This window comes from Thiohalorhabdus denitrificans (assembly GCF_001399755.1).
GTDB classification, from domain to species: Bacteria; Pseudomonadota; Gammaproteobacteria; order Thiohalorhabdales; family Thiohalorhabdaceae; genus Thiohalorhabdus; species Thiohalorhabdus denitrificans.
This window is the reverse complement of record NZ_LJCP01000010.1, coordinates 1-115,343: the sequence shown is the minus strand read 5'-3', so window position 1 is coordinate 115,343 and position 115,343 is coordinate 1. Positions and strand designations below refer to the sequence as shown.

Genomic DNA, 115,343 nt, shown 5'->3' with positions numbered 1-115,343 from the left:
GCCGGTGGGCTACGGGCGCTTCGTGGACGACCTGCTTCAGCGCGGGGACATGGTGGTGGGCGGCGACCGCAAGGCGGCCATGCTGGAGCTCTGCCGGGAGACCTGGGGCACGGACCTGCCCCTGGCGCGCCTCTCCGCCGACGCCCTGCCCTTCGCCGACGACAGCTTCGACGTGGTCACCTGCATCCGCCTGTTCCAGCACCTGCACGGCCCGGAGCTGCGCCAGGGGGTCATGGACGAGATCGGCCGGGTGACCCGGCGCCACGCCGTCGTCACCACCTACCTGGAATCCCCCCTCCACGCCGCCTTCCACCGCAGCCGCGGCCACAAGCGCCTGAGCCGCCACAGCCTCCGCGGCCTGGAGGAACAGCTTGCGCACGCCGGCCTGCGCCTGGTGGAAGGCCGCCGCAGCCTGCCCGGCCTCCACGCCCAGTACGTCATGCTCCTGGAGCGGGCCGACACGTTCCACTAGCGGGAACGGCCAAGCGGACCCGCCGAACCGCGAGGAATGTCGCTCATGGCCCAGGGAGCCCGGGCCTCCGGCACCACCACCGACAGCCTTTCGGACGACGCCCTCCGGCAGCGCGTGCGCACGCTGGTGGAGGAGCGCCTGACCCAGGCCGAGCGCCACTTCGGGCGGCGCATCCCCCGGCCGGAGATCCGCTTCGACCTCACCGGCAAGACCGCCGGGCAGGCGGAGCGCGGCGGAGCCTTCGTCCGCTTCAACACCGTGCTCCTGCGCGAGAACCCCGAGGACTTCCTGGCACGGACCGTACCCCACGAGGTGGCCCACGTGGTGGTGGCGCGGGTGTACGGCCCGGCGACCCGGCCGCACGGCCGGGAATGGAAGGCCGTCATGCGCGACCTGTACGGCGCCGACCCCTCCCGCTGCCACCAGTACGACGTCACCAACGCCGCCCGCCGCACCCAGGCCCGCTATCCCCTGGCCTGCGGCTGCATGACCCACCACGTCACCGCCCGGCTGGTGGCGCAGGTGGTGCAGAATCCGGGCTCCCGCATCTGCCGCAAGTGCCGCGAGCCCCTGGCCCCGGCCGACGCCGCCACCCGCGAGGTGGGCAAGGCCTACAGCAAGCGCCGCCCGGCCCGAAAGAAGAAGGCCGCCGGCCGCCAGCGGCGCTTCGCCTACGCCTGCCCGGGCTGCGGCCAGGATCTCTGGCTCTCCACCACCCGCCACAACCGCATCCAGCGCGACGGCACCCGCTACCAGAGCGGGTGCTGCCGCGCCCCCTTTGGCACCGAGGCCTTCACCGGGCGCCAGGCCTAGCAGCCCGCCCGGAACCGGACGCCCTACCCCTTGTCCACAGAAAAGAGAAGGCCTATTCTTTTCTGGAGAACCCAACCAGGGGGCAGGGCCATGGCCATACCGGCGCCGGACCAGACCGAGCAGGACCGCCGCATCCTCACCGAGGCCACCGTGAACGCCGCCACCCAGCTTGGCCTCACCAACAGCCGGCTCGCCGAGGTGATCGGGGTGAGCGATTCCACCGTCTCCCGCATGAAACGGGGGCGGTACCACCTGGACCCCGGGGCCAAGGAATGGGAGCTGAGCCTGCTGCTGGTGCGCCTGTTCCGCTCCCTCGGCGCCATCTGCGCCGGGGACGGGGCGGTCATGCGCCAGTGGATGGCCAGCCATAACCGGGACCTCCGCGGCGTCCCCGAGGAGGCGATCCGCCGCGTGGACGGCCTGGTGGAGGTGGTGGACTACCTGGACGCCCATCGCGCCGTGGCCTGATGCGGGTGCCGGAGCCGGACGAGCTGGCCGGCCACGCCCGGATCCTGGGCGGCTGGGTGTGGCGGATGGTGGAGGGCCAGCACTACGCCCTCACCCGCCAGCTCGTGGAGACGCAGGCCGATCAGGCGCGCCTGGAGGAGCTCCTGGAGGGCAGCAAGCCCGCCTACCCGGCGGGCACGGAGCACCTCGACTACCTGCTCAAGACCCCCTTCCGCTACCAGCCGCCCAAGCGGGGCGGCAGCCGCTTCCGGCGGCCCCACGCGCCCTACGGCGCCTTCTACGCCGCCGAGCACCGCCGCACCGCCCTCGCCGAACTCGCCTTCCACCGCTACCGCTTCTTCTACGTCTCCGAGGGCACCGACCTCCCCCACCAGGAGGCCCAGCTCACCGCCTTCGCCGCCGGCTACCGCACCGGACAGGCCCTGGACCTCACCGTCGGCGAGCTGGCCCGGGACCGCGAGCGGTGGACCCACCCCGCCGACTACACCGCCACCCAGGCCCTGGGCGAGCACGCCGCAAACGCGGGCATGCAGGCGATCCGCTACGAATCGGCCCGCGACCCGGCCACGGATGGCCAGGGCAACGGCGTCGGCCGCAACCTGGCGATCCTGGCCCCGGCGGCCTTCCAGCCCCCGCACCACGTCGGCCCGCAGACCTGGTACCTGTACCTGGGCGAGGTGGAGGCCAGCGCCCGCCGGGCCCTGGCCGACCCCGACGAGCGGTTCGTGTTTCCGCGGTCCATGTTCGAGATGCCGGCGCCGGTGGGGTGAGAAGGGCGCCACGGGTACGGCCGCTCAGGTTTCCTCTCCGAAACCCTCGGGCCAAAGCTCCGGAATCCCCGCCCATATCCCCTCCTTCCAGGGCGCATCCAGGCGGGCAATGGGCGTCAGGGTGTGGGCGTCGACCGCTGCGCCGCACCGGGGACAGGAGACCTCGCCCCGGGCGAGCTTCCGGAAAGCCGGCGGGAACAATCCCCCCGACACATTGATGCTGGCAAAGCGGAGCCGCCGAACCGGACGCCCACAGGAAGGACAGCGGACGATTTCGGGCCGGGCGAAGGAGGTCATTAGCCACTCAGCCAGTTCAATCCGTAGCGGTGAGCTTGTTCGGGGTAAAAAAGGCCGGACTGCTCATCATGGAAGCGCACTGTTCTCGTTCAGAAAAGTTATTCTATATCCCAGGCCTGCTTAAGCCGATTTACCGTATGACTCCATTTGGGAGTTCGTGGTTTACAAACTGTATTTTGGTTTCCAAAAAGCCCCACCTCCCAGAAAGCATGGGCCCGATCAACTGTGTATAACCACTTAACTGGTACCAAATACTCTGCTTTATCCGCATCAGCGGAAGGATTTAAATGCTCATAATTTTCATGCAATTTTAGCTGCGTCAAAGTCTTTGGCCCATCGGGCGTATCAAACTGATACTGATCGGCACGGCAACGCTCCCCCGTAACAATGCCTACCCCAACATAGCCTGTTTTCGGGATATTGACCCATACGCGATTACCTTCCGACAGCATGGAAAGTGTATTGGAATACCAGGAAGCACCACCTCCGGCTATAAACCCATATTGCCTGGCCACCTCCCAAGGTCGATCATCGCCGAAGGAGACATAGAACTCACCGTTCCAAGACTCTTTCCCGTTTCGGGCTACGGCCCGTTCCTGGTTTTCCTGAGGGTCAATCATCCAAGCGCGGCTTAGATAATGATTGCCGTTGTCGTGAAAAGCTTTAAAAAAAAGCGCATTAACCGAAATATTCGCATAATCATTCAGGTAGTTAATTATGCGTTCTGTGCTGGCATCCAATTCGGTCGCAACCACCACCATCTGATGGCTTTCGTTGATAGATATATCAGAGAGAGGGATCCCGAACTTTTCATAAAATGCTGCATCGAGCGTTTGGCTTTTTATCCCATACCGCCTTGCAAATTCAAGGTAGATATCCACTATTTCGGAATCCGACAGGTTCGTTACCCATGAGGCATAGTCGATCACTTGGGCGACTACTTCTCTTGGCGTCTTCTGGCGTTTCAACTCAATAACAATTATGGACCCATTAGCATCCATAGCTAACAAATCAATGTACTTGTCAAAAGAAGTCCGAACCTGACGCCCAATGATCAACCAGTCGCGATTAAGGATAGCCACATCATGCATGACCTGTTCTTCAAGTAGGCTTTCATCGGAAAGCGGGGAGGGTTTCAGTTCTTGCGGGCGTTCCCCGAGCTTCCAAATTCCCTGCTCGATAGCCATAACAACCTGTCCTTAGAAAGTGTCAAAAAGGAAATTCTAAATTCTAAATCACATGCCTGACGGTTTCATGGTTGATAAGAGTCCGAGGATCCAGAGGTTGGGCAGCTCGCAGCGTAGCCGGGTGTGCAATACCCCGGGGCCTGACATGTAGAACGGAGGTGCCCGGGAACAGCGAATTCAAGAGGAAGCCCCAGATCGGCCCCAGGCCCAGCCAGTCGACGGCTTCATGCTCCTTAAACAGGTCAATAACCCGGCGGACCTTGTCCAGGACCGATCCCGTGAGGTTGATCCCGGTGAGGTAGGCTAAATTGGCAAACAATGCTCAGGCGACCGCTTGTTTCACAAGGGTTTCGGCCAGCCTGGTCTGAGTCTCTCCGGCCTCATTCAGGCGGGCCTTAAGGCGATCGCAGATAGCCATAAACTCATTAACTTTCTCCGAAATACGCCTCTGTTCAGGATAAGGAGGAAGAGGTATTACCAGCTTTGGTATATCACCCAAATTCAATTTGTTGGTATGGCTACCCCCAGCCTTAACCTTATGATATTGGGCGGCCAAAAATGGACTTTTTAATGCCAAATGAAAGTATTCTGGAACTACTAAATGGTCAGGATACTTAAGTAAACCGACACTCACAAAAATGCTAAAAGGTCGTTCCGTGTCAACGATTGTTGGCCTGCCAAGAGTTCCAATCCTGCAAATGAGAATGTCATTTTTTTCGGGGTTGCAACGCCGATTTATTTCCTTATGCTGTTCTTCTGAAATAAATTTGGCTTCTTCAAAAGAAACAGTCTTCCCATTAATGTCTTTTACCGAAATGAAAGGAACCCCTTTATCCTTGTAGTCAGGGGTCTTATGAACTCCATCCGTAACTTGGGTAGTTAATTGGCCTATACGCGACCAAGCCCAACCCTTTGGCAGGGAAAAGGGTTTTTCCCCCTCTTCAACTTCCTGGGACTGTTTTGGTTTTTTAATCTCCCCTTCCTTGTACCGCCGGACCTTCTCCCCCTCGATTCGCTCCAATAGCTTGGAAGCCGGCTCATCATCAGGATCCTGGGGCACAAGGCGGCCCATGACGGCGAGCTGGAGGATGGTCTGTTCGAGGCGGTCGATGCTGTGCTCGGTGGTGAACAGGGTGTCGAAGTGGGCGGCCAGGCGGGCCCAGTTTTCGGCCAGCTCGGCCGCGTCCTGCGAGCGGGTAAGGGTGTCCAGCAGGGTGTCCACGAGGGTCCCGTGGGCGCTGAGCTGGTCGCTGGTCTGCTGCTCCAGGCGGTCGCAGAGAGCCATGAGCTCGTCGACTTTCTCAGCGATTCTGGTCTGTTCCTCAATTGGTGGAACAGGGACGGGAATCCGCTCCCATTTACTCTTATTTAAAATATGGATAGTAGTGCTTGACGAGCGCTCCCAAGCTTCATTTTGAAAGTACCTAGAAGCCAAACACTGCAAAATAAACCGCGACGAAGACCTATCGTATGGAGTTACTGCGTTTATTTGCTGATTAAAAGAAGCCTCTTCAGTCAATATTCCGCATTTTCCAATAGTTCCAATACAAACCATCAATATGGAACCCTTTTCACCCCATTTCCCTAGAGCCTTCTTCCCTTCTTCGGAAAGACCTTCAGACCTATACCGGACTTTCCACCCAAGAATATCGGCTGGTTTAACAAACGGTATAAAATCGCCATAATAATTTGAATCATTCTTAGAAGGCGTGGTCCCCGTTTGAGTAAATCCGAGGTCGCCAAGCCTCTTCCAAACCCAGCTTTTTGGTACTGAAAACGGCTGCTCCTCATCCTCAATTTCTGGAAGCTTCTTCGGCTTCTTGCTCTTCCCTTCCTTGTACAGCCGCGCCTTCTCCCCCTCGATGCGCTCCAGCAGCTTGGAGGCAGGCTCGTCCTCGGGGTCCTGCGGCACCAGCTTGCCGCGCACAGCCAGCTCCAGGATTAACTCGCGCAGCTTGTCGATGCCGGTAAGCTCCGGCTCGCCGTTGTTGCCGCGCCCCCTGCCATTGTTGTAGGTAACGGCGCTGGTCCAGAGGTCCAGATGTTCGGTAATCAGGTGCTCGGCGCTCATTGCTGTTGCTCCCCCAGGGCGTCGCCCAGGATGTCCTTGAGCTGGTCGCGCAGCTCCTGGATCTCCGCTTGCTGCCGCTCGTACTTGGCCAGCAGCTCCTCGGGGTCGTGGTCGGCTTCCTCTTCGGCGTAGGGGTTCTTGCGGTCCAGGTTGTAGTTGTCGGCCTGGATCTCCTCCACCGGCACCCGCCAGGCGTACTCGGTCTCCTCCCGGGCCTGGAAACCATCGGCCTCCGTGCCCCACCAGGCGATCTCCCGCTCGAACTCCGCGAAGCGCATGGGCTTGGTCTTGCTGTAGTTCTTGTAGCCCTCGGGGTAGGGGTGCTCGTAGTACCACACCTCCTTGGTGGGCCGACCCTTGGTGAAGAACAGGAGATTGGTCTTGATGTTGGTGTAGGGGTTAAACACGCCGTTGGGCAGGCGGACGATGGTGTGCAGGTCGCACTCGGTGAGCAGCTTCTCCTTGATGCGGGTCTTGATGCCCTCGCCGAACAGGAACCCGTCCGGCAGGACCACACCAGCCCGGCCGCCGTCCTTGAGCAGGTGAATGAACAGGGCCATGAACAGGTCGGCGGTCTCCCGGGTGCGGAAGGCCTGGGGGAAGTTGGTCTCGATGCCGGCCTCTTCCATGCCGCCGAAGGGCGGGTTGGCGACGATGGCATCCACGCGGTCGCGGGGGCCCCAGTCCGTCCAGGGCCGGGCCAGGGTGTTGTCGTGCCGGATCTGGCTGGGCACCTCGATGCCGTGCAGGATCAGGTTGGTGCTGGCAAGCAGGTGCGGCAGGGGCTTTTTCTCGATGCCCCGGATGGTGCCCTGGAGGGTCTCCCAATCCTGCGGGGTGTCGACGTAGTGCTCGCGCTTGTGCTCGATGGTGTTGGTGAGGAAGCCGCCGGTGCCGCAGGCGGGGTCCATCACCTGCTCCTCCAGCTTGGGATCCACTCGGTTGACGATGAACTCGGTTACGGCACGGGGCGTGTAGAACTCGCCGGCATTACCGGCGCTCTGCAGGTCCTTGAGGATCTGCTCGTAGACGTCGCCCAGCTCATGACGCTCGCTGGAGACGTTGAAGTCCATCTCCTGCAGCTTGTTAATGACCTGCCGCATGAGCTGGCCGGACTTCATGTAGTTGTAGGCGTCCTCGAAGACGCCCCGGATCACCAGGGGGCGGAGGTCTTCGCCGCGGGCCTCCAGGGACTGCAGGCCGGGGAACAGCTCGTCGTCCACGAACTTTTTCAGCTCGTCGCCGGTCATGCCCTCGGGGTCGGCCGCCCAGTTGCGCCAGCGCAGCCGCTCGGGAATGGGCGAGACGTAGTTGTCCTCCAGCAGCTCCCACTCCTGCTCCCGGTCGTCGTAGATCTTGAGGAAGAGCATCCATACGAGCTGGCCGATGCGCTGGGCGTCGCCGTCCACGCCCACGTCCGTGCGCATGATGTCCTGGATGGATTTAATGGTGGTGCTGATGGCCATGGGTGATTCGGGTCCCTTGTAAAGCGGTTCCTGGGCCGGGGGGCCGCGCCCGGACAGGGGCGGCCCGCGGCCGGTGGGGTTCCGGGTGCTACGCTTGCTGGTGGTAGAGGGCCTCTTCCAGCTCGCGTACCGCCTGCTCGTAGCCTTCCTTGCCGCCGAAGGCCTGGATCAGCTCCATGGGGGAGCCCAGGCGGTTGAAGGGGTCGAGGGTGAGGACCTTGCGGTCCTCGATGGGCTCGATGCCGGCCTCGGCGTACTTCTCCAGGAGGCCGTCGAGCACCTGGCGGGCGGTTTCGCCGTACTCGGTGAAATAGTCCCGCTTGCGGACGTTCTCGGCGCGCTCCTTGCGGCTGTGCGGGGGCTGGTCGTAGACGATGTGGCAGATGACGTCGAAGGGGTCCGGCTCCTCGCCGAGGGAGTCGCCCACCTCGCGGATCAGGTCGTCCCAGAAGACGCCCTGATCGGCCAGCTCCTCGATGATGGCTTGCTTGCGGCCGGCGCGGTCCCAGCGCTTCAGGAAGTCGTCCAGGGAGGCGTACTGCTGCTTGACCCGCTTGCGGGTGTAGTCCTTGAGGCTCTCGGTGATGAGGTCGCCGTTGGCGTCCAGGTACTGGACCCGCTCCGCGAGGACCTCCACCTCCACGTCGTCAACGACGTACCGCTTGGGCCCCGGGTCGCCCTCCCCCGGGCCGCCGGTGTCCCAGCCCGCTTCGGGCCCGGCGGGGTCGTCGGAGGACCAGGGGGTCTCGGGCTCGGTGCCCTCCCCTTTCTCCTCCCCCGTCTCGTAGGGGCCGAAGTCGTCGCCGATGCCTTCGGGCACCGGCTCCGCCTCGCCCCCCTCGTCCCCGGGGAGCACCGAACCGCCCTCCTTGGGCCGGTAGACCTGCACCGGCTCGCCGTCGAAGTCGGGGTCGGCGAACAGCTCGGTGGCCTTCTTGAAGTCGAGGATGGTGAACCAGTGCTTGTTGTAGTCCTCGTTAATGCGGGTGCCGCGGCCGATGATCTGCTTGAACTCGGTCATGGAGTTGATGCGGCGGTCGAGGACGATGAGCTTGCAGGTCTGGGCGTCCACCCCGGTGGTCATCAGCTTGCTGGTGGTGGCGATGACCGGGTAGCGCTCCTCGGGGTTGATGAAGTTGTCCAGCTCCGCCTTGCCCTCGTCCTCGTCGCCGGTGATGCGCATGACGTACTTGCGGTTTTCCGCCACCCGCTCGGGGTTCAGGTTGACCAGGGCCTGGCGCATGCGCTCGGCGTGGTCGATGTCCTCGCAGAAGACGATGGTCTTCTGGTAGGGGTCGCTGCCCGCCAGGTACTCGGTGATCCGTTGCGCCACCGCCTGGGTGCGCTGCTCCAGGACCATCTTCCGGTCGAAGTCCTTCTGGTTGTAGATGCGGTCCTCGATGACGTGGCCGTGCTTGTCGGTCTGCCCTTTGCTCGGCCGAAAGCCCTGGAGGTCCTTGTCCAGGTCCACGCGGATCACCTTGTAGGGGGCGAGGAAACCGTCCTGGATGCCCTGCTTGAGGGAGTAGGTGTAGACGGGCGCCCCGAAGTAGTCGATGTTGGAGACCTCCTTGGTCTCCTTCGGGGTGGCCGTGAGGCCGATGTGGGTGGCGCTGCTGAAGTATTCGAGGATGCGGCGCCAAGCGGAGTCCTCCGCCGCGCTGCCCCGGTGGCACTCGTCGATGACCACCAGATCGAAAAAGTCCGGGGAGAACTCCTTGTAGATGTTCTTCTCTTCCTCGTTCCCGGTGACGGCCTGGTAGAGGGAGAGGTAGACCTCGTAGGACTTGTCCACCGTGCGGTTGGTGACCTTGGTCATGGCCTGGCCGAAGGGCCGGAAGTCGTTGTTCTTGGCCTGGTCCACGAGGACGTTGCGGTCGGCGAGGAAGAGGATCCGCTTCTTCTGCCGCGCCTTCCAGAGCCGCCAGATGATCTGGAAGGCGGTGAAGGTCTTGCCGGTACCCGTGGCCATCACCAGCAGGATGCGGTCCTGGCCCTTGGCGACGGCCTCCACGGTGCGGTTGATGGCCACCATCTGGTAGTAGCGCGGGACGCGGCCGCTGCCGTCGTCGTAGTAGGGCTGCTCCACCACCGGCCGGGCGGTGTTGTCGATGCCCTTCCACTGGCAGTAGCGCTCCCAGAGCTCCTCCGGAGAGGGAAATTCCTCCAGGGAGAGCTGCGTCTCGGTCTGCGGCCCCAGGCCGGTGCGGTCGTGGAACAGGAAGCCGTCGCCGTTGCTGGAGAAGACGAAGGGGACGTCCAGATCCTCCCCGTACGACAGGGCCTGCTGCATGCCGGCGCCGAGGCTGTGCTTGTTGTCCTTGGCCTCGATGACCGCCAGGGGCTGATTCTTGCGGTAGCTCAGGAGGTAGTCGGCCCGCTTCTGCTTGCCCCGGGCATGGAGCCGCCCCTTGACGATCACCCGCCCGGCGGTGAAGGAGAACTCCTCCCGCACCTGGGCCTGGATGTCCCACCCCGCCTGCTCCAGGGCCGGGGTGATGTACTTGGTACAGATGTCCCGCTCGCTCAGCGACTTCTTGTCAACCATGCCGGGGTCCATTGGCCGGGGAGCTTCCAAAGGAAGCTGGTTTCCTGCTGGCCGGAAATCAAGCCAGTACGGGATCGCCTATGATGCCACAGTCTTTCAGGCGCAGGCTGGTGTCCTCTGCCTGGTCCCGAACCGCATACCATTTCTTACGGTGACAGACCTTATAGCTCCCCGGCCGTCAGCGAAAGATCCTCCCCCAACAACCGCCCCGTCCCCTTCCCGGCGATCCGCCGCCCGATGCGGCGCCCAATGCGGCCCTTGGCGATGGCGTTGATGTCGCCCAGGAGCTTGGCGAGGGCGTAGAGAAAGCTGCGGAATCCGTTCATGGCTGGCTCCTCCTCTTCCGGGTGTCGGCCGGCTCTCTCCCTGCGTGGCCGTCCGGCTGGGCGCGGTCGCCCCCTATTCTCCCGGCCCTTGCGTCGCAATGTGTCGCGGGGCCGTCCAAGGCCCGGTTGCGTCGAGTGTATCGCGCTGTCCTCCGGGTAATCCCGTATTTCCCCGGTCCCCGGGGACAGCAATGGTGGAAAGAGGGCCTACGGGCCTGATTCCGCGGCCAGTCAGGAGGGAGGCGATCCCATGAAAGCCCTTGCGATGGCCCTGTTGGCCGGGCTGGCCTTGTCCGCCGGACAGGGGACGGCGGCGGCGCAGGATTCCGGCGCTCCATCGGGCCGCGTCACGATCCTGCACACCAACGATTTTCACGGCCGCCACAAGCCCTTCAAGGTGGGGCCCGGAAACGCTACCGCCCAGACGGGGGACCCCGGCAAGGAGGATCCTTTCGAGTTCGGGCGTCCGGGCACGGTGGGCGGGCTCGCTCCCCTAGCCACGGCGGTTCGGAGCATCCGGGAGTCCCGGGGCGGAGACGCCGTTCTTTTGGTGGACGCCGGCGACAGCTTCAGCAACGGCCTGCTCGGCAACCGAACCCGGGGCAAGGCGATGATCGAGCTCATGAACGCCCTGGAATACGATTTCGCCGCCCTCGGCAACCACGATTTCGACTACGGCCTGGAACGGACGCGGGAGCTCGACGCGGCCGCCGCCTTCCCCATGCGGGCCGCCAACGCCCTCGTCGCGGAGACCGGGAAGCCCTTCCTGGGCGACCCCACCAAGGTGGTGGAGGCCGGCGGCATTCGCGTCGGCCTCCTGGCGCTCGGCTACCACAACACGCCCCTGACCACGAGCCCGAAGAAGGTGCAGGGCCTGGAGTTCACCAGCGGCATCGCGACGGCCCGGGAATACGTCCCAGAGCTGCGCAAGCGTGCCGATGTGGTGGTGGTGGTCTCGCATCAGGGGGCGGAGGTGGACGAGCTGCTCGCCCGGGAGGTACCGGGCATCGACCTCATCGTTGGCGGGCACTCCCACGACGCCTATGTCCGGGACAACGGCGCCTGGCGGGTCCAGTCCCTGGCGGACGGGGCCATGCTCGGGGAAGTGACCGTGCAGGTGGAGAAGGGGCGGATCACGAAGGTGGACGCCACCAACCACGTCCTGTGGACGGCGGACTACCACCCCAACGCCAACATGGCCGAACGGGTGGGCAAGCTGCGCGATCCCCACAAGGAGGACCTGGAAGCCGTCCTGGCGAAGGCCCTGGGGCCCATCGGGCGGAACTACCGCTCCGAGAGCCCCTTCGACCGGCTGGTGGGAAACATCCTTATCGACGAGACGGGCGCGGACGTCGCCTTCCTGCCGGGGGTGGGCTACGGGGTGACGCTCCGGAAGGGGCCCATCACCCGGGAGGCCCTCTACAGCCTGATTCCCCACCCTTCCACGCTGGTCACCCTCGAGCTCACCGGCGAGCAGATCCGGGCGGTCCTGGAGCAAAGCGCGACGAACCTGGCCCCGCCGGACCCCCAGGACGCGGTGGGAGGGCTCGTCCAGACCTCGGGGATGCGCTGGACGGTGGACCTTTCGCGGCCCGCGGGGGACCGGGTCGGCGATGTCGAGGTGGGCGGCGAGGCGCTGGCCGAGGACGAGCGCTACAGCGTCGTCACCCACTCCGGCATGCTCGCCGGCCTCCACGGCTACGACACCTTCGGCGAGGGCAGCGACTTCAAGGAGACGGACCGCAAGGTGGTGGTGATCGTGGAGGAATACCTCCGCGACCAGGAGGAGATCGAGGCCCCCGAGGGCGGGGACATCACGTTGAAAACGGAGCAGCAGGAAGAGGACGGCTGAGGCGGCCGCTCGGGCAGGCCGTGCCCGCCCGGTCGACGCCCATCGGCGCCGGGCCCCAGTTCCCGCGCCCCGGCAAGGGAGGGAACCCCGGCCCCTGCGGGCTCAGCCGTACTGCGCCGCCGCCTCCCGGGTGAGGCGCACCATCTCGCCGCGCAGGCCCTCCGGCCCTTCCACCCGCACGCTGGGGCCGAAGCCCAGCAGCCACCACCGCAGCGCCTCGGTATCCGGCACCGTGGCGCGCACCGCGTAGGTGTCCCCGTCCTCCGGCTCGATCTCCTGGTCCGTGGCGAGGGGGCGCTCCGCCAGGTGGAAGGCCACCTCTTCGGCGACCCGCAGGCGGAGGGCGAGGCACTCCGGGTTGCGGGGATAGGAGAAGGCGGCCTGCTCCTGGAGGTAGTGGTCCAGGTCGAAGCCCTCCGGGGCGGCCACGGGCGCGTCCAGGAGCGCGGGGCCGTCCATGCGGTGCAGGGCCAGCTGCCGGGGCTCGGGCTTGTCGTCGACGCGGGCCACAAGGTAGTAGACCCCGCCCCGCCCCACCAGGCCCAGGGGATGGATGCGGCGGCGGCCGTAGCTGTCCCGGCTGCGGCTGAAGTAGCCCGCCTCCAGCTGCCGCTCCTCCAGCAGGCCGCTATACACCACGTCCCGCACGTCCTCCGGCACCTCGGGCACGTCCAGGTCGGGGCCGCTGTGCACCAGCCGGACCTTCTCGCGCCAGTGGGCCAGGTGGGATTCGGCGAGGACCCCCTCGGCCCGCTGGAAGTACGGGGCCAAAAACGCCATCAGGGAGGGCGGGAAGAACCCGGCGAGGTGGTCGCGGGCCAGGAGGAAGGTCAGGGCCGTGGAGGGGGCCATGGAGGGGAGCTCCACCATGGCCCCGTCCTGGAGCCAGGACCAACGGTAGCCGGGGCCGTCAGGGTCGGCGCAGAGGGGGAACAGGGTGGAAAGGCGCTCCAGGTCCCGCTGCACAGTGCGCCGTTCCACCTCCAGGCCCTCCTCCCGCAGGACCTCGTGGAGCTCGGCGGTGCTCTTGGACTGGGGCTGCCGGGGGATCTGCTGGAGGATCAGCCATTGCCGGTAGATGGCGTCGTGGCTCCGGCTCATGGGGCCTCCCTTGCCGTGGAGGGGGTGTGGGGTTCGTGGTCTTCTTCGGGGAAGCGGGCCGCAAGGTCCAGCAGGGGCTCCAGGACATCGAGACGGCGCACCCAGGGTTGGGGCAGCCCGCCGGTCCCCCGCCAGGCGCCGAACACCTGCCCGGCGATGGCGGCGGTGGAATCGCTGTCGCCGCCGTGGCTGGCGGCGATGCGCACCACGTCCGGGAAATCCGCCCCGCGCAGAGCGGCGTACAGGCCGATGGCCAGGGCCTCCTCGGCCACCCAGCCCTCCCCCAGCGCCCGCACATCGGCGAAAGGGTCGGGGTCGGGCGCGGCGGCGCGCGCCAGGGCGTCGCGCAGGGCCTCGCGGACCTCGGCGCTGCCCAGGTGCCCGGCCAGCATGGGCAGGGCGGACTCCGCCGCCTGGGCGAGGCCCCGCCCGTCCCGCAGGAGGCGGACGGTGGCCGCCATGGCCCCGGCGGCGGCGTATCCGGCCGGGTGGCCGTGGGTGAGCGCGGCGCTGCGCGCACCCACCTCGTAGGCCTGCTCCGGGCCCCAGGCCGCCACCAGCCCCACGGGGGCGACCCGCATGACGCCCCCGCAGCCCTTGCTGTCGTTGACGTGCTCCTCCGGCGTTCCGCGGCCGCCGTCCCGCAGGGCCCGCAGGCAGGTCATGCCCGGGGCTTGGCGCTTCTGCAGGCGGGGATCGGCCGCCAGCCCCTCCACAGGACCGTCGGCGATGGCCGCGGGGACCCCTTCCTGGGTATCCAGCCAAGCCCGGTAGGCGTCGCGGATGGCATCCAGGGCAGCCTCTTCCTCGGGCGGGGACCCGGCCTCCAGGAGGCCCGCCTGGGTGAACAGGGTCATCTGGGTGTCGTCGCTGACCTCCAGCAGGCCCTCCGCGGAGAACCGCGGCCGGGTCAGGCCCCGGGGGCCGAGCTCCTCGCGGACCTGCTCCTCCACCCAGAACTCCACCGGGTAGCCGAAGGCGTCGCCCAGGGCGCCGCCGAGGAGGGTGCCGTACAGGCGGTCCCGGGCCTCGTCGGCGGCCGGCCCGGGGCGCAGGGCGCCAACGTAGGCCTCCTGCACCGCCGTCTCCACCGCTCCTCGCCGGGCCCGGCGGACCGCGCCCAGGGCGGCCTTTGGCTCCCGGCCCAGCTCCACCAGCAGCCGGGTCGCCACCAGCCCCGCCCGGCCCAGGCCGCCGCGGCAGTGCACCACCACCCGTCGCCCCGCACGGAGGGCGCGGCGGAGGCGGAGGCCCGTGTAGCCCCAGTGGCGCTCGAAGGCGGCGTCGGGCACGCCGCCGTCGGGGATGGGCAGCCAGCTCCAGTCGAGGCCGGCCATCTCGGCGGCCTCGCCCAGCCCGGCGACGCCCAGCAGGTCGAATTCGTGGGGCTGGAGCAGCGTGACCAGGTGGTCCGCGCCCCAGTGGACAATGCCCCGCAGGTCCTCGCCAAGGTCCCGCGTATGCGGGCCGGCAAGGCCGTGGGGGTCGGTCTTTCCCGGGCAGAAGGTCAGGCCGAGGCGCCCGGTGTCCGGGAGGTCGACGGCATCGATGCGGATTGGATCGGCGGACATGGTTCGGTCCCTTTCGCAGCCACGGCGGAAGGATAACCGAGCGCCGCGACCGTCCGCGTCGCGAAGCGGGACCTTCCTGTCCATTGTGGGAAGTGGCCTGTCCAGGACGGGAAAGGGAACCACGCCCGGCCCCCGCGCCACAAGGACGGCGTCCTCCTGGCTGACGTCGCGTCCCAGGGCGAACGAAAGGAGCGTGTTACTGGGGGCATTCGCCGAAGGCGGCCTGTGGGAGCCGTCCGGGACCGCGACGGGCAGCGAGCCCGGGTACGCGCTCGGGGTCGCGGACCCCTCCCACGGTTCCCTCAAACCGGAAACGGACACAAAAAAACCGGCCCCGAAGGGCCGGTCGCGCGGGGAGTGCGCGGGGAAGGAATCGCGCTACGGCACCCGGAGGGGCAGGTACTGCATGCCCTCGCCGCGCTGGACCAGGACGGGGACCCGGGCCCCCGACTCCACCTGGCCGAGCAGCTCCTCCACCTCGCCGGGGCCGGCGATGCGGGCGTCGCCCACCTTCAGGATCACGTCGCCGGGCTGGAAGCCGGCCTCCCGGGCGGGGCCGTCCTCCAGGGCCTTGATCAGGGCGCCGCCGGACTCCGGCAGCGAACGCCGCTCGCGGAGACGGTCCGGCACCGGGACCAGGCGCATGCCGGCGGCGCTGGTTGGCTCGGCGGCGGCCTCCTTGCCCTGCCCGCGAGCCTCCCGGAGGGAGCCCAGCGTCACCGTCTTCTCGATGCGCTCTTCCTCCCGCAGGAGGGTCAGGGTCACCTCGGTGCCCGGCTCCAGGCGGCCGATGAGGGGCGGAATGTCCCCGGCCTGACCGATGGACTCGCCGTCCACCTCCAGGATGATGTCCCCCGATTGGAGGCCCCCCTCGTCCGCCGGGGAGCCCGGCTTGACATCGGCCACCAGGCCGCCGCGCGGCTTGTCCAGGCCCATGGAGCGGGCCAGGTCGCGGTCCATGTCCTGGATGCCCACGCCCAGGTAGCCGTGCCTGACCTCGCCGTTCTCCTTGATTTCGGCGACCACGTCCCGGGCCACGTCGCTGGGGATGGCGAAGGACAGGCCCATGTAGCCGCCGGACTTGGAGAAGATCTGGGCGTTGACGCCCACCACCTCGCCGTCGAGGTTGAACAGCGGACCGCCGGAGCTGCCGGGATTGATGGCCACGTCGGTCTGCAGGAAGGGCACGTAGCTGCCCGCCTGGCCGGGGATGCTGCGGCCCTTGGCGCTGATGATCCCGGAGGTGACGCTGTGCTCGAAGCCGAAGGGCGAGCCCATGGCGAGGACCCATTCCCCCACCTGCGGGGCCTCATCCTCGCTCCAGCGCACCGTCGGCAGGTCCTCGGCGTCCACCTTGAGCACGGCCAGGTCGGTGGCCATGTCCTTGCCCAGGACCTCGGCCTTGCGCTGCCGACGGTCGGCGAACTGGACCACGATCTCGCTGGCCTGCCGGACCACGTGGGCGTTGGTGACGATGTGGCCGTTGCTGGAGACCACGAAGCCGGAGCCGAGGGACTGGACCTCCCGCTCCTGGCCGCCCCCGGGACCCTCGAAGAAGCGCTTGAAGAAGTCCTCGAAGGGGGTGCCGCGGAAGCGCTCGGGGATCTCCTGGCCGGGTCCGTCCACCTTGCGGGTGGTGCTGATGTTGACCACGGCCTCGCGGTTGTCCTGGACGATCTCGCTGAAGGCCGGCAGGCCGGCCGCGGAGGACGCGGACGCCTCCTCCACGGCGGCGGGACCGGACTGGCCCTTGCGGTCGTCGTCGCCGGAGCCCGCGCAGGCGGTGGTCACCAGCCCGAGCCCCAGAACGGCGGCTTTCCAGAGTCCTGCGATGGGACGTTGCGAAGACATAGGTTCCTTTCGGTGATTCTGTGCAATCCGGAGGCGAAACGGGGGGAGCTCCGGGCCCGGTTTCCCCGGAGAAAACAGTTCCGCCCGTTTCGGAAGCCTGTCCCCTCCTTTGTCAGCCGCTATCGGGGCAAGTTCACGATGGAGGTCCGTGCATCGGCCACGGGGACGACCGTTGCCCACCCGCGGGCTTCTTGGCCAAGGAACCGAGCCACGCGCTACCGGAGGCCCCGCACCGAGGAAATGGAGGTGCCCTTATACGGGACGATCAATAGTCATCCTTTTGTTGCTCCTCGTCCCCAGCCACGGCTCGAATAATGGGGCACTCCGGATTTCCTTCCCCTTCCCGACACCCCTGAAGGAGTCCGGCTAGCGTTTCCCGCATCCTCGACAGGTCCCGGATGCGCGCATCCATCTCGGACAATTTTTCTTCCGCCAGGGCTTGAACCTCTTCGCAGTGGCCACCCCCGAGGCTCAAGAGCTCTTTTATTTCCGACAAGGTGAAGCCCAGCCGCTGGGCCCGTTTGATGAACCGGACCTGCTCCACCGAGCTCTGTGGATATTCACGGAACCCGTTGGAGGATCCGGCCGGTTCGGGCAGCAGCCCCTGCCGGTGGTAGTACCGGATGGTTTCAACGTTCACCCCTGCTTCCTCCGCAGCACGACCGATGGTGCGGCCCCTACCCATTACTGCCCCCTTTCCAACAAGGTTTCCCATACCCTTTGGCCCAGCCGGTGGCCCTGGTCCGGCGTTAGCACGTATCCGTCAGGGTGCTCCATTTGCCACCTCCCGGCCGTCTCTGAATCGCTCAAAAAGCGTACCCCGCAACAAAAGGCTTCCTGGACGCCCGCCTGAACCGCCCGGGGGTCGGGCGGAACCAGGCCCAACCGGCAATCCCCCGGCTTGGCCCAAGCAACCCCTCCGGGAGCCACTTCAAGCCGAACGGGGAGGTTGCTGAGGGGACACCTGCTTTCCACCAGGGCCGGCTCCCCCAGAAGATCGGGGAGGAACAGGGTATCCCAAGCGCACCAGGCGTAGAGGGTTCGGCCCTCCAGCTCCAGACGATGCTGGGTGGGAGCGGTATCCAGGCCCCAGAAGCCGGCGATACGGCCGGATTCGTCGAACCGAATGCCCCACCAGGCGGCCAGGCAATCCCGTAACCGCGCTTCCGGCCAGGCCACGGCCTCGGCCAGTTCCGCCATTCGCACCGGCTGGCCGCGGCCCAAACGGGCGAACAGCACAGGGACCAGCTCCCGGCCTTCCCCGAAGTCCGGGAAGATGGGCAGCAGTGCGTCGGTCAGGACAGGAATCGGGTCCATGGTTTCCCCCCGCAGAGTGAAGGACCCCTCATCCCGCGCAACAGGACAGCTCGGTCACGTCGCGGGTGAAGGTCTGGGCGCACAGCTTGAGGCCCTCGGCCATGGTCAGGTAGGGGAACAGACGGTCACCCAGCTGACCAACGGTGAGGCCCGCATCCATGGCCAACGCCGCGCTCTGGACCACCTCCCCCGCGCCTTCGGCGGCGATCTGGGCCCCCAGGATCCGGCCGCTGGCCTCCTCGGCCACCAGCTTGACCATACCCCGGGTATCGAAATTCGCCAGGGCCCGGGGAACGTTGTCCAGGGACAGGGTCCGGCTGGTCACGGCCAGCCCCTGGTCGGCCGCCTCGCGCTCCGTGAGGCCCACGGTCGCCACCTGCGGGTCGGTGAAGACCACCTGCGGCACCCGGAAAAGGTCCAAGGCCTCCTTCCCGCCCAGCATGTTGGCGGCCGCCCGGGTTCCCGCGGCGGCGGCCACGTACACCAATCGGGGCTGGGTTGTGCAATCCCCGGCGGCGAAGACATGGGGGGCCGAGGTGGCCAACCGGTGGTCCACCCGGATGGCGCCGCTGCCGTCGGTAGCGATGCCCGCCTGCTCGAGCCCGAGGTCGTCCGTGTTCGGGGTTCGGCCCGTCGCCACCAGCAGCCGGTCGCCCTCCAGGATTTCCCCGTCGGTGGTCTCCAGGGCGAATCCCCCCTCGTAGCGTACCTGTCGGACCTCGGTCCCGGTTCGGACCTGGATGCCCTCCTCCCGGAACACGGACTCCAGTACGGCCCCCAGCTCCGGATCGTGGCCGGCCAGCAGGCCTCTGCGGGCAAGGATGGTCACCCGGCTTCCCAGCCGGGCGAAGGCCTGGCCCAGCTCGCAGCCGATATAGCCGCCCCCCAGGACCAGAAGGTGCTCGGGAAGCGCTTCGGCCGCGAGGGCCTCCGTGGAGGTCCAGTACGGGCTTTCCGCGAGTCCGGGAATCCGGGGGATGGCGGGGCGGGAGCCGGTGGCCACCAGGATCCGGTCGGGGCGTATCCGGGTGCCCTCGCCCTCGGGCCCGGTTACCCGAAGGGTGGCCCCATCCTCGAACCGGGCCGTGCCGCTTATGTGGGTGATCTCCGGCCGAGCTGCCAGGATGTTCTGGTACTTGGCCCGGCGCAACGCGGCCACCTGGTCCTGTTGCTGCTGAACCATGGCGGGCAGGTCCACCTCGGGGCGGCGATGGGCGACACCCGCGAACGGGTGGTGCCCGGGACGGTGGGCGGCCTCGGCGGCCTTGAGCCGGATCTTGGAGGGTACGCAGCCCACGTTGACGCAGGTCCCCCCCAGGATCCCGCGCTCGATCAGGGTCACCCGGGCCCCTTCATCCGCCGCCCGGATGGCCCCGGCAAAGGCCGCCGAGCCTCCGCCCACCACGGCCACATGGAGGCCGGCCTCCTGGCCTTTTTGCTCGGCCTCCGCCTGCTCCGCCGCTATTTCCGCGCCGTATCCCGAGGCGCGAACAGCCTCCACCAGCCGCTCGTCGGCCATTTCCGCGGGGGCGCTCACCCATGCGGTTCCCTCGGGATAACGGACCGTGGCGGTCACGCCCCCCAAGGCTTCCAGGGCCCGCTGGACGTGCTCCGCGCAACTGGAGCACGTCATCCCCGAGATCCGCAACCGTCGCTCACTCATCGGCAGGGCCCTCCTGAAGTTTGGAGAGGAGACCGGCTTCGATGGCCCGCGTCGGCGCCATCAAGCTGGTTGGGTGGAATGGGGAGTTTCCATGGGGGACGGATCATGCGGATTGCTCCGTTCAGGGTGGAATTGCTCCTCCTCCGCTTGAGGAGTCTGGTCAACCCTGGACCCCGTACCCAAGTACGGAGTCAAGTCCTGAGCCCCTCCGGGTGGAAGGGGCCGGCCAGGAGGAAAGGGGCCGCAGGCCGCTTGGGGTCCCGGCCCCCAGCAGCGCCCCCTCTGGGTGGTGACTAACGGCTCCAACCCCGGCACGGTGGAGGTACGGACCCCGGGCGCATACGGGGCCAGGGAATGGGAGGGGCTCGCGGATGGGAACGGTAAGCTCCGGCCACCTCGATACCGGCCAAGCGCGAAGCCTGATGGAGGCAGCGGTGGTGCGCTACGGCGGCGAGCCCGTCGGCACCATCGCCTGCACGGACCCCGACGCCGCCACCCTCAATTACGACCAGGTCTTCGTGCGGGATTTCGTTCCCGTGGCCCTCTACTACCTGGCCGAGGGCGAGCCGGCCATGGTGCGCCATTTCCTGGAGCGGACCCGCGAGCTACAGGCCCGCAAGCGCTCCATGGACTGCTACCGGCCGGGGGCCGGCCTGATTCCCGCCAGCTTCAAGGTGGCGGAGGACGGCCGATCGCTGATCCCGGACTTCGGCGGCCACGCCATCGGCCGGGTGGCGGCGGTGGACGCCAGCCTGTGGTGGCTGTACCTGCTTCGGGCCTACACCCGCGCCACCGGCGACCGCGAGCTGGCCGCGACCCCCGCCTTCCAGGAAGCCATCCGGGGCATCCTGGAGCTTTGCCTTATCAGCCGGTTCGACATGTACCCCACCCTCCTGGTCCCCGACGGCTCCTTCATGGTGGACCGTCGCCTGGGGGTATACGGCTATCCCCTGGAGGTGCAGGCGCTCTTTTTCATGGCCCTGCGCGCCGCCGAGGAGCTGCTCGGGGACGGCCCCGACAGCCGGCCCTACCGGGAGGCGGTGGCCGACCGCCTCGGCAAGCTGGGGCACTACGTGCGCACCTACTACTGGCTGGATTTCCCCACCCTCAACCGCATGTACCGCTACAGGACGGAGGAGTACGGGGACAACGCGGTGAATGCCTTCAACGTCGTTCCCGACTCCATTCCCGCCTGGCTGCTGGAATGGCTGCCCGACCCCGGGGGCTACCTGGCGGGCAATCTGGGCCCGTCGCGCATGGACTTCCGCTTTTTCACCCAGGGCAACCTGCTGGCCGTTCTCTCCGGCCTGGCCGGCGGGAGCCAGGCCCGTTCCATCCTGACCCTGATCGAGGCCCGGGCGGAGGACCTCATCGGGGAGATGGCCATGAAGCTGTGCTACCCCGCCCTGGAGGGCCAGGACTGGCGCACGGTGACCGGAAGCGACCCCAAGAACGTCCCCTGGTCCTACCACAACGGGGGGAGCTGGCCGGTCTTCCTGTGGCTGCTGGCGGCCGCCGAGCAGCTGCGCGGCGCCACCGCCCTGACGGAACCGGCCCTGGCCGCGGCCGCGGAGCGCCTGCCCGGGAGGGAATGGCCGGAGTACTTCGACGGCCAACGCGGGCAGCTGGTGGGCAAACAGGCCCGCCGCTTCCAGACCTGGACGGTGGCGGGCGTGCTGCTCGCCGACCGCCTCCTGGCGGACCCCTCCTCCCTGGACTGGATCGCCTTCGCCGACGACATAGCCGGGGAGAAGTGCGCCATTTAGGCGGTCAGGGCCGCCCGCCCCGACCCCAAACCGAGGGACGCACGGCCCCGGCGGATGGACGTCCGATTAGAAGGATATGAGCTTCTTGGAGGCCTCCAGGTAGGGCAGCGCCTCGGCAACGCCCACCATAGGGACATCGAAGGCCAGGTCGTCGGGGGAGATTTCGTTCAGGTCCAGGGAGGCCTTGCAGGCGACGAACTGGGCGCCGTTGCCAAGAGCCTGGTCCATGAAGTGCTTCACCGACTTGCCGCCCTCCTTGGGATAGGCGTTCTCCGCCTCCCCCTTCTTGAGCAGAACGGTTCCCTGCCCGGTGAAATAGACCACCACGCTCATTTCCTCCGCGGCGGAGGTGGCGGCCAGGAAGAACGGGGAAGCGAGGCGCTTCGGGGTATCCGGTCCGCTGGTCATGACGATGGCGAAATCAATCTGGGACTCTTCCATGGTCCTGCTCCTTGCTCGAGTTGTGGGGGCGGGCCGATTATGCCCCCCGGTTGTTGGAGTCCGGCAGGCGGGGCGGGGCTCCGCGGCCTGCCCCCTTCCGGGGCCAACCGCGTCATCACGCCGGCGGGGTCCACTCCTTGCCGGCGAAGGCCTGATCCAGCGGGGTCCCGGCGATGTGGTTGGTGTAGTTGGACAGGGTCTTCATGCCCACGCCGAGCACCACCTCCAGGACGTTCTGCGGGGTGAACCCGGCGTCGTGGAAGGCCTGGAGCTCGGACTCGGGCAGGAACCCTCGCTGTTCCACCACGGCCTGGGTGAAGCGCCGCAGGGCGTCCAGGCGCGGGTCGGGAAGCGGCTCGCCCTGGCGCAGGGCCCCGATGCAGTCCTCGGGAACCCCGGCCATCTCGGCCAACGCGGTATGGGCGCCCATGCAGTAGCCGCAGGTGTTGGTGAAGCTGGCGGACAGCAGGACCACTTGGCGCTCGGCCGGGGTCAGGCTGGTCTGCTCGAAGAGCTGGTTGAGCTGGAAATAGCCCTGCATGAGGGCCGGGGCGGTGGCCATGACTCCGGCCAGGTTGGGGACGAATCCGTAGGCCTTTTCCAGCTCCCGCATGAAGTCGCCGGCGCCTTCCGGGGCGGATTCGGGGGTGTGCACGGGGTAGTCGCTCATTTGCAGTCTCCTTGGGTTATAGTTTACCGGTCGTCTACTTGTCCGTTCCAAAAGCCTAGCCTGACCGCCTCTGTTCAGGACTCGGCGTCGCCCCGGGCGATGGCCACCGCCACCGGGGCCATGCGGCGGATCGCGTCGGGATCGGCATGGGTCTTGGCGAGGACCTGGGCCCCCTGCATGGCGCCGAAGATCTGCTCGGCCCGGCGCTCGGCCTCCTCCGGGGACTCCAGGGGGATCTCCCCGGCTGCGTGCGCGGCTCGCAGAAGCCCGGCGAAATGGGCGGTGGCCCGCCGGAAGATGTCGGCGACCCGCTCCCGGATCGGGTCGTGGAAGTTGCCCAGCTCCACGGACAGGTTGCCAAAGGGGCACCCGGGCACGTGGCCCGACTCCTGGCGGACCCGGTCGTGCATTTCGGCCACGGCGTCGAAGAACCGGGGCAGGCGCTGCAGGGGCGGCACGGATTCGTCGCCCAGGACGCGCTCGAACTGGGCCTGCATGCGCTCCCAGGAGTGCTCCAGCGCCGCCAGGACCAGGTCGTCCTTGGAGTCGAAGAAGTAGTAGAAGCTGCCCCGCTTCACCCCGGCGGCGGAGCACAGGGCCCCCACGCCCACCGAACCGTAGCTCCCCTGCCACAGCTCGTCGGCGGCGGTGGTGATCAGCTCCTCTCGCGCGCTACTCAAGCGACCCATGACTGCCTCTATTTGACCGGTTGTCTATTCATCAAACGCCTTTCCCTTCCTGGAGTCAACCTCCCGAGCCTGCCGGAAAGCTGGTTGCTCGCCGCCGTGATGCTGCTCACCGGCGGTATCTGGGCCTTTTTCGGGCTGGCCGTGGAGGTGATGGAAGGCAAGGCTGGAGTTGGCCCGGTCATGGGGCAGGAGGTCGGTGCCGGCTGGTACGGTCAGCCCTGGGCCGCAGGGGCTCAGGCTGAAGTTCGCTCCGCGGCCCGGAGAAGCTTGGCCCGGGCCCGCACCGGACTACTCCGCCCCGTCTGACCGGCCGGCCCGGGGGTTCTGCAGCCAGCGCAGGCGGCTGCGGATGGCCGCCGCCTCGGCCGTATCGCCCGCGCGCTTGGCCGCCTCGGCCTGCACCGGCAGCCACGCCAGCAGCACCCCCCGCCAGCCTTTCGGAGAGGCCGCCGCCACCGCCGCATCGGCGAAGGCCCGGCGGCCGGGGTAGCTGCGGTGGCCCACCGCGGCGGCCACTACCCGCATGCGGGGAGCCTCGATGGCGGCGACGCTTTTGGCCAGTGCGCTGGGCCGATCCGCCCGCAGGTGCCGGGCCGGATCCATCAGCTCCGGGGGCAGGAGCCCGGCATCTCCGGCCTCCGGAGTGCCCGCCAGGAAGCGCCGATAGGCCTCCAGATCCCGGTCCCCGGCAAGGGCGATGAGCTCGCCGGTCCGTGCCAGCTCGGCCTCGCGCCGCAGGGCCACCTGCATGGCGGCCCGGCCCAGGTGGACCCGCGCCAACGGAGTCAGATCGTCGCTGGCACTGGCCGCCTCCAGGGCCCGGCGCAGACTGCTGCCGGCGCGCTGGCCGTCACCGGTTAGCATGGCCGTGTAGTAGGCCTCGGTGGCCTCGGCCGCCCGAATTCGCCACGCCGGTCCGGCCGGGGGGCCGCCCAGGCAGCCGGCCACGAGCACCGCCATCAGGACCGGCACCAGCCGGAATCCGGGCTTCATGGCAACGGAACCTCGGTGGAGGGCTCCTCACCCAGAACGGCTTCGACCCGCCGAAGGATGGCGCGGGTGTCCTCGATGGTGATCCGGAGCTCGTCGCGCATTTCCTCCAGCCCTTGGGTGGAGGCGGCTGCCTCGTGCACGGCCGGATCCAGGACCTTGAGCTTGCCCTGGAGGTCCTCCAGCAGCGCGTCCACCCGGGAGACCGTGCCCCCCTTGCTGAGAAGACGGGTCCGGGTGCGGGCGATGGTCTGGCGCAGCTCTGCAATTGTGGCCTCGGCCTCGCCGGTGCCGGCCTCGGCGCGGGCCAGAACCTCGTTGAAGTGACGCGGGGTGGCCGGGTTGTCGGTGAGCAGGGTGAGCAGCGCGGGCTCGTCGGCCAGCCGCCCGCTGAAACGCTCCAGATGGGCCATTGTCTGGCTGAAATCGCCTTCGGGATCGGCGACCTTGCCGGTTATCTCGCGGAGATGGGCGCCAATTCGCTGCAGATCCTGGACGACCGTTTGCGCCTCCTCGATGAGCTGGTTGAAATCGTCCTGAAGGCGGGTCCGGACGCGCGCGTCTTTGGGAAGCAGCGGCGCGTCCATGTCCGGGGTGGCAACCAGGATGCGGGCGTTGCCGAGCAAGGGGTTCTCGACGGTGAAGGTGCTGGAGGTTCGCAACCAGCGGTGCTGGTCCGCTGGGATGGCGATCCGGGCCTCCACGTGGCCCTGCCGTTTGAGGTCCACCTGCTGGACCGATCCCAGCTCGTGCCCCTGGAAGACCACCGGCATTCCCTGCGACAGATGCTGGCCGGATTCGGCCACGAGCGTGAACGCGACCTCCTCCTCGAATAGCCCTTTGCGGTAGAGGACATAACCCGCCGCGCCGACCATCACCCCCAGGGTGATGACGAGGAACAGCCCGACGGCGATGCGGATCCCTCGCTGATTCACGGCGTGGCCTCGGTCAGACTGGAATACAGGTTCCGGTTGCTGGGATAGTCAAGGATGCAAAAGCGCGTCACCTCGAGGGCGGCCAGGGCCTCCTCGATGGGGCCGTCGGAATCCAGTTCCGGCACCTGGGAAAAGGGCGTGACCAGGACCGTCATCGCCTGGGGGCGCATGGCGGCCCGGCCCAGCTGGACCAGAAAGGCCTCGCGCGCGGTCAGCTCGTCCCGGTGGCGGGGGGCGCAATAAGCGATGCCGAGACGCGCCAGCGTTACCGAGGCGTTCGCCGTCAGGTCGCGGGCGGTAAGGTGGCCGTGGAAGGCACCTATCAGCTCCAGGTTCTCCTGGGCCGAGAGGCTGGCAAGGAGGGGAACATCGGGGGCCACCGGCGCCACCGGACCGGCCGCCGCCAGCTGATCCAGTCGGCGGCCGATGACCTCGGCATCAGGCAGGAACTCAATAGTCATAGCAGTTCCCCCAGGGTCAGCACCTCAACCAGCATAATGGCCAGGAACAACCGCACCATGCCCTGCTGCACGGCGACGGAGATCCCGCCCAGGCCGGGCGGCCCGGTAATTCCACTGTACAGGGGGATGAAGGCGACGAGAAAACCCAGGAGCAGGCTCTTGGCGAGCACCAGCGCCGCTACTGTCCCCGTCACCGCGTCCATCACCGAGTTCAGGTAGGTGTTGAGGCCGGTCTCCACGTACCAGAACAGGAACAGGTAGGCGCTGGTCAGCACTAACAGGGCGCAGATCCCGGTCAGCAGCGTAACCGTGACCATGGTCGCGATGATGCGCGGCAGGAACAGGTAGGTGGCGGGGTCGATGCCGAACAGATCCAGGGTGCGTAGCTCCCCGCTCTGGGCCATGGTGGCCAGCTCCGCATCGACGGCAGAGCCCGAGCGCAGAGCCACGAGCAAGGCGGTGATTAGCGGGGCCAGTTCCAGCACCAGCAGGTTGACCACAATCCCCCCTGCCCTGTCCCCCAGATCCATGCTTAGCATACCCGCAACCGCTGCCCCCACCGCACCGGTCCCGAAGCCCAGGGTAATGAGCAAAAACAGGGGCAGGATCTGCACGCCGGTATAGTAGAGCTGGCGGATCAGCACCAGGCGCACGGCGGGGTTGTAGCTGGCGGGCATCAGCCCGCGCACACCGCACAGACCGGTCAGGCGGGTCATATCGCGGATGGTGGCCGCGGCGGTGAGGGCCTTGTGACCGATGGCCTCGAGCAGGCGGAGCATGGCAGCCGGCAAAACTCGGTGTACTGGGCTTCGGACCTGACCCGGCACGTACGAACCGGGTGCTCTGTCCGCCGACGCCTAGGTGTGGGGTGTAAATTCGTTGGCCAGGGGTTTCATCCCAGCACCGCTGTAGGTGGGCAAACCGCACCACTGGGAGAAACACCCTGGATATCCACCAACATGCCCGGCATACGCCATCAGGTCGAGAGGTAACGGTGTGGGAACGCTTTTAGGTGGCGAAGAAGGGCCGAAACGCCCCCCGGATACCCTACTCTGGCGGATAACCCCCTAACGCGGTCGCACTCCTTTTCGAAGCCTTCTTCGGGCGTACATACTGGTTACCTCAATCCTGCCTCGGGTGAGAAGCACGGTGACCACGAATTCATCCGGCCCGAATGGCGAATTCGACCGGCAGATCGCGAACAGCCGAATCGGGCATCTTCTGGTAGATCCCGAAGACGGTTTTGTTCGCCGATCAAACCAGGAGGCGTGTCGCCTTCTGGGGATGCCCTCGAAAGAGATTGAAGGTCGGCTTCTTGAACAGGGTTTCGGGGGAGAGGCGCAAGAAGTGCGCGCCTTTTTGGAGCGGGTGCGGGCTCAAGAGGCGGATGCTGTTCAGCTCCGTGCTTCTCCCAATGAGCAAGAGGGGCATCTTGAAGTCCAGGGGGTGGTTCTAAACCTGGCGGATGGCCCCTGGATACATATCCGGCTTCGAGAACCCACCTCCCAGGAGCATGAGGAGCTCCTCCTTGCTACCCGATTGGGGGTAGACGCCCGTCGGTTGCTCCGGCACCTCCTGCAGTACTCCAAAGAAGGCTTCCTGGTGGCAGACTTCCAGTCCCTGGAGATCCTGGAAGTGAATGCGTCTTTTTGCCAGATGCTGGGCTATGAACGGGATTCCATCATTGGTACGCAGGTGCCCTCTTGGCTGGAGCAGGAGGATTTGGCGCACTTCTGGAAAGAAGCGGAACGGCGGTGGGAGGAGGAGAGCCGCTACTACGAGGTACGCCTTGTAGGTGCTGATGGCAACCGGGTGCCAGTGCTGATGAATGTGGCCACCTGCAACAACAAGCTAGACCGACCCGCCCTTTCTGTGGCCTTCGTCACCGACCTGTCACAGCTGAAGCACAGCCAGGAGCTGGCCAGCTATCTCCTGGAACTGTTGGAAGCGTTCCCGGGTGTTGTGGGGGTATGCGATGACGAGCTGCACTTTTTCTATAACAACCGGTACGCCAAAGAACTCCTGGGCGGAGACCTATCTCCTGATGTCGGTATCTGGGGCATTCATCCCACTTGGGCCGCCAAGAACATGCTCCAGGAGGCCATCCCTACGGCAGCCCAGAAGGGCTCATGGGTTGGAAAGAGCGCCCTGCTGGACAAGCACGGCCATGAGGTGCCCTTCCTGGTCACACTGGTGGCACACAAGAACTTACAGAGGGATATCGGGCGCTATTCCCTGGTAGGTATCGACCTCTCCAACCAAGAGGCGACGGAGGCGCAGCTACGGAAATACGGGGAGCAGCTCCGCAGCATCAGCCGTTTGATTTCCATGGAGGGCCTCACTTCCCTGCTGGCCCACCAGCTGAATCAGCCCCTCGCCTCCCTGAGCAACTATGCGGCCGCCGGGCACCAGCTGATTTCCCGCGAGTGCCCAAACGCTGACCAGATGCACGACTTGATGGAGCGCATCCACCAGGAGATCCACAAGGCTAGCGAGATCCTCATCCACGTACGGAGGTTCCTAAAGGGCGGAGAAGCCGACTTCAAGCCATTAGACGTGAATACTCTCATCGCCCGTATGAGGCCATTCCTGGAAGACAGCACCCATACGGAGCGGCTGACCCTGGAGCTGGACCTCACCGAGGATCCCCCGCCTATGGTGCGGGCCGATTGGTTACAGCTCCAGGAGGTATTGCACAACCTGATCAACAATGCCCGGGACGCAAACTTGGAACGGACTCCCCAAGCACCGCCCCCTGTCACTGTCCGTACACGAGTGGAAGACGGAGAGGTAGTGATATCCATCATTGATGAAGGGCCCGGTTTGCCAGCAAATATGGAGCACGATGGCCTTGTCGAGCCTTTCTTTACTACTAAGGAGGGTGGCACGGGCTTGGGCCTATGGATTGCGTACACAATCCTGGAAGGCCATGGGGGGCGTTTGACGGCCTTCAATAACCCCGATGGGGTCGGTGCTATATTCCAACTCCGCCTACCCGCCTCCAAGGATTCTGCCAGTTAGGGCACAGGCTCGAAGTTCCGGAGCCGATACCTGGTAAAAATTCCTCAGTCCTATCGATAGGGAGGAATGGGCAGCCTTCCCCCCGTACCCCTGGGGGGCTTCGGTAGCCCTCCCGACATGTAGCTGCCCCCGCCGAAGCGCCGGCGCACCCCCTCCACCGGACCCAGATTCCCTATCCGCTACCGAGGCCCCTACTTATGGACAGGCCTATTCCTCCAATGGAAAACACGGTCCCCCCGAGGGATTGCACCGCCTGTGAATGGCTGGGGCATCCCTGAGCAATCTATTCTACCCAGCCCGGCGATGGCGAAACCCGCGTTCAGATGGGCTCCCCTCGGGGAAGTCCAAAACGGGATCAAACAACCCATGCACGTAGGTAGGGGCTGAGGCACCGTCCGGTGGCGCTCCCCCCATACCGAACCGGGGGTGTAGCAGCGGTGCCCCCCCGCGGCCATTCCATTGCCCTCAAACGGTCAGGTAGCTCTGCACCAGCTCTTGGTCGAGCCGGTCCATGGGCCCGTCGGTAACCACCCGGCCCCGGTCCATGATGCAGAACCGGTCGCCCACCTGGCGGGCGAAGTGCAGCTTCTGCTCCACCACCAAGACGGTCAGTCCCATCTCGGCGTTGAGGTAGCGGATCACCTCGCCGATCTCGCGCACCACGTTGGGCTGGATGCCCTCGGTGGGCTCGTCGAGAAGCAGCAGCTCGGGCTCCAGCACCAGGGCGCGGCCGATGGCGAGCTGCTGCTGCTGGCCGCCGGAGAGGTCCCCGCCCCGTCGCCGGCGCATCTCCTTGAGAACCGGGAACAGGTCGAATACCAGGTCCGGGATGGTGGTCCCGCGGCGGACGCCCAAGGGGACCCGCAGGTTCTCCTCCACCGTGAGCTGCGGGAAGATCTCCCGGCCCTGCGGCACGTAGCCCACCCCGGCCCGCGCCCGCGCCTCGGCGGGCTTGCCGGCGAGGTCCGCGCCGTTCACCCGGATGCTCCCGGAGCGCACCGGCAGCAGCCCCATCACCGCCTTGAGCAGGGTGGTCTTACCCACGCCGTTGCGGCCCATGAGGCAGGTGCAGGCCCCCTGGGGAGCCTCCATGGCGAGGTCCCAGAGCGTGTGGCTCTCGCCGTAGAACTGATTGATTCCGCTGACTTCCAGCACTATTTATTCCCCCAGGTACACTTCGACCACCTTCGGGTCGTTCTGGACCGTGGCCATGTCCCCTTCCGCCAGGACGCTGCCCTGGTGCAGCACGGTCACCTCGCGGGCGATGGAGCGCACGAACTCCATGTCGTGTTCCACCACCACGACCGCGTGGCTCCCTTCCAGGGACTGGAACAGCTCGGCGGTGCGCTCCATCTCCTGGCCGGTCATGCCGGCCACTGGCTCGTCGAGCAGAAGAAGCCGCGGGTTCTGCATGAGGAGCATGCCGATCTCCAGCCACTGCTTCTGGCCGTGGGACAGGGCGCCGGCCGGGCGCCCGGCCTCGCCAGCCAGTCCGGTGAGCGTCAGGACGTCCGCCACCCGCGCCCGCTCCGCCTCCTCGGGCCTATGGAACAGGCTGGCCCAGACCCCCTTGTCGCCCGCCCGGGCCAGCTGCAGGTTCTCCTCGGTGGTGTGGCGGGGGAACACAGTGGGCTTCTGGAACTTGCGCCCCACCCCGCCCTGGGCGATCTCGGTCTCGGAGCGCTTCAGCAGGTCGATGCGGGAGCCGAAGTAGACGGAACCGGTGTCCGGGCGCGTCTTGCCGGTGACGACGTCCATCATGGTGGTCTTTCCCGCGCCGTTGGGGCCGATGATGCAGCGAAGCTCCCCGTCGTCGATGTAGAGGTTGAGGGCGTCGAGGGCGCGGAAGCCGTCGAAGCTGACGGTCACGTCCTCCACGTACAGGACCGGTCCGTGGCGGGTGTCCAGGTCCCCGTGGAAGTCCGCTTTGGGCAGTACCGCGTCGAAGACCCGGTCCCGCTCGCTGAAGGCCTTGGCCGTTTCCAGCAGGCTCATGATTGGGGCTCCTTCTTGAACCGGTTGAGCAGCCCGACGATGCCGGCGGGCAGGAACAGGGTGACCACCACGAACAGCCCGCCCAGGAAGAAGGGCCAGATGTCCGGGGCCCACCCGGTGAACAGGGTCTTGGCGTAGCTCACCAGTACCGCGCCCCCGACGGCGCCGAACAGGGTGCCGCGGCCGCCCAGGGCCACCCATACCACCGCCTCGATGGACTTGACGGGCGAGAGCTCGCTCGGGTTGATGATCCCCACCTGGGGCACGTAGAGCGCCCCGGCGATGCCGGCGAGCATGGCGGAGACGGCGAACAGCCACACCTTGTAGTGCTCCACCCGGTAGCCGGTGAAGCGCACCCGGGCCTCGGCGTCGCGGATGGCGGTCACCACCCGGCCGAGCCGGGAGGTGACGATGAAGCGGCAGACCAGGTAGCCCAGGCCCACGGCGAGCACCGAGGCCAGGAACAGGCCGATGCGCGTGCCGTCGGCCTGCAGGGGGAAGCCGAGCAGGTCCTTGAAGTCGGTGAGGCCGTTGTTTCCGCCGAGGCCCATCTCGTTGCGGAAGAAGGCAAGCATGAGCGCGTAAGTGAGGGCCTGGGTCATGATGGAAAAGTAGACCCCGGTGACCCGCGAGCGGAAGGCCAGCCAGCCGAAGACGAAGGCGAGCGTGCCGGGCACCGCCACCACCATGAGCGCGGCGAACCAGAACTGGTCGAAGCCGTACCAGAACCAGGGCAGGCGCTCCCAGTCGAGGAACACCATGAAGTCCGGCAGCACCGGATGGCCGTATTCGCCGCGGGTGCCGATCTGGCGCATGAGGTACATGCCCATGGCGTAGCCGCCCAGGGCGAAGAAGGCGCCGTGGCCGAGGCTCAGGATGCCGCAGAAGCCCCAGATCAGGTCCACCGACAGCGCCAGCAGGGCGTAGGTGAGGTATTTGCCGAGCAGGGTCACCGTGTAGGTGGAGATGTGCAGGGCCGATCCCTCCGGGACCGCCAGATTGAGGATCGGCACCAGCACCCCGGCCACGGCCAGCACGGCGAGCAGGATGGTGCCGCCCGTGTCGCCGGCCAGGAAGCGGCTCAGGGGCCCCAGCGGCAGCACGGTCGGGGCCGTCGTGGTCAGGCTACCGTTGGCCATGGCTCAGCCCTCCGCGGCCCGGCCCCGCTGCGGGAACAGCCCGCGCGGACGCCGTTGGATGAACAGGATGATGAGGCCTAGCAGCAGCACCTTGGCGAGCACCGCCCCGGCCATGGGCTCCAGCAGCTTGTTAATTACCCCCAGGGAGAGGCCGCCCACCAGGGTGCCCCACAGGTTGCCCACGCCGCCGAGCACCACCACCAGGAAGGAATCGACGATGTAGGCCTGGCCCAGGTTGGGGCCCACGTTGGTGAGCTGGGACAGCGCCACCCCGGCCACCCCGGCAATCCCGGAGCCCAGGCCGAAGGTCAGGGCGTCCACCCAGTTGCTTCGCACCCCCAGTGCCCGTGCCATCTGCCGGTTCTGGGTCACCGCGCGGATCTTCAGGCCCAGGGAGGTGCGCTTGAGCACCAGCAGCAGGGCGAAGAACACCGCCAGGGCGAAGATCAGGATGTAGAGGCGGTTGAAGGTCAGGGAAAAGGCCGGGTTGATCTGCAGAGAGCCGCTCATCCACGCGGGTGTCTCCACGGGCCGGTTCAGGGCCGTGAACACCGAGCGCACCAGCTGCTGCAGGATCAGGCTGATCCCGAAAGTGGCCAGCAGGGTCTCCAGCGGCCGGCCGTAGAGGAAACGGATGACGCTGCGCTCCATGGCCACGCCGAAGGCCCCGGAGACCAGGAAGGCCGCCGGGATGGCCACCGCCAGGGACCAGCCGATGTGGCCCGGCATGAGCTGCTGCACCACGTAGGTGGTGTAGGCGCCGATCATGATCAGCTCGCCGTGGGCCATGTTGATCACCCCCATGACCCCGAAGGTGATGGCCAAGCCCATGGCGGCGAGCATGAGCACCGAGCCCAGGCTCAAGCCGAAGAACAAGGTCTCGGCGCCGTCGAAGAAGGCGAGCCGGGTGTGGATGCCGTCCAGCATGGCGGCCGCTTCCTTGCGCACCTCCGGGGCTGGGTCCTCCTCGGCGAGGGTTTCCAGGCGGCTGCGCACCGGGGCGTAGAGGCTGCCGTCCAGCAGCGCGATGGCCCCGGCGCGGGCCTGCGGGTCCTCGCGGTCGAGCCGGGCCAGGCCTACTGCCGCTTCAAGGGCTGCGCGAACCGCCGGATCCGACTCCTCGGTCAGGCGCCGTTCCACCAGGGCGGTGTTGTCGGGGTCCAGCTCGCCGATGAGGTCCTCGGCGGCGGTGAGCCGCGCCTCCGGCTCGGGGTTCTGCAGCCGGAGAGCGGCGAGGGTCTGGCGCACCTCGGAACGCAGGCGGTTGTTGATCTTCACCCGGCGCACGCCCCAGCGCTCGGCGGTACCGAGATCGCTCCCGGTGGCCGCATCGGTGAGCCGGTACTGGTAGCCGTCGCCGCCCTTTTCCGCGAACACCACGGTGCCGCCGTCCACCTGGTGGAACAGCCGGCCGTCGAGCATGGCCTGCAGGACCTTCTGGGCCCGGGGGTGGCCGGTGGCCCCGAGGGCCTTCACCGCCGCCGCCTTGTCGGCGGAGGAGGAGGTATGCAGGGCCTGGACCTGATCGGAGAAGGGGGCCGCATGGGCCGGCGGAGCCAGCAACAATCCAAGGAGCAGAATGAGGAGCCCTGCAAGGCTTTCGGCGCCTGCTCGTCTCCCGTGTGGGGATGTGATGGGGATCTCTTTGGACATGGCTCGTGCTTGCTGGAAGAAGGAAAATTGGGTCGCCTGGGAAATGAAAGGGGGAGCCGGAGCTCCCCCTCCTCGGCCTCGTTACTCCACGTTCTGCCCGGAGCACTCGCCGGTTTCGACGTTGTAGTTGCCGCAGGACAGCGGGTTGCGCCAGTCGGCGATGAGGTCCTTGCTGCCGGGCAGGTAGTCGGACCAGGCGTCGCCGGCCACCGTGCCGGGGGTCTCCCACACCACGGAGAACTGGCCGTCGGGCTGGATCTCACCGATCAGCACCGGCTTGGTGATGTGGTGGTTGGGCATCATGGTGGCGATGCCGCCGGTGAGGTTGGGCACCGACACCCCGATGATGGCGTCCTTCACCGCGTCCACGTCCGTGGTGCCGGCCTGCTGCACCGCCTTCACCCACATGTTGAAGCCGAGGTAGTGGGCCTCCATGGGGTCGTTGGTGACGCGGCCCTTGTCGCCGATGTGGTCGTGCCACTGGCGGATGAACTGGATGTTCCGCTTCGTGGGCACGCTCATGAAGTAGTTCCAGGCCGCCATGTGGCCCACCAGCGGCTCGGTGTCGATGCCTGAGAGCTCCTGCTCGCCCACGGACATAGCGATCACCGGGATGTCCTCGGCGGAGACGTCCTGGTTGGCCAGCTCCTTGTAGAAGGGCACGTTGGCGTCGCCGTTGATGGTGGACACCACCGCGGTCTTCTTACCCTGCGAGCCGAACTCCTTGATACGCGAGACCTCGCTCTGCCAGTCGGAGTGGCCGAAGGGGGTGTAGTTGATGCGGATGTCGGCTTCCGCCACCCCGTGGTCCACCAGGTACTGCTTGAGGATCTTGTTGGTGGTGCGGGGGAAGACGTAGTCCGTGCCCTCCAGGACCCAGCGCTCCACGCCCACCTCGTTCATCAGGTAGTCCACCGCCGGTACGGACTGCTGGTTGGGCGCGGCCCCGGTGTAGAAGATGTTCTCCGAGGACTCCTCGCCCTCGTACTGCACCGGGTAGAACATCAGGCCGTTCAGTTCCTCCACCACCGGCAGCACGGACTTGCGGGACACCGAGGTCCAGCTGCCGAAGATGACGTCCACCTTCTTTTTGGCCAGCAGCTCGCGCGCCTTCTCGGCGAACAGCGGCCAGTCGGAGGCGGGGTCCACCACCACCGGCTTGAGCTTGCGCCCGAGCAGGCCGCCCTGCTCGTTCTGCTCCTCGATGAGCATGAGCATGGTGTCCTTCAGCGTGGTCTCGCTGATGGCCATGGTCCCGGACAGGGAGTGCAGCACGCCCACCTTGATGGGGTCCTTCTCGGCGTGGGCCACACCGGCCGTCAGACCGACGGTGGCGACGAGGGCCGCGAGGGCCTTTCCGATTCGTCCTTTACGCATGGGGAATCCCTTTCTCTGGATCTGGATGGCTCGGCTCAGACCTGGAGCTGCCAGCCGAGCAGGAAGAAGTTCTGCTCCACGCCGCCGGCATCCTCCTCCACCCCGGCGATGGCGGAGAGCTTGGCGTTGTGGCCGTCGATGATGTAGTTGAGGCCGCCTTCCAGACGGGTGTCCTCGCCGCCGCCGTCGTAGTCAAAGGACTGGTAGCGGACATGGGGCTGCAGCTGGCCGGGTCCCAGTTCGGGGCCCACCAGGAAGCTCATCAGGCCCCGCACGGAGTCGCCCGCGGTACGAACCGTGGAATCGGTGGCGCCGTCGAGGTCGTAGCTGTAGTAGGCCCCCTCCAGGGAGAAGACGCCGAAAGCCCCCAGGTTCTTCTCGAACAGGCCGTCCACGTTCCAGCCGGTGAAGTCTCCCGGGCTACCCGCGGTGCCCGCCCCGTCCTTCTCGAACATGCCCACCAGGCCGAGGGCGAGGATGTCCTTGTTGCCGTAGTAGGTGCTGGAGTTGTAGTAACCGGGCTCGGGGTCGAGGAAGTTGAGGGTCAGGCGCCCGGCGTACATCGGGTTGTCGTCCACGTCGGGACCGCCCTGGCGGCCCTCGAAGGCGCCCACCTGGTACTTGAAGGCTCCCTCTCCCACTGTTCCCCAAACCGCCGCGCCGTCGTCACGGCCGGCGTAGATGGCTGGATAACGGTTGGCCACCAGCGGAAAGTCGTAGGTGTTGAGGTAGTAGGGGCCGTCGAGGTTGGAGCGGTCGCTAGGGGGCAACATGCGACCGGCGCGGAAATTGAGGAGGTCGGTGGGCTCGTACTTGGCCAGGGCGTCGAGCACACGGACTTGGTCGTTGGTATTGGGGTCGAATTCGGTGTTGAATTCGAGCCCCAAGTCGGGATAAACGGTTCCCGATACATACAAGCGCATGTTGTCGAGCTGGAAGTCCTTGGAATAGGCGTCCCCGGATGGAGCGGCGTCCTCGTTCATCCGAAAGCTGGTCCGGACCCCGGCGCCGATGCTGATCCTACTGTCCTCGTCGATGTCGATCGTCGCTCCGGCCGCGGTGTCCGGGGCGTAGGAAAATCCCGATATTCCGGCCGCCAAAGCGGCCCCCAGGACCCAATTTCCTCGTCGCATGGATTTCCTCCGCAGTAGTGGGTTGCGGTCCTTTCACAGCAAGCGGGATGCCAAAACCCTAAATTGTTGTTTTTGCGTGTCTTTTTTGTCTATAATACGAATTTAAACCAATATATCGCCCCTTATTGGGGCATTTGGAAAGGAGACTGCATTAATTTAGAGCGGCCCTTCTTCCCCCCGTACGGCTTATGAAAAAAGGTAATGCTCCGGACCAAAAAAACGGCCCAAAGGAGAGCGAAGATTCGCCCCCTATGGGCCGCCGGAGGAGACCGGAAATTTCTGGTGGTTAGGTGGTAACCGAGAGCATGCCGGCTTCCTGGATGAAATGCGCAACTTCTTCGAGGCCCGCCCCCGATTGCAGGTTGGTGAACACGAAGGGGCGATCACCCCGCATGGTGCGGGCATCGTGGTCCATGACCTCCAGGGAGGCCCCAACCATGGGGGCGAGGTCCGTCTTGTTGATCACCAGCAGGTCCGAGCCGGTGATGCCCGGGCCACCTTTGCGCGGGATCTTGTCCCCGGCGGAGACGTCGATGACGTAGATGGTGAGATCGGAGAGCTCGGGGCTGAATGTGGCGCTCAGGTTGTCGCCCCCCGACTCCACCAGAACGAGGTCCAGGCCCGGAAAGCGGATGGCCAGCTCGCCCACCGCGTTCAGGTTCATGGAAGCGTCCTCCCGGATGGCGGTATGCGGGCAGCCCCCGGTCTCCACGCCCAGGATGCGCTCCTCGGGCAGCGCTCCGGTGCGGACCAAGAATTCCGCGTCCTCGCGGGTATAGATGTCGTTGGTGACCACCCCCAGGCTGTAATCGGCGCTCATGCGTTTGCACAGGGCGTCGAGCAGCGCGGTCTTCCCCGATCCCACGGGTCCGCCGATGCCGACGCGCAGGGGTTGTTGGCTCTCCATGACCGTTTCCCTCTCCTTGGCTTACGAACGAAACAAGCGGGTGTACTGGGTCTCGTGGGCGGCACTGGCAGCGGCCAGGCCCGGAAGGGTTCCGCCCAGGTCCTCGTCCTCCAGGTGGGCGGCGGCATCCACCACCCCTGGGATCCGGTCGCCGAGGGCGAGCTGGAGGCGCTGGCCGGCGGTCTGCCCGAGGGGCACCAGCTTCACCGCCGCCGCCACCTGGTTCTCCAGCCACGCCCAGGCGAAGCCGTGGCCGCATTCGCGCCAAGGGATCCCCCACCCCACCGCCGCCCGGGCGAACAGGGCGGCGAAGGTGACTTCCCGGTGGCCTGCCCACGCCGTGGCTCCCTCCATGCCGAGGTCACCCAGCAGTCGAGCCAACGCCTGGCCCAGATGGCGGTCCTCGGCGAGCAGCTCGCCGGATTCCCGCCCCGCCTGCAGGAAACGGCTCCAGATCCGGGCGCGCCCTTCATCCCCCACCGACCAGGCATCGTGAAGTCGGTAGAGGACCGGCAGGTCCCAGCCGCCGAGGCCGTGCTCCAGCTGGCCGCCCAGCCAGTCCCCGGTGCTCTCCTCACCGGTGACCCAACCCGCCGCCACCGCCTGTTCCAACCCCTGGGAGAACGCGTAGGCCCCTACCGGCAGGGCCGGGCTGGTGAGCTGGAGCAGGCGCACCAGGCCGGAGGTCATCCGGAGATTTCCCGGCGAGCGTGGTGCCCGTGGTTGTGGCCGGCGAAGGCGCCCTCCTCCGGCTCGAACACAGTGAATTCGGCCACCGGCTCGAGGCCCAGCCCCGCCACCATGCCGTCGAGCACGTGATCCTGGCCGTAGCGCACCCAGAACTCGCCCACCTGCAGGGGCACGTGGCGGTTGCCGAGGTGGTAGCAGGCGCGCGCCAGGGCGGGCTCATCCGGGGCGTAGGCGGTAGTCACCGGCTCCTGGGCGGCCACCACCTCCACCACAAGCCCGGACTCCGCCCGCAGCCGGTCGCCGCCGCGCAGGAAGGTGCCGCGGGGCAGGAACAGCCCCGCCTCCTCGCCGTCGTCGAGCCGCACCCGGGCCCGGCTGCGCTGGCGGACCTCGCAGGGCAGGGTCAGCGTGGTCTGGGGTTCGGTGGGCTCGGTGTATCGCTCGATCAGTCGCTGCACGAGTGGACCCTCCGATTCAGAACAGGAAGTAGCGTTGGGCCAGGGGCACCTCCGCCGCCGCCTCGCAGGCCAGCCGTTCGCCGTCGGCGCGCACCTCGTAGGTCTGCGGGTCGACGCTGAGCTCGGGGCAGCGGTCATTGAGGGCCATGTCGGCCTTGGTGACGGTCCGCGTGCCGCGTACCGGAAGCACCGGCTTGGCCAGCCCCAGCTCCTCGCCGATGCCGGCCTCGGCGGCGGCCTGGGAGACGAAGGTCACGCTGGTTGCGGCGCGCGCCCCCCCGTAGGCCCCGAACATGGGCCGGTAGTGCACCGGCTGCGGCGTGGGAATGGAGCCGTTGGGATCGCCCATGGGGGCGGCCGCGATCATGCCGCCCTTGAGGATCAGCGACGGCTTGGCGCCGAAGAAGGCGGGCTTCCACAGCACGATGTCCGCGAGCTTGCCCGCCTCCAGGGAGCCCACCTCCTCGGCGATGCCGTGGGTGCGGGCGGGGTTGATGGTGTACTTGGCCACGTAGCGCCGCGCGCGGAGGTTGTCGCTGGCGTTGCCGCCGTCCTCAGACAGCGGGCCGCGCTGGACCTTCATCTTGTGGGCGGTCTGCCAGGTGCGGCTGATCACCTCGCCCACCCGGCCCATGGCCTGGGAGTCGGAGGCGATCATGGCGAAGGCGCCCATGTCGTGGAGAATGTCCTCGGCGGCGATGGTCTCGCGGCGGATCCGCGACTCGGCGAAGGCTACGTCCTCGGGGATGTTGGGGTCGAGGTGGTGGCAGACCATGAGCATGTCGAGGTGCTCGTCCACGGTGTTCACCGTGTACGGGCGAGTGGGATTGGTGGACGAAGGCAGTACGTTGGTCTGCCCGGCGGCGCGGATGATGTCGGGGGCGTGACCGCCGCCGGCCCCCTCGGTGTGGTAGGTGTGGATCGCGCGTCCCTTAAAGGCGGCCAGGGTATCCTCCACGAAGCCCGATTCGTTGAGGGTGTCGGTGTGGATGGCCACCTGCACGTCGTAGCGTTCGGCGACGGAAAGGCAGTTGTCAATGGCCGCCGGGGTGGTGCCCCAGTCCTCGTGGAGCTTGAGGCCCAAGGCGCCGGCGGCCACCTGCTCCTCCAGGGGCTCCGGCCGGCTGGCGTTGCCCTTGCCGTGGAACCCCAGGTTCACCGGGAAGGCGTCGGCGGCCTGGAGCATGCGGTGGAGGTTCCACGGCCCCGGGGTGCAGGTGGTGGCGTTGGTGCCCGTGGCCGGGCCGGTGCCGCCGCCGAGCATGGTGGTTACCCCGGAGGTCAGCGCCTCTTCCACCAGCTGCGGGCAGATGAAGTGGATGTGGGCGTCGATCCCCCCGGCGGTGGCGATCAGGCCCTCCCCGGCGATGGCTTCGGTTCCCGGCCCCACCACCAGGTCCACGCCGGGCTGGGTGTCCGGATTGCCGGCCTTGCCGATGCCCAGGATGCGACCGTCCTTGATGCCGATGTCGGCCTTAACCACCCCCCAGTGATCGAGGATCAAAGCGTTGGTGATGACCACGTCGGCCACCTCGGCGGCGGGTTGTTGGCTCTGGCCCATGCCGTCGCGGATCACCTTCCCGCCGCCGAACTTCACCTCGTCGCCGTAGACGGTGCGATCCTCCTCCACCTCCAGGAACAGCTCCGTGTCGCCGAGGCGCACCCGGTCCCCCACGGTGGGGCCGTACATCTCCGCGTAGGCGTCGCGCTCCAGCCTCATTTCGTTTCCTCCAGGGGCCCCATGACCTGGCCGTTGAAGCCGTAGACCCGCCGGGCCCCGGCGAAGGCCACCAGCTCCACTTCCCGGCGCTGGCCGGGCTCGAAGCGCACGGCGGTGCCCGCCGGAATGTTCAGCCGGAAGCCGTAGGCGGCGGCGCGGTCGAAATCGAGGGCGCGGTTCACCTCGTAGAAATGGAAATGGGAGCCCACCTGGACCGGGCGGTCGCCGGGGTTGGCCACGGTGACCCGGACGGTTTCGCGGCCCTTGTTGAGGGCCAAGGCCTCCTCGGCCGGCAAGATCTCACCTGGGATCACGGTTCGCTCCTGCGTGGTGTCAGGGAATAGGGTTGTGGACGGTGACCAGCTTAGTGCCGTCGCGGAAAGTGGCCTCCACCTGCACCTCCTCCAGCATTTCCGGCACACCGCTCATGACGTCGTCGCGGCTGAGCAGGCCGCGGCCGTAGTCCATGAGCTCCGCCACCCCCCGTCCGTCGCGGGCACCCTCGGCCAGGGCCGAGGCGATGTAGGCGGAGGCCTCGGTATAGTTCAGCTTCACGCCGCGCTCCTTGCGCTCCCGGGCGACCATGGCTGCGGTATACAGCAGCAGCTTGTCCTTCTCACGGGGGGTCAGCTCCATGCCGTTCTCCTTGGGTAACAGATTCAGGTTCGCCAGATGCGGGGCGCCACCGGCGGCCTCCCCAGCAGCCCCGGGCGCAGGGCCGCCCACAGTGCCTGGAACCCCTGGCGGGCCTCGCCCGCATCCGGTCCGCGATAGCGGGCCACCAGAACATCGTCGAGGAGGGTCACGGTGAAGGCCTGCGAAGGGGCGCCGAGCACCCCACGTGCTAGCGCCACCGCCTCGGGACCTCCGGGAACGGCAGCGAAAGTGGCGGTCACCGGCTGCCCGTGAAGGCCCCAGGGGCCCTGCAGCAGTCCGGAACCACCGGTGAGGGAGGCACGCTCCAGCAGCAGGGGGCGCCCCTCCCGCCAAATCTCGAGCTCCTGGCGGCAGCCGCCGTGGCCGAAGCCCTCGCCGACGGCGGGGCGACCCAGGCAGAGCACCTCCCAGCCCAGGAAGCGGCCGCCTTCCACAAGGTCCACGCGGGTACGCAGCCGGGCGCGGCTCCCCGCGAAGGCGATGGTCTCCTGGGGCAGCCACTCCAATGCGGCGTCCCGCCCCACTACCAGCCTTTGGTCCACCACCGCCCCGTGTCCCTCGCTGCGGTAGAGTTTGTTGGCGCCCGGGGTGGTAATCACCGCCCGGCTCTCCGGGCGCAGGGTCGCCCCGAGGAACAGCCGGTCCCCCCCTACCACCCCGCCAGGCGGATGGAGGAGATAGGCGTGGCAGGTGCCGTCCGCCTCGGGGTAGAAGGGGCGCTGAACCAGGAGCGGGCCCCGGTGGCGGCGCTCCGAGAGGACGGTGCGGGCGCCGCGCCGCCGGAAGCCGAGGCGCAGCTCGCCGCGCCAACCCTCGTGGAGAAGGGCCGGATCAGCCATGGGCCCAGGTCTCCCCCACCAAAACCAGGCCCATGGTGAAGGCGGTGATCCCGATGCCGGCGCGAGCCATGCCCAGGGAGCGGTCGCGCCGCCGGGCCAGTGCGGCGATGGTTGAGCCCAGCACACCGCCGAAGGCCAGCATGGCGGTCAGGACCCCCACGCAGAAGATGGCCAGGTAGGCCAGTCCCGCCCATTCCGAGTGCATTGCCGCAGCGGGGAGGACCGCCAGCAGGGGGGCTGTTCCGGCCGTGCCATGGATCAAACCCACCAGGTAGGCGCCCCGGGACCGTGGTGCCTCGCCCTCCCCGCGCGGGTATCGCTCCGTCCACCAGTTTCCCACCAGCCGGGCACCGATGTAGGCGAGCAGTACCCCCACCAGGATCTCGGCCCAGGCACTCAAACGGTGCGGAATGGCCAGATCGAGGGCCAGCACCGCACCGCCAACCGCGAACAGGGCCATCCCGTGGCCCAAGGCCCAGGGAAGGCAGTAGCGTAGACCGCCGGACTGCCTGGTTTCGGATCCCGAAAGGCCGGTCACCGCCAGCAGGTGGTCTGCGTCGAGGGCATGGAGGGCGCCCAGACCGAAGCCCAGGGCAAGTATCCCCGCCGGTTCCATCAACACCAGATTCTTCTCCTCTACGGGTTTCCACCAAACTCTATTGGCGGATATCGCAATGGCCGTGCCATTACGCCCCCAAGCTAACCGGATCTTTGGTTAATATACTGTTTTTTTGAAAGAAAATTGGCAGGTTTGGGCCCGTCGGGTGGATGCAAGGAAGGCGGAGGTGCTAGGCCAGCATGGTGCGGGAATTGCCGCCGCCGCCCCATATTGGTGCGGGATCCGGTTGGGGCGCGCCCCGACGCGCTACCCGTATGGGGGTGGATCAACGGCAGCCATGCGAAACGGTTTGTCGGGCATGCCCCCTTCCATTGGCCACGGACAGGAGGATTGGGTCGGATCGCGAGCTTGTAAGGCGCTAGCTGAAGGGAGCCATGGACGTCTGGCGGACTGCTCCCAGGACTAGCCAGGATTCCGGGATGGGGGGGAGGGGGAAGACCCCGACAAGTTGAAAAAATGGCTTGCCCTGGAAGGGCAAGCCATTGCACCGGAAGGAGCCGGGGGCGCCGGGGACAGGGTTCGAACTCGGGGCCTATGGACCGGGATGCGGACGGTTATTACCTCGCTCGCCTCTGACCACCTGGATACCCCCTGGTGTCCCACTTCGAAACCTTACCTTCCATTTCCCCCAGAGGGCTTACCCCTGCCTCCCCCCTTTCCCGAGGGGGTTGGGGAGGAAATTGGTCCGGGCCCTGTCAGCCTCGTAAAACGCCATCAAACTCCGGTTCGGATTCGATGTGGTGCAGGGAAAGGTCGGCGCCTTCGAACTCCTGCTCCTGGGAGAGGCGGAGACCGACCAGGTTGCGCAGCACGCCGTACACCAGCACCCCGCCCGCCAAGGCGATGGCCACGCCCAGGAGGGTGCCCACCACCTGCGCGGCCAGGCTCACTCCGCCCAGGCCGCCCAGTGCCTTGGCCCCGAAGATACCGGCGGCGATGCCGCCCCAGGCGCCGCACAGGCCATGCAACGGCCATACCCCCAGCACGTCGTCGATCTTCCACCGGTTCTGGGTGAGGGTAAAGGTGCCCACGAACAGGGCGCCGGCCACCGCCCCGGTGGCCAAGGCCCCGGCTGGATGCATGACGTCGGAGCCGGCGCACACCGCCACCAGGCCCGCCAGCGGGCCGTTATGCACAAACCCCGGGTCATTGCGGCCCACGAACAGGCCAGCCAGGGTGCCGCCCACCATGGCCATGAGGCTGTTTAGGGCCACCAAGCCGCTGATCCCGTCGACGGCCTGGGCGGACATGACGTTAAAGCCGAACCAGCCCACCGCCAGGATCCAGGCCCCCAGCGCCAAGAAGGGGATGCTGGAGGGCGGGTGGGCATAGACAACCCCATTCTTCCCGTAGCGGCCGTGGCGGGGCCCCAGCAAAAGCACAGCGGCCAGGGCGACCCAACCGCCCACGCCGTGAACCACAACGGAACCGGCGAAGTCGTGGAAACCGGCTCCAAAGGTAGCCGCGAGCCAGTCCTGGAAGCCGAAATTGCCGTTCCAGGTGATGCCCTCAAACACGGGATAAACGAGGCCCACCAGAAGGGCCGTAGCCGCCAGCTGCGGACCGAAGCGGGCCCGCTCGGCGATTCCGCCCGAGATTATGGCGGGGATGGCGGCCGCGAAGGTGGCCAGGAAGAAGAATTTGACCAGTTCGTAGCCGTTGGCCGCCACCAGCTCCTCGGCTCCCAGCAGGAATCCGGAACCGTAGGCCAGGGTGTAGCCGAGGAAGAAATACACCACTGTGGACACGGAGAAATCGGACAGGATCTTGACCAGGGCATTGACCTGGTTCTTTTTGCGCACTGTGCCCACTTCGAGGAAGGCGAAGCCGGAGTGCATGGCCAGCACCATGATGGCGCCGAGGAGAACGAAGAGGGTGTCGGCAGCGGCGGAATGCACGTCCATGGGGCCTCCGGGTTGGTCCGTTTGGGGGCACCGGGAGGCAAGATCCGCACCAAAGACGGGCAAAGACACAAAATCAGGAAGGTAAACAGAACAAGGAAGCCCAGGAGGGGGCCGGATGCACCATGTTGGAGGCCAGCGCCCGGGAGTTGCCCCAAACCAGGGCGCGACTCACCCGAAGCCACCCAGCTCCGACTCCAGGGCCCGCACCAGGGGCTTCATGAAATAGCTGCCTTGGGGGGTAATGGCTGGGGGGACCCCCCGTTGGCTCAGGGCCTCCGCCACCACCGGGCCCACGGCGGCCACCGGCGTCTCCAACAGGGCGGCCGCCAGCCCCTCCTCCCGGCCGACCCGCCCCGCCACCTGGAACAACCGGCGCACCTGCTGCCTGCTGGTGAAGGCGATGGAGTCCAGTTGCCCCCCTTCCAGCTCGTCCAACAGTTCCGCTACCCGTCGGTTCTCGGCCTCGGAGGCGTAGATATAGGGGGCCACGGGATCCGGTTCGGCCCCGGCCTCGCGCAGGAAGGCCATAAAGGGCTCGTTGGGCTCGGCTCCGTAGAGCTGCACCCCTACCCGGCGGCCGTTCAGCCCCAGCGCGGACAGGCTGTGGATGAGGCCGCCGGTGGTGGCCTCCTGGGGAGCGTGGTCAGGCTGCAGGCCGAGCCGACGGAGCTCGCGGGCTGGCTTGGGACCGCGCGCGGTCACCGGGATCCGCGCCAGGGCCGCGACCAATTCCCGCTGTCGCCCGCGCTCCGTGGCCACCGCCAGGAGCCGGCGCAGGCCCTCGCCGGTGAAGAGCACCAGGTGGTCCAGCTCGCCCCCCAACAGCCGGTCGAGCCAATCGAGCACCGGCTCCCGGTCCGGGTTGTCGCGGATGCTCACCAGGGGGCAGCGCACCGGCTCGGCGCCGCGGTCCGCAAGCATGCGGGCCAGCAGGTCCAGCTCGCGGCTCTCCGGAAGGGCCACGCGCCTCCCCCGAAGCCGCCCCTTGGCGCCATCCCCTACCAAGACGGTCTTACCTCGCCACCCCCGGGGGCCGGGGCCGGCTCCAGAGGGGTGCCCAGGAGGCGGCCCCGCAGGCGCACCACCTCGCCGACGATGATCAGGGCCGGGGACCGGCGTGGCAGGCGGTCCGTGACCTCCGGAAGCTCCGCAAGGGTCGCCGTCACCACTTCCTGGGCGGGGGTGGTGCCCCCCACCACCACGGCCGTGGGGGTATCCGGTGCCCGGCCCGCAACCAGCAGGCGGTCGCGGAGGCGGGGAAGGTTGCCCAGCCCCATGTAGAACACGCTGGTGCGCCGGTCCTGCGCCAGCTCCGCCCAGTCGTGCTCCGGTTCGCCGCGACAGCCATGGCCGGTGGCCAGGGTCACCGATTCAGCGACCCCCCGGTGAGTCAGGGGGATGCCAGTGGCCGCAGCGCAGCCGCTGGCGGCGGTAACGCCCGGCACCACTTGGCAGGGGATGCCGGCGGCGGTTACGGCCTCCCACTCCTCGGCGCCGCGTCCAAACACCAGCGGGTCGCCGCCCTTGAGGCGCAGAACCCGTTTCCCGGCCCGGGCCAGGTCGATGAGCAGGCCGTTGATCTCCCCCTGGGGGCGACTGTGGCAGCCGGCGGCCTTGCCCACGGGGATGCGCTCGGCATCGCGCCGCACCCGGTCGAGGATGGCCGACGGCACCAGGCGGTCATGCAGGACCACGTCGCACTCCCCCATCAGGCGCGCCGCCTTGAGGGTAAGCAGATCCGGATCCCCGGGCCCCGCTCCCACCAGGTAGACCTCGCCGGTATTAGCGGCGGTGGAACGGTCCGCCGCCAGCTCGGCCTCCATAGCGGCCCGGGCCTCGGCGTCCCGCCCGGCGCGCGCTGCCCGTCCGGCCTCCCCGTCCAGCGCCCGCTCCCAGAAGCGGAGGCGATCGTCGAAGTCCGGAAGGCGTTCCCGGACCCGGTGGCGGTATTCGTCGGCCAGGGCGGCCAGGGGCCCGAGGCCGGGCTCGAGGTCGCGCTCCAGCCGCGCCCGCACGCGGCGGGCCAGCACCGGGGAAGCCCCGCCGCTGGACACCGCCACTACCAGGGGGGACCGGTCCACCACCGCCGGCATGATGGCGCTACTGGCGGCGCGGTCGTCCACGGCGTTGACCGGGACGTTAAGCTCCCGGGCCACCGCCGCCACCGCCCGATTGACCTCGGCGTTGCCGGTGGCGGCCACGACCAGCGCCCGCCCGGCGGCGTCGGTGTCGCGGAAGGCCCGAGCCTTATGGGCGATGCTGCCATCGGCCATAAGGGCCGCCAGCCCATCGGTCAGATCCGGGGCCACCACGGTGATGCGAGCCCCGGCCCGGCGCAGCATGCCCACCTTGCGTTCGGCCACCTCACCGCCGCCCACCACCAGACAGGGTTGGGTTCGGAAGTTGTGGAACAGAGGAAGATAGGCCAGCCCATCCTCCCGGGCCGTTACCCCCCTCATGAGGCTGACTCCGTCTTCCGGGAGGAGGAGGCGGAGCGCTGGGTCGGGACCTGGAGGAACACCTTTTCCTCGACCACGGCGACGGGATAGGTTCGGGCGCAGCCCTCGTCGGGAGCCACGGCTTCCCCACCGGCCAGCTCGATGCGCCAGTCGTGCAGGGGGCAGGCCACCCGGTGGCCGTAGACGATGCCCTCGGAAAGCGGGCCGCCGCGATGGGGGCAGCGGTCGTCGAGGGCGAACACATGGTCGTCCCCCGTGCGGAATACGGCGATGTCGCCGCCGGCGGTGCGAACCACGCGCGCACCGCGGGCGGGAATGGCATCCAGCGGCCCGAGGTCGAGCCATTCGGTGTCGGTCATGGTTTTCTCCCGTTCGGTGGCGGCCATCAGCCGGCCACCTCCTTGAGGGGGATGTAGGGACGCTGGTCGGCGCTTTCGGCGTGCTGGCGCCAGGGATCGACCTGGGCGAAGGACTGGGCGTACCAGAATCGCTCGGCCAAGGCCGCCCGGGCGTCACCGTCGTCCACCACCCGCTCCCGAATAGGGGCCAGGCCGACGCGCTCCACCCAGTGGGCGGTGCGCTCCAGGTAGTGGGCCTGCTCGCGGTAGAGCTGCAGGAAGGCCGCCGTGTGTTCCTTGACCTGGTCGGCGGTATCCACCCGGGTCAGGAAGTCGCAGGCGCGCACCTTGGTGCCGCCGTTCCCGGCCACGTGGATCTCCCAGCCCGATTCCACCGCCACCACGCCGACGTCCTTGACGGTGGACTCGGCGCAGTTGCGCGGGCAGCCGGAGACCGCCAGCTTGACCTTGTGCGGGGTCCACGCGCCCCAGGCCATATGCTCCAGCTCGATGCCCAGGCTGGTGGAATCCTGCACCCCGAAGCGGCACCACTCCTGGCCGACGCAGGTCTTCACCGTGCGCACCGCCTTGCCGTAGGCGTGGCCGGAGACGAAACCGTGGGCAGCCAGATCGGCCCACACCTGGGGCAGGTTCTCCTTGGCCACCCCCAGCAGGTCCACGCGCTGGCCGCCGGTGAACTTGACCGTGGGCACCTCGTATTTCTCGGCCACCTCGGCGATGGCGCGCAGCTGGGCGGGGCTGGTGACGCCGCCCCAGATGCGCGGCACCACCGAGTAGGTGCCGTCCTTCTGGATGTTGGCGTGGGCGCGCTCGTTGACGAACCGCGAGGCGGGGTCGTCGGCGTACTCGCCCGGCCAGGCGCACAACAGGTAGTAGTTCAGCGCCGGCCGGCACTTGTTGCAGCCGTCCTCGCTCCCCCACTCCAGGAAGTGCATGACCTCGGGGATGGATTTGAGGGCATGGTCGCGGATGGCGGCGCGCACCTCGTCGTGGCTGTACTCGGTGCAGCCGCAAAGGGCCTTCTTCGCCGGGGTCGTCTCATAGCCCTCGCCTACCGTGGAGGCGAGCAACGACTCCACCAGCCCGGTGCACGAGCCGCAGGAGGAAGAAGCTTTGGTGTGGGCGCGCACGTCCTCCAGGGTGAACAGGCCCTTGTCGCCGATGGCCTGGACGATGTCGGCCTTGCTCACACCGTTACAGCCGCAGATCTCCACGTCGTCGGCCATGGCCGCCACGCGGTTGCCCTCGCCGTGACCGGCGTCGCCCAGGTGGGCCTGGCCGAACAACAGCTGGTCGCGCAGCTCCGAGATGTCCGTGCCGTCGCGCATGAGCTGGAAGTACCAGGAGCCGTCGATGGTGTCGCCGAACAGCACGGCGCCGGCAATGCGGTTTTCCTCGATCACCAGCTTCTTGTAGACGCCGCCAGCGGCATCGGCCAACACCATGGCCTCGCTGTCCGCGCCACCGTGGAAGTCGCCGGCGGAGAACAGGTCGATGCCCGAGACCTTGAGCTTGGTGGAGGTCACCGAGCCTTCGTAGCGGGCGGTTCCGGCCTCGGCCAAGTGGTTGGCGGCCACCTTGGCCTGGTCGAACAGGGGCGCCACCAGGCCGTAGGTGGCGCCGCGGTGCTGCACGCACTCGCCCACCGCCCAGATGCGCGGGTCGAAGGTCTGCATGGTGTCGCCCACCAAGATGCCGCGCTCGCAGTAGATGCCGGAGGATTCGGCCAGCCCGGTGTTGGGGCGAATGCCGGCGGCCATGACCACTAGGCCGGCATCCAGCTCGCGGCCGTCGTTCAAGCGAATGCCGGTCGCCGCCTCCTCGCCGAGGATGGCCTCGGTGGTGGCCGGCAGCTCGAAACGGATGCCGCGCTCGGCCATGGACTGCTGCAGCATGCGCCCGGCGGGGGCGTCGAGCTGGCGTTCCATGAGGTGGTCGGCGATGTGCACCACGGTCACTTCCATGCCGCGCTCGCGCAGGCCGTGGGCCGCCTCCAGGCCGAGCAGGCCGCCGCCGATGACCACCGCCCTGTCGTGCTTGGCGCTGGCCTCGGTCATGGCCTCGACGTCGGCGATGTCACGGAAGGTGACCACCCCGGGGAGGTCGGCGCCCGGGATGGGCAGGCGCACCGGACGCGAGCCGGTGGCCAGGATCAGCCGGTCGTAGTCGGCGGTCGTGCCATCAGCCGCGATGATCCGACGCCCACCACGATCGATCTCCGCGACCGCGGTCCCCGTCCGCAGCTCTATGCCGTTGTTCTCGTACCAGTCGCGGCCGTTGAGGCAGATTTCGTCGATGGTCTTGTCGCCGGCGAGCACCGGGGACAGCAGGATGCGGTTGTAGTTGGCGTAGGGCTCGTCGCCGAACACCGTGACGGCGTATTTCTCCGGGGCGAGCTTGAGCAGTTCCTCCAGGGTGCGCACCCCGGCCATACCATTTCCCACAAGTACCAGTCGTTCCGTCATGGCGGTTTCCCTTGGCTTCCCAATGCCCGGACCGGATGGACCCGGCCTCGCTAACCGCCTAAGAAGCAATGGCAATGCCACTTCCTGCACAGCTTCTTAAAATGCGCACAAACAACCGTTTACGGGATTCAACCGTCCTGGCTACCGCCAGCACATTGCCTCGAAGGGGTGCAGGGGAAGGGAGAAGCTCACCAATGCTGTGCGTTGGCGCTTGCCGAAAAGCAGAAAAAGGCCCGGCCTTGCGGCCGGGCCCATGACACGGGTTTAGGGAGAAGGCCGGCGACCGGCCCCTCCGTGGTTTACTTGGCCATGGCCACCTCGGGGAACTCCTTCTTGGCCCCGGTACGGACATGGGTCGTATAGAGCACCAGGCCGACCAGGACCAGTCCGCCGGCGATATTGCCCAGCACCGTCGGGATCTCGTTCCAGAGGAGATAGTCGGTGAACGTGAAATCCGCGCCCATCATGAGTCCGGTTGGGAAGAGGAACATGTTCACCACGGAGTGCTCGAAGCCGAGGTAGAAGAAGACCATGATCGGCATCCACATGCCGATGACCTTGCCCGGCACGCTCGTCGAGATCGCCGCGCCGACGACACCCATCGAGACCATCCAATTACAGAACATGCCGCGCATGAACAGGTGGAGCAGGCCCCAGAACCCGGCATCGGCGTACATGCTGGTGCGTTTCTCGCCGACGGCCATTATTTTCTGACCAATGTCGTTGACGGCGGCATTGAAGCCATCAGTGAAATACATAAAGGCGAAAAAGGCGATAAACAGGGAGCCGGCGAGATTCCCGATACCAACAAGCAGCCAGGACTTCAGCATGCGCGGTAACGTCACGCCCGGGCGGCCATCGAGCCATGCCATCGGGATAATCGTGAAGACCCCGGTCAACAAGTCATAGCCCATGAGATACAGCATGGAAAAGCCGACGGGGAAGAGAATGGCCCCGAGAAGGAACGAGCCGGTATTTACCGCGATCGAGACGGCGAACACCACCGCCAGGGCCAGAGTGGCACCGGCCATGAAACCGCGCAGGATGGTGTCGCGCTCGCTCATGTAGACCTTGGATTCGCCCTGGTCCACGAGCTTGGTCACGAACTCAGACGGGTTGAGATAGGACATTTCAGGCCTCCTTGTTTGGCCGGTGGCAAGCCGATTTCCAGAGGCTGGAGGTCGTGGGCCCACCGCGACGTCCTGCCACTGGAATCGCCCAAGTCACCCGGAGGGGAGAGCATGGTCTGTGCCAAACTGCTGGAGGCTCTTCGGAACGCCCGGCATGGAACGTCCTATAAAGGCTCATTCCCGCGAATTTTCGAGACCGAGCCCCAGAGGCTGCCGGGATCGGAAGGGGGGGCACGGCCCCGCTGAAGCGTGGCCAGCCGCCTACCAAAAGGGTGCAAGGGGAAAATGCAGGCACAAATTTGGGGCGATCGCGGGCCCGAGGGTCCTGCCGGCGCCCGTTACCGATGGGGCATGGCCATTGCACCGCCGGCCGTGTAAGCAGGCCGGTTTTGCCACCATCGGGGCTCCCGGCCAAACCCATCCGCCTGACCGACCGTCCTGGGTTCAAACATGCCCGACCGTCTCGAGATCACCGTGGGACAGAGCTCCGACAAGGGCCGCAAGAGCGTCAACCAGGACTTCTACGCGGCCTACCTCCCCAGGGAGCCACAATTACGCGCCAAGGGGGCCGCCATCGCCCTCGCCGACGGGATCAGCAGCAGCGACGTCGCGCAGATCGCCAGCCAGACCGCGGTTCGATCCTTCCTCGAGGATTACTACTGCACCTCCGAGGCGTGGTCGGTGAAGCGATCGGCCCAACAGGTCATCCTGGCCACCAATTCCTGGCTCCATTCCCTGAGCCGGCGGGGGGCCCATCCCCACGACCGGGAGCGGGGCTACGCCTGCACCCTGAGCGCCATGGTCCTGAAGGCCACCACGGCGCACATCTTCCACGTGGGCGACGCCCGCATCTACCGGCTCCGTGGCGACAGCCTGGAGCAGCTCACCGAGGACCACCGCATCTGGCTGTCCCAGAACGAGGGCTACCTGGGCCGGGCCCTGGGCGTGGACCGCCACGTGGAGATCGACTATTGGAGCCTGCCGCTGGAGCGGGACGACATCTTCCTGTTCGCCACCGACGGGGTCTACGAGCACCTCGCCCCCGAGGTCCTGACCGAAACCGTCCGACGCCACGGCAGCGACCTCGACGCAGCCGCCAAGACCCTGGTCAACGAGGCCTACCAGCAGGGCAGCACCGACAATCTGACGGCCCAGCTGATCCGGGTTGAAGCCCTCCCGGAGGACGACATCGAGGAGCACCAGCGGCGCCGGGCGGAGCTGCCGTTCCCCCCTGCGCTGGAGCCCGGCGCCCATTTGGACGGTTTCGAGATCCTGCGCGAGCTCCACGCAAGCCACCGCAGCCACGTCTACCTCGCCCGGGACCTCCAGTCGAACACCCGCGTGGCCCTCAAGACCCCAACGGCAGAGCTGAAGAACGATCCGGTCCTGCTCGACCAATTCCTGACCGAGGAGTGGATCGCCCGCCGGATCAGCAGCCCCCACGTGATCAAGGCCCGTCTGCCCGAGCGGCGGCGGAGCTACACCTATCTCATCATGGAGTTCGTGGAGGGCCGGACGCTGACCCAGTGGATGCGGGACAACCCCGATCCACCCCTGGAGAAGGTCCGGGACATCGTGGGGCAGATCGCCCGCGGACTGCGCGCCTTCCATCGCCACGAGATGGTGCATCAGGACATCCGCCCGGATAACATCCTGATCGACGAGGCCGGCACCGCCCGCATCATCGACCTGGGATCCACGAGGCTGGCCGGCCTCACCGACGGTCGGGCCCTGTTCGCCGGGGACCGTTTGCTGGGCACCGAGCAGTATTCCGCCCCCGAATACTTTCTCGGTGCCGCTGGCTCGGTCCGATCGGACGTGTTCTCCCTCGGCGTGGTGACCTACCAGATGCTGACCGGCACCCTCCCCTACGGGACGCAGGTTCCCAAGGCCCGCACCCGGGCCGCGCAGCACAAGCTGAAGTACGAGCCCGCCCTGAACCGCAATCGGAGCCTCCCGGCCTGGGTGGACGCCACCTTGCGCCGGGCCGTCCACCCCAATCCCGAACGCCGCTACGCCGACGCGGACGAGCTCGCCTACGACCTGCGCCACCCGCGCCGGGAATTCCTGGACGCCCACCGGCCACCCTTGATCGAGCGCAATCCGGAGAGCTTCTGGCAGGGGGTGTCCGCGGTCCTGGCCGTTCTCCTGGCCCTGGCCATCGCCCTGGATTAAGCCCGGCCCGGCAACGCAAAAACCCGGCGGAACGGACTCCGCCGGGCCGGGAGCGGGGCCTCGGAGGGAGGAACGGGCCCCGCGTAAGCAGCAGCCTTCTACCAGATCTTGTAGGGCAGGAACTTGCCGTTCATGGTCACCACCACGCGGTCGCCCTTGGGGTCCTCCTGGCGATCCACATCCAGGGTGAAGTCGATGGCCGACATGATGCCGTCACCGAACTTCTCGTGGATGATCTCCTTAACCGAGGTGCCGTACACCTGCATGATCTCGTAGAAACGGTAGACCAGCGGGTCGGTGGGCACGGCCTGCTCCGTCCCCTTCATGGGGCAGACCGCCAGGGCCTCAACCACCTCACCGGACAACCCCAGGGCTGCAGTCAGCTTCTCCCCGTATTCCCGCGGCATGCTGCTCTGCCCCAGGCAGGCGGAGGTGACGAAGACGGGGTTGAGGCCCACCTGGGCGGCAATCTCCTCCCAGCTCCACCCCTTGTCAGCCTTGGCGGCCATGATGGTCTCGGTCATAGCCAGCTTATCCATGGCGGCGCTCCTCTTGGTTGGTAACGCCCGGCTGGCTGCACCTTCTATGCCAATCCCCCACCCACCGGAACCAGGGCCAATATTCTTCCCTTTGCGCCTTCCTTCAGGGCCCGCTGGCAGCCTGGTTGCCTTGGACTGCCCCCGGCCCCCCTCTCCAACGGAACCCTCGCAGACCCTTGCCCCATAAGAGGGCAACGCTCCATTGCATGTACTTTATCGGTGCATCCAAAGGGCCCGGAGACCGCCAGAAACCGCCCGTTTTGTCCCATCTACGGCATGGCACACCTGATGCAAACGCCCCCAATGACATTTCCGACCATTGAAGGAGGCAAACCATGGCCCAAGGTGCCGAGAAAGTCTTCGCGATGCTCGAGGAGAACCAGGCGCGCTTCATCGACTTTCGCTTTACCGATCCGCGCGGCAAATGGCAGCACATGACCCTGCCTGCCCACGGCCTGGATCAGGACACTTTCGAGGAAGGCTTCACCTTCGATGGCTCCTCCATCGACGGCTGGAAGGAGATCCACGAGTCGGACATGCTCCTGGTTCCCGACCCCGACTCGGCCTTCCTCGACCCCTTCTATGAAGAGCCGACCATCGTCCTTACCTGCGACGTGGCCGAGCCGGACACCATGGAAGGCTACAACCGCGACCCCCGGTCGGTGGCCAAGCGGGCCGAGGCCTACCTGCAGTCCAGCGGCATCGGTGACACCGCCTTCTTCGGCCCCGAGCCCGAGTTCTTCATGTTCGACTCGGTGAAGTGGGACGTGAAGATGGAGAAGTGCGGCTACCAGATCGACTCCGAGGAAGGGGTGTGGAACTCCGGGGCCGACTTCGAGGGCGGCAACCGCGGCCACCGCCCGGCGGTGAAGGGCGGCTACTTCCCGGTGCCTCCGGTGGACTCCAGTCAGGATCTTCGCTCGGCGATGTCGCTAACGCTCCAGAAAATCGGCATCACCCCGGAGATCCACCACCACGAGGTGGCCACCGCCAACCAGAACGAGGTGGGCTTCCGCTTCACCGAGTGCGTGGGCCAAGGCGACCAGCTGCAGAAGTTCAAGTACGTGGTGCACAACGTGGCCGCCGCCTACGGCAAGACCGCCACTTTCATGCCCAAGCCGGTGGTGGGCGACAACGGCACCGGCATGCACGTCCACCAGTCCATCTGGAAGGACGGCGAGAACCGCTTCGCCGGGGATAAATACGGCGGCCTGTCCCAGGAGGCGCTCTACTACATCGGCGGCATCATCAAGCACGCCAAGGCCATCAACGCCTTTACCAACGCCTCCACCAACAGCTACAAGCGGCTGGTGCCCGGCTTCGAGGCCCCGGTGCTGCTGGCCTACTCCAACCGTAACCGCTCCGCAAGCATCCGCATTCCGGCCGTTAGCTCGCCCAAGGGCCGGCGCATCGAGGTGCGCTTCCCGGACCCCACGGCCAATCCCTACTTGGCCTTCGCGGCCCTGCTGATGGCCGGCATCGACGGTATCGAGAACAAGATCGACCCGGGCGAGGCGCTGGACAAGAACCTGTACGACCTTCCTCCCGAGGAGGTCGCCGAGGTCCCCCACGTAGCCAGCTCCTTCGAAGAGGCCCTCGACGCACTCGACGCCGACCGCGCGTTCCTGACCAAGGGCGGGGTGTTCACCGATGACGCCATCGACGGCTACCTCGAGCTGCGCCGGGAGGAGGTGGACCAGGTGCGCATGACCACCCACCCCATGGAGTTCGCCCTCTACTACAGCGTGTGAATGCTGCGGAAGCAGGTCTTCCATGGCGCCGGTACGGCTTGACCGCGACCTCCCCGGTTTTCGGGGAGGTCGTTTTATTCGCCCCCAGGTCGGCCCCCGACGGGGGCCGGGGCCCCACCCTGGCAGGTATCGCGACCTATGAACCCCACCATCTGGGTAATCGACGACGATCCCTCCATCCGTTGGGTACTGGAGAAGGCCTTGACCGAGGCCCACATGGCCGTGCGCACCTTCGAGGAGGCCAGCGCTCTGCGTCGGGCCCTTGGGGAGGAGCGTCCCAACCTGATCATCTCCGACGTGCGCATGCCCGGGGAGGACGGCTTCGCCCTGCTGCGCCGCATCCGCCAGCGGGAGCCGGAGCTGCCGGTGATCCTGACCACCGCGTACAGCGACATGAACGCCGCGGTCTCCGCCTTCGAGGAAGGCGCCTTCGAGTACCTGCCCAAGCCCTTCGACGTGGCCGAGGCGGTGTCGCTGGCCCGCCACGCCATTGCCCAAGCGCCGGCACGCGGGGACCCGGCCGAGGCCAGCCAGGAGGGGCCCGAGATCATCGGCGAGGCCCCGGCCATGCAGGGAGTGTTCCGCACCATTGGCCGGCTGGTGGGCTCCGAGGCCAATGTGGTGATCACCGGCGAATCGGGTACGGGCAAGGAGCTGGTGGCGCGCGCCCTGCACCGCCACAGCCCGCGGGCAACCGGCCCCTTCGTAGCCCTGAACACCGCCGCCGTGCCGGCCGATCTGCTGGAGTCGGAGCTGTTCGGCCACGAGAAGGGCGCCTTCACCGGCGCCGTGGAGCAACGCATGGGACGGTTCGAGGAAGCCAAGGGCGGCACCCTGTTCCTCGACGAGATCGGCGACATGCCAGCCGACCTCCAGACCCGGCTGCTGCGGGTGCTGGCCGAGGGCGAGTTCCAGCGCGTGGGCGGACGCCACCAGCTCACCGCCGACGTTCGGGTGATCGCCGCCACCCACCGGGACCTGTCGCAGCTGATCGCGGACGGCCGCTTCCGCCAGGACCTGTACCACCGCCTCAACGTGGTCCCCATCCACCTGCCGGCCCTGCGTGAGCGGCGCGAGGACATCCCGGAACTGGCCCAGCGGTTCCTACGGGAGATGGCCGGAGAATTGGACCTGCAGCCCAAGCAGCTGGCCCCGGAAACCCTGAAACTGCTGCAGGGGGAATCCTGGCCGGGCAATGTCCGGGAGCTCGAAAACCTTTGCCGCCGAATCACCCTGATGGCCCCGGGGCCCCTGGTCCATCCCGAGGACCTGCCGGACCCCTTCCGCCCCACCGGCGTTGGGAACCAGGCCGAAGCCTGGCAAAACGCGCTGGCCTTCAACATCCGGCGCCATTTGCAAAAAGGGGAAAAAGGGGTGGGAAACCGGGCCCAGGAAGAGCTCGAGCGGGTCTTGATCAAGGAGGCCCTGGCCTACACGGGCGGCCACCGCCAACAGGCAGCGGCCCTCCTGGGATGGGGACGGAACACCCTCACCCGAAAGATCCAGGGCCTGGGTATAGATTCTTCCAACAGCAGAAAGGGGTCACCCCTTTAAGGAAACACTCTAAACCTTTGCCCAAAGCGGTACGGTGGAGTTAACCCGCTTTCGTGGGCACCTGACCCTTTGGCTTGAAAGGAGTCCACGATGGCCAAGTCGCAACCCCGGTATTCCGCGAAATTCCGGGAACAGATGGTGGAACTGGTCCGAGCGGGCCGCAGTTCCCACGAGTTAGCCGAGGAGTTTGAGCCCTCGGCCCGGACCTTTCGCAACTGGTTTTTCCAAGCGGAGCGGGACGCCGGCCAGCGCACGGACGGCTTGACCAGCGAGGAGCGCACTGAGCTGGTACTAAACGCCCTGGAGACGGCGATTCAGAGTCGACAGCCGGCGCTTCCTAAACCACACGGAGGCCAAGCGGGCACTCTTCGAATTCATCGAGGGCTGGCACAACCCGAGGCGACGCCATTCCGCCCTTGGCCAACAGGCCCCGAAGGCCTATGAAACCGCCTGGCGGATCGCCGCGTAAACCAAACCGTTACCTGTCCACTGAAACGGGGCAACTCCAGGGGCCTCTTGACCAAGATTGAAGGGGGATTAGGCTTAATTCATAATATGACCAAAAATCTGGTCTGGAGGGGGCCATGGATACGAAGCAAGTAAGCTTGGGCGAGGCCAAAGCCCATCTGAGTGAATTGACCGAGTTGGCCAGTGCGGGTGAAACCGTAATTATCACCAAGCACGGTAAAGCAGTGGGCCGGTTGTCCGCCCCTGAGAAACCGCGAAAGCCGATTGACTTGGAAGCGCTTCGCCGGCTGACCGCTGACATGCCCTACCAACCTGAGGGGGCTGGACAGTTCATGCGGCGGTACCGGGAAAGCGAGCGCTATTAGTGCTCTATCTGGATACCAGCCTGTTGGTGGCTGCGCTGACCAACGAGCCCCGTACTGCGGAGATGCAGGAGTGGTTAGCGAACCAGGACCCCGCCGATATGGTGATCAGCGACTGGGTAGTTACCGAGTTCTCCGGAGCGCTCTCCCTGAAGGTTCGCAACGGAGCGCTCCCCCCGGAGCATCGAGCCGAGGCGCTCGCCATGTTTAATTCCTTGGTCGAGGAATCCTTCGCCCGCCTCTCCGTGTCACCCCAAGAATTCCATACCGCTGCCCGTTTCGCCGATCAGCATGCTACGGGGTTGCGTTCGGGAGACGCTCTGCACCTAGCGATTGCTGCCAATCATGGTGCCCACCTGCGAACCCTCGACCAAGGACTAGCCGAGGCTGCCCGAGCCTTGGGCGCTAGCGTAGCCCTTCTTTAGCGTCATCATTTCGTTCCTGGTTGTCCCTTTCCAGAGCCAGGCACGGGGCTCACCACCCCCTCTTTACTCCATTTGCCGAAGCAGAAAGTTGGGCCCCATAAATCCGGTTACAGGAAGTCCAAGTCCTCCGGTTCCCCCTTCTTGTAGCTTACCCCGGTAACCTGCGGCCAGGATGGCGTCCAGGCTATAGTGTCAAACGGTTCTGCGGACCTGCCCTTGGCCCTCCTGGCGAACTACCGAGAAATCCTCGGTAGTTGCCTCTCCCGCATTGACCGACCGGCATGATGATGCCCTCAGACCCCGGAATCCAGCCGCCTAAGCAACCTCCGAGCTGAGGCCTCGATCCTAGCCTCCCCCTGCCCCAACAAAGAAGGGCACCCGAACCATGCGGGTGCCCTTCTCCTGATACCCAGGCCGGCGATTCAGCCCATGGCCGCTCGCAGCTCTTCATTAGGCACCTGAGCGTGGAAATAAAAGCCGTTCCCAGAAACCACAGAAGCCTTCACGCAGGAATTGAGCACGTTCAGTTGCATGGTGACCTGAGCAACCTCCAGGGCTTCGCTTGAGAAGCCTTTTTGTCCCTCCTCTTGGAACCATCTCAGAACATCCGCCAGATGCCAGAGGGACGGATTTCCCTCGTGGACCGGATCGGGGAACGAGGCTCCCTTGCTCAGTATGAGCTTGCGCACATACTGGCGGGACACCCCAAAGAAGTCGGCGATGTCGGTCACGCCCACGTAGTCGGGGTCAGCCTCGACCAGCTTCGCGTCCGGGATGGCCCTGCGCACATCGGTGACCGCGCTGCTGAGGGCCTCCATGGCGCTATCCGCCTCCCGGATGAAGTGAAGCGAGACCCGGCCATTCTGGCCCACCCCCACCAGGGCATCGTCGCATCCCGCCTCCGCAAGCGCCTCCACGTACTTCTCGGCATCCTCATTGGCGCTTCCGAGCCGGAACTTGAGCGTGAAGTCGTATTCCTTCATGGCCTTACCCCTTGGTCTCACCACTTTCGCCAATACAGTTGTCCACCACCCGACGGATCTGCTTGGCGTGGTTGTTCGGGTTCTTGGGGGTGCTCCAGATAGAGGATATGCAGTGCTCTCCGCAGCGGCATTCTTGCAGGTTGTAGGGGCAATACATTTTCCCCCAGGCATGGCCTCCGCCCACCTCCACTCTCCAGCCTCTGGATTCAGCGTAGCGCAGGGCGTCCTCTACCTCTTTTTTCGAATGCGTCTTCCTCGACATTCACCCTCCATCTAGTGATAGATTCTGACTGCACCCCGTTATGGTTGTCAATCGACAACCTGGAGCCCTCCGGGGGCTAACTCCCCCTGGGGTTGCCGGTCGCCCCGCTTCCCTGATTGCGGCCCCACCCCGCTCCAATTTGGACAAAGAGTCCGCCATCGATGCCGCCACCGGCCATCCCTTCCCCATCCGCCCGGCATGCCCAGACCGCATCCAAGGTACTAGGGCCAAGCAGGCCATCCTCGGGACCGGCCTCATACCCGAGGGCTAGGCCCGATAACTGGCTTAATCAGAGCTAAAACCTTCGGGATTTGAACCGGCGCTTGCTTTCCAACCCTCCCGTCCGGGAACTGGCAATCGACCGCTAATGGCCCCGGCGCCCGCAGCTTCAGGGGATCAAAACGGAATAAGCCTTCTGGATCTCGGCCTCTTCCAGCCCCCGGCCGTCCCTCACCTGGATGGCATTTTCCAGGTAGCGGCTCAGGGGAAGATCATCCAGCACGACCCAAGCCTCGGGCCGGTTATGCTCGAGCCATTGCCGGATCTCGCTGGCCCGACGCCGGGCCATGCCATCCCCTCGCCCGGCAAGACCCAGGACGGGGGTATAGGCCACGATAGGGGGATCCGGCCACCCCGCAGCCGCCAGGGCATCCCGGATGAGCCGACGAGGGACGAATTTCCGCCAGCCGCTGCATAAAACCAGCCCCGCGCCGCTGCCTTCCGCCAGAGTTCTCAGTCGTGCGACCGGGCCCTCGTCCAAAACCGCGAGGAAGGTGGCCAACTTACGCACCGGATCCGTCGGCAGTGCCAGGCCCCATTGGCCGTCCTCGCCTCGGCGAGGCTCGTACCATCCGAACGGTGGGAACGGCGCTCCGGACCGGTTGAGTACCCCGTCGATGTCCGCGATGACCACACGGTCCATTACTGTCCTCCGGTCTTTTCTCTTGTAAGGATTCGACCAATCCGAGGTGGAGTCCGTAGCCAGAACACCCAACCGAATACATGGCAGCCACACCAACTATAACTACAGAAAGGCTACCACCACATAGACTCAATAATAACTATTTACATTTAGAAAACCAAACAAAAAAACATTTCGACAATAATTCTTGTCAAAACAGTAAAAAACTTGTCATGCGCAACTAAAATGACAAGCACAACCACCGGACTTACCAATCCCCACCCAACCTCACCACTCGCCCTCCCCCGGCACCCATCACGCGGTAAAACAGGCATATTTCGGCGGAAGGCCCAAACGCCCCCCTGCCCAAGAAGCCCTCGAACCCTTTGGCCGAGCCGCGCAACCGCCAAATGGCGCCATCAACCACCTTCTCCCAAACCGCGCCGCCCCGACTCCTTTGTAGGCAAAGGCACAAAGCCAACCCGGAAGGCGGTACGGCAGCAAATTGGTGGCGAGAGCTACATCGTATTGTCCCACTAGCATCGCGCCGGTGGCGGGAACCCGCCAGCCCGCCACCGGGCTGCCCCCTGCCGGCAAACCTGCAGCCAAGGGCCTGGTCCGGGGAATCTGGCAAGCTACCCTGTCCGCGGCCCAAGCCCCAGGCCACGTACGAACGGACCGCGCCGGAGCAGGCCCAGGCGGACCCAGATGGAAACCAACAAATGGACGGAAGTGGTTGCCCAGGAAGCCAACCGGCTAAGGCAGGAATTGGGAGAGGCGCGATCGCACCTTTAGGCCGCCGAGCGGCGAGCCGAATCGCTGGGCCAAGGCGCTGCGCCGAACGGCCCGGGTGGATTAGGTCCCATAAGTGTAATATTGGAGGTCCTGAACCTCGTTGCCTCCCCGGTCACCCATGCTCTGCAGGCGCATCTGACGGGAAGCGGTGGTACCGAGGGCGATCCCTTCCCGGTCCGGGACTGGAAGGCCTTGCTGGGTCTTGCGGAGGCCGAAGAACCGGCCACGGGCTCCCAGGCGCGCAAATGGCTACGGGAAGACGTTAGCAAGCGGGAGTAGGAGGTTCAGGCTCCGGCGTCTCCGCTTCATATGGCCGGGTAATGGGGGTGTGGAGAATTAGGAAGTGATCTTTAATACCGGGCCGGTCAACCTACCCCTGCCAGAATCGGCTGTCGAAGCCGACTTCTGCAGCGGGGCCCACCACGACCTGGTCAAAGTCCCGATGGTTTGGGTTGATTATAAGGTTGGTCTATTGGGGAACGATTACGGAGGGCACCTGCAGGGCAAGGGTGTCGCCCCGGCGTAACCAGCCCTCTCCCAGACTCAGGGTGCTTTCAGGAGCCGGCTCTTGCCGCCAGTGTGCCGGGAGTTCCGAGTCCGGCAGCGTACGGGTGGCCTCATCAGGTACTTGGACTGGATACGTCAGAAAAATTAGGCCTCGAGATGCCGCAGCCAAGTGGACCAGCACCTCCAACATGGCCAGAGCCAAACTGGCCGCGCAATAAATCGCAGCCCAGCCTGGGGGGTTCCACCGTCTTCCCGCAATGCGGCCACCCTCCCTGGTGAATGCGGCTTCCTTCCATTTCGGATGGGTCAGACGCCACACCCGCATGAATCAGGCGATGCCGCCGTCAAGCACCCGAATAAGAAGCCTTTCCATCTCCTGGCACCCTTGGATGTATCCATGACGTCAATGGGCCGCCGCTCGGGTGGCTCGGGTGCTGGTTTTGGCTCGGGATTTGTTCGATGGGGACTCCAATAAGATCCACTGGTCGGTGGAGTACGGAAAATTCCACCCCTTGGCCCACCCCTGGACTTTTTCGCTAGAAGTGACCTGCCACTATTTCTTCAAGGCGTACCAAAAAGTCGGGTGGTGGGCGTGCTGGGGGCGAACCTGGAAATTGGCCTCCCCAAGAATGGTTACCTGGCGAGAGATTGAGGCCATGAAGGGGAAACTGCCCACCTGGGCAGAATCTTCACGCCAGTAACCAACTCCCTGGTCGAGCCGAATTTCCCATTTAGTGCCATCGGTCCACTCCAGAATCAGGATCCGGGCGTGAGGTACCGAGTGAAGGTCTTTTACCTCCCACCAAACGGTTCCGGGGTTATCCGTGAGCACGGCGCGAGCGACGTCGTCTCTGTCCTGGCGATCCTGCCAATCGTGAGACCAGGCTCTGGGTTCCTGGAAATGTGGTTTTCCCAGTTTGGTTGTCAGGACATGGATCTCCGTCCCTGCCCCCAAGCCTCCCGGATAATCCTTTAGCCCAGCAATCAGGCGCTCCATCAGGACCACCTGTATTGGAGACCGGAGATAGCGGTCCGAGTACGCCACATAGCTTAACTCGGCCTCCCCCCACAGCAGGCTGGCCAGATCTGGAACCTGTTCGGTAATCAAAGTCCAGGCCCTTCTTCCGAAGCCTTCCAGACTGCCGTCTAGCTGATGGGTAATCTCCAGCTCGGTGACCCCGGGGCTTGGTTGCGGCCTCAGGGCTTCCGGTTGAATGGCGTTGGCGGTCTTTAACTCGGTCAGGGTGTCGCCCTGCCATGGAGATTGAATGAATCGTGCGCCGGTGTCCCCGCTTCCCCAGAATGGGGCGGGCACCAGAGCCTTCGGATCCGACGTGGCCCATCGCTTTACGTGGTTGGAATCGGCGATTTCAACCGCCAACGGAAGGCGGCTGTCTCCGCTGATTGGCGGTTCGGCCGGGAGACTGTATAGGTAAGCATCGGTTTCGGCGGCGATGGCGAACAACTCGTCCAGCTGACTTTGCTCCAGCTCTTCCAGGCAACCCCGGTCCAGGACTAACGTCACCTCGACATCGGCGGTCTTCAAACGTCGGAGAGTATCCAGGAAGCGCCAATGAAGGGGTTCCCACTCGTTCGCCGAGCCCCCCAGGAACAACCGGATTTGGGTAAACGGACGGCGTTGCCACTCCCTTTCCACGGCCAGTGCCAATGGCTCGATTTCGAGGTGGCTCCGCTCGCCGAACAGTCGTAACTCTTCCGGGAGCTGGAGGGCGGCCAGGAACTCCTCGGTGAGGACCTCCGATGCCTTGTGGCGGTTCAGGTGGTCGACCTGGAACTGGGTCTCGTAGGTCAGGAGGCAGGCCTGGCATGCGGAGTCGCAGTCGTTAGGGCAGGAAAGAACCTCGCTCTTGACTGTTCTTAACAGCTCGGGGAGGACCCCGGGCACCTGGCTGGCGTAGCCGGCTCCGCCGCTGGCGGTATCGTACAGGTACAACGACTGGGTCCGGTTCTCGTGCTGGTCACGGCTCGCGGCGGCCGTGGCTCCGAGCTCGCCTTCCTCGATGCCAACCCGGTTGCAGAAGGCCCGGCGGAGCGCTACGCCCAGCGTATAGGCTGCTGCTCTGTCCTTCACCGGGTTCCCGAAGGCGTCCTGAAGTTGTAACTCGAAGATTTCGGTGGCATAGGTGGCCCCAAGCAGGACCTTGTCCAGGATGGCCCAGCTCTCCTCGTTGCCGGGACACACCCGTTCCTGGTCGTTGAGTTTCCCCCCTTGAAGGCGTTTGTGACCGTCCAGACTGGAAGGCCGGTCGCCGTCCACGGTCATCGAATCGGCCCGGCCGCAACGCAGGCAGAGCGCGTAACCATTCGCGTTAATGCCGTCGGATCGGTGGAAAAGGGTTCCGGAGGGGGTGGTCCGGAAACGTCCAAGGGGAGCGTTCGGGAGCATCATCCATTCCGCGCCGTGCATGGCAATCAGGGGCTCTCGAACGGGGATGTACTGGGGTACCGAGACATCGTTGTGGGGCGTGGAGCGAAAATCCACGGCGAAGCCGGCGGGTTGGAGGAAGCGGTCCGTTTGCAGTTTCGCTGCCTCGGAGCCACAGGCGGGGCAAGTATCCGGCCGAGCGAGTTTGACACCGTTGGCGCCGCACACCGCGCATTGCCAGATCCAGCGCAAATCTTGGATCTCGGGGGCCCCCTCTGCTTCGACCGGTAGCTGCCAATTGAGAGTTACCCCGCTGCTCCGGTAGACCCGGCCGTTTAGCACGGTGTCGGTCCCCGGCGCATAGTCCCGCATGGCCACGGCCAGATCCCGGGTAGGATAACCGGCCCGGCGCTGGCGATTATCCTCGCGTTCGCCCTGGGGATTACTCGCCCTGTCCCGGTTCAATTCTTCGGCCGTCGTGGTAACCAGCGGAACGACGCCGGTCGGGAATCCGTACCCTGGCAGGAAGGCCTGGTTGGCCAGTTGGCGAAGGAGGTACTCTCGGCGCCAGCGATCGAGCCGCATGTTCAGGGCGATCTCGGGTTTGGACTGGCCATCCTTTGTTGCCAGCTCCCGGTATTGGGCGAGCAACCCCCTAATCTCGTTTAGCCATTCACTGGAGACTGCCTGCATGGCTTCGGCGGTCCGATCCATCAATTCCTGAACCGTAATGCCCTCTAGTTGAGAGCCCCGAGTCAGCGATTTGAGACCCCGGGGAAGATCCGTCGGCCAGGACTCGGGCGCCCGGCACCAGTAAATGAAGCGCTCCGCTGGCGTGGAACGCTGGTCCTCCTCCCCCGATGCTTCGTAGAACCAGCCTGTCCGGAGGCGCGGAACGCTGTCGGGCCCATTCGCTGACAGGAAGGTGGCGAGGGCCAGGGCGTTGATGTGGCGCTGGACGATGGGAATGCTCCGCAGATCAACTCGCGGGGTAGCCAGTTCGGCATTGAAGGGCCACAGCGGGTTGCGGAAAACCGCCTCCCCATGTGGGGTGGCCTTGCAAAGGGTGAAACTCAGTGCTGCGGACTCCCCCCGGCGCCCGGCCCGTCCGGCACGTTGCAGGAAATTGGCGGGATGGGGCGGGACGTTGTTCATGGCGACTGCCGAGAGGCCACCGATGTCCACGCCCATTTCCATCGTGGTGGAACAGCTGAGCAGGTTGATTCGGCCCTCTTTGAATTCCCGTTCACGCCGCGTCAGCTCGGCCCCGGATAGCTGGGCGGAGTGCTCCGCCGCCCGATAGTAGCGACTGAATCGGGCGATCCGGTCGCTTAGGTCGGTCCAGCCTCCCAGCACGCGCAAATGAGTAACCGAGGCGTCGCTTTCGAGCCAGGATTCCGGGTCGGTCTGGTCCGCGCCCTGCCAAAAGGGAAAGGGAAGCTGCGGCATGGGCACCTCCCTGCACTCGGCCAGGGAGTCGGGGGCTGGCAGGTCGGGAAGATAGGGCGTGAATCCCATAAAGGTCACGGGGAGAAGGCGCCGGGTAACCGGACAGAGCCAGGCCGTTTCCACGCCACGAATCCGGGCGGCTTTCTTGAGGTTTAGCTGAAAGCCCCCTTCGGTGGGGGAAAGTACCCCGGTTCCCGTTAGGGCCTTCCACATCGCCGTCAAAACCTCGTCGAGGAACCGGGCGTGCGATTCCTCGTCAAGGTCTAGGCCGAATGCGTGGGAAAGCAGACGAATCAGTCGATTGCGCCGGGCGTTCCGGGAGCCGCTGGAAGGCCAGTAACGTTGGTCGGGATGGGTTTTTCTGTCGCCCGAATCGGGGGCAATAAGCAGGGACGGCTTGCCAGGGTAGCCGAGCCAGCGCCGGACGTTGGCCGGAATCTCCACCGAAGGGGCGCCGCTCCGGACGAAGGTGTCCAGCGCAAGCCGAAGGAGGTTGACCCATTCCGCGTGGGGGACTTGCTTCTGTTGGAGTACCGCCGGAACCGTGGTGGATTCAAGAGCCGGATAACGGAGCTGGGCGAACCCGAGGCCCTCCAGGGAGTATTGCCGCTTCGGACGTAGGAAGAACTCCCGGTAGAGGCAAAGGTCGGCGACGTCTCGTTCCGACAGGTTCCGGAAACTGAGCTCGCGCAGATCCTGGGACATCCAGGTGGAGAAGTCCTGGGCGCTAATGAGCTTGCCGGCCATCTCCTCCCACCCCAGTTCGGGGGCCGATGGTGTCTTCAGCTGTTCCAGCCGGGCGCGTTGCTCGTCAAGGAGCTGTTTAAGGTTCGGATTGCTACCCACCGCCTGTTCCAGAGCGGCGATCTGGTCTTTGGTCTTGGTAATGGTCTCCGTGTCGGGTTGGGTTTCCCGGCTGGCGGCTAGACTGTGGTAAATGAGGCTCCCCACGTAATCCCGTTCAATCTGCTGCTGGGCCTTGATGACGGAGCGGGCAGTCCCCTGACGGCTGTCGGTGAACGTCACGAGTCGACGACCTTCAAGGGGCTGCGCGGTGTTGGTTTCTCCGGACTCGGGCAGTAACGAGAGCAGGGTCGGCGTGGTCGAAGTGAGCAGGAACGGGGCGCCGACCCGAACCGGCCGGAACTGGCGCTCAGCGGGACCCGTCCCCTGGTGATCGCCGCAGTTGCCGCAGGAAAGACCGTTGTCGTCGGGGGCGCGCAGGTTCACGATCCGGGATTGGTTGCCGGACCAGTCCAGCTGGCCGTCCTGGCCGAGACCCACCTGGATCTGGGTCGCATGGTCCTCGGGCGTGATTAGACGGAGGAGGCCCCTCCCGGCTTCCCATTCGGGTGTTTCGGATTGGTTCTCCGTTTCCGATTCCAGCGGCTCTAGGTCTTGCTGGAATTCGTCCTCTGGGTTCTGGTCCTCGACGGGCCGGAGGTAATATTCCCCGTCCCCCCTACCGGCTCGTTCCTGGGCCAGCAAATACTCCGCCCCGCAACCCATGCACTGGACTAGTTCGAAGGCCGGCATACCGCACCGACAATGCTCCCGTCGTTCGAGGTAGACGGCGCCGAAGGGCCAGTCCTCTTTTTCCAAGGGGGTGCCCGCCTTTTCGGAGCAATGGGCATCGGCGCAGACCCAGAGCCCTGGCAGGGTTCGGTGAAAGAGATGGCCTCTCAGCGGCAGGAAGGGGCGCCCCTGCTCATTTCTGGCACGGCTGCAGGCGTCGAGTAGCTCCAGGGTTGCCTGCTGATTGGTCGCGCCCTGTTCCCCGAACAGGACATGGGTAAGCTGGGTTAGTGTTCGGGGCCGCTCAACCAGGCTGTCCCTCAACCGGACCAGGGCAGGCTCCTGGCAAACCGTCTGGTACAGGGACCGGGCATCCTCGGTTTCGAGGGAAGATGGGGATGGCGGCGTGTCCCCGGCATCCGGACGGGCCCTCAGGGTTTCCGGTGTTTCGCGCTTGCCGGCGATTACCGTGACCTGGGTGGTATCCACTCCTGCAAGGTCTGCTAGGAATTGTTCCAGTTCCCGCCAGGAGGCCTCGTCGTCGTTCCCGAGGGTTGCGGAAGTGGCCACGATATGCACATCGCCCGGGGCGCAGCCAAAGGCATGCATTGTCCGGCGGAGAAGCAGGGTGAGTTCCGCAGCCTGGGAACCCAGGTAGGTGTGGGCCTCGTCGATGACGATCCAGCGCAACCGTCCCTGGGATTTCGCCACGATGGGCTGATCCTCCGCCCGCACCAGCATGTATTCCAGCATGGTTGGGTTGGTGACCAGGATTTGCGGGGGCGAATCTCGAAGGGTCCGGCGGTCTGGTACTTCGCATTGCCATGGACTCTTGGCCTGGTCCGGCGTATCCCCGTTGTAGAGGCAGAACCGAATCTTGCCTTCGAAGGGCTCCGACCAAGCCTGAAGGCGTTCCTTTTGGCTCTTGATCAGGGCGTTCAAGGGATAGAGGAAGACAGCTCTCACACCCTCCTGGCCGCCGTTCTGGTTCTCGGCCAGTTCCCGCGTCAGGTCATCCAGGATGGGGACCAGGAAGCACTCCGTTTTTCCCGATCCAGTGCCACTGGTGACGAGCACCGAACGCCGCCCGTTCTCCGTGTCCCTGAGGGCCTGCCAGGCCTGGAGCTGATGGGTGAAAGGTTGCCGGGCCTCGGGAAATGAGAAATCTTCCGTCAGGTCCTTCTGGACAGGGTTCGCCAGGGCCTTGATCGCTTCGCCGTGCAGGAGATTCCCCCGAAGGTCTGCCATCGTGCGCCCCGACGGCTCCCACCCATACGCGGCCTCGAAAACGGGGTCGGCGAGAAGAGCATTGCCATGACCGGGGGCCTGCTGGAATTCGGCGCGAAGGTGGTCGCGTAATGGTTCGCTACGAAATCCTCTCAACCCGAGCACGGCCTGGCTGGACCCCTTTGCCAGCCGATTGACGGCGTTGCCGTAAAACCGCTTGGCTGCGTTCACGAGGTTTTCCTCATTTCTTCCCTGCCTTTTGCGAGGCCGAAAGTCAGGCCGATGGAATAGGCCCGATCGAACCACTCATGGTCGAAGCCGCGAATCAGGCGAAGTTCGTAGACGAGCCCCGGAGTTTGGTCCCCGTGGTGGTTCAGGGCAAAGGAGGCTGCGACAAAGGGAGCACATTTCACCGGACGCTGGATGCCGGTCACATCGGCAAACCGGAACCGCTCGCTCAGAAGGCCCCCGTCCGCTGCCTCCATGACCTCTGCCCCCGTGGGCCACCGTTCGTCGGCGTCATGCCGGCCTTGAAGGGCCTCGATCTCCGTGGCGACGTGGTGGTCGATGAAATCCGCCGGCATCTGACGAGTCAGCTTTAGCGAGTTGTTGGCTGGACCGCGGCCGGGGAAAAGGCTTTCCCCGAGCCAGTCGCAGAGGGAGTCGAAATAGGGCCGCACCTTCGTAGCGCGTTCCCGAAACCCCGTGAAGGTTTGCCACAGGATGTCCTCGGCACCGTCGATTCCCACCAGGGACTCACCCAGCTGAGTGAAGTACCGAGAGGCAGCCTGGTGCCAGGCACCCACCGGTAAAAGGCCCCAGGCAAAGGACATTTGCGTGGGGAAAAGCATTAGCCGGTCGAAGCGTTCCTGGTCGGCACGCAACAGGGCCATTGCGAGCGTTGTAGGATGGAGAACGAGGCGCCTGAGAGGATCCAGTGCCTTGGGAGAAAATTCCGTGGCCAACGCCACGTATTCCAGAAGAAGTTCCCAGTCCTCGTGCTCGGGTTCCGCTCCAAGCCGTTGAAGGGCCTCATCAATTTGGTAGATCCGGCGGTCCGAATCAGTTTCCCGGACCGCTGCCGAAAGTCCGCCTGTCTCCGCATCCATGTCTTCGCGGTGCCCGTTCGTAACGGTCCACAGGAGCGGCCGGAATCTGGCCCAGTCGCCGTCCCGGGCGATGACCCACCAGGGGCCGGGCTCCAGATCCTCCGGAATGGGCCAGATACCGGGGGTGTCGTCGGTGGGAAAAAGTGACCGGGGCTCCCGCCCCGGCTCCCAGAGGGGGAGCATGCTCACCGAAATTCGCGATGACCAGTCTTCCCCAAGCCTTTGAATGTCAGCGTAAGCTAGCTCAATCGTCTCTTCTTCCCGATCCGGGTAAATTCCCATGTCGTACTGGGCAACGTGGACCCTGGTTAGCTCCTGGCCCCATTGAGAACAGATCATCAGGCGAACGAAGGCGTTGGGGTGGTCAGTTGTGGCGAGCAAGTGGTTGACCTGATCGACCCATGGACCGAGATTGGTTTCCATTCGGCCCCCTTCCATGGGCGGAAGGGTTGCAGAGAACCCCTGCTCACCTAGGGTATGGCCTCCGCGGACGAGTTCGGCCTCCAGGAAAAACCGTTCCGTTCCGCTCGGGTGCTGCAGAATGAGATAAAGGGCGTATAGGCGGTCGAGGGCAACCAGCTCGCCTGCTTCTGCCCGATGGCCTTCGAGCTGGAACATCGCTCCTTTCTGTGGGTAGGGAAGCTTAAGCTCTACTGGATAGGTTCCGGGTACCGAGAGGCGGACCCGGACGGGGGCCAAGGCATGGCTCTGGACCGGATCACACCGAAGGGTTAGTTCGTCTTTGGTGCTTTCCCACGTCTCGAGGTGAACCGTTCCGGGCTCAACCACCTTGGGTTCCATAGGGGCCAGGCCCTTCATGACGTAATAACCCGGTTTCCCTTTGGAGCCGAGCTGGTGGCTCAGGGTGGTTTCAGGGGGAACCACGTCCGCCTGGCGACGGAGGCGCTCGACACCCGTAACGGAATCGACAAGCCTGATCCAAACCTGCCCCAGACAACCGGAGAAATTGCTGCTCCAGCCGGTGTCTCCACCGACGGGACGCCACTGGGGTTCCTCGTTGGCGGCCCGGCGTTGGCCAAATCCGGCATTTTCATAGAATCCGGGCATGCCCAGGAACACCGGGCGCTGGTTTAAAAGCCCGGTGAGCTGGGGGCCGCCAAGGCGGGGTGGCTCGGTCGTATCCTGAGGGGCACCGCATTGAATCCGGTAGCGGGCACCATCTTCCATGAAGAAGTCAACGCGTCCCCGCACACGGTAAACGGGGCGAGCTGATTCGGTTAATTCTCCCCTATGTTCGCAGCTGGCGTCAGAGGCTGGATCCGGCCGGCAGGACGCCGGGATCGCCACGAGGACCTCTTCGCTGCGGGCATCGACGGAGCCCTCCGCCACCCAGACCCATCCCCGTTCCCGGGTGGATTCCGAGAAAACCCAGGGGGATTCCCCCCAGGGGATCCCGTTTTGCAGGTCGATTTCTACCGCCTGGGTGCCATCGTGAAAAAGGATGTCGTGGGTTTCTTCCACCCCTGCCCCTTTAAGCACCACCCCATCCCGGCGGAGCCACTCCCGACGGTAGATGTCCTCCGAGCCCTCTCTGGGGAACAGGGTCAAAACCGCAACCGGTTCGGGTCCTCTCGGGGTCTCCAATTGAAGGCGAATCCGGGGTGGGGCGTATTCCGACGAGCCGAGCCAATGCTCGATATCGGGGCGGCTTAGCCGTTCGGGAAAATGGAGCACCTTTCGTGGGCTGAATTGCCCCGGACTCGTTTCCACCAGGGTGCCGTGCCAGAAAGGGCGGGCCGATGCAGCCCTGGCGATCGTTCGGGAATCCTCCACCAGGTTTTGGAACAGGGAGGCAGCCACCTCATCCTCAAGACGTAGCGGTAGCTGTAAACGCCAGTACGGGTCTTGCTCATCCAGGGTGGCAATGGGATCCCTGGCGTCGCCAACTTGGTCCTGCAGGTCAACGGTGCCACCGATCAAGCTAGCCGCCAGTCGGACAACTTCCTCGTTACGAAGGGTTTTCGGCAGATAACGGATATGTTCTCTGGCGAGCCGCTCAATGTCGTTCTGGGTGGCGCTACTTTGGTGATAGGCCTCGAGCAAGCGCCGGAAGAATGTCCGGAGATTGGCCCCTTCTTTTTGTAAAAGCCGCAAGGGAAGGCCGCCTTCGCAGGCGATAGTGGCCAGGAAAAGCCGCTGCCCTTCTGCCCCTCGTAGGACCTCACGCCCCCATTTTTTTAACCCTCGCTCCACCCAACCTCCGATTACTGGATGGCTGGGTGGCTCCATATCTAACGGATCGAAGACCGTCGCCCACGTCCAGGAGCCTCCGCTATGCTCTCGGCGAAAGGTTTCCGCCGCAAAAAGGCAGAAACACGCCTCCAAGCCCAATGGAGGGCTGCCGCGAAAGCCCTGGGGTAATACTTCCTTCAGGATGGCCATCACATCCTGGTAGGCCTTTTCCGAGCAACGGTAGGCGTAAAGGGGCCAACCTCGGGCGTCGGTTCGGGCCTCCTTGCCCGTGAGGCGTGCATGGGTGAAGAGGAATTCTTTGAGGAACGTTGTGCAATCCACCTTCCGAAATCCCCTTTTGTGGCGGAAGGATATTGAAAACACCGGTCTCAGGGAAGCTTAGCTCTTCCTGAGCTTGATTTTTCTTAAGCGGAGAATGTTGCCCGTTTTCGCCCCCCCATAAATCATTTTTTGTGGCTATTGGCAAATAAGGGGGAAATGGGGTTAACCGGAGTTTGGCCAAGGCGAGATTAACCTGTTCCCCAATTTCCTGACCAGGGGCAAACTTAGTAGAACCCACTTGCCCCCAGGAGGAAGTGCACGTGAAAAAGTGATTCAGCTAATGAGCAGATGGAATTGACCCGCTTTCTTGGACATCTGACCCTTCGGTTTGGAAAGAGTCACGAAAGCGTCGCCTGACTGACCCGCCCTACACACTTCCTATAAGCGCAATTATGGGGTGCCTCCGCGGCAGTCCCTGATTTTCTTCTTTGCCTTCGGAACAGCCACGGGGCCACCAAGTCCGGGAATGGAGGGCGAAGGGCTTGGCTCTATTATCCGGGGCCGTTGCCAATCCTGGTGGGCCAGGTTGTTCCCGAGGTCGCCCTCCTCTCCTGGGGACCACCTATCCAGACCCTGCGCAGCCGCTCCCCGGCTTCCCGGTGCGTTGCGAATGGCCACCACCGGGGCGGGAGGCCACAACGGGATGGCCCCGCTCCCGATACCCCTCCACCAAAGTGGTCAATACGTCGGGGCGATCCGCCTCGGCCGGACCGGGCCCGGCATCCATGAGCCCCTCTATTTCCTTCAGGGCTTCTTCGTGATTAGCCTCAACCTTGCAAGCAATTGAAAAACAACATTTATACCCTTTTATGGACGGATATATAATTTATGGCCTGATACATAAAAAGGCCAATCCTAGCGGTACAGGTCATGGAGAGGGTTGGTCTATCAACCTCCCGGCAAGACCCTGCGCACCTCCAAAAGAAGGCCCACAACGAAGGAGGGGTCCCAATACACTCTGATCCCGACCGGTGTTACTTGGGGCCAATTGTTGTTACAGTAACCAAAAAATGGGTTACTTAAACCTGAAAGCACGGTATGGAACATGAATCTGACCGATAACGACATCCGGCAGATCATTGCCAACCTCGGTCTTCCGGAGGGGGACGAAGCCATCCTTTCCGCCCTTCTCGGAGCCGGGGAGCCCGTGCGTCTGTCAGCGATCCTTGAGCGGGTACAGGGGGCCGTTCCGTTCGGCACGCGCCAGCAGTTGAGCCGCCGCCTATCGGCCCTGGTCGACTCGGGGCTCGTCCACAAGAGGCCAAAGGGGCCTCAGACCACGTATCGTCCGGACACAGAATCCGTAGCCCAGGCCTACCTCGATATTGACCCCGGAAAGCGCTCCCTCAAGTGGTTCCACCCAGCGCGGATCGAGGCCTATATCCCTGGCGAGACTCGCCTCCTTCCCCCAGAGGCCGCGGAGGAGGCCCGAGCGCTATCCGACGCCTCTCTCGAAATCGGGGATACCATCAACCAGACGGTTTTCCGGCGGCTTATGATCGACACCGCCTGGTCGTCTTCGCTACTCGAGGGGAATACCTATACCTTCGGCGAGACCGAGGATCTGATCGAGAAGGGGGAGGCCGCGGAGGGGCGGTCGGCGGAAGAGACGCGGATGATCCGCAACCACGCCGACACCGTAGACTTTTTGGTAAAGAACCGGGCCCTCCTCGAACCCAATACGGCTACCCTCCGAGGACTGCACAAACTTCTCGCCCGCGATCTGCTCGAGTCTCCCGAGGAGGAAGGCAACCTCCGGGGCGGCGAGGTCGCCATCGCCCGGACCGCCTATTTCCCCTCCCCCGACCTCCTGACGGTGGAGGCTGGGTTCGAAGGGATTGGGCGAAAGGCCCCGGAAATCCCGGATCCCTACGAGCAGGCGTTTTTCCTCCTGCTAGCCGTCCCCTATTTGCAACCTTTCCTGGATGTAAACAAAAGAACGGGGCGGATGGCGGCCAACCTTCCTCTCCTCCGGCAGGGACTCGCCCCCCTCTCCTACTTCAACATGGACCGGGAAGCGTATTTGCGGGGGATGGTGGAATTCTACGAGCTCGGGACCACGTCGATCATGACCCGGGTGTTTCTTGACGGCTACCGGTCCTCGGTGGAGCGGTACCGGACCTACTTTCAGACCATCGCCGGCAAGGAATCGGTGGCCAGGGACCACCGGAACACCATCCGCGAATTAGTGAAGGGTTTCGTCGGGGCGGTGGCGGACGGGAAGGCCGACCCCCGGGACCGTGACCAATTCCTCAGGAAGCATCTGACCCTGAACGATGTCTCCGTCCGGGACCGCATCATCATCGAGGCCAACCGCGAGCTCGACCGGCTCGGCCTCGCGGAAGCTATCGGCCACGGAATCGATCCGGAGACGTTCCAGGCGTATCAGGACCGGGTATAGCGGAACCTACTCATACACCTAGAGGCGGCCTAAATTCCTTGCAGATTGAATCCGCAGGGCAACCTTCCCCTCAACCAACAAAAACCTGACAAAAGATAAAATTTTTCTAATAATTAAGAAATATGCGGAAGCTGGGGGACAACCAATTTTTCTTCAATAGCATCCTTAATTTTTACTGACTGTTTTTTTCCAATTTTTACAAACTCTCTCTCCGTTTCGGACAACTTTTCCTTCAAATCATCTCTATGAATATCCCCCCTAAAAAATGCCCATAACAAATTAACACCGGGAACAAAAAACATAAATGCATCTGCAAAAGCAACTTCACCTTCCCAGCCAACCCCCCCCGAACCAATTTGTTTCATATTAATGCTATGCTCTTTTAACTTTTTATATTCCTGGGGCCCTATATTCGTACCGAGGGCATCGAACAATCTAATAGAGTCGCTTAGCACAATTTCCAGCCATTTATCCAGCTCAGAGATTTTGTTCTTTAACTCTTTCTTTGCATATCCATCAACTTTTTCCATTGAACCTTTAGTCGTAATCCGACGCTCGTCATAATATTTAACAACCAGTCTCCGCCACTCTTTTATTTTTATTTCACATTGTGACACATAATTACTTGCAATCTTCCTGCTTAAATTTCCTTTCACGCTTTTCAATACCCCGGTAAGAACCTCTTCTTTGCCAAAGGTGTTCTTCTCTCTTCCTCCTCTTAGGGTTTGGTTAATATTACATACTTCATATACTCCCCCATTGTCAGGAAACATCTCATTAATATAACGAGCCATCCCCCCCTTCTCTTCCTCCGAAGCAATATCCGATTTTGTTAGAACGAATACAACAGTATTACCCGCTTCATAAAAAGGTTTCAGTATGGACTCAACCTCAAACTCCTCCAACCTAGCTCTGGCGGCGTCCAAACAATATATTATTGAATGAAACCACCCCGAGATTTTTGATGATTTTTCGGCATCTCTTATTTGCTTATCAATAATTTTTCGCCACTTATCAGCCTTATCAGCCTCCATACCCCAACTATCATTTATTACCAACCTCACCCCGTCGAATTCTAATGGGTCATATGAATAAATGCCTGTTTCATTTTCCGAGGCCTCTGGGGTTACGGGACGCCCACTCCCAACTTTTGCAATGGTTTCTCCCCACAAATAATTTAGAAGTGCCGATTTCCCCACCCCAGATTTTCCTAACACCAAGATATTTGCTTTTTCCAATTTAAAGTTCCTTTTTCATGTATTGTTTAATAAGTTCTTGCAAAACTTCTGAATCAAAGTATTTTTGGATATCTACATTCTTTCCGTCAAGCATATCCTTCTTATACCTATAGCAAAGATCATTAACAGCCCAACCGATTGCAGCAGTTAATCCTGAGGCCACCGATGCATTTATAATATATCCGGCTGCCTGTCCAGCTCCAGGAATCAATTTTGCTAGGTTACCAACCAGCGTTCTTCCCACCTGAGTTGATATTTGCCCAAGAGTTCCACCGGAGACTATAGAATCAACACCTTGTATATCCCAGATAGACGTAATTTTTGCCAACATCGTGACTTGGTTAGCTACTAATAGCGGAGCATCTGAGAATGGGACGGGGGTTGCTGCACTCGAAGCTGCTATTCCTGAGTGTAGTTTGATTACATTCTTGGCTTCTGCATTCTTCTTATTAAAACCTCTTTTAACTGCGGTAATAAACGCATGCCGTACTGATTCGTCAATGTTTTCATATGCCCAATCTATTAAGTCTTCTACACTGAGACCAAGCTCGGGATCTTTTGATACCTCAAAAACAGGAACACCAGGGCAACTTTCCTTAAAGGTCTGTATCAATTTTTCTGCATCTTCATCCGAAACAACATCAGCTTGTGTAAATATAACTGCGATAGGGATTTTTTTGTATTTAATTTCTTTTACAAGCTCTATATCAATATCCCAAATTCTATGGGACGCAAAACTAATGCAATACCATACCAAGTGGATCTGCTTTTCTAATTTCCCTTCTCTATCTGTAACAAATTTTACAATATTTTCTTTATATTTATTTTGGTTTTCTTTCCCCGACTCATAACCTTCACTATCGTAAATTGTTACAAATTCGCTTTCATATGGCTTAATCCCACTTGTAACAGGCTCTCCGGCCCCTACTTGGGCCCTTTCCTCCCCAAACACCATATTTACCAAGGAACTTTTTCCAGTTCCTGTTCCGCCCATAACAAGGATATTTGGCTTACTTATTGAGGAGCGGTATTTTTTATACTCCTCCTTGAATTTCCCTTTGAAGTCCTCTTCGTTAAAACTTTGATCTTCCATTACTCCCCTCTCTCCTATTGACTTTTCTCGTTTCGTGCTACTGTTTTTAACTAACGTCGGTTTTTTTGAAGAATTTCTTTTTTCAGCAATAGTGCGGTACTTGCTTAGCCCTTCTCCACATAAACCGACCAGCACCAACCACCTCACACCAGGCTTCTTGGTGGGCACCAGTGATATCGAACTCTGTCCTAGGTGACAAGACATCTGCTCCAAAATGATTTTCCAGAACGAGACGTCAGATTTTGTCGCTAATTCCGTCCTCATTCATCGCGGGCCCTAGACAAAAGTATGGCGTGAGGACCTTTCCCTTTATAATCAGATGTGTCCAAGCCAAAGATACAAGGGAGAAGCCTCACGCCACGGGTGAAAGCGTAGAACTGCTCCGTCCTTCGTTCAACCGGTCCGTGGTCGTCGAAGCCCGGGAATCCAACCAGAGCAGCGACGCCGGACTGCTGCTGGTCTGCAATTTCCTGGAACGAGCCGGCACCTTCAGCTTTTTGGGGGAACGACTCGCCGATCCGCGGGATCCCGGGCAGGTCACGCACCCGCTGCCCGACCAGATGCGCATTGTGATCGGTCTGCTCGCCCATGGCTGGGGCGATCTGGCCGACGCCGAGGGCCAAGCCAATGATCCGCCGCTGCGGGTCACCGGCAGCGGTCATCGGGGACTGAGCCCGCTGGAGGTGGCCCCGCCCTCGCAGCCGACGTTGTCCCGTCTGCTGGGTACGCTGACCACCGAGGCCTACCGGGCCGTGCTCCACGAGGCCGTGCTTCGGCTGGCCGGCCAGCGCCTGCGGGCCGCCAATGGCGGCCACCGCAAGCGTCGCCTGATCCTGGACTTCGACGGCATGGCCATCGGCGTCGCCGGCCACCAGGCCGCCTCGGCCTACAACGGCCACCTCGGCGGGCGGGTCTATTACCCGCTCATCGCCCTTGGGGATCTCCGCCCGGCGAACGGGTGGCGCCCAGTACGTGCCCGACTTGGCCCGATCCAGCAGGGATCGGAGATTGTCCGGAAGCTCCCGGACATAATCCTGCGCGGTCTGCCCATCGACACCCGGCGCCCCGTCCTTGCGGGTCCGCCGGAAGGCTGCAAACAGCCAAGCCTCGTCGATGAAGTGGGCAAGCGGATTAAGCGGCTCGTCCGGGTGCGCCTCCGCAATGGCCGCTATCCGCTGGAGTCTCGAGGAGATGGGATCCGAATCCTTGGTTTCGGGCATCGTTCCCTCCAGCAGTTCCATCGCCCGGCAGCCCCTTTCCTCCACCGGGTCGCCCGGGGCGGCTTCCCCGGCTTCCTTGGTACTACGGGCTGCTCCGACTTCCTGCCGCCCATCCCAGCGGCTTCGGTCTCCCCTCGCCGTCTGGTACCACCGCTGCGCCCGCGTTTCGCTCCCGCTGGTCGCGGCGCACCAACCAGGGGCCTGGGCCTTCCGACCGGTGGCCCGCAACCGCGCTCGTACGGTGGGAGCGACAGGACCTCCCAGGTTCCCAGGGAACCCCACTGCGAACATGCCCTGGTCTTAGACCGCGGCGGGTGACTCGACCAAGCCGGTACAGCCGAGCCGTATTGCCTTCCGCTAATGGAACAGCGTCGGCTCCCGCAATCCGCTCCTTTCGCGGCTCCATACAGGGCCTGCCCGCTCACCGCCTACGCTTCACGTCATCGGTTGCCCGAGGACGCGCAAGGCTGGTTTCCGGCTGGTGGCTAGCCTTGGCCGGGAGGGTTTGCAACCCTCAGGGTTCCAGCACACCTTTTCATGGTCTATTCCAATCCCAGGCGTCTGAGCTTCGCCTGGCGCACTCCATTTGCGGCGTCGAGGAGCCTTTTTTCGGACCGCTCCGGACTGAATAGACCCCTCTTGTTAATCGGACAAGTCCCGGGCCCGTGGGGGGTGGCTGTCCCGGTCCGGGACATTACCTCCTGGCTAGCTGCCGTTCCGGAACCGGTGATTTGGTCGTTTTTTACTGGAAATTCCATCCCTTCAGGAGAAAGGGTAGCCTCCAGAAATACTCAGGCCCGGTGCAAGCCCCCCTTCTCCTGGCCCCTCTTTTGGCCTGGACTTCGAACCCTCTCTGTAGGGAGGCCGGCCATTGCCTGGTGGCCAATCCGCCCCCGTGCACTCCTTGACTTTGGAGTCGCCCCCGCCGGCGGCATTCCTCGTCCTTTCGGGCAATACTTGACGCTTTCCATGGCCCGGACCCTGGTGTTGTAGGTTCTCCCTCCGCCTTCCCACCCTTTTCTGTTGACCCCAACCGACTTCGGACAAAATTGTCTTGGTTTTTGACAAAAGACAAAATCCCTGGTAAAATCAAAAATGGATTTTTGGGCGCCCAAGAACAATAGAATCCCCGAATTTTGGCCCCGGCCGGGAAACCCCCGACCGGGGCCTTTTTGCGTTCGAGCCCAGCCACGGAGGAGCTGCCCATGTACCCAACCGACGCTTTCGCCCATCCCTTTATCAAGGCCCGAGCCATGCGGGCCCTGCGGGACGAGCCGCAGAAGGACCAGACCATCGCCGACCAGCGGGCCGAGATCCGGCGGCTCCGGGAGGAGATCGTCCGGCTCCAGTCCCGGCTCAAGCGGGCGAACGCGGAAAACCAGGATCTCCGGGAGGCCAGGGAGATTGCGAGGAACAGCGCGGAAAAGGCCGACGCCGACTTCCATGTGCTCGCCGAGGTCGCCAAGGAGTTCCGAGCCGAGGCTGGACTCCCTAAAGGGGAACTTGAGAAACGCTTCGATCGGAAGCGCGCGGAGCGGAAGAAGGGCTAGGAGGCCGGAACCCTTCCTCCTCCTACCTCCCCTCTTTTGCCGCCCAGAAAGGCCGGCCATGCCGTTTTTCCTCGACTGCGAGGCGGCCAGCCTCGATGAGACCTACAGCTATCCGATCGAGGTGGCCTGGGGCTGCCCGGACACCGGCATCATCCGCAGCTACCTGATCGACCCGACCGGGGTGGAGACCTGGACCGATTGGGATCCGGCGGCTCAGGCCGTCCATGGCCTGAGCCGGGGCTATCTCCGGGAACACGGCCTGCCGCCGCGCCAGGTGGCCAAGGAAGTCCTGCGCCAACTCTCCGGCGAGGTGGCAATGGCCACGGCCTGGGATGACAAGGGCTGGGTGGACGAACTGACCCTGCGGACCCGCGGCGTGATCGCCTCCATCCAGTGGCGGAACGCCCAGGCGCACTTCCTGGAGCTTGCCCGCAAGGACCAGGACTGGGCCGAAGAGGCCCAGCGCCTGGCCTGGGAGCGCCTCGAAGCCCAGGGCGTCCACCCGCACCGGGCCGCGAACGACGTGCGCCACCTGATGGAGACCCGGAAAATCCTTCTGGAGGGCTGAAATGCCGATCTTTTTGGATTTCGAGGCTTCCGGCCTCGGCCCGGCCAGCTACCCCCTGGAGGTGGCCTGGGGCGACACGCAAACCGGCGCGGTGGAAGCCCACCTGATCGACCCCACCCCCATCCCAGAGTGGGACGACCCCATCGACACCACCGCATGGATGATGCACGGCCTCAGTCGGGACTACCTGGCCGCGCACGGCGAGCCTCCGGATCGGGTGGCCCGCCGGATGAACGAGGCCCTGGCCGGCCGCACCGCCTACTGCACCGCGATCCACTACGACGGCATGTGGCTCGGGGAGCTTTTCGCCGACCCGGAATGGGAGCCCGCTTTCGGGCTCCAGGATGTGGACCGGCTCTGGGAAGGCTTATTGGCGGGCGGCCCTGCGGAGCGCATCGAGCAGGCCGACGCCGCGGCCTGGAAACGGATGCAGGCCGAGGGATGGCAGCCGCACCGCGCCGAGGCCGACGTGCGCCATCTTATGACCATGTACCGGATCCTGGCGCTGGGGTACTGACATGAAAGACCTGAATTGGACCCGGGCCCTCGAAATGGCCGGCGAGGGCGACCTGGAAGAGATCGAGGCCGTGCTGCCCTTCGATGCAAACCCCGAGGGCGGCCACGCCTCCATCATCGGAACCATGGCCGGCACCCCCGTCAGCATCCGCCCCAACCAGGACGCCCCGGAGGAGGTTCCCGAGTGGAAGCTGCCCAAGACCGAGCGGAGCTGGTCGCTCGCGGACGCCGATTGGCTCGCCCGGCTGCTGCGCGGCGAGGACCTCACCGTTTGGACGGCCACCCAGCAGGAGTCGGCCCTGGATGATCTCGACGCGGCGCTGGACCGCCTGCGGCGGTCCCGGGACGCCCTGCCCGGTTACCAGGGCACGGACTTGGATTGGGCCGTGGCCAGCCTGCGCCTCGCCATCGTCGAGGCCGAGCGGGCTAGGGAGCGGATTCTGGCTGGCGAAGCCAAGGAGAGCAACGGTGACGGACCCCAATAATCACCAGGGGGAAGAAGCCAAGCCTCTGCACGGAGCCCAGGTCCAACGGATCACCGAGGCAGGCATCGAATTGGCCGTGGATAGCGAGACCTTTTGGCTGCTCTACGCGGACTACCCCTGGTTCGCGGAAACCTCCAGGGCGGCCATCGAACGGGTGGAACGGCATGGCCCTGACCATCTCCACTGGCCTGACCTCGATGTAGACCTGTCGGTCACCGGCTTGCGCGAACCCTGGCGATTTCCGCTGCAAGCCAAGCCGTGGCCGGAGAAGTGATCGAGAGCCTGCGTCACTACGCGGAGGCTCTCCGACTGCCTTGGAAGGAGGACTTAGCCATGCCCGGCCTACTATTTGTCGGCGATCCCCACGGGGAGTTCGGCCCCGTGTTTGACCGGGCCGCCGAACTCGGCCCCGAGGCCATTATCCTCCTCGGCGACCAAGCCCCGGAGTCCGATGGCCTTCTCGCGCTCCTGGAAAAGGTCGCCCCCGTCTACTACATCCTGGGCAACCACGACACCGACACCGTGCGCGAGGGCCCGGAGGACGAACCGGCCTACCCCTACCTGGAGCGCCACCTGGCGGAGCTGCCCCGAGACCGCGACCTAACTGGTCGCGTCGTGACCCTGGGCGGGTATCGGGTCGCCGGGCTCGGCGGGATCTTCCGCAGCAAAGTCTGGGAGCCGCAAAAGAACGGGGTGCGCTACGAGACCCGGCAACGATGCCGGCGCGACACGCCCCGGCATACCCGCTACCGGAACGGGCCGCCGGCCAAGCAATGGTCCTCCATCTGGCCGGAGGATTACGCCGCCCTGGAGCGCCAGCAGGCGCACATCCTGGTGACCCATGAGGCCCCGGAGAGCCATCACCACGGCTACCGCGAACTCGGCGACTTGGCCCGGACCATGGGCGTCCGGGCCCACGTCCACGGACACCACCACACCGGCTATCAGGCCCGGATCGAGGGCGGCGTGCTGGTGACCGGCACGGCGGTCCCCGGCCAGGACGGGGCCAAAGGCGTGGTCACCCAGGCCCGGGTGCTGGGCGAGGCCGCCTTTTAGGAGCCGAGGAATATGGACGACACCAGCCCAGAGCGGATCGTGTTCCTCGATTTTGACGGGGTGTTGAATCGCAGCAACACCTGGCCCGCGCCGAGGTCGGAATACGACCCGGCCCGGAACCTCTCCTGGGACAGCTACGGAGAGCGGGTATGGCGGCTCTGCCCCTCCCTGGATGGCCAGGGCCAGGCCCTGGTGATCCTGGAGTGCGCCCTGGTGGCTCGGGCGCGCGAGATCGTGGAGGCCACCGACGCCCAGGTGGTGATCTCCAGTTCCTGGCGGGCCACGGTCCCCCTGGACGAGATCCGCACCCTGCTGGAGGCCGCCGGATGGCCGGAGCCGCCCCTGCTGGGGACCACGGATCCCGACCTGTTCGAGGACGCCTGCGCCCGCTGGCAGGAGGTGACCGACTGGCTCCGGCGCTGGGGCCAACCCCAGGCGTGGGTAGCCCTCGACGATGATTGGGGAGCCCCGGAGGATCTGGACCTGCCGGTGATCGAGGTGGACCCCACCCGGGGCCTTACGGAGGCCCAGGTCAGCGAGGCCATGCTGCTACTGTTCGACCCGCCCCTGGCGGGCGACAAAGCCTGACAGGGCCGCTCAAGCCCGCCAATGCGGGCTGGTCTCGGGATCCTCCAACAGGTCCTCCAGCGTGAATTGGGGCTTGGCCATCTCAGGCGGCTCCAACCCGGCTCTGTACCAAAGCAGGTTGGCCTGGTTGCGGCCGGCCTCGTTGATCTCATCCATTTTTTGCTCGAGTTCGTCCCGGATGCTGGGCGAATTCTCCAGCATTCTCTTCAGCCACCATCGTCCATCCAGCCGGAGTTGGAGCCAATATTCCAACAGCCCCCGGGGCAGGCCCTGTTGCCGGCCGGCGGGCCCAGCGATTAGCGCGGCGATCAACTGTTCCGCCGAATCTTCGGCCTGGGATACCTGGGACCGGGCAAGGTCGAGGATCTCGTCGGCCAAGGTCTCCGGGTCAACGCCGGGTATCGCGGCCCCATGCTCCTGGATCAGCTGCGCCTGCTCCCGCACCCAACGGACGTAATCGACCTCGTAAAGCTCCTCTGGAGGCAGTTTTTCGTAGTCTTCATCGGCCATAAGTAAGACTCCCGATTTCCAGCCCCTCAACCTGGTAAGGAGACAACCATGCCCCTGCAACAAAACATCACCCCAGCCGACCGGCTCAAGCAAGCCCACCCGGACATGCTGGGCATGGCCACCCTCTCCATTCGGGAAGCCTGGATCCCTCTGGTGGAGCGAATGATCCAGGAACTGGAACGTCTCCAAAACGACCGTGGGCCCCTGCCGGCCCCGCTGTGTTTTACCGCGATCTACGAGCGGTATGGCGGGCTTGCCCTAGACCCCAGGCCGGAGGAGATCCCCAAGGGAGACTCTTACCGGGAGCCCATGCTGCGCGCCCAGCAGGAGGCCCTGCGGACCTGCCACCGCTGCGGGGAGCCCGGTAAGGTCCAGGTCATGGGCTGCGACGGGGCCGCCGTCCACCTGGAGGCCCTTTGCCCCTGCTGCACCCTGCGCCTTGCGGCCGGTGAGCCTCCCAGCGATTATCGAGAGATCCTGGACCGGCTCCTCGAAGAGGGGGCAGCGGATCCCTGACCTGTTTACGTCCTCCTGCCTCCGCCGTTTTATTGGGCAAAAAAGGGCCTGCATTGGCCCTTCCCGAGGACAAAGGTGGAACCACCCAAGCCAGAAGGTGGCGGAAGGTCATATCGGGCTTGCATGACCAGGCAACCTCGTGAGGATAGATTGGTCTCTATCCACTCTCTACAAGGAGGGATGTGCCCATGGGGAATGCCGCTGAGGGAACTCCGGAAAGCCGGGAGAAACAGGCCCGGGTCGGCTTAGAGGTCTTCTGGAACATCGCGGACAAGTGGGACCTAACTCCCGGACAGCAGCAGACCTTGCTGGGGGTCGGGGAGTCCACCTTCCACCAGTGGCGCCAGAGCCCGCCCCGGGAACTGTCCCGGGACACCCTGGAACGGCTCTCCCACATCTTCGGCATCTATAAGGATCTACACCTTCTTTTTCGGGAGGAGGAGAACGCCGACTCCTGGATCCGACGCCCCAACAAGAACCCCCTGTTCGGGGGTCGGCCCGCCCTGGACCTGATGCTTACTGGGGAGGTTTCGAACCTGTTAATGGTTCGGCGGCACCTGGACACCCAGCTGGAGGGGTGGGCATGACCTTCCTTCCCGGCCAGTTTCCCTAACCCGTTACCGGATGCTCTCCGCCCGCCCCCCCTGGTCCGCGCCCAGAAGAAGGTCTTGCGGCCCTGCCCCCGTCGTGGGGGGACCGCCCTTGGATTCTAAAGAAAGAAAGCAGCCCTTCTACCTAGAACCCTTTCCGGCCCCCCAGTCCGGCCTAAAACCCAAGCCCGGCCTGGGGACGGATACCTGCCCGTTACAAACACCACTCTTCTCCAATACCAGACTTCCTCCCCCCGTTACAGGAGCTCGACCCCCGAGGGAAATGTAACGGAACCTCGGGCACCCCGATCCGGCCATGCGGGGCCAAATGGCGCCACCCAGCGCAATGCGGGGCCCTCGGCTTCGGCTCGACCGGTCCGCCTCCGGGGACGGCGCCGATTGGCGCCATCCCTCTCCGTCTGCCCGTTGGCGATCCTCTTCCCAAGCGGCGCCATTTGGATATATCCCCCCTGGGTCCGGCAAAAGCAAACCTCGGCGAATCCTAGGGGTCGGCCGCCTAAGGGACGGGGAAGAAAGACTGCGGTCCACCAGTTACTTCCTATAATTCATATTCCGGCCGCTTCCGCCCGGCCCGGCAGGCAGGCCGCGTTCCGGAACCAGGTGGGACCCGGTTCCGAAGCGACGCCCCGGGGGCAGGCGAGCGCCTCCCCTGCCCTCTTCCTTCCCCAGCTAGCTCCCATAACCGAAAAAACCGTTTTGGGGGGAGCTGTCAAAACCCCGGGGTCCCCGTACCCTCCTGGGCAGCAGCTATCCAGGATCGCCGAGGAGGCCCCATGTCCCACTTCCCCGCACCGCTTGGCCGCCAGCTCGACGGGCTGCCGCCCGAGGTCCGCGCCGACGCCGAGGCGGCCCTGGGCTACATGGGCCACACCCGGGCCGAGAACACCCATTCCGCCTACAGCAGCGACTGGCGGCTGTTCGAGGCCTATTGCGAGGCCCACGGCTTCCCCGCCCTGCCCGCCCCGCCCGGGGCCGTGGTCACTTGGCTGGCGTGGATGGCCCGGCCCACGCAGGAGTCCGATCCGGTCCAGCCGGGCCGTCCGGCTTTTTCCCCCAACACCATCGCCCGGCGTCTGGCCGCGCTGAACGCCCGGCACCGGGACCACCGCCTTTCGCCGCCCGGTGACCACGTTGAAGTCCAGAAAGTCCTCGAGGGAATCAAACGCCACCGCGGCACGGCCCCGGAGGGCAAAACGCCTCTGCTCACCGAGGACGTGCGCCGGATGGCCGGGCTGTGTCGCCGCGACACGGCCGCGGGGCTCCGGGATCGCGCCCTAATCCTCCTGGGCTTTGGCGGGGCCTTCCGCCGCTCCGAGCTGGCCCAGCTGAACGCCGAAGACATCCAGGTGCCCCCCGGCGGCAAGGGCCTCATTGCGACCCTGACCCGGTCCAAGGGCGACCAGCAGGGGGCAGGACGGGCCGTGAGCGTGCTGCGAAAGGAGCCCGACCTGTGCCCGCTCCAGGCCTTGCGGGAATGGATGGAGGCCGCGGGGACCGGGCAACCGGGCGGTGACCTGGCCGATGCGGGCCCCCTGTTCCGCGCGGTCCAGCGGAACGGGCGGATCCCGGCCGTGATCCGGCACCGCCGGCGCCGGGGAGAACCCTTGGAGGAACGGCCGAACCGGCTGAGTCCCCGGTCCATAGGGGCGATCATCAGCCGCTACGCCGCGGCCATCGGCCACGACCCGGCCTCCATCGGAGCCCACAGCCTGCGCGCCGGCTACGTCACCTCCGCTCTGCTGGCGGGGGCTAGCCTGAACCGTATCCAGGACGTCACCGGACACCGCGCCATCGAGACCCTGATGATCTACTACCGCCATAGCGGGGCCTGGGAGGACCACCCCTCTTCCCTGCTCTAAAACCTTACCCGCCCTACAGGAGGCCTGCTTTGCCAGAGAATTCCGGACAGAAAGCCAACCCCATCGCCGAACCCACCCTGGAAGGCGGCCACCAGGGCCGGTGCGCCGAACTGCCCCGGATGGGAAAGGTCTCGTGGCCCGAATGGCACCGTGTGGGACCCGCCCCCGACCCGGAGGTAATGCTGGAAGCGAGAATCGAATTGGCGGGGACGTTGTTCCGGCTGGTGGCCTGCCGGGTGGTGGCGCCCGAGGCGGCCGGATGGACGGAGCATTCCGAGCGGGGAGACAACCGCGAATTGGAATGGAACCCCGAGGCCGAACGGGACTGGTATCGACAGACCAATTCCCCTACCTTTGAAACCCTCGACCCTGAGGAACCCCGGGTGGAGAAAACCACCCTTATGGAACGGCTGGACCATTGGTGGTGGGACGCCGTCCTGGAGATGGAGGCGGAGGACAGTATTCCCTTGCGCCTCCCCGGCCTGGAAGGCGCCTATGTAGTCATCGGGTTCTCGCGGCACGGCCCTCCCCCGCGGAACGCCAAGGGATCTCTGGACGGGGACCCGATTGCCTATGAGAAGCACGAGCCCGGCCTGGGACAGGAGCTGCTCGGTGTCGTGGAGATCGGAGAGGGGCTATTGATGGACCTCTGGGGGATCGCCGGTGTGGAGGGCAATCCGGAAAGGGAGAACAATTTCCTGCCCGCCTCCAGCCGGTTCGAGGCAAAGGCTGACCGCCTATCCATCCAGTTCGGCCCGTCTCCCAAGGAGGGGCTTCTGCCTGCACTGGACTTCCGGGGCCGCCACTATTTGGTTACCTTGCGCTCCATCACCTATAAGCTGGACGGGGTGTACGACCAGTAGCGGAGGACCCGCAAACCGGAACAGGACCCCGGACTACCCTCCGGGCCTTCGGAGTGGCGCCATCTGTACCCGGCCGAACCTGCATCGCCCCATCCTGGATCAGGTGGCCCCGGATGGCGCCATCCGGCTAAAAATCGCGCCCCGAAGAGTTCGCATTTTCCCTGCCCCCGGAATCTGCGGAAGGATGCCCACCACAGGCCTTTCGGGCCCCGCCTCCGCCGTCCACCTTCCCCTCCGGGACAGGATTCGTCCCCTCAGAAGGGCAGTGATATCTCTCGGGGGCTTGGCGGAACCGTGGAAAAGCAGCGTATTCCGCTTGTTTTTCAGACCCCACCAGGCTTCATTCAACCCTCCCTCAGGGATTCGAGCGTACCAAGCACCCGATCCAGCTCCCCGGTAAGCCCCGGCAGGGCCCGGGCATCCAGGGTGTCGAGCACCCCTCTATAAAACCACAAGGTGTCCTCCGGTCCCGCATTGAACCGCTCCCAGAGCGCTTCCCCCTGGTCCCGGTAATCCGCGAGCAACGAGCGGGCGTTGTGGAGCTTGTCCGCCGCGGACACCCGCTGAACGGGCTCGGGAGAATCGCGAAGATGGGCGATGTAGGCCTCCTTGCGCTCGCGCCACGGCGGCTTGGGCTGGGTGTCGGCGTCGCTGCAGGCGTCCACGATGCCGGCCACCTTGTCTCCGAAGCGCTCGCGGATCTCTTCGACGGTTGTATCGGTATCCTCCACCAGGTCGTGGAGCAGCCCGGCAATGGCCTCGTCCTCGTCGCCGCCGTTCTCCAGGACCAATGCGGACACCGCCATCAGGTGGCTGATGTAGGGGATGGCGGTCCCCTTGCGGTTGTGGTCGCGGTGGCGCTCGCTGGCCAGTGCGAGCGCCCGGTCGAACCGCTCGCTCAGGGGTTGGAAGGCTTCTTGGGGGGGTGCCATCGGGTTAGCTGGCCTCCATGAACCGTTGGTTTTCGGGATTGGCCTCGGCCACCAGCATCTCCAGGCGTACCGTGGCCCGGGTCATGCCGGTATAGATTCGTTCCAGATCTTCCGTCAGCCGGTCGGCACGGGGGTCAACATCCGTGAGGATCGCCGCCGGGGCCTGCTGTCCCTTGAACCGCCCTACGGTCTCCAGGCGGATATCGCCTTCGGACATGACCTGGCGGTCCTCCGCGTCGTATTCCCCGGTAAAGCGGGACAGGCGGAAGCTTCCCAGGGTATCCACCGGCCACAGGGGGCAGGAGCCCATCCCCCGGACGGTCAGGATTACGATCTCGTCCTTGGCAAAGCCCATCCGGACCAGCTCTTGGAGGCGGTGGGCGAGCCGCTTCTGTTGGTCCGCGGCGTCGGTGAAGGCGGACACCCGCACGCCCAATCCCGGCAGGGGATTGGCGGCGGTGAAGTCAAAATCGAGGCTGTTCTGGATGAACCGGGCGATGGAATCCGGCGTCCGGTAGTTCTCCGGGCTGCGGTACCCGACGAAACCCGGGAGACCGACCTCCCGGTTGGCGCGCACGTTCTGGTCGGGATCCTCCATCCAGAGCATGTCCGCATCCCCGGCCGCGAACAGCTGCAGCCCCTCGAACCATTCCTCCTTGAAGTCCTGCCCCTCGTCCACGATCACCGGATCGAACTGCCATTCTGGGGCCACCTCGAACTCCAGAACCCGTTCCATCAGCTTGTCCCAGAACTCCGGATCCCGATTGACCTGCTGGAAATCCGGCCGGTCTCCCTGAGCCTCCAAAAAGTCCGCGAGCAGCTGGTGCCAGGTGCTCACCCGACCGCCCTCGGGCAACCGCTGGCTGAGCTGGTTGGCCAGGGGCCGGTTGAAGCAGACCAGCATGGGTTTGCGGCCCTCGGCCAGGGCCTGCCGGTAGAAATGGCCGGCCACCTGGGATTTGCCCGACCCCGCCGCCCCTTTCAAACGCAACCGCAGCGGGGACATCTCGATGCGGTCCAGCACCTCCGCCAACCCACCGCTCAGCCGGGTGAAGGTCTCCTGGTGGTAACCGATGTGGGCGTGGATGTCGGGGACGATCTCGAAGGTATGCCGGAAGAACTCATGGACCCGGCGCCCCTGGGCCGAGCGGATCTCCGACCGGCCCGACAAAAGGTGCTGGATCCGCTCCACCAATTGGTCGGCCTGAGAGGCGTCCACCACCCGTTCCGCGTCCAGACCCACCGCATTCAGGTCGGCCACCCGATGATCGGGGCAATAAACAATCACCCCGGTTTCCAGCTTCCCCTGCTTGCCGTGCATCCGCTGGAATTTCTGCAGGACCTGTTCCTGGGCCCGGCGAATCTGCCGCACCGGGTTCTTCCGCGACTCCCCGTGCTCCTTCCAAACCCCTGCCCATCCTCGGTAAGCGGCCCATTCTTCTGCTCGATCAACAGGACCTCGCCGTCGTTATTGGCGACGACGAAATCGATCTCCCCGAAGACGGGCTTGCTCCCGTATCCGTGGGACCAATGGACACTGTGGAAGGCGGTGTAGCGGCTTGGCAGCTTGTCCCGAAGGATGCGAAGAGTGGCGGACTCTCCGGGGTGGATATCCTCCAGGCCCAGGTCGGTGAGGTCCGAGGGAATGAGATAGGCCACGGGGCGCCTCCTTGGTGGGGCCCCATGGGTACCGGACCCGGCCCCGGAAGACAACCTTGACGGACAGGCTTGTTATTTTCTCCAGGACTGCGACAACGCTTGTCGCAAACGACCATTAAGGTTTCTTTGTTGCCTCGGGCCTAGGCCAGGCTGCTGGCAAACACGAGGGAAGCCCACAACTCCAGCCCTCTTGGTGAAGACGACCAAAATAGCCCTTTTTGGCACTATTCTTCTAGCCGGGTGTCCGCAACGAACTGTCGGGCTAATGACACAGCCCAGCCCCGCACCAGGGCGGGACTTCCAGATGTCCCGGCTACCCTTATCACCAACCCACTGTCCGGGTACTCTGTCTTCGAAAAAAGACAGGGGTACCCACCATGAGCCATCCAGGATTCGTTTATCTAGTGGAAACAACATCTCCGGAGGGAAGCTGGGCAAAGGTTGGGGTAGCAGCCCGGATTACGCGGGTTCAGGACCATGAACGCAGCGGTTGGCGGATGCGGTTCAATTCATTTGAGGAAAATTACCTTATCGAGGACCCCAGGCTTCTTGAGCAATCCATTTTGGCTAACTACCCCACGACTGGTGACTCCCGAATTTGTCCAGCATGTGGTGCTTCCAAACCGCCAGTAGGACGTAATGGCTCCGACGGTCTTACTGAGGTCATCCATCTGGACTGTTTCCCAGATCTTCCGGAGCGATTCGGGGACGCCTGGAAACATGCGAAGCGCCTCCCACGCGACCAAGCGGCCCCAGTAGCCTTCGATCCCGCCCAGGTAACTCCCCCTGGCTTTCAATTGGCCGGGGACCCTTGGGTACAGCACCCCAACATGGAGCCCGCAAGCTACGGGCATTATCCCTGTAACGTTTTATGCCTAAAGGGTGTCGCGCCCTCTGAAGCATTGGACGTGATTGATGATGCTTGGAGGGAGGGGGCCTCTGATATCCGACGTGAATTATGGGACAGATTTGGGGAGCTAATCCTCAACAAAAATCTTCTACCCTCTCAGAAAGCCAAGGGATCAGGGGCAAAAACCAAATCACGCGTGGCTGAATTCCTTAAGGGCATGGCCCGCGAACCCAAAGTCAAAGTGTTGCTACTTAGCGTCCGGAAACCAGGGCGCCTATATGCTTACATAGAAAATGTATAACAAGTTGTCCTGGCAATAGCCGCTGAACCTCTGGATGTAGGCGTTTTCCATTGGCCTCCCAACCACGGGCCCGGCCGGAACACCATTCATCAGGCTATGGCCAGGCACTGAATCTGGACCTCCTTGCTGGGCCACGGCCCCCCAGAACTTTAAAAGGGATAGTGATTGAAAAATCAGGACCGAAGCCTGTATCGCGGCTGCCTGCTCGGTGGCGCTGTAGGAGATGCCCTCGGGGCGCCGGTGGAGTTCTATAGTCGTCAGTCCATCCTGGCCGAGTACGGTCCCGGTGGGATCCGGGACCTGGCCCCGGCCTTCGGGCGGATTGGCGCCATCACCGACGATACCCAGATGACCCTGTTCACCGCCGAGGGAATGCTTCGCGCCCATGTGCGGGGCTGCATGCGAGGCATCACCACCTACCCGGGCGTGACGGCCTATGCCTACCTGCGCTGGCTCAGGACCCAGGGCGTTGAGCCCCGGGCCCGATGCGAATCCGACGGCTGGCTGATCCAACATCCAGAGTTGTTTGCCCGCCGCGCCCCGGGCAACACCTGCATCCAGGCTCTGGCCGCCCTGCAGGAGCTCGGGGACGGGGCGGACAACCACAGCAAGGGTTGCGGGGCCGTGATGCGCGTGGCCCCGGTGGGGCTCTACTACGCCAACTGGGCGGGTGTGGATGGCAAGCGGACGGCCAACGCCTTTAACACGGCTGCGGAGATCGCCGGGATCACGCATGGCCATCCCACCGGCCAGCTCGCCGCGGGCTTCCTGGCAGTGGTGGTCGCCGAACTGGCGCGGGGGGAGGATCTCCAGGTAGCGATAGCCGGCGCTAAGAAGGAACTACGGGAGCACCGTAACCACGAGGAAACAACAGCCGCTGTGGAGCACGCGGAACGCCTTGCGGTCACCAATCCCGGCGATCCCCAATCTCTTCCGGAGCTGGGCCAGGGCTGGATCGCCGAGGAGGCCCTGGGGATCGCGCTATATAGCGTCCTATCCACGACGACCCTGGAGGAGGCCGTGACCCTCGCCGTCAACCACGACGGCGACAGCGACTCCACCGGCGCGATAACCGGCAACCTGGCCGGCGCCCTCTACGGAGAGGAGGCCATCCCGGAACGGTGGCTGGAAGCCTTGGAGCTACGCGAGGCCATTTCGGCCATGGCCGAAGATCTTCATGAATTTCCGAACTGGGGAGTCAGCGAGTACGGAGATCAGGAGGTCAACGATTACTACTGGGCCCGTTATCCTGGGGAGTGAGCCCACAAAGGGCCCTTCGACGCGCTAAAGGGATCTTTCCACTTCGCCGATGCGCGGCGCCAGCAGAAAAATCAGGGTGATGAAGGTCCGCTGGTTGCGGCAACCGCGGGCCCGCGCCCGAGCCGCCTGAAAAATGCTATCGGGCCCCTCCAGCTGGGCACTGGAGGCGGTGTACCCCAGCTACTCAACCCCCTACGCCCATTCGTTGGAACTGATCCCCCCATCGATTTGTAAGGTCCGCCAAGCCAGCTTCCAAAGGTGATCCGTGACGACTCTGGCCTAGGAGGATGAACAAGACATGGGGAGTTCGTATGGCCTCGACCAAAGGTGCCCCTGTTCGCCCGCGCAGGTTCTGTGCCAAGCGTTCGGCAAAGGTCTCCCGCTCCTCCCGCGGGAAATGCTGGTAGATCAGCAAAGAGCTACCGGTATCCCAGAGTCGGTCGACCTCCGACCAGCCTAGGTATTTGGACGAGCCCTTCCTTCCGACCGGGCAGGAGGGAACTTCCAGCCCGTTGTCCGGATCTAGGAAAACCAGGTCGGCTGATCTTGCCCATCCAAGCAAATTGGAAAACCATTTCGCGCGCTGTTGGGAGTCGTCTGGGACCATGGCTGGATAGAAAACCGCCGAACCTAACAACCCGGACTGCTCGATCATGGCCACGTTGGGAGGTTCAGGAGAAGGTTCCCCCAATCGGGCTGCCAAAGTGTCGAAAAGCGCGGGATCATAGCCTCGCCATTTATCCGGCTTGGTCAGATAGTCCCGCTTTTGGCCATCTGCTCCCTGATCGTCCGGGGTCATCATCCATGTAACCAGCATTTGGCCAAGTCCTGGCTCTGATAGGGTTCGTAAAAGGCTGTACTTGCGGTAGTCGTTGACGTCGCCGAAATATTGGTTTTTCAAGGCATCCTCTCGCCTGGCTTCCCAAAAAAGCGATTCCGCTTAGCAAGGATCCGGGGGCAGATCAGCTTTTTGCGCAACGTTTGGCTGGTTTTTCCCCGACGGCCTGCTCGCATCCCTAGACGCTCGGCGAATACCATTTGCGGCGTCGAGAAGCCGTTTTGCGGCCGTCAGCCGCCTATACTATGGCACTGGGAGAGGGGCCATCATGGATAATCCATATTTCCGGGGTTGAGAAGGGCCCGTGTGGGGCTGAGCTGGATTGTCCACTCACTGAGCTGCTCGGTGGATACGTCCGCCTCCCCCAGCATGGTCAAAAGCTCTTCCTGCCTGGGCTGGCCGAAGACCACTCGGTAGGTAGCCAACTGATGCTTCAGGCGGCGGAAAGCTTCCACCTCCCGGGTGTAGGGGAGCGCCGGCACATGGCGCTGCACCTTGAAAGGCCCTGGAGCAATCCAGAACGGAATCAAGTCGTTGGCCCCTTTTTCGCGGGCCGACCGGTCCGCCACCGAAAACAGAAGTTCCCAGAGGTCAGCCCCGGGCGCCCACCCCGCTCTGGCATCCTTTCCAAATTGGTCGGCCACGTTTCGGCGCACCGCGTGGCCCTTGTAGCGGTGGATCCGGCCTTCCCGCTGCTCTAGATCCACGGGGTTCCCGGGGAGGTTCCAATGGACCAAGCGATGGCACCAGGGATGGAAATCCAGCCCCTCCTGCCCCACCGAGGTGCTAGTCAGCACGAAGGGCCGAAAGGGGCTATTGAAGGCGGCCCGGATGGCGTCCTGGCTGACCATCCCCTCCTCGGTGCGGAGGTCGCCGAACCGCTGGGCGAAGGTGGTCCGGATGCGCAGCGTGTTGGGCTCGAGGCCCCCGTTGCCATCCGGCTGCAGAAAATGGGCATGGACCCGCGTCGGGCGCGGATCGATGCGCGCGGCCAATTCCTCCACGCAGACCTCGGCCACCTTGTCGGCCGGGGCTTCCTTGGACCAGGCATGCTGCTCCCAGGCCAGGTGCCAAGTTTCGTCCATGACGGCCTGGAGGTTCCCGTCGATGCAGTAGCGCAGAACGCGCCGCCAGTAGACGTGCTCGCCCAGGGCCCCTTCCCTGCCTTCCAGCTGCTCCAGCAGTGACATGACCGCCGGCCGGTTGAACAGGTTCCAGTAGGCCTGGGCAAACCGGGTGGCAAGGGTCCGTCGCTTTTGGTCCGACAGGGCGGCCGAACCCAAGGTACGGGTCGCTATGACCCCCGGTGCGCCCAGCGCCAAATCAGTCAGATGCTCGGCCAAGCCCTCCGGCTGTGGCCCCAAGGAAGCGGGATCCAGCTCCAAAAGGTCCTGGAGGTACGCGGGGAGGACATCGGGGTTGGGTTTCCCGGTCTCTTCCGGAGACGCAGATGCCCAATACTGGAGGAAGTCCCGAAGCCCGGGATCCAACAGCAGGGGCGCCATGTACTCCCAGCGGGGATCCGGCTCTTCGGCCGGGTCAGCCTGCCAGTCCAGCTCCCCGAGCATCGCCTCGATCCGCCCCCGAACCCAGCCCCGTACGTCGGCACCCTCCGGGGCTGCCAGAGGGTGCGCGCAGTCCGCGAGCACGGTGCTTGGCATGAGCAGCAAGAGCAGGCGGTGGCGGGAGCGAGTCCGGTTCTGTTCCCCGAGCCGCAGCAAGGGGCTGCGCTGCTCCCAGTAGTCTTTCAGGGCCCCGCCGGTCATGCGCCGCTCAGCCTCGTAGCTGAGCACACCGCTCACCACGTCGGGCACGAAGTTCCAGGCGGAGAACAGCAGCGTCTTGGTCCGATGGTCCTGCCCCTGGAATGGACCTCCGAGGGACCAGTACGGCAGGGAGGGGGGCATCCACAGCAGCTTCCAGAGGCCCGTGTCCAGCAGCTCATTGACCATGGAGCGCAGCTTGGCGTGGCTCGGATCCATCCGCTCCCACCGGGCGAGCGCATTACGGTCCAGAAAGGCATCCGGATAGCTGTCCAGCACCCGCTTGAGCTTGTCCGGCTGTCCCTCCCGGGCCTCCCGCACCCGCTCGTTGACCTTGTATCCCTGCATGAAGTGCGGGAGGTAGGGGCCGGCCTTCCAGTAGGCCATGGGGTCTCGGTCCCCCACGGCGGTGAACCAGGCGTCGGCGGCCAGATACTGCCGCACATCGCCCGGCGCGAGACTCAGGTCGGTTCCGTGCTCCTCCACCATGGCGTCTTGCTCGTCGCTCGCCGCCACCCGCTCGGTCCGGGCCATGATGGCCTGCAAGCATTCCTCGGCCGCCTGCCTGGCAGCCACCACATCGTGGCTTTGCCCTTTCGCAGCACGCTTGAGCTCCCGGCCGAAGGCCGCGAGGCGTTCCTCCAGGACGGCCACACGCACCTCGTCGTAATCCAGGAGGAACCGGGTGGTGGCGAGGAAGTCCCGGTAGTGATTGTCTTCTTCTTCCGCGTCCGCGGTGTAAAGCTTGTAGGGCGTGGCCGAAAGCAGCAGGGTGTGGACCGGCTCGCCCCGGGCATTGCGGGTATGGAACAAGCGCTGGGCCAGCTTCGCTGCCGCGTCGGGTCCGGCCTCGTCCTGGTTCACCAGCGTCTTGAAGCGCTGGAATTCGTCCAGGATGACCAGGTCCGGCTCCAGCGCCTCGATGCAGACCTCGGCGAGGTGTTGCCGCAACTGCCCGGTCAGGCGGTCCCGCTTGCGGCGCGCCTCGTCGGGGTACTCCCCGTTGGGGTATCCCTCCGGCCCCTGAAGGAACCAGCGGTCGATGGCCGCCTCCAGTTCACCGAGCAGCCGCTCGTCGGCCTGGACCCGCTGCTGGAAGCGCTCCTTGATGCCCGGCTCCAGGGGCCAGGAACTGCGCAGGGCCTGGCGCCAGCGCTCCGTGCCCACCCAGCCTTGCAGCAGGTTCTTCAGGCCCGTTTTGGCCGGCACCACCTCCTCCAGCAGCCAGTACAGGACCTGCCGCTCCTCGGATTTCCCGCCGGAGCTGCGCAAATCGAAGGAGGTACCCGGGGTGAAGCTGACGAAATTCGCCTTGGGGAGGGAGCCCTCCTTTCCGTCGGCCTGCCGTTTCTCGGGCGCCATCTCCGTGGCGAGCATGGTCAGGCGGGTGGCGTGAGCCTCGGCATCCTCCGCCTGGCCTGTCACCTGCAGCTTGGGGAGGTTGGAGCGGGCGATGTTCTGGTTGCTGCAGATGTAGATAACGTCGATGCGGTCGGTGGTATCCCAGAGATGGTCCAGACCCCGGGCGATGATGCCCCGCGCCACCAGAGTCTTGCCCAGGCCCACCTCGTCGGCCACCAGGAAGCGCCGGGTGCTGCCCTCCGCCTCGAACAGGCGGTGGAAGGCGTGGTCCACCGTGCGGCGCTGGAAGGACTTCAGGGGGGCGAGAATGGCTTCCGGATCGGGACGACTCACGTTTGGGCCTCCTCTTGCAGCGCCGCATCAACGGCCTGCCAGATGGCGTACAGGTCCTCCGGAACCACCTGCTCGCCGCTAGCGCCCTCCTCCGCCAGGTCCTCCATGATCCGGCGGACCGTATCCAGGCGCTCGGGGTCGCGCGAGGCTACGCGCAACAGGTCCTCCAGGATGGTCTCGGCCTGCAGAGGCACGCCGCGATCCTGCCTCTGGCCCTCTTCTCCCCCGGTCTCGGCCCAGTCCACCAGCCCTTCCAGGCCGCCAAGCAGGGCGCGCAGGAAGGCCAGGAAACGCTCGGGAGAATCGATCAGGGTCCGGAGCACCCGGTGCATGCGCCCCTCGGGCAGGCCCTCGGCAGGCAGCTTCGCCACCAGCGTCACGTCGTCCACCTCCGCCGCGGCGCGCAAGCGGAAGGCCACGAACGCGGTGAGCCGCTCCATCCCTAACGGCCATTCCATGGACACGCCCCAGGGGCGTGCGTGATCCCTGCCCAGTGTGACCGGCCAGGCCTCCACGGTGACACCGTCCACTTCCGGGACCGAACCTTCGATCCGCCACTGCCAGTAATCCTCCCCCGGGGCGCACTGGATGGTCAGCCCGGCGTTCAGGAGGGCGTCCCGCTGTCTTTCCAGGGCCTGCTGGGCGTCCTTCTTTGCCTGGTCCTCCTCGGCAGCCTCATGGCGCTGGTATTTCATGCACAGGCTGGCGAAGCCCCCGTCCCAGAAGGCGTCGATGCCCCTTCCATCATCGGCGCCCTCGGGCTTCAGTGGCGCCTCCAGGCGCGCCATCACCTCCACGTTCCGCCCCCGGAACGCCGCCGGCGTCAGGTTGGCGGAGCCCAGGTACCACTGCACACGGTCGCCGTACTCCGCCGCGATCAGCTTGGCGTGCAGCCCGGAGGGACGACCGGCCGTATCGTCCCCGGGCTCATCCAGCGCGGCCTCCATCAGCACGTGCTGGTTCTCCCAGGGCTTCAGGGCGTCCGCCGGCAGGGCGTCCAGGGCCTCGGCGCGGCTGACCAGGCGCAGTTCCTTCGCCTCCTGGCCTGCAAGGCTATCCAGGGCTCCCTTGCCCACGAAGGGGGAGACCGCAAGAAGCCGCTGGGCCCCAGCCACCGGCTGCCACAGCCCACCGTCCGGGCCGTCCAACCCCAAGGTTTGAAAGGCAATGGGATCCTGGAAGCCGTGGGGAGCCGGGAAAGCGGTGCGGGCCAATTCATCGGCGATTCCTTCGAGGGCGGCCTCCAGCTCCGGCCCCAGTGGCTCGCGGCCCAGACTGGGTAGGCGCCGGACCAGGTCCGCCAGCGGCTGCGAGGCCGCCTGCGCTTCTTCCCCGGGCGGCGCCTCGCTAACCAATGCCACGTCCCAGGAACGGTCGAAAGTGAGGTTGCGGGAAGCCACCGCCACGCGCAGCAGCGGCTCGTCCTCTCCGCTCAGGAACCGGGCCACCCACACCTTGGGGTGGAAGGCCCCGCCGCCGGGGGCTCGGACGGGATGGACGCTGGAATCCAGGGCGCCGTACAGGTCCCGCTGGACACTGGGCAGGGCGATTCCCGCCTCGTCCACGTACACGTGGACGCGGTCCGAAGCCTCGCGCAGGGCCTGCAGCAGCAGGACCGGGTCTTCCAGCAGATCCTCTACTCCGCCATCGGCCTGGGCCAGCACCGCCAGCGGCAGGGCCAGCAGCACCTCCAGGTCCAGGCTGTAGGTGGTCATCACCGTGCGGTCGAGGCGGTAACCCGCCGGGGGCCGGAGGATGTTCGTGGCAACTTCGCGGGCGTCCGGGGAGAGCATCAGCGGGCCAGCCCTTCGTGGAGGTCGGTCAGCAGGGTGCGTACCTGCGGCCAACGGAAGTCCATCCGGCCAACCCCGACATCCCCACGCCAGTCGAGCAGGCGGCTTTCGTTGACCAACCGCGCCCGGGGCCCCTTGAGGGCCCGTTCCCGCTGCTCCACCAGATCCCGCAGGGCCTCGCTTTCGGCCACCTCATGCGGACCTACTGCTGCTACTCCATAGGTCCACCGTTCCACGAACCGCTTGAGGGGCGCCTTGATGGGGGCGCCGTGCCGGGCGCCCAGATCCCATAACGCCTCGGGGTCGAATTGGGCCTCCTGGGCCTCGCGACCGGCCCACTCGGCCAGGGCCTGTTCGTACTTCTCGATGCCCGCCTGCTCTCGCCCCTGGGGATCCCCATAACGCTTTTTCCGAGTCTCGGCGAGCACCAGGTTGTAGAGCAGCGGCGCCCCTTCCAAGTGGAGGGAGAACCGCCGGCCCATCTCAACAACCTCCTCAAGCCGGGCAGGCAAGTTGGGCCGGCCGGGGATCTGCCAAAGCCACGGCACACTACCCAGGTCCTTTGCACCCTCCCGCACCAGCCAGGCCAGCAGGCTGTGGGGAACATTGGCCTCGATGCAGCCGCGGACGAACTCCGCCTCCTCGGCGGTCAAGTCGAAGCTAGCGGACTCGAGCAGATCGTCGGGGGGGTCAGGCAGGTGGGGATTCCAGGTTTCCTCACGATCCTGGGCTACCCCGGTATCGTCGGAGTGGCCTACCGGAGCCGGGCTGGCCAGCTCCCGGAAGCGCCGGAAATACCAGCTCTGGCTCTGGTTCGGATCGAAGATGCCCCAACGCACCAGGGCCGACCAGTAGGCCTGGCTGGGCAGGCGGGACAGGCTGCTCCCGGCGTAGGCGCCGATGATGCCCTCCTGGTCTCCGAAATTCTTGAGGGCATCCACCAGCCGGAGCTCCAGGGCGCGCGCCTCCGCCGCCACGTCCCTTACTTGGCTAGGCCGGGCCTCCAGCTGCCGGTAGAGCCAGGGAATGAACAGCACATAGCGCAGGCGGGTGTGCAGAACGGAAGTGCCCGGAAACAGGGCGTCGGATAGGAAATCGCGAATGGGCCCCAGGCCCAGCTCGTCAATGGTGCCCTGCTCGTTGAACAGGTCGAGGACCCGCCGGACCTTATCGCGATCCGAAGCGGTGAGGTCAATCCAGGTCAGAAAAGCTGGGTTGGCGTTCATGACCGCCCTTTCGCCAGCATATTTATGATCAGCCGGTCAAGGTCTCCGACTGGTGGATCGCGGACGAGCCTCTCGGGGAGTGAGGGCGGCGGATTCAACTTGCAAGTGCAAAACCGAGCTGTTCGCTCGGGACTTCCGTTGTGTCCGGACTCGGAGGAAGCCACACAATCCTCCGAGTCCGGACAGCTGTCTGGCCTCGGGGTAGGTGACATTTCCCCGAGGCCAGACAGCTACCTCTCGGCTCAGGGTGCCAAAATACCGATCTTACCCCCGGTTAGTTGTCCAGCAATAGGCCCCGTCGATGCGACGCCGACCCAGAAGCTAGCGTTCAGATGGAACGTAGATGGTTGCATTCGGTCCCCATGACAACCCGATACCACCAATGGATCTTTGTTGTAATTCAGGGGTTAACAAACCGGGAATTTTTAAAGTAGATGAATGGGTTCTTTCCTGGTACCCCAATGGGTAGAAAATCCGGCGGCCTACAACGCCAAGGTTTGATACCTACTTATCAACCCCCAAATTCATTTGGGGGGCATACCCTAATTCTGTTTCAACCCTGCCAGCGGCTTTAAAAATCGGATAAACGTCCAAAGACCCAAAAGAAAAATCAGAATTTATCAGTCCCAACAAATATTTTTCGGATTCCGGGGTAACTCCGCACCGTTTGCAAACGATATAAGAAACAGACTCCGCTTCGATTTCCCTTTCGCGGTATCCCAGATAAGATCGGTCCTTAATCTTTAGCTTCTCATCGCCCCCTAGATGACCCAAAAACAGGTGACCAAGCTCATGGATTAAGGTGGAAAATTGAACACTATTTTTGTGGTTTTTGTTTATACGTAATGGGTAGATATACTCTTCTTTTTCTCTTTCAGCCAAAGGCTCTTTCCATATATAACCGGCACTCCCATCCGCATGATCAACACCCTTAACAAAAATCCGCTTGTTTTCAAGAATTTCAAACTTTTTCTGTAGCTCGTCCTCGCCCAGTGTCCCATGGGCTCGGAAGGCCTTGGCAACATCCTTGGGAAGCTCCTTACCCCCAAAGGTGTCATCCACATCAAAGACAAGTGCAACGGGGCCAAACGGCCAAAGTATGAGTAAGGGACGAGCATCCTCCTTGACGCCCCTTTCAAACCGATCAGCCCAATCTTTCGCCGAGGCGGCATACTTTAGACCCGGCCTTTGGATATGAAGCAACATCGAATTAAAAGGAGCAAAATTCCTTAACCTAACGACAAAATCCAATAGCTCCTTATAATCTTTCCCTCTTTCATAAATCCTAGCCTGCTCAAACAGTTGGGAAAGCAGATTTCTGGGATCGTGCTCCTCTTCTGCCAAATCCCTTATCCTTTTTCAATTCTTCTTCACCTGGAGCATGATGCCATGGGGGTTTCAACGCAGCTTCTGGATTTCCTCCCCCGCCTCCCGGTAACCCGGCCTACAGGAAACTGACAACTCATCCGGTTCCGGGGATCAATCCCCTTCCTCAAATTCGGAAAACGAAAACCCTAAACTATTACTATTTTCTTTTACGACCCTTTGGATTTGCTCATCGAATCCGGATTTCGACCGAGCCTGGACCTCAACTGAGATTTTGACCTCTACACCTGCCTGAGCCGAAAAATGTTCGACCACCTCATCCATGATGTTGGAAAAGTTCATTTTGGCCATTACCGGATCCAGATGAACGGTCCCATAAAATTGGGTCTTCCCCGAGTCGGGAGAAACTCCGGCCCCAGTCTCAGGGCCAGCCTCTGGCGAGGGCCCGGAGGTCCCAGGCACACTTTCAGTCGTTCCCGAGGAAGAGGCCCCTGGCTCACTCCAGGCGGACTCCTTAGGTTGAAGTTGGGCTTTGTATTTAGCGGCCGCCTCCCGCTCAATGAGCAGGCTTTCTTCGCCTAATTGGATCGAGCCAGTATTGCCGAACAGGAACCCAAGGTACCGATCCCCCTCTTTACCCGCCGAGAAACCGAAATAGTCCTCCGATTCCACGCCCTTTGCGATGGCTTCCTCGAAGACGTTGTCATTCAGCAAGCGGGGTAAAAACAGGTAATTACAGATATCCTGCCAAACCTGGAGGGCCGATACCTCCGCCCGGTCCTCGCCGAAGTAATACTGGCCCAGGATCTGGCGCAGATGGATGGGGGACCATTCATAGACCACCAACTCTTCCTCTTTGAGCTTGTGCTCGATTTCCTGGATGAGGTTGGTGGCCGATGTGGAAATGGGCAGCCCCTCCCACTTCAGCTCCGGGCGCCTCTGGCTGGTGAATTCCTCATAGGGGGCCACCAGCCATTTGAAGGTCTCCCGAATGAGCTGGGTCAGCGTCTTTTCCGCTTCCTGGACCGCCTGCTGGGCCTCGTTCCATTGGGTGTTGTCGTACACCACGCGATCGGCCTTAAAGTCTTCCAGAATGGAGCTCCACGCGCGAAAGCTCCGAACCTGGTCTTTCAGGCGGTCGACGTTCTCACGGTCGGGAGCCAAGAAAATAAGCCGGTTCTGGTGCTGCCGCGGCTGGTCTCCCCGGTTCCGGAGCCGCTCCTCTGCCGCCTCTGTGGCCGGTCGGGTTTCCGTTCGCCCATAGGCCGCATCCGGAGGAAGCACCACCAGACGAGGACCCACGCCGTATTCGTCCGGTATGTCGCCGGACGGGGTGAAAACATGGATGCCGCCCAGGCTATGGTCCTTGCCAAAGATCCGCTCGACGCGCCCTTTAAGGAAATTCAGGTTCTCCTTGGCGTCGTTTAGCCGGCTCTTGCGGTTCTCCATGTCCCGCCGCAGGTTGGGCCGCGTGTCCAGCCAGAAGCGGTCCCGATCCGCATATAGGTACTGGAGCCGATCCCGGAGGCGTTTGAGGACATCTTCGTATAGCCCCAGCGTCTGCCCGGGCTGCCCGCATCCCAAAAAAATGCGCTCCGTTGGCAGACCCCGAGCATGCTGTCCCGCTGCGGACGGGCTGGAATCCGGAGCGCTGCCGAGGAAGACGGCCCGGGCTACCCGTCTTGCGGCCTGAACGCTCCCGAAGCGGGTCTCATTGTTGTCAATGCGCTGCGTTTCCGCGCCGGGGCCGTCCACCTCGGCATCGATTACCGGCTCCCACCCCTGTGGGAGATAATGGATGCTCTTGTTGCGGACCGTGGAGTCATAAAGGGGCAGCGAGCCGGGCATGATCAGGGGGTCCTGATCGTTGTCGCTCCACAGCCGATGGATGACCACCGCCATCAGCTGCAAGACCCCCCGGGTCCGTTGGAATTTCTCCAGGGTGGACCAATCCTGGTACAGGCGATCGAAGATCTCGGGGTGAATCGGGTAGGTCTGCCGTAGGCGCTCGCGGTAGCTCTCCTCCTGCACTTCCTGAGGGAGCTTGTCGCTGTTTTCCCGGTAGTAGTCGAAGAAGGCGGCGCACACCTCGTTGATAGCCTGTTCCTCGCCGGTGGTATCGAACAGGCGCCGGCGCACCACCTCAAAGGCCTCCTCAGCGGCCAAGGGCTTCCAGACGGATTCCACGCGGGCGAAGTATTTCTCCAGGGTCACCAGGGTTTGGGCACCATGGGCACTGCCGGCCTCCAATTCGGACTCCGGCAGGGAGGCCAAGATGACCGCATCGGGAACCGACTTCACCGCCTCGGTGAGGGCCTGGATGAAAGACAGGTTGCTGTCATAGGTGCCGGCGGGGTATTGGTGCCCGGGTTCGAATTGGCGGATAAAGGCCAAAAGCTCGTCGATGAGGATGGCGCAGGGTGCGGCCTCCTTGAGCAGCCCGATCAAGACCTCCTTGCCCGGGGAGGTGCCTTCCGCGTCGGATCCGGAAACCAGTTGGTAGCCCTCGGCCCCCAACAGCTGCCAGGCCAGCTCCCCCCAGAGGGTGTTTACGGTATGGCCGTCGTGGTTCTGTGGCTGGCTTGGGGCCAGATTGTTGCCGTCGAGAACCGCTATGCGTGAGTAAGGCAGGCTTTGCACCCCCGCCTCATCCAAAACGGGCGGAATCCCGGCCAATCGGTCCGTGCTTACCTCCCGGCTAGCCAGGTGGTAGACCGCCAGCAGGGTATGGGTCTTGCCCCCGCCGAAGGCGGTCTGGAGCTGAATAACGGGGTCACCCCCCTGCCCCGCTAATCTTTGGGCCACGGAGATCAGCAGAAGGCGCATACCTTCTGTGATATAAGTGCGGTTAAAGAAACCCTCTGCATCCCCGTATTCGGCCGGAGCGGAGCCCGCCTGTACCTGGGAGATGTCCGCGGCGAATTCGGACTGCTGGAAGGTGCCCTCCAGGACGTCCCGGTGGGGTTTGGCGATCTCCCGCCAGGGCTTTATTGCCATCCAAGCCATCCTTTTAGGTATTAAGTTCAAACATTGATAGGAGGGCTAATAGTTGAAGCCCGTCTGAGTTTCTTTTGGGCCAGCCTCTTTGGAGGCAGCCAGAATCCCTGCCCAGGCCGTGATCAGGTCGTTGTAGGCCTGGGCCTCCTCCGCCCATTGCTTACGCTCGCAGAGGGTATAGAGGTGGTAAGCCAAGGCGCGGATGGACTCGCCACGCTCCGGCATGCGAGCTAGCAAAGCCCCGGCCCCGGATTCCCCTTCCTTGTTTAAGGCCCGAATAAGGTAATGGCAAGCCTCCCAAACCGGGGTCCGGTTATCCTGCTCCGGCCACCAATCCTCCGGATATTCCTCCCACTTCAACAAGCGAACCTTACCGCCTCCGGATTCGATCACCCCTGCCTCTTTTACCCCCTCAACGGTCGTGCCTTTCGCGGGAGCCAGGACTTGAGCCTCCCCAAAGTCCCCGGCCTTCCACCCGTGTTGGTCGAACCAATCAACACAGAATCCCGTATCCGGGTCCGCTTCGCCGATTCCACCCAGGACCTCGTCCTTTACCCGATTGATCAGGATCAGGGCATCATGGACGGACATTTCCGAACCGTCCTGATTCAAGACCGCCGAGTATTGCGAAAAGATAGCCATGCCTGGCCCAAGGGAGGCCTGAGCAAGGTCCACCGGGGCTACCGGCGACTGGCCGGTGGTACCCCCGATCATGGTCGCTAGGGATACTGGTAAATCTTCACGAAGCTCGCGTTGAAATTGGCGGCGAGTAATAGTTTCAGCATCGGGGTCGCGTTTACGGCAGACCAAAACGATGGAGGAGGCAAGGGCATTGGTACCGGAGCCGATCATGCGATTCCCCAGCTCAGTTCGCATGGGCCAAGTTCCACTGATGCTGAAACCAGCGCGAATGACTGCCTCAAGGAAAGCCTCCCAGCCGGTGGAGGTAATCCCTTGTTCTTTTACTTCTGACTGTTTAAAGGCGTAGTAAATGGTTACAGGAAAGGCAGGGTGGGATTGTTCGACAAGATTGTTAAGGGCGCGGGTCATCCCATCCATGAAAAAGATCTCAGCCGCCTCCTTAGAGCCATGACGGTATGGCGCTGCGACCAGCTCTTCTGCTTTGGGTACTACCATGGTAGCGAAGAGGTTGGGGAAATACGGTTTCAGGCTTCTACGAAGCCAGACGTAGAAGAAATCGGAAAGATCGGCGTAGCTTATGTTGTCATAATAAGGTGGATCAGTGGAGATGACTGCATTAGCCTCAAATCGTGGGTCCTCCGCGTTTGCTTGGCTTGCCTCACCTGATCGACCCGTCAGGTTCCTTTCAAGCACTTTCATCATGTTTTTAAGAGAAACAATAAAGTCACCAGCCATACCACTGAAAGCATTTGATTCGGAAAAATCCCACACCATTGGCAGCGCTTGGCGGCCGAATGTGGCTATTGATTGGTCCATTGAAGGTTTCCATCGGCATAGGTTGCTCTGCGCATCACTCATCTTGCTAACAGCAAGTCCTAAATAAGTTGCCAAAGCCTCCCCATATGCCGTTGCTGCAACCCCACCATCATCGAGCCCCACCCCATCGTCGCCCATTCCCGCCACCTTGGCATCCGCGATGGCCTTACCGCGGGCCTCGGAGATGAGGTCTGAAAAGGTATTGAGGGCCACTAGTTGGCGAGGGGTAAAGAGGTCACCCCACTCCTTCAGTCCATACGGAACGCACGTTCCACCGGTTAGCTTCTCAGGCACATCACCGGTCGGCCGCCATTCGGGAGTTGCTTTACTTGCGGCCGCAACCATCTCGTCAGTAGGCGGCAAATAAACTCTGCCACGGGTTCCTTCGGCAACCACTGCCATAAGCCGGCTCCCCATTCGCCCGGCTTGCCCTTCACTCTTAATGTATTTGCCGTCAATTGGCGATCCTGAGACCAGGCACCAAAAATCGGCACTGTGCCCACCTGCTTTCGTGCCCTTTTTTCGCTCCTCAAAATCCTTCGGCTTCCCCGTTTGCACCTCAAACCAATACCGGTCCCCCTCCACAACCGGCTTTACATACGCCTCCTTCCCCTTCTTGGTGGAGAGCACAAAGCTGGAGGCCAGTGGCACGTGGACATGGGAGAAGGCCGGATTGGGGCTCTTTACCGTCCGTGCCCAGATCCAGGCGATGACCGTCAGCTCCTGGCCGATGTACGGCCTCAGATCCGGCCGCCCCTCAGCCATCTCCTCCGTGACCTTGGCCTTGGGGTAGAGGTGCCCAATGCGCTTTTCCGCCTCTTGGCGCATCCAGTGGCCATACCTGCGCACGTCTTCAGCTAGGCCATGCGCACCAGACCATTCCTCGTGGAGGCTGGCCTGTTTCTCCCCTTCCGGAACGGGTCCTACCGGGGTCTGCCCCGCGAACTTGGGTGGGATCTCGATCATGGCCTTGTTGATAAGCACGGCCACGGGATTCAATTCGGAGGCATGAGCTTCGAGCCCCAGACGCTGGGCCTCCAGCGGGATCGCGCCGCCGCCGGCGAAGGGATCATGGAATGCGGGAAGATGCTCTGGATCAAAGCCGGGTTTTCCGCGATTCTCTGGCATCTCGCAGGTTTCCCGCCAGCTTTTGCGAATCGCCTCTCGGGCTCGTTCCAAGACCTCCTCGTTGTTGGTGTTCTCCCACTGCACCAAGTCGTGGAGGATCTTGAATAACTCCTTCCGTTCCTCCTCGGCCTGAGCCTTGGTTTTTCCGGCGTAATAGCCCCGCTCGCCTCCGGGGTCATTGACCATCTGGGCGAAAAGAACCGCACGCGCTGCGGCTAAAGGCCGCCGGGCCCACCACAAATGAAGGGTGCTGGGGTGGCCATGCCGAATGGACTTCTCCTTGGCTGCGGCAGCATTAATATCGTCAAGTGGCAGGGCCACCTCGATCAGCTTCTTGGGGGCTTTCATCTTTTCGCTCATTGAATCGGTTCTTGGAGGGTTTCCGAAGGAGATATGGCGGCCTCGAGCAGGTCGGCAAGGTCGTAATTGACGCTGGCCACCCCGAATTCGGGTTCCTGGCTAAAGGGCTGACGGAGGTAGTAGGGGCCTTCGGTCTGATCGGCCTCGTCCACGAGCACGATGGCCAACAGGAACTTGTCCGCCTGGTTCAGGGCGTAGGCGATCTCGTTGCGGCTGACGGTGATTGTGGTCTGGCCCTTGGCCCGGCCCTTGACCTCGATGTGGCGGGCCTCGGGGAGGCGGCCGTCCTGTTCGGGGGGCTGGGCCGTCAGATCCCAACCGCATTTCTGGCTGGAAACGTCCTGGACCCGATGGCCCATATTCTCTTCGGCGGACCGGACGGCTTCCATGGCGATCTGCTCGATCCGCTCGCGAGCCGCCGCGTCCGCGGACCAATCGGCTTCCCCGCGCCGCTGGGCGATTAGGCCGTAGGGAATGATCAGGGCACCGCCCACCACGGCCGGCGAGTTGGCGACTACATTGCGCTGGGCCTCCAGCCCTTTCCTCCGCTCTTCCAGTCGCGCCGAAAGCTCCTCCGCGCGGCGGCGCGCGTTGTCGGGCTGCATGCGTGGCTGCTTCCCGGCTTCCACGTCGCGTTCCAGCTCAATGGCCCGGCCCGACCAGTAGTTGATCTCCTTGACAAGCCGTTCGTGGACGGCCCCCAGAACCTTTTCCACGCGGCGCTCTCGGCGGTTCTTTACCTCCTGGAAATGCTCTGGGACCAGGTGCTCACCGGCGTATGCCATGGCTTGGCTCTCCAGGCCTTCGTGAACCCAGTCGGCGCCAATGATATCGGAAACCAGCTCCTTTTCCCCGTCCTCAAGGGCCCGCATATCCAGGTGCGGGGCCCAGCCCGCGAAGGTCGCGTTCCCCTCCGGGTCCAGGGCAACGAACTGAACCCGTCGAGATACGACGCGTGGTGGATCCCCGGCGCCTTCACGGACCGTATGCTCGAGCATGAACACCACCCGAGGCTCCGTTCCCGGATCCTCCGGATCGACCAGCACGCTGCCCTGCTTGAGCTTGGACCGGCGGTCTTCGAGGATCAGATCGGTGGTGGCCGCCATCAGGGGATGGGCGGGGTGAATCAGGTCGGCGGTCGGCTTTTTGGGGAGATGGATCCGGTCCTTGTCGAAGCAGACTCGCTGGTAGCGCTTGAGCACGGGTGTCCGGGTCTGACCGATTACTCGGTCCCGCTCCCGGATCTTGGCCGGTACATGGCGGATCTCGGCACGCCCAGACTCCCGCGGGCGCAGCTCACCGCCCAACTCCTGGAAGGCCTGGTTGAAAAAGGCCCGGACGAAATGGGGCTGAAGCTTGCGGGCCTCGGCCTTTTCCATTTCCTCCTTGACGGAGAACAGCTCTTCCGTGCTCAGGTGCTCCTCGGCCAGGGCGTTGCGGTCCATGATGGCCTTGAGGTGGTCACTGTCCAGCTGGGAGTCGATGGCCTGATTGAGGCGCTCCTGGACCTCGGGCTGGTCGCCGTATTGGATGGCCTGCAATAAAAGGTCCTTCAATGAGGCGTCCTCGAAGGCCTCTCCCAGGACATCGAAGACCTGACCGCCCAAGGTCTCTCGCTCGGTCTCCAGCTTTTCGAATAATCGCTGGAAGACCTGCCCCTCCCGGGTACCGGACGCAACCATGTTCCACAGGTGGCAGACGTCTTCCTGGCCGATGCGGTGGATGCGTCCGAAGCGCTGCTCCAAGCGGTTGGGGTTCCAGGGAAGGTCGTAGTTGACCATGAGGTTGGTGTTCTGGAGGTTGATACCTTCCCCTGCCGCGTCGGTACCCAGGAGAACCAATACCTCGGGGTTGTGGCGGAACTCCTCTTGAATCTTCCGCCGCTCATCCCGGTTGGTCCCGCCATGGATGGTGACCACTGCGTCGGAGCGCCCGAGAAGTCCTGTGATTCGCTCCCGCAGGTAATTCAGGGTGTCTCGGTGCTCCGTGAAGATAATGATCTTCCGCCGCTGGCCGGCCTGGGTGTACATCTCTGGCTTGTCCTGGAGCAGCTCTGACAGCTCCTCCCATTTCCGGTCCGCACCGGCATCCCGTACGCCTTTGGCCTTCCCCTCCAGGTCCCGGAGGGTCTGGATTTCCGCCTCAAGCTCCTGCGCGGTTTCCGCGGCGGTGGCTTTGTCCACAACCTGCTCGGACCAAGCCTCGTACTCGTCGCTGGGAAGCTCTTCATCGGCCTCATCGATGTTTTCCGGCACATCCAGCGTTTGGTATTTGACGAGGGTCTCGGAGACTTGATGGCCGCGGGCTACCGTCTTCATTTCGTCCCGTTGCTCCTCTAGGCGTTTGCGGCGCCGGGAGAGGGACTGGTAGATGGCTTCCGGGCTGGAGGCCAGTCGCCGCTGGAGCTGGGTCAGGGCGAAGCCCACGGTCCCCTTGCGTTTGCCCTCCAGCTCCTGGGCCCGATTCATCTCCTCGCGGACGTAGTCGGTAACCTCCGCGTATAGGGCGTACTCCGGGTCCGAGAGCTCGTAGTTGACGGTATAGGAGTACCGCTCGGGGAAAAGGGGGGTCCCGTCGAAGCGAACCAGATCTTCTTTCACCATGCGTCGCATCAGGTCGGTCACATCGACCTGATGGGCCCCCTCCCGGAATTTTCCGTAGAACCGGTCCTCGTCCAGGAGCCCCATGAAGAGCTGGAAATCTTCTTCCTTGCCGTTATGGGGCGTAGCCGTCATGAGGAGTAAATGGCGGCTCGTCTGCCCTAAGAGCTTGCCCAGCTTGTAGCGTTTGGTCTCGTGCAGCTTGTTGCCGAAATAGGTGGCGGACATCTTGTGGGCCTCGTCCACCACCACGAGGTCCCATTCCACGTTTTCCAGCTTTTCCTGGAAGTCCTCATTCCGAGCCAACTGGTCCAGGCGCGCGATCAGGCGCTCGTTCTCCTGGAAAGCGTTTCCTGTTCGAGAGGCCTGATCCACGTCCCGGTTGAACAGTCTGAACTCGAGGCCAAACTTCTCGAATAGCTCGTCCTGCCACTGCTCCACCAGCCCGCCGGGAGCGACCACCAGGATCCGGTGCGCGTCCGCCCGCATGATGAGCTCCCGGATATAGAGCCCGGCCATGATGGTCTTGCCGGCTCCTGGGTCATCGGCCAAGACGAAACGCAGGGGCTGTCGGGGGAGCATTTCCTCGTAGACCGCCGATATCTGGTGTGGCAAAGGCTGAACGTCAGCGGTGTGGACGGCCATCATGGGATCGAAAAGGTGGGCCATGTTGATCCGGTAGGCCTCAAGGCCAAGCTTGAAGGCTTCCGGGGAAGCATCGAAGGCCCAGGGCCTGCCCGCCTCCGCCAATTCCAGATTGGGCTCGTCCGAGCGGAAGACCATCTGCTCCCCGAGCTGGCCTTGGCCCGTTCGGTAGACAACGGTAACCGCGCCCTCACCAACCGGATCGGAGGATACGATCTTCACAACCTCGTTCCCGGCCAGCCCCCTTACTTGCGCATCCTTTTTAAGGTCTTCCAGCTTCACCATTGGAACTTCCAGTATTTTTGGGTTCTTTGGCCGAAGAGCCGCTCGAGGCTTTGGTGGATGATGCCGTCCCTCACCGACTGGGTATCGCAGACGTCCCCGGCCACCAGCACAACGCCCCTCGCCTTCCGCGCGGGCCAGCTCGCCAGGGCACTCAGGGTCTCCAGGCGCTGGTTGCGAAGAGCGGCCCCATCGTAACCCGGGATCTGCCCCTAGCCCTTCCCGATCTGCCAGTCAGCGGTATGCAGGATACGGATGGTCAAGGCAACCCTTCCAAGTGCTTGGCGTTCCCCTCATCTACCGGAGGATTGCGACTTGTTGGGTCGTATAGGACTTCTCACGGACTCCGGGGGTTTGTCGCTCTGCCCTCGATGGCCCGGCCGGCCCAGGCGAAACGCCCCGGCAGTCACCAGCGTTTAGTCTTCCTTGCGCATGATCCTCGCCCGTCCGGACCACGCCTGTAGGCGAAAGTGAGCCTTGGGGAGGGAAGGCTGAAACCGCCCCTTTCGGCAAAAGGCCAGGACTTTCGGGGCTGGGAGCCGAATGTTTTCGAGAGACAGGCCAGATGGGCAGGTTATGAAGACATATCCTGGCACCGTACGCAACTACAAAGCCCGCCATTATTCTTCGGATCAGACCCCAAAAACAGTCAATTAGAAAAGAGCATAACCCATTCCCCTCATGGAAGGGTTGGTTCGCTCTCGAGGCTCACTGCCGCCATTTGCCTTGGCCGCGACCCGAGATGTCGCATGGCCAGGGTAAAACATCGCGGCGTTCCTGGACGGAACTGTTCTTGTAAGTCCAACTCCACCCGCGTAGCCTGCGTAAAACTTTAAAAAGAAAGGGGAATTATCGTGCGAGCACAAACCGCCACCCTGGGCCTCGCGGTCCTCTCCATGCTCCTGCTGACCGGGTGCGCGAGCATCGTTTCCGGGCGCAATGAACAGGTGTCCTTCGAATCCGAGCCGGAAGGGGCGAAGGTGGAGGTGGACGGGCGCACCTTGGGCCGGACCCCGCTTACAGCGAACCTGGAAAAGGATTCGGGACAGATCATCAAGGTGAGCAAGGAAGGCTACGAGACGGAGACCATGGAGCTGGACACCTCCGTCAATCCCTGGTTTTTCGGCAACGTCATATTGGGGGGCCTGCCGGGCTCCACCACCGATGCGGCCACCGGCTCCATCTACGAGTACAAGCAGAATCACTACTTGGTCACGCTGAACGAGAAGGGTACGACGGAAGGGGTGGCCAGCGATGGCCAGAAGATAAAGAAATACGTCCTTCTGAACTTCGACAAGCTGCAGGAAGCCTCTTTCACCGAGGAGTACACGAAGAGCGAGGCCTTCCTGAACTTGGTCGACATGCTGGGGATCGATCTAACGAACCAGTCCGCGGTGGAGCAGGTTCGCGCCACCTTGAAGGAGGAAGAAGAGCCCATGGCGGCCGCCAGGGCCATCGCCGAAAGGACCAAGCATAACGAGGAGCAGGCCAAACTCCGGTAGTTCTACAAGGAGGGTCGGCGAGTTCGGGATTTTCCGGAATTGAGAAGACCCCTGGAGGGGAAGAGGGACATTGGTCACACCTGCAACCACCCACCGGAGCCTGCATGCATCTCGAAGGAGTTAGGACGGGGACTCAGGAGGGGGATCCGGCTTCCCCTGTGGCCTTGGTTCTCGGGTTGGGAGCGCTTAGCGGCCCCGGGATGAGCCCCGAGCTGTTACGGCAGGGACCGCCAGCGGAATACCTCCGGCTCGGTCCCGGAGAGGAGTCCAGCGGCCTGGCCGCGGACCTCCGCGGGGAGAGCGGCATCGAGCCCCTGTGGGAAACCGGGGTGGAGGGGCTGGAAGCAGCCCGGGAAGCCCTTCTCGGCCGCCTGAATTCCTCTCCCCTCGTTATGGTCCTTGGGGATCCCGGTGACCCCTTTGTCCGGGAGCAAGTGGACTGGCTCGGGGAGGTCCTCCCCAATACCCGGGTCCGGCGGGCCCTCTGGGTCCAGCCGCCGAGCCAACCGGGAAGCCTAGCCGGGCGGTTCCCCGGCCCCGTGCTGGAAGCATGGCCGGGCCGGAAGGAACCGGAGTCCGGGGCCGAGGCCTCGACCTTCCTGGCCGGGGCGTTGCGGGCCCTACTTCGGAGTGTGACCGATCCGGGTTTCATCGGCGTGGACCCCGCGGATCTAGCCGTGAGCTGGGCCGGGGCCCTCGGGGTGTTCAGTGAAGGTACCGGCACCGGCCCGGGACGGGCGGGGCAAGCGGTCCGCACGGCCTTCGAGCAGGGTGTGGAAGCAGGTGCGCTCCACGGCGGGAGCCTTCTCACCGGCGCCGTGGTGCAGATTCGGTTTTCCCCGGAGGTGGAGGTTTTCGAGATCGAAGAGGCCATGGAGGCCTTCCGGGAATGCATGGAGCCCTGGATCCGCGAGGAGCCCCCCTTCGTCGTCGGTGCGCCCATGGAGGAAGGCGACCAAGACCCGGAAAGGCTCGCCGTGGAAATGGTCACCTTCTGGTATGGTGCCTAACCCTTCTCCATACCCTGCCCCCTTTCCTGCGTATTGCATTACAGGGGTTAAGGTGAGCCGGACCCAGGGATTTGGCAGCCCCTACAACGTTCCTCGGTTGAATCCCTTGGACAATCTATTTATACCCGCAGTCAGCCCCAAATAAGGAGGGACCATGGAGTCAAGCTGGGCTGAGCGACAACGCCGAACCAACAGGCTTGCTAGAAAACTGGCAGGACATGTACTCCACCGCCAGGACGTGACCCCTAGCCAACTCTTGGGGCTTTCCAAGCTTGCCTGGATATCGGATAGCTATGAAGGCTCTAACGCCAGCTATATACGAAGTACAAAGATTCCCGCCCTCGAGAGCATCCTAGGAGCCAACTACTCTGGCCTTGGTCTAACCGATGTGGCGGCTGATGTTGCAGAAAAACTAAATGATCCCTCGGCCGAGGAGTTGGTCGCGCACCATACGGGTTTCACCAACTTCTATAATGCGTTCAGAAATAGTGTTGGGGGCTGGGTAAAAGATAACTTCCCCATCTTACTTTCCCTCTTCCGACAAGCATCCGAAGCGAGGACAGACGCGGAACGTCTTGAAATCGTGCGCCAGATATCGACTCTAGAACGCATCCCCAAGGCAAACAATAAAGGCCAGAGGATGCGTTCTGAGTATTTCCTCGCCCCAGCCTTTTTTATTCTTGACCCGGAGATAAGATTTCCAATAATCAATGGATCTAATAACGTACAAGAATTGCTTAATAGTCTAGATGCTTCGAATTCCTCATTAGAAGACCAGTACCTGAGCATGGTTCAACTATATGGAAATGGAGGAATACGTGATGCCGCCGACCTAGACCAACTTGGAGGAGACGACCTACCTGACTTCATTCCTTCTTCCGACGGCAAAACACGAAAGCAGATCCTCACCGCGACAAACACTGAGGAAGGTTCCGGTCTTTCGCTCAAGGACGAGGCGGATATAGAATCACTACAGGAATCCAAAAATCTTATAAATAAAAGAATTCACAACCAAATTACTAACCAACTCCAAGAAAAGCTTTCTGAGTTCACTCTATTAGAAGGGTGCACTAATGACGCCATGTTCGATGTCATGGTGAAAAACTACGATAGCAAGCGCAACGACCTTATAATTGAGGTCAAGAGTTCCTCCGAGCGATCACACGTCCGCATGGCAATTGGACAGGTGTATGACTATTGGTTCAATACAAAAGGAGAAATTGGCGAACACATCGCCATTCTTCTCCCCGAAAAGCCCTCAACAGAAATACTTAGTCTCCTTTCTTGGTTAGGCATTGGCGCAATGTGGCTCAATGAGGGCCACCTTAATTCTTTGGATGAGTGGCTAGAGCACCTTAAGGATTAACAAACCAATAAACCGGACATGAAAAAGTCGGGCTCGCGTCGTTGTAGCTATAACCTAGAATGCGGCGTCTTGTCAGCCTGTTGAACCTAGGTGTGCCGTAATAAGACCTTGTCCACGGTTACCCGATCACGCTGCCCAGTGGCTGATCATCCAGGCTTCCATGCAGGGAGCCCCTTTGGTCCGTAACCTGATTGCCTTTAAAGAGGGTATCGGACCTGAGTGTTTGATTTTCTGGTATGTACCTTACTCAGCAATAGAAGGCCTTGAGCTGGTTCTCGAGCCGTACCCGGTCCACCCCGCCGTGCAGGTTCAGCACGTCCGGATTGAAGGATCGGTTCCCCGCGTAATGACTCCAGTTCTCCGCCAGCCACTTTAGGTCAGCGGCCCGGATCAGGCCGACGTCAGTGTCGGTGCCGGACTCCGACTTCAGCCGCGTCGCCTTTGCTAGGGCTTCCTCGGTGTAGTCGGGCACCACCACCAGAAAGGCGGTCACCCGGCGTTCGGCGTTCTGTATGTAATGCTTGAACTGGTCGTACTCATTCTCCGGGAAGTCGTATGGCCCTTCCTTGCTCTTGTTGTCCCAAAGGAAGATGGACTGGCCGCTCGGATGCGTGAACCCGCCGTCGGCGTGCTTGGAACCGGCCATATCAATCAGCGAAACCCCCAGCTTCTCGGTTACCAGGTACCGGGTGCCCTCCTCGAAAGCGCCCTCGATTTCCCGGTCCTTGGTGATGACCTTATTTATGTAGAGGTTATCCCGGTTACGTTCGGCCAGCCAGGCCAGGACCCCATAGAACCGAGCCCGATCGTTAGTGGCTTCCTCATCGGACAGGATGCGTAGCTCATCGTAATAGCCGATGATGTTGGTGATGCGCTGCTCCTTAGTGCCACTGACCCGCACCTGGTGCAGATTGCGGCAGATGTCGCCCAGCTCGGCATTCGTCAGGGCATCCAGGGCCTCGCTGGGCTGCAGGTCCGCCATCAGCACCCGTGCGATCTGTTCCTCCTTGCTTCCGGAGGTTGGGACACCCCCGGCCTTCAGGATGGTGTAGAGCTGGTCCTTGTTGAGCTGCTCCGTCAGCATGCGCTCGAAGACCGAACGGGGCAGTTCCAGGCCGATGGACTGTTTCAACCCGGGGGCGAGTTCCTCGGGCACCAAGCACTGCATCCCGTCGGGGTGGTTGTTGGCGTAAAACACACACCCTTTGATTTGCAGTTCCTTGATCCCCTGCTCGATTTCGGCATCGGTATGCACTCCGTTGCCCGCCTTGGGGAAGGCGTTAAGCTGGGCCTGAAGCCGGTAGTGATCCCGCAGGGTTAGTCCTAGGGTCTGGCGCAGTTGAGCCAAAAGCCGCCCCTGATCGAGGCTTATGCCGCCTTCCAGGGCCGCCTCCAGGACCGTCCGGTAAACCCGCAGGCTGTCGGCATCCTTGTACTGCAGCGCCTCCGATCCTTGCCCCGCCTCTTCGATGATGGCCTGTTCTTTCGCCTGGACCCGGTCTAACAACTCCCCTTCCTCGAGCTGATGTTCCCGCTCCTCAAGCAGGGCTTCGATGAGGAACCGGTACAGAATCCGGTTATCAGGATTCGTCCGGGCCAAGTCGAGGCGCTGGCCGACATTGGCCGGGTCGACCAGGGAGGGGGTGTCATGGACCAGGATTTCCCGCGTTTTTTCCTCATCGGGCTTACGGGATTCCGTTCGATAGCTCCCCAGAATGCGCCAGAGATACCGGGAAGACATATATTCGACCGCATCCTGCAGCTTCATGCCGGAACCCTTTTCGTGAATCGGGGTGGGGTTATGGGAAAAAGGATGCCAATTTGGATGTGCTAGCACAAAATTCCTTCGAAAGGAGGTACCAATCTTCGTCGACCTTCTTAGGGGATTGCCCGGGCATGGACCTCCTCTTGGCTAGGAAAACTTACAAAGGCTACCTCGAGGCCGCGTAAGGGAATGCTGGAGTTGACCCGCTTTCGTGGACACCTGACCCTTTGGCTTGAAAGGAGTCCACGATGGCCAAGTCGCAAGCCCGGTATTCCGCGGAATTCCGGGAGCAGATGGTGGAACTGGTCCGGGCGGGCCGG

Annotated in this window: 91 protein-coding genes (1 of these 91 running past the window's edge); 30 read left to right on the top strand and 61 right to left on the bottom strand. The window is 64.0% G+C overall.

All coding sequences use genetic code 11. The features are described from left to right. From AN478_RS07310 to AN478_RS07295, 4 genes are all read left to right on the top strand, one after another. Positions 1 to 472, top strand: the 3' portion of a protein-coding gene (locus AN478_RS07310; RefSeq protein ID WP_054965965.1) for a class I SAM-dependent methyltransferase. 167 nt of this gene lie to the left of the window's left edge; 472 of the gene's 639 nt are visible here — the last part of the coding sequence; its start codon lies beyond the left edge, outside the window; it ends in the stop codon at positions 470 to 472. Positions 473 to 517: 45 nt separating this feature from the next. After that, positions 518 to 1,285: a SprT-like domain-containing protein gene (locus AN478_RS07305; RefSeq protein ID WP_054965964.1), complete on the top strand. Its 768-nt coding sequence runs from the start codon at positions 518 to 520 to the stop codon at positions 1,283 to 1,285. 90 nt (positions 1,286 to 1,375) lie between these two features. Continuing rightward, entirely contained in the window at positions 1,376 to 1,753 is a 378-nt protein-coding gene (locus AN478_RS07300; protein WP_054965963.1) for an MbcA/ParS/Xre antitoxin family protein, read from the top strand. Then, on the top strand, positions 1,753 to 2,523 hold the full coding sequence (locus AN478_RS07295; protein WP_231627356.1) for an RES family NAD+ phosphorylase: 771 nt from the start codon (positions 1,753 to 1,755) through the stop codon (positions 2,521 to 2,523). The genes AN478_RS07300 and AN478_RS07295 overlap by 1 nt, the downstream gene beginning before the upstream one ends. Positions 2,524 to 2,918: 395 nt before the next feature. Here AN478_RS07295 and AN478_RS13575 read toward each other — a convergent pair whose 3' ends face one another. From AN478_RS13575 to AN478_RS14105, 6 genes are all read right to left on the bottom strand, one after another. Beyond that, complete coding sequence (locus AN478_RS13575; protein WP_074471306.1) at positions 2,919 to 4,007, bottom strand: PDDEXK family nuclease; 1,089 nt, start codon at positions 4,005 to 4,007, stop codon at positions 2,919 to 2,921. Positions 4,008 to 4,050: 43 nt separating this feature from the next. Further along, complete coding sequence (locus AN478_RS14860; protein WP_399353928.1) at positions 4,051 to 4,326, bottom strand: DUF6361 family protein; 276 nt, start codon at positions 4,324 to 4,326, stop codon at positions 4,051 to 4,053. Positions 4,327 to 4,329: 3 nt separating this feature from the next. Then, positions 4,330 to 6,078, bottom strand: a complete 1,749-nt coding sequence (locus AN478_RS13570; protein ID WP_074471305.1) for a restriction endonuclease subunit S — start codon at positions 6,076 to 6,078, stop codon at positions 4,330 to 4,332. Continuing rightward, entirely contained in the window at positions 6,075 to 7,544 is a 1,470-nt protein-coding gene (locus AN478_RS07285; RefSeq protein WP_054965961.1) for a type I restriction-modification system subunit M, read from the bottom strand. The genes AN478_RS13570 and AN478_RS07285 overlap by 4 nt, the downstream gene beginning before the upstream one ends. Before the next feature lie 88 nt (positions 7,545 to 7,632). Then, positions 7,633 to 10,092, bottom strand: a complete 2,460-nt coding sequence (hsdR, locus tag AN478_RS07280; protein WP_054966367.1) for an EcoAI/FtnUII family type I restriction enzme subunit R — start codon at positions 10,090 to 10,092, stop codon at positions 7,633 to 7,635. A gap of 161 nt (positions 10,093 to 10,253) precedes the next feature. Continuing rightward, the gene (locus AN478_RS14105) at positions 10,254 to 10,418 is read right to left on the bottom strand and encodes a hypothetical protein (RefSeq protein ID WP_176758738.1); all 165 of its coding nucleotides are present in this window, start codon (positions 10,416 to 10,418) and stop codon (positions 10,254 to 10,256) included. A 250-nt stretch (positions 10,419 to 10,668) separates the two neighbouring features. Between AN478_RS14105 and AN478_RS07275 the strand changes: the two genes are divergently transcribed. Beyond that, entirely contained in the window at positions 10,669 to 12,270 is a 1,602-nt protein-coding gene (locus AN478_RS07275; protein ID WP_074471304.1) for a bifunctional metallophosphatase/5'-nucleotidase, read from the top strand. Positions 12,271 to 12,372: 102 nt separating this feature from the next. On the opposite strand, the gene AN478_RS07270 is transcribed toward AN478_RS07275, so the two are convergent. From AN478_RS07270 to merA, 6 genes are all read right to left on the bottom strand, one after another. Then, positions 12,373 to 13,371, bottom strand: a complete 999-nt coding sequence (locus tag AN478_RS07270) for a helix-turn-helix transcriptional regulator (protein WP_054965959.1) — start codon at positions 13,369 to 13,371, stop codon at positions 12,373 to 12,375. Continuing rightward, positions 13,368 to 14,942 (bottom strand): ADP-ribosylglycohydrolase family protein, encoded by a 1,575-nt coding sequence (locus AN478_RS07265; protein WP_054965958.1) that lies wholly within the window; start codon positions 14,940 to 14,942, stop codon positions 13,368 to 13,370. The genes AN478_RS07270 and AN478_RS07265 overlap by 4 nt, the downstream gene beginning before the upstream one ends. Positions 14,943 to 15,320: 378 nt before the next feature. After that, positions 15,321 to 16,793: a Do family serine endopeptidase gene (locus AN478_RS07260; protein ID WP_082432940.1), complete on the bottom strand. Its 1,473-nt coding sequence runs from the start codon at positions 16,791 to 16,793 to the stop codon at positions 15,321 to 15,323. Between the two features lie 265 nt (positions 16,794 to 17,058). After that, the gene (locus AN478_RS07255; RefSeq protein ID WP_054965957.1) at positions 17,059 to 17,478 is read right to left on the bottom strand and encodes a MerR family transcriptional regulator; all 420 of its coding nucleotides are present in this window, start codon (positions 17,476 to 17,478) and stop codon (positions 17,059 to 17,061) included. After that, complete coding sequence (gene merB, locus AN478_RS07250; RefSeq protein ID WP_054965956.1) at positions 17,478 to 18,110, bottom strand: organomercurial lyase; 633 nt, start codon at positions 18,108 to 18,110, stop codon at positions 17,478 to 17,480. The genes AN478_RS07255 and merB overlap by 1 nt, the downstream gene beginning before the upstream one ends. 28 nt (positions 18,111 to 18,138) lie before the next feature. Beyond that, a complete protein-coding gene (gene merA, locus AN478_RS07245; RefSeq protein ID WP_054965955.1) occupies positions 18,139 to 19,773 on the bottom strand; it encodes a mercury(II) reductase in 1,635 nt (544 codons plus the stop codon). A 371-nt stretch (positions 19,774 to 20,144) separates the two neighbouring features. Here merA and AN478_RS07240 point away from each other — a divergent pair, with 371 nt between their 5' ends. Next, positions 20,145 to 21,539 (top strand): glycoside hydrolase 100 family protein, encoded by a 1,395-nt coding sequence (locus AN478_RS07240; RefSeq protein WP_054965954.1) that lies wholly within the window; start codon positions 20,145 to 20,147, stop codon positions 21,537 to 21,539. A gap of 66 nt (positions 21,540 to 21,605) precedes the next feature. Here the strand turns inward: AN478_RS07240 and AN478_RS07235 are convergent, their stop codons facing one another. The 7 genes from AN478_RS07235 to AN478_RS07200 all read right to left on the bottom strand — a co-directional run bounded on the left by AN478_RS07235 (position 21,606) and on the right by AN478_RS07200 (position 26,504). Next, a complete protein-coding gene (locus tag AN478_RS07235) occupies positions 21,606 to 21,980 on the bottom strand; it encodes a DsrE/DsrF/DrsH-like family protein (RefSeq protein ID WP_054965953.1) in 375 nt (124 codons plus the stop codon). A 115-nt stretch (positions 21,981 to 22,095) separates the two neighbouring features. Beyond that, positions 22,096 to 22,650: a carboxymuconolactone decarboxylase family protein gene (locus tag AN478_RS07230; RefSeq protein WP_054965952.1), complete on the bottom strand. Its 555-nt coding sequence runs from the start codon at positions 22,648 to 22,650 to the stop codon at positions 22,096 to 22,098. A 74-nt stretch (positions 22,651 to 22,724) separates the two neighbouring features. Further along, positions 22,725 to 23,330: a TetR/AcrR family transcriptional regulator gene (locus tag AN478_RS07225; RefSeq protein WP_176758737.1), complete on the bottom strand. Its 606-nt coding sequence runs from the start codon at positions 23,328 to 23,330 to the stop codon at positions 22,725 to 22,727. 297 nt (positions 23,331 to 23,627) lie between these two features. Continuing rightward, complete coding sequence (locus AN478_RS07215) at positions 23,628 to 24,332, bottom strand: hypothetical protein (protein ID WP_054965949.1); 705 nt, start codon at positions 24,330 to 24,332, stop codon at positions 23,628 to 23,630. Next, entirely contained in the window at positions 24,329 to 25,264 is a 936-nt protein-coding gene (locus AN478_RS07210) for an MlaD family protein (RefSeq protein ID WP_054965948.1), read from the bottom strand. Before AN478_RS07210 ends, AN478_RS07215 begins: the two co-directional genes overlap by 4 nt. After that, on the bottom strand, positions 25,261 to 25,725 hold the full coding sequence (locus AN478_RS07205; RefSeq protein WP_054965947.1) for a hypothetical protein: 465 nt from the start codon (positions 25,723 to 25,725) through the stop codon (positions 25,261 to 25,263). The genes AN478_RS07210 and AN478_RS07205 overlap by 4 nt, the downstream gene beginning before the upstream one ends. Then, positions 25,722 to 26,504, bottom strand: coding sequence for an MlaE family ABC transporter permease (locus AN478_RS07200; protein WP_054965946.1), 783 nt, complete (start codon positions 26,502 to 26,504; stop codon positions 25,722 to 25,724). The genes AN478_RS07205 and AN478_RS07200 overlap by 4 nt, the downstream gene beginning before the upstream one ends. A gap of 370 nt (positions 26,505 to 26,874) precedes the next feature. On the opposite strand from AN478_RS07200, the gene AN478_RS07195 reads away from it, so the two are divergent. Then, a complete protein-coding gene (locus AN478_RS07195; RefSeq protein WP_074471303.1) occupies positions 26,875 to 28,746 on the top strand; it encodes a PAS domain S-box protein in 1,872 nt (623 codons plus the stop codon). Positions 28,747 to 29,211: 465 nt separating this feature from the next. On the opposite strand, the gene urtE is transcribed toward AN478_RS07195, so the two are convergent. The 20 genes from urtE to AN478_RS07095 all read right to left on the bottom strand — a co-directional run bounded on the left by urtE (position 29,212) and on the right by AN478_RS07095 (position 50,250). Further along, positions 29,212 to 29,901 (bottom strand): urea ABC transporter ATP-binding subunit UrtE, encoded by a 690-nt coding sequence (gene urtE / locus AN478_RS07190; protein WP_054965944.1) that lies wholly within the window; start codon positions 29,899 to 29,901, stop codon positions 29,212 to 29,214. 3 nt (positions 29,902 to 29,904) lie between these two features. Then, on the bottom strand, positions 29,905 to 30,741 hold the full coding sequence (gene urtD / locus AN478_RS07185; RefSeq protein WP_082432936.1) for an urea ABC transporter ATP-binding protein UrtD: 837 nt from the start codon (positions 30,739 to 30,741) through the stop codon (positions 29,905 to 29,907). After that, positions 30,738 to 31,880, bottom strand: coding sequence for an urea ABC transporter permease subunit UrtC (urtC, locus tag AN478_RS07180; protein ID WP_054965943.1), 1,143 nt, complete (start codon positions 31,878 to 31,880; stop codon positions 30,738 to 30,740). Before urtC ends, urtD begins: the two co-directional genes overlap by 4 nt. A 3-nt stretch (positions 31,881 to 31,883) precedes the next feature. Beyond that, positions 31,884 to 33,533, bottom strand: a complete 1,650-nt coding sequence (gene urtB / locus AN478_RS07175) for an urea ABC transporter permease subunit UrtB (protein WP_074471302.1) — start codon at positions 33,531 to 33,533, stop codon at positions 31,884 to 31,886. A gap of 81 nt (positions 33,534 to 33,614) precedes the next feature. Next, positions 33,615 to 34,910 (bottom strand): urea ABC transporter substrate-binding protein, encoded by a 1,296-nt coding sequence (gene urtA, locus AN478_RS07170; protein ID WP_054965942.1) that lies wholly within the window; start codon positions 34,908 to 34,910, stop codon positions 33,615 to 33,617. 35 nt (positions 34,911 to 34,945) lie between these two features. After that, positions 34,946 to 36,043 (bottom strand): porin family protein, encoded by a 1,098-nt coding sequence (locus AN478_RS07165; protein WP_074471301.1) that lies wholly within the window; start codon positions 36,041 to 36,043, stop codon positions 34,946 to 34,948. A 286-nt stretch (positions 36,044 to 36,329) separates the two neighbouring features. After that, positions 36,330 to 36,950, bottom strand: a complete 621-nt coding sequence (gene ureG / locus AN478_RS07160) for an urease accessory protein UreG (RefSeq protein WP_054965940.1) — start codon at positions 36,948 to 36,950, stop codon at positions 36,330 to 36,332. Positions 36,951 to 36,971: 21 nt separating this feature from the next. Continuing rightward, entirely contained in the window at positions 36,972 to 37,640 is a 669-nt protein-coding gene (locus AN478_RS07155) for an urease accessory protein UreF (protein WP_054965939.1), read from the bottom strand. Continuing rightward, positions 37,637 to 38,098, bottom strand: coding sequence for an urease accessory protein UreE (gene ureE / locus AN478_RS07150; protein ID WP_054965938.1), 462 nt, complete (start codon positions 38,096 to 38,098; stop codon positions 37,637 to 37,639). Before ureE ends, AN478_RS07155 begins: the two co-directional genes overlap by 4 nt. A 16-nt stretch (positions 38,099 to 38,114) precedes the next feature. Next, on the bottom strand, positions 38,115 to 39,818 hold the full coding sequence (ureC, locus tag AN478_RS07145) for an urease subunit alpha (protein ID WP_054965937.1): 1,704 nt from the start codon (positions 39,816 to 39,818) through the stop codon (positions 38,115 to 38,117). Next, complete coding sequence (locus AN478_RS07140) at positions 39,815 to 40,132, bottom strand: urease subunit beta (RefSeq protein WP_054965936.1); 318 nt, start codon at positions 40,130 to 40,132, stop codon at positions 39,815 to 39,817. The genes ureC and AN478_RS07140 overlap by 4 nt, the downstream gene beginning before the upstream one ends. Positions 40,133 to 40,151: 19 nt before the next feature. Continuing rightward, positions 40,152 to 40,454, bottom strand: a complete 303-nt coding sequence (ureA, locus tag AN478_RS07135) for an urease subunit gamma (protein ID WP_054965935.1) — start codon at positions 40,452 to 40,454, stop codon at positions 40,152 to 40,154. Positions 40,455 to 40,477: 23 nt separating this feature from the next. Further along, positions 40,478 to 41,314, bottom strand: a complete 837-nt coding sequence (locus AN478_RS07130; RefSeq protein ID WP_054965934.1) for an urease accessory protein UreD — start codon at positions 41,312 to 41,314, stop codon at positions 40,478 to 40,480. Continuing rightward, complete coding sequence (locus AN478_RS07125; RefSeq protein ID WP_074471300.1) at positions 41,307 to 41,930, bottom strand: urease accessory protein UreH domain-containing protein; 624 nt, start codon at positions 41,928 to 41,930, stop codon at positions 41,307 to 41,309. Before AN478_RS07125 ends, AN478_RS07130 begins: the two co-directional genes overlap by 8 nt. A gap of 698 nt (positions 41,931 to 42,628) precedes the next feature. After that, a complete protein-coding gene (locus tag AN478_RS07120) occupies positions 42,629 to 43,837 on the bottom strand; it encodes an ammonium transporter (protein ID WP_054965932.1) in 1,209 nt (402 codons plus the stop codon). 168 nt (positions 43,838 to 44,005) lie between these two features. Further along, entirely contained in the window at positions 44,006 to 44,800 is a 795-nt protein-coding gene (locus AN478_RS07115) for a uroporphyrinogen-III synthase (protein WP_054965931.1), read from the bottom strand. 35 nt (positions 44,801 to 44,835) lie between these two features. Further along, positions 44,836 to 46,266: a siroheme synthase CysG gene (cysG, locus tag AN478_RS07110; RefSeq protein ID WP_082432997.1), complete on the bottom strand. Its 1,431-nt coding sequence runs from the start codon at positions 46,264 to 46,266 to the stop codon at positions 44,836 to 44,838. A gap of 26 nt (positions 46,267 to 46,292) precedes the next feature. Beyond that, positions 46,293 to 46,682 carry a nitrite reductase small subunit NirD gene (gene nirD / locus AN478_RS07105; RefSeq protein ID WP_231627355.1) on the bottom strand — a complete coding sequence of 130 codons (390 nt, stop codon included), beginning with the start codon at positions 46,680 to 46,682 and terminating at the stop codon, positions 46,293 to 46,295. Continuing rightward, on the bottom strand, positions 46,682 to 49,120 hold the full coding sequence (gene nirB, locus AN478_RS07100; RefSeq protein WP_054965930.1) for a nitrite reductase large subunit NirB: 2,439 nt from the start codon (positions 49,118 to 49,120) through the stop codon (positions 46,682 to 46,684). Before nirB ends, nirD begins: the two co-directional genes overlap by 1 nt. 299 nt (positions 49,121 to 49,419) lie before the next feature. After that, positions 49,420 to 50,250 carry a formate/nitrite transporter family protein gene (locus tag AN478_RS07095; protein WP_054965929.1) on the bottom strand — a complete coding sequence of 277 codons (831 nt, stop codon included), beginning with the start codon at positions 50,248 to 50,250 and terminating at the stop codon, positions 49,420 to 49,422. Positions 50,251 to 50,700: 450 nt separating this feature from the next. Between AN478_RS07095 and AN478_RS07090 the strand changes: the two genes are divergently transcribed. After that, positions 50,701 to 52,425, top strand: a complete 1,725-nt coding sequence (locus AN478_RS07090; protein WP_054965928.1) for a bifunctional protein-serine/threonine kinase/phosphatase — start codon at positions 50,701 to 50,703, stop codon at positions 52,423 to 52,425. A gap of 98 nt (positions 52,426 to 52,523) precedes the next feature. On the opposite strand, the gene cynS is transcribed toward AN478_RS07090, so the two are convergent. Next, positions 52,524 to 52,964, bottom strand: a complete 441-nt coding sequence (gene cynS / locus AN478_RS07085) for a cyanase (RefSeq protein WP_054965927.1) — start codon at positions 52,962 to 52,964, stop codon at positions 52,524 to 52,526. A gap of 335 nt (positions 52,965 to 53,299) precedes the next feature. Here cynS and glnA point away from each other — a divergent pair, with 335 nt between their 5' ends. From glnA to AN478_RS07065, 5 genes are all read left to right on the top strand, one after another. Beyond that, complete coding sequence (gene glnA, locus AN478_RS07080; protein WP_054965926.1) at positions 53,300 to 54,715, top strand: type I glutamate--ammonia ligase; 1,416 nt, start codon at positions 53,300 to 53,302, stop codon at positions 54,713 to 54,715. A 138-nt stretch (positions 54,716 to 54,853) separates the two neighbouring features. Then, a complete protein-coding gene (ntrC, locus tag AN478_RS07075) occupies positions 54,854 to 56,269 on the top strand; it encodes a nitrogen regulation protein NR(I) (RefSeq protein ID WP_054965925.1) in 1,416 nt (471 codons plus the stop codon). A 90-nt stretch (positions 56,270 to 56,359) separates the two neighbouring features. Beyond that, a complete protein-coding gene (locus tag AN478_RS14855; RefSeq protein ID WP_074471297.1) occupies positions 56,360 to 56,713 on the top strand; it encodes a transposase in 354 nt (117 codons plus the stop codon). A gap of 140 nt (positions 56,714 to 56,853) precedes the next feature. Beyond that, entirely contained in the window at positions 56,854 to 57,102 is a 249-nt protein-coding gene (locus AN478_RS07070; RefSeq protein ID WP_054965924.1) for a type II toxin-antitoxin system Phd/YefM family antitoxin, read from the top strand. Beyond that, positions 57,102 to 57,524, top strand: coding sequence for a type II toxin-antitoxin system VapC family toxin (locus AN478_RS07065; RefSeq protein ID WP_054965923.1), 423 nt, complete (start codon positions 57,102 to 57,104; stop codon positions 57,522 to 57,524). The genes AN478_RS07070 and AN478_RS07065 overlap by 1 nt, the downstream gene beginning before the upstream one ends. A gap of 422 nt (positions 57,525 to 57,946) precedes the next feature. On the opposite strand, the gene AN478_RS07060 is transcribed toward AN478_RS07065, so the two are convergent. From AN478_RS07060 to AN478_RS13950, 6 genes are all read right to left on the bottom strand, one after another. Then, positions 57,947 to 58,507 carry a helix-turn-helix transcriptional regulator gene (locus tag AN478_RS07060; RefSeq protein ID WP_074471296.1) on the bottom strand — a complete coding sequence of 187 codons (561 nt, stop codon included), beginning with the start codon at positions 58,505 to 58,507 and terminating at the stop codon, positions 57,947 to 57,949. 4 nt (positions 58,508 to 58,511) lie between these two features. Continuing rightward, positions 58,512 to 58,769 (bottom strand): hypothetical protein, encoded by a 258-nt coding sequence (locus AN478_RS14410; protein ID WP_074471295.1) that lies wholly within the window; start codon positions 58,767 to 58,769, stop codon positions 58,512 to 58,514. A gap of 388 nt (positions 58,770 to 59,157) precedes the next feature. After that, positions 59,158 to 59,691, bottom strand: a complete 534-nt coding sequence (locus AN478_RS07055) for an HAD domain-containing protein (RefSeq protein WP_054965922.1) — start codon at positions 59,689 to 59,691, stop codon at positions 59,158 to 59,160. Positions 59,692 to 60,934: 1,243 nt separating this feature from the next. After that, positions 60,935 to 61,297, bottom strand: a complete 363-nt coding sequence (locus AN478_RS14850; protein ID WP_082432934.1) for an RES family NAD+ phosphorylase — start codon at positions 61,295 to 61,297, stop codon at positions 60,935 to 60,937. A gap of 228 nt (positions 61,298 to 61,525) precedes the next feature. Beyond that, the gene (locus tag AN478_RS07045) at positions 61,526 to 67,780 is read right to left on the bottom strand and encodes a DEAD/DEAH box helicase (RefSeq protein ID WP_054965920.1); all 6,255 of its coding nucleotides are present in this window, start codon (positions 67,778 to 67,780) and stop codon (positions 61,526 to 61,528) included. After that, positions 67,777 to 71,193 carry an STY4851/ECs_5259 family protein gene (locus AN478_RS13950; RefSeq protein WP_218137470.1) on the bottom strand — a complete coding sequence of 1,139 codons (3,417 nt, stop codon included), beginning with the start codon at positions 71,191 to 71,193 and terminating at the stop codon, positions 67,777 to 67,779. The genes AN478_RS07045 and AN478_RS13950 overlap by 4 nt, the downstream gene beginning before the upstream one ends. 1,045 nt (positions 71,194 to 72,238) lie before the next feature. Here AN478_RS13950 and AN478_RS07030 point away from each other — a divergent pair. After that, positions 72,239 to 73,594: a Fic family protein gene (locus tag AN478_RS07030; protein WP_054965917.1), complete on the top strand. Its 1,356-nt coding sequence runs from the start codon at positions 72,239 to 72,241 to the stop codon at positions 73,592 to 73,594. A 113-nt stretch (positions 73,595 to 73,707) separates the two neighbouring features. Here AN478_RS07030 and AN478_RS13550 read toward each other — a convergent pair whose 3' ends face one another. Together AN478_RS13550 and AN478_RS13545 are read right to left on the bottom strand one after the other, a co-directional pair. Then, positions 73,708 to 74,832, bottom strand: coding sequence for a GTPase (locus tag AN478_RS13550; protein ID WP_074471294.1), 1,125 nt, complete (start codon positions 74,830 to 74,832; stop codon positions 73,708 to 73,710). A gap of 1 nt (position 74,833) precedes the next feature. After that, positions 74,834 to 76,072, bottom strand: coding sequence for a YcjF family protein (locus AN478_RS13545; protein WP_176758736.1), 1,239 nt, complete (start codon positions 76,070 to 76,072; stop codon positions 74,834 to 74,836). A gap of 146 nt (positions 76,073 to 76,218) precedes the next feature. On the opposite strand from AN478_RS13545, the gene AN478_RS14845 reads away from it, so the two are divergent. From AN478_RS14845 to AN478_RS06990, 8 genes are all read left to right on the top strand, one after another. Next, on the top strand, positions 76,219 to 77,463 hold the full coding sequence (locus AN478_RS14845) for a transposase (RefSeq protein WP_399353894.1): 1,245 nt from the start codon (positions 76,219 to 76,221) through the stop codon (positions 77,461 to 77,463). Between the two features lie 887 nt (positions 77,464 to 78,350). Beyond that, a complete protein-coding gene (locus tag AN478_RS07020; protein WP_054965915.1) occupies positions 78,351 to 78,695 on the top strand; it encodes a hypothetical protein in 345 nt (114 codons plus the stop codon). A 58-nt stretch (positions 78,696 to 78,753) separates the two neighbouring features. After that, positions 78,754 to 79,263: a 3'-5' exonuclease family protein gene (locus AN478_RS07015; RefSeq protein WP_054965914.1), complete on the top strand. Its 510-nt coding sequence runs from the start codon at positions 78,754 to 78,756 to the stop codon at positions 79,261 to 79,263. 1 nt (position 79,264) lies between these two features. Beyond that, positions 79,265 to 79,780 (top strand): 3'-5' exonuclease family protein, encoded by a 516-nt coding sequence (locus AN478_RS07010; RefSeq protein WP_054965913.1) that lies wholly within the window; start codon positions 79,265 to 79,267, stop codon positions 79,778 to 79,780. Between the two features lies 1 nt (position 79,781). Then, positions 79,782 to 80,264 carry a hypothetical protein gene (locus AN478_RS14100; RefSeq protein WP_054965912.1) on the top strand — a complete coding sequence of 161 codons (483 nt, stop codon included), beginning with the start codon at positions 79,782 to 79,784 and terminating at the stop codon, positions 80,262 to 80,264. Beyond that, positions 80,248 to 80,538: a DUF2442 domain-containing protein gene (locus AN478_RS14095; RefSeq protein ID WP_054965911.1), complete on the top strand. Its 291-nt coding sequence runs from the start codon at positions 80,248 to 80,250 to the stop codon at positions 80,536 to 80,538. The genes AN478_RS14100 and AN478_RS14095 overlap by 17 nt, the downstream gene beginning before the upstream one ends. 59 nt (positions 80,539 to 80,597) lie before the next feature. Then, a complete protein-coding gene (locus AN478_RS06995; protein ID WP_054965910.1) occupies positions 80,598 to 81,320 on the top strand; it encodes a metallophosphoesterase family protein in 723 nt (240 codons plus the stop codon). Positions 81,321 to 81,332: 12 nt separating this feature from the next. After that, positions 81,333 to 81,908, top strand: coding sequence for an HAD domain-containing protein (locus tag AN478_RS06990; protein WP_054965909.1), 576 nt, complete (start codon positions 81,333 to 81,335; stop codon positions 81,906 to 81,908). Positions 81,909 to 81,917: 9 nt separating this feature from the next. On the opposite strand, the gene AN478_RS06985 is transcribed toward AN478_RS06990, so the two are convergent. After that, complete coding sequence (locus tag AN478_RS06985; protein WP_054965908.1) at positions 81,918 to 82,418, bottom strand: DUF29 family protein; 501 nt, start codon at positions 82,416 to 82,418, stop codon at positions 81,918 to 81,920. Between the two features lie 48 nt (positions 82,419 to 82,466). Here AN478_RS06985 and AN478_RS06980 point away from each other — a divergent pair, with 48 nt between their 5' ends. From AN478_RS06980 to AN478_RS06965, 4 genes are all read left to right on the top strand, one after another. Then, the gene (locus tag AN478_RS06980) at positions 82,467 to 82,934 is read left to right on the top strand and encodes a hypothetical protein (RefSeq protein WP_054965907.1); all 468 of its coding nucleotides are present in this window, start codon (positions 82,467 to 82,469) and stop codon (positions 82,932 to 82,934) included. A 188-nt stretch (positions 82,935 to 83,122) separates the two neighbouring features. Next, a complete protein-coding gene (locus AN478_RS06975; protein WP_054965906.1) occupies positions 83,123 to 83,521 on the top strand; it encodes an MbcA/ParS/Xre antitoxin family protein in 399 nt (132 codons plus the stop codon). A 797-nt stretch (positions 83,522 to 84,318) separates the two neighbouring features. After that, positions 84,319 to 85,404, top strand: a complete 1,086-nt coding sequence (locus tag AN478_RS06970; RefSeq protein WP_054965905.1) for a site-specific integrase — start codon at positions 84,319 to 84,321, stop codon at positions 85,402 to 85,404. A 179-nt stretch (positions 85,405 to 85,583) separates the two neighbouring features. Continuing rightward, positions 85,584 to 86,267, top strand: coding sequence for a hypothetical protein (locus AN478_RS06965; RefSeq protein WP_143004085.1), 684 nt, complete (start codon positions 85,584 to 85,586; stop codon positions 86,265 to 86,267). A 344-nt stretch (positions 86,268 to 86,611) separates the two neighbouring features. Here AN478_RS06965 and AN478_RS06960 read toward each other — a convergent pair whose 3' ends face one another. Genes AN478_RS06960 through AN478_RS14840 form a run of 3 tightly spaced genes read right to left on the bottom strand, consistent with a single transcriptional unit; the run spans position 86,612 to position 88,858 of the window. Continuing rightward, positions 86,612 to 87,199: an HD domain-containing protein gene (locus AN478_RS06960; RefSeq protein WP_054965903.1), complete on the bottom strand. Its 588-nt coding sequence runs from the start codon at positions 87,197 to 87,199 to the stop codon at positions 86,612 to 86,614. 4 nt (positions 87,200 to 87,203) lie between these two features. Next, positions 87,204 to 88,571 carry an ATP-binding domain-containing protein gene (locus tag AN478_RS06955; protein ID WP_054965902.1) on the bottom strand — a complete coding sequence of 456 codons (1,368 nt, stop codon included), beginning with the start codon at positions 88,569 to 88,571 and terminating at the stop codon, positions 87,204 to 87,206. Then, on the bottom strand, positions 88,484 to 88,858 hold the full coding sequence (locus tag AN478_RS14840; RefSeq protein WP_074471290.1) for an NERD domain-containing protein: 375 nt from the start codon (positions 88,856 to 88,858) through the stop codon (positions 88,484 to 88,486). Before AN478_RS14840 ends, AN478_RS06955 begins: the two co-directional genes overlap by 88 nt. A gap of 1,316 nt (positions 88,859 to 90,174) precedes the next feature. On the opposite strand from AN478_RS14840, the gene AN478_RS06950 reads away from it, so the two are divergent. Further along, positions 90,175 to 91,269, top strand: a complete 1,095-nt coding sequence (locus tag AN478_RS06950) for an ADP-ribosylglycohydrolase family protein (RefSeq protein ID WP_054965901.1) — start codon at positions 90,175 to 90,177, stop codon at positions 91,267 to 91,269. 184 nt (positions 91,270 to 91,453) lie between these two features. On the opposite strand, the gene AN478_RS13945 is transcribed toward AN478_RS06950, so the two are convergent. The 8 genes from AN478_RS13945 to AN478_RS06920 form a co-directional block, all read right to left on the bottom strand. After that, a complete protein-coding gene (locus tag AN478_RS13945; protein ID WP_143004084.1) occupies positions 91,454 to 92,170 on the bottom strand; it encodes a hypothetical protein in 717 nt (238 codons plus the stop codon). Positions 92,171 to 92,373: 203 nt separating this feature from the next. Further along, positions 92,374 to 95,565, bottom strand: a complete 3,192-nt coding sequence (locus tag AN478_RS06945; protein ID WP_054965900.1) for a helicase-related protein — start codon at positions 95,563 to 95,565, stop codon at positions 92,374 to 92,376. Then, the gene (locus AN478_RS06940; RefSeq protein ID WP_054965899.1) at positions 95,562 to 97,358 is read right to left on the bottom strand and encodes a phospholipase D family protein; all 1,797 of its coding nucleotides are present in this window, start codon (positions 97,356 to 97,358) and stop codon (positions 95,562 to 95,564) included. Before AN478_RS06940 ends, AN478_RS06945 begins: the two co-directional genes overlap by 4 nt. After that, entirely contained in the window at positions 97,358 to 98,584 is a 1,227-nt protein-coding gene (locus tag AN478_RS06935) for a DUF6361 family protein (protein WP_054965898.1), read from the bottom strand. Before AN478_RS06935 ends, AN478_RS06940 begins: the two co-directional genes overlap by 1 nt. Before the next feature lie 504 nt (positions 98,585 to 99,088). Continuing rightward, complete coding sequence (locus AN478_RS13940; RefSeq protein WP_143004083.1) at positions 99,089 to 99,928, bottom strand: ImmA/IrrE family metallo-endopeptidase; 840 nt, start codon at positions 99,926 to 99,928, stop codon at positions 99,089 to 99,091. A gap of 135 nt (positions 99,929 to 100,063) precedes the next feature. Continuing rightward, entirely contained in the window at positions 100,064 to 102,907 is a 2,844-nt protein-coding gene (locus AN478_RS06930; protein WP_054965897.1) for an ATP-binding protein, read from the bottom strand. 45 nt (positions 102,908 to 102,952) lie between these two features. Continuing rightward, on the bottom strand, positions 102,953 to 105,853 hold the full coding sequence (locus tag AN478_RS06925) for a DUF1156 domain-containing protein (RefSeq protein WP_054965896.1): 2,901 nt from the start codon (positions 105,851 to 105,853) through the stop codon (positions 102,953 to 102,955). Continuing rightward, on the bottom strand, positions 105,850 to 109,383 hold the full coding sequence (locus AN478_RS06920; RefSeq protein ID WP_054965895.1) for a helicase-related protein: 3,534 nt from the start codon (positions 109,381 to 109,383) through the stop codon (positions 105,850 to 105,852). Before AN478_RS06920 ends, AN478_RS06925 begins: the two co-directional genes overlap by 4 nt. A gap of 851 nt (positions 109,384 to 110,234) precedes the next feature. Between AN478_RS06920 and AN478_RS06915 the strand changes: the two genes are divergently transcribed. The 3 genes from AN478_RS06915 to AN478_RS13935 all read left to right on the top strand — a co-directional run bounded on the left by AN478_RS06915 (position 110,235) and on the right by AN478_RS13935 (position 113,258). Continuing rightward, complete coding sequence (locus AN478_RS06915; RefSeq protein WP_054965894.1) at positions 110,235 to 110,882, top strand: PEGA domain-containing protein; 648 nt, start codon at positions 110,235 to 110,237, stop codon at positions 110,880 to 110,882. A 200-nt stretch (positions 110,883 to 111,082) separates the two neighbouring features. Next, a complete protein-coding gene (locus tag AN478_RS06910; RefSeq protein WP_054965893.1) occupies positions 111,083 to 111,892 on the top strand; it encodes an FtsZ/tubulin family protein in 810 nt (269 codons plus the stop codon). Between the two features lie 154 nt (positions 111,893 to 112,046). Further along, positions 112,047 to 113,258: a hypothetical protein gene (locus tag AN478_RS13935; RefSeq protein ID WP_143004082.1), complete on the top strand. Its 1,212-nt coding sequence runs from the start codon at positions 112,047 to 112,049 to the stop codon at positions 113,256 to 113,258. Positions 113,259 to 113,505: 247 nt separating this feature from the next. Here AN478_RS13935 and AN478_RS06905 read toward each other — a convergent pair whose 3' ends face one another. After that, on the bottom strand, positions 113,506 to 115,026 hold the full coding sequence (locus tag AN478_RS06905; protein WP_054965892.1) for a hypothetical protein: 1,521 nt from the start codon (positions 115,024 to 115,026) through the stop codon (positions 113,506 to 113,508). Between the last annotated feature and the right edge of the window lie 317 nt (positions 115,027 to 115,343).

Excerpts from the sequence above, each read along its gene's own strand:
- AN478_RS07305 (WP_054965964.1), top strand. The coding sequence starts at position 518 with ATGGCCCAGGGAGCCCGGGCCTCCGGCACCACCACCGACAGCCTTTCG.
- AN478_RS07300 (WP_054965963.1), top strand. The coding sequence starts at position 1,376 with ATGGCCATACCGGCGCCGGACCAGACCGAGCAGGACCGCCGCATCCTC.
- AN478_RS07295 (WP_231627356.1), top strand. The coding sequence starts at position 1,753 with ATGCGGGTGCCGGAGCCGGACGAGCTGGCCGGCCACGCCCGGATCCTG.
- AN478_RS13575 (WP_074471306.1), bottom strand. The coding sequence starts at position 4,007 with ATGGCTATCGAGCAGGGAATTTGGAAGCTCGGGGAACGCCCGCAAGAA.
- AN478_RS13570 (WP_074471305.1), bottom strand. The coding sequence starts at position 6,078 with ATGAGCGCCGAGCACCTGATTACCGAACATCTGGACCTCTGGACCAGC.
- AN478_RS07285 (WP_054965961.1), bottom strand. The coding sequence starts at position 7,544 with ATGGCCATCAGCACCACCATTAAATCCATCCAGGACATCATGCGCACG.
- hsdR (WP_054966367.1), bottom strand. The coding sequence starts at position 10,092 with ATGGTTGACAAGAAGTCGCTGAGCGAGCGGGACATCTGTACCAAGTAC.
- AN478_RS14105 (WP_176758738.1), bottom strand. The coding sequence starts at position 10,418 with ATGAACGGATTCCGCAGCTTTCTCTACGCCCTCGCCAAGCTCCTGGGC.
- AN478_RS07275 (WP_074471304.1), top strand. The coding sequence starts at position 10,669 with ATGAAAGCCCTTGCGATGGCCCTGTTGGCCGGGCTGGCCTTGTCCGCC.
- AN478_RS07270 (WP_054965959.1), bottom strand. The coding sequence starts at position 13,371 with ATGAGCCGGAGCCACGACGCCATCTACCGGCAATGGCTGATCCTCCAG.
- AN478_RS07265 (WP_054965958.1), bottom strand. The coding sequence starts at position 14,942 with ATGTCCGCCGATCCAATCCGCATCGATGCCGTCGACCTCCCGGACACC.
- AN478_RS07260 (WP_082432940.1), bottom strand. The coding sequence starts at position 16,793 with ATGTCTTCGCAACGTCCCATCGCAGGACTCTGGAAAGCCGCCGTTCTG.
- AN478_RS07255 (WP_054965957.1), bottom strand. The coding sequence starts at position 17,478 with ATGGGTAGGGGCCGCACCATCGGTCGTGCTGCGGAGGAAGCAGGGGTG.
- merB (WP_054965956.1), bottom strand. The coding sequence starts at position 18,110 with ATGGACCCGATTCCTGTCCTGACCGACGCACTGCTGCCCATCTTCCCG.
- merA (WP_054965955.1), bottom strand. The coding sequence starts at position 19,773 with ATGAGTGAGCGACGGTTGCGGATCTCGGGGATGACGTGCTCCAGTTGC.
- AN478_RS07240 (WP_054965954.1), top strand. The coding sequence starts at position 20,145 with ATGGGAACGGTAAGCTCCGGCCACCTCGATACCGGCCAAGCGCGAAGC.
- AN478_RS07235 (WP_054965953.1), bottom strand. The coding sequence starts at position 21,980 with ATGGAAGAGTCCCAGATTGATTTCGCCATCGTCATGACCAGCGGACCG.
- AN478_RS07230 (WP_054965952.1), bottom strand. The coding sequence starts at position 22,650 with ATGAGCGACTACCCCGTGCACACCCCCGAATCCGCCCCGGAAGGCGCC.
- AN478_RS07215 (WP_054965949.1), bottom strand. The coding sequence starts at position 24,332 with ATGAAGCCCGGATTCCGGCTGGTGCCGGTCCTGATGGCGGTGCTCGTG.
- AN478_RS07205 (WP_054965947.1), bottom strand. The coding sequence starts at position 25,725 with ATGACTATTGAGTTCCTGCCTGATGCCGAGGTCATCGGCCGCCGACTG.
- AN478_RS07200 (WP_054965946.1), bottom strand. The coding sequence starts at position 26,504 with ATGCTCCGCCTGCTCGAGGCCATCGGTCACAAGGCCCTCACCGCCGCG.
- urtD (WP_082432936.1), bottom strand. The coding sequence starts at position 30,741 with ATGAGCCTGCTGGAAACGGCCAAGGCCTTCAGCGAGCGGGACCGGGTC.
- urtC (WP_054965943.1), bottom strand. The coding sequence starts at position 31,880 with ATGGCCAACGGTAGCCTGACCACGACGGCCCCGACCGTGCTGCCGCTG.
- urtB (WP_074471302.1), bottom strand. The coding sequence starts at position 33,533 with ATGTCCAAAGAGATCCCCATCACATCCCCACACGGGAGACGAGCAGGC.
- urtA (WP_054965942.1), bottom strand. The coding sequence starts at position 34,910 with ATGCGTAAAGGACGAATCGGAAAGGCCCTCGCGGCCCTCGTCGCCACC.
- AN478_RS07165 (WP_074471301.1), bottom strand. The coding sequence starts at position 36,043 with ATGCGACGAGGAAATTGGGTCCTGGGGGCCGCTTTGGCGGCCGGAATA.
- ureG (WP_054965940.1), bottom strand. The coding sequence starts at position 36,950 with ATGGAGAGCCAACAACCCCTGCGCGTCGGCATCGGCGGACCCGTGGGA.
- AN478_RS07155 (WP_054965939.1), bottom strand. The coding sequence starts at position 37,640 with ATGACCTCCGGCCTGGTGCGCCTGCTCCAGCTCACCAGCCCGGCCCTG.
- ureC (WP_054965937.1), bottom strand. The coding sequence starts at position 39,818 with ATGAGGCTGGAGCGCGACGCCTACGCGGAGATGTACGGCCCCACCGTG.
- ureA (WP_054965935.1), bottom strand. The coding sequence starts at position 40,454 with ATGGAGCTGACCCCCCGTGAGAAGGACAAGCTGCTGCTGTATACCGCA.
- AN478_RS07130 (WP_054965934.1), bottom strand. The coding sequence starts at position 41,314 with ATGGCTGATCCGGCCCTTCTCCACGAGGGTTGGCGCGGCGAGCTGCGC.
- AN478_RS07125 (WP_074471300.1), bottom strand. The coding sequence starts at position 41,930 with ATGGAACCGGCGGGGATACTTGCCCTGGGCTTCGGTCTGGGCGCCCTC.
- AN478_RS07120 (WP_054965932.1), bottom strand. The coding sequence starts at position 43,837 with ATGGACGTGCATTCCGCCGCTGCCGACACCCTCTTCGTTCTCCTCGGC.
- nirD (WP_231627355.1), bottom strand. The coding sequence starts at position 46,682 with ATGGCCGCCACCGAACGGGAGAAAACCATGACCGACACCGAATGGCTC.
- nirB (WP_054965930.1), bottom strand. The coding sequence starts at position 49,120 with ATGACGGAACGACTGGTACTTGTGGGAAATGGTATGGCCGGGGTGCGC.
- AN478_RS07095 (WP_054965929.1), bottom strand. The coding sequence starts at position 50,250 with ATGTCCTATCTCAACCCGTCTGAGTTCGTGACCAAGCTCGTGGACCAG.
- AN478_RS07090 (WP_054965928.1), top strand. The coding sequence starts at position 50,701 with ATGCCCGACCGTCTCGAGATCACCGTGGGACAGAGCTCCGACAAGGGC.
- cynS (WP_054965927.1), bottom strand. The coding sequence starts at position 52,964 with ATGGATAAGCTGGCTATGACCGAGACCATCATGGCCGCCAAGGCTGAC.
- glnA (WP_054965926.1), top strand. The coding sequence starts at position 53,300 with ATGGCCCAAGGTGCCGAGAAAGTCTTCGCGATGCTCGAGGAGAACCAG.
- ntrC (WP_054965925.1), top strand. The coding sequence starts at position 54,854 with ATGAACCCCACCATCTGGGTAATCGACGACGATCCCTCCATCCGTTGG.
- AN478_RS14855 (WP_074471297.1), top strand. The coding sequence starts at position 56,360 with ATGGCCAAGTCGCAACCCCGGTATTCCGCGAAATTCCGGGAACAGATG.
- AN478_RS07070 (WP_054965924.1), top strand. The coding sequence starts at position 56,854 with ATGGATACGAAGCAAGTAAGCTTGGGCGAGGCCAAAGCCCATCTGAGT.
- AN478_RS07060 (WP_074471296.1), bottom strand. The coding sequence starts at position 58,507 with ATGAAGGAATACGACTTCACGCTCAAGTTCCGGCTCGGAAGCGCCAAT.
- AN478_RS14410 (WP_074471295.1), bottom strand. The coding sequence starts at position 58,769 with ATGTCGAGGAAGACGCATTCGAAAAAAGAGGTAGAGGACGCCCTGCGC.
- AN478_RS07055 (WP_054965922.1), bottom strand. The coding sequence starts at position 59,691 with ATGGACCGTGTGGTCATCGCGGACATCGACGGGGTACTCAACCGGTCC.
- AN478_RS14850 (WP_082432934.1), bottom strand. The coding sequence starts at position 61,297 with ATGCGGGTGTGGCGTCTGACCCATCCGAAATGGAAGGAAGCCGCATTC.
- AN478_RS07030 (WP_054965917.1), top strand. The coding sequence starts at position 72,239 with ATGAATCTGACCGATAACGACATCCGGCAGATCATTGCCAACCTCGGT.
- AN478_RS07020 (WP_054965915.1), top strand. The coding sequence starts at position 78,351 with ATGTACCCAACCGACGCTTTCGCCCATCCCTTTATCAAGGCCCGAGCC.
- AN478_RS07015 (WP_054965914.1), top strand. The coding sequence starts at position 78,754 with ATGCCGTTTTTCCTCGACTGCGAGGCGGCCAGCCTCGATGAGACCTAC.
- AN478_RS07010 (WP_054965913.1), top strand. The coding sequence starts at position 79,265 with ATGCCGATCTTTTTGGATTTCGAGGCTTCCGGCCTCGGCCCGGCCAGC.
- AN478_RS14100 (WP_054965912.1), top strand. The coding sequence starts at position 79,782 with ATGAAAGACCTGAATTGGACCCGGGCCCTCGAAATGGCCGGCGAGGGC.
- AN478_RS06995 (WP_054965910.1), top strand. The coding sequence starts at position 80,598 with ATGCCCGGCCTACTATTTGTCGGCGATCCCCACGGGGAGTTCGGCCCC.
- AN478_RS06990 (WP_054965909.1), top strand. The coding sequence starts at position 81,333 with ATGGACGACACCAGCCCAGAGCGGATCGTGTTCCTCGATTTTGACGGG.
- AN478_RS06985 (WP_054965908.1), bottom strand. The coding sequence starts at position 82,418 with ATGGCCGATGAAGACTACGAAAAACTGCCTCCAGAGGAGCTTTACGAG.
- AN478_RS06980 (WP_054965907.1), top strand. The coding sequence starts at position 82,467 with ATGCCCCTGCAACAAAACATCACCCCAGCCGACCGGCTCAAGCAAGCC.
- AN478_RS06975 (WP_054965906.1), top strand. The coding sequence starts at position 83,123 with ATGGGGAATGCCGCTGAGGGAACTCCGGAAAGCCGGGAGAAACAGGCC.
- AN478_RS06970 (WP_054965905.1), top strand. The coding sequence starts at position 84,319 with ATGTCCCACTTCCCCGCACCGCTTGGCCGCCAGCTCGACGGGCTGCCG.
- AN478_RS06965 (WP_143004085.1), top strand. The coding sequence starts at position 85,584 with ATGCTGGAAGCGAGAATCGAATTGGCGGGGACGTTGTTCCGGCTGGTG.
- AN478_RS06960 (WP_054965903.1), bottom strand. The coding sequence starts at position 87,199 with ATGGCACCCCCCCAAGAAGCCTTCCAACCCCTGAGCGAGCGGTTCGAC.
- AN478_RS06940 (WP_054965899.1), bottom strand. The coding sequence starts at position 97,358 with ATGCTCTCCCCGGACGCCCGCGAAGTTGCCACGAACATCCTCCGGCCC.
- AN478_RS06935 (WP_054965898.1), bottom strand. The coding sequence starts at position 98,584 with ATGAACGCCAACCCAGCTTTTCTGACCTGGATTGACCTCACCGCTTCG.
- AN478_RS06930 (WP_054965897.1), bottom strand. The coding sequence starts at position 102,907 with ATGGCAATAAAGCCCTGGCGGGAGATCGCCAAACCCCACCGGGACGTC.
- AN478_RS06925 (WP_054965896.1), bottom strand. The coding sequence starts at position 105,853 with ATGAGCGAAAAGATGAAAGCCCCCAAGAAGCTGATCGAGGTGGCCCTG.
- AN478_RS06920 (WP_054965895.1), bottom strand. The coding sequence starts at position 109,383 with ATGGTGAAGCTGGAAGACCTTAAAAAGGATGCGCAAGTAAGGGGGCTG.
- AN478_RS06910 (WP_054965893.1), top strand. The coding sequence starts at position 111,083 with ATGAGCCCCGAGCTGTTACGGCAGGGACCGCCAGCGGAATACCTCCGG.
- AN478_RS13935 (WP_143004082.1), top strand. The coding sequence starts at position 112,047 with ATGGAGTCAAGCTGGGCTGAGCGACAACGCCGAACCAACAGGCTTGCT.
- AN478_RS06905 (WP_054965892.1), bottom strand. The coding sequence starts at position 115,026 with ATGAAGCTGCAGGATGCGGTCGAATATATGTCTTCCCGGTATCTCTGG.